The following is a 96,221-nucleotide window of genomic DNA, read 5'->3' as shown; positions in this document are numbered from 1 at the left end:
GACCCTGGAGCCGTACCCGTACCTGGTGGTCATCGTCGACGAGCTGGCCGACCCTGATGATGGTCGCCCCCCGCGACGTCGAAGACTCCGTCGTGCGGATCACCCAGCTCGCCCGCGCCGCCGGCATCCACCTGGTCCTGGCCACCCAACGCCCCTCCGTGGACGTGGTCACCGGACTGATCAAGGCCAACGTGCCGTCCCGCCTCGCGTTCGCCACCAGCTCCCTGATCGACTCCCGGGTCATCATCGACCAGCCCGGCGCCGAGAAACTGCTCGGCAAGGGCGACGGCCTGTACCTGCCGATGGGCGCGTCCACCCCGATCCGGATCCAGGGCGCCTGGGTGTCCGACGCCGGTCGCCGCCGTCGTCGACCACTGGCGTACCCAGGCCAGCGCTCAGCCGGCCGCCGCGACCTCCGCCGTGCCGCCGGCCGCCACCACCCCTGCCGGGCCGACGGTGGACACCACGGCGCTCGACGACCTCGACGCCGACGAGCGGGCCCTGCTGCGCGAGGCCATCGAACTGATCGTCACCAGCCAGTTCGGGTCGACCTCGATGCTGCAACGCAAGCTGCGCATCGGCTTCGCCAAAGCCGGCCGCCTCATGGACACCCTCGCCGACCTGCGCATCGTCGGCCCCGCCAAGGCTCCAAGGCCCGCGACGTCCTCATCCGCCCCGACGAGCTGCCCGACCTGCTCACCGCACTCGGCGGCCAGCCGGCCACCGAGCCCGACGACAGCACCGACGCCACGGTGCTGCCCTTCCGCAGCGGCACCCGCCGCTAACCAGGACAGGAGACCTCCGCCATGACGACCACCAGACCCGCACCACCACCACCCCGGTCACCATCCCCGTCCGCCTTCAGGTCAGCGACACCGACGCCGCCGACCAGCCCCGCGTCAGCCAGATGATCGTCACCGGCTGGCCGTCGCGCCGGGCCTGGCCGTGCACGTCACCGTCGACGACGGGCAGCGCCTCGACGGCCGCTACAGCCTCGTGCACCTGCCCAGCGGCCTCGCCCTGGCACACCGACTGTGCGCCCGCCACATCGACGAGGCCGCCGCCGCGGCGATCGCCACCGGCATCGACTGGAGCGACGAGCCGCGCAGATCCTCGCCGACACCCGCGTCACCCCGCTGCGCCCGAGTGACGCCCCGTGGAGCTGGTGCGGCTACGACGACTCCTGCCGCCGCGAGGTGTACCGCGCCCCGACTCCGTTCTGTACGACCCACCAGCCGATAACGCCGCGCGGGCGGCCCCCTGCCTCCTACAGCCCGGGGCCGCCCGCCACCCATCCAGCCCACAACGAACCAGAGGAGCACCCTCATCGTGCCTGATCCCGGAGAGTCGACCTACCTCGGCGTCGCGTACGCCAGCACCTACGAGCCGCGCAGCCCGTACGGCCCGCGCCGCACTTCCAGATCCCGACCGCAGGCGCCTTCGCGGTGCTGGTGGAGATCTCTACCAGCCTCGCCAACAGCACCTCCGCTGCACCGGCTGCGGCACCACCGACAGCGACTTCAGTGAGCTGGAGATCCTCGCTCGCGCCGGAGCCCACGCTCCGCTGCGGCCGAGGCACCGCCACCGCAGCCCTAGACGCCGAGATCGCCACCGTGCGGCCGAGCTGTACCGCGTCGACCCCAAGCGTCGGGCTACCTGCAGATGGCCGGCGTACTGCTCGGCGCCGGCCTGGCAGTGCTCGGCGGCGCCGGAGCCAGCGGCCACCTCCCCACCGCAGCCCTCGTCACCGGCGCGACGACGACCGCCGTGGTGCTGACCGCCGTGGTGCTGCTGCTGATGGCCTCCGCCGCGCCTCGGCGGCGACTTCGGCTTCGTGGCCTACGCCGACGCCGACGACGCCCAGGACGTGCTCACCCGCCTCGCCGCGGTGACGCCGAGCAAGTTCCGCAGATGATTCCGCTGACCCGCGCCGCGAGCTCTGGTGGCTCTCGCGCACCGTCCGCACCAAGTACCGGGCCATCGCCCGGGCGGTAACCGCTGTACTGGCGGTACGCGGCGCGCCGTCACCGCCGCCCTGGCGATCTGGGTCAGGTGATCGCCATGACCGTGACCACCACGGCGATTGGCTACGTCGGCCCCCACACCCCGAGGCGGTGGCCCGATGACCCGCCGCCTCTTCGCCATCTACGTCACCGGCGCCACCAACGAGTACCGCCTCGACGTCGTCACCGGACCCGGAGCCCGACAACCCCCAGGCCGTCACCTACTTCACCGCCGACACCCTCGACGCCGCTGCCGCCAGGCGCAGCGGCTGCTCGACGCTGTTGAGGGCCGGCCGACCGCTACGGCGAGCTGTACGCCCACGACGGAGACGGCACCGCGGTCTACTGCGACACCATTCACCGGCCCAAGTGACCATTCAAGGCGCGCGAATGGGCGGCCCGATTGACCGGGCGCCATTCGGCTGCATGTATTCAGATTTTCTTTGCCGCAAATGCCGCCCGGCTCGTGATGGTATTCCATATTTGCGGTGGAGTCTACACAGGATCCCCGGGGATCCCTGGTTTCGGCGCGTGTTGGCTCCCTGAGCGATCGAATGTCGCCGTAAGATCCACGGGTTATAACCCCGATCTGATCTTGAGGGAGCGCCAGCGCTCAACCCCTAACTCCACAAAAAAAACAGAGCCCCAAACCCCTCTCGTTTGGCCGCGGTGAGGGTTTGAGGCTCTTCACAAGCTCGGAGGACACCATAGCACCCACCTCCGGGCTGGGTGCACTGTTGTCTCTCGACACCTTCTCTGCGTGTCGCGGCGACACCTGTGCGCGCCCAGTCCCCTCGCCTGATCCTGCCGTGATTGCGGTGCCGCGATGATGACGGCACCGAACGTGACCCTGCTGTCCGCCGACCGGGTGGCCGCGACCGGGCACTGCCCGGTCTGCGCCGCTGTCGGTCGGCGGTGCTGGCCGCTCCCGGCCGCGACCGCTGCACGGTGCACCTGGCCCGGCCCGCCCTGTTGGTGGAGACGACCCGAACCGGGCAGGCCCGGCTGGTCGCTCCGGCGGGTGCTCGTCGGCGGCCGGTGTATCCGACCGGTGTGCAGACGCCGTGCGCGTCCTGCGCCAGTGCGGGCCGGGACACGCAGGGCCTGCCCCGTGACGGCGCCGGGTCGGAACCGCTGTGCATTCCATGCTGGCGCAGCCGCACGGAGCGGGAAGAGCGCCGCCAGGCGACCGAGCTACGCGCCGGGGTGCTCGACGACGTCGACGACGTTGTGGAGGGCTGTGCGGCGTGTGGTGAGTGGGAGCCGTCGCCGGCGTGCTGGCTGTGTGGCTACTCGTGGCTGGCGGCTATCCGCGAGGAGTTCGCCCTAGAGCAGGAGGCCGAGCAGGCCACCGCGGCGGCCGTCGTCCAGGCGGAGCGGGTCGCGGTGGAGGCCCGCTTCGGCCAGATGGTCGAGATCACCGAGGCTGAGCAGCGGGTGGCGGAGCTGACCGCGTGGGTGCAGCGACTGCGGGAGGTCATCGAGGCGTTCGCTGACGGCCGTCGCCGTGGGCGTGCGGTGGTGCACCTGGCCGATCTGCTGGCCCGCCAGGCGTCGGCGAAGGCGTCGAAGCGTGGTCGTCCGTCGGTGCTGGCCCGCGTCGCCGGCGTGCTGGCCGTGGACGCCAACGCCCGGATCACCCGTCCGGGGCGGCTGCGTACCGCCGAGCTGGCCGGCTGCCAGCCGCGCACCGTCACCGGCTGCTGGGCCCGCGCGGAGGCCCTGGAGTGGATGGAGCGCACCGCTCAGGGCCGCCGCCTGTCGATGGAGGAGCGGACCCGGCTGGGCCGCACGTACGACCGGGCGGAGTTCGACCTGGCGCCCCTGGGCGGCCGGGAGCGTGCTGTCGCGCGGGAGCCGTACCTGCCGGTGGCGCTCCTAGTGATCGAGGGGCTGCTCGCGCACGCCGTGGCGCTGCTGGAGGCCGCCCAGGACGACGTCGACGCGCTGCACGCCCGCGCCGGCACGGTGATGGACATGGCCGCCATGGCGCGGCGTGCTCAGCTTCGCCAGGCCGTGGCCGCCGCCCGGGACACCGCCATCGAGGGCGCCGAGGACCTCGCTCGGCACGCGCTGAATATCTGCCACCCCGCGCAGCGTCTACAGGTATGAGTGTTTACTCCTGGCTCGTGGTTCGGGGTAAGACTCCTCCGTCGATCACTCACCCTCAGTCCGTGGGGCCGAGTCGGCGGGAGAATGGCGCTTCGCGCTCACCAGCAAGAGGGGTGCCACGATCCGTACGGCGTCCTAGGCCGATCGAGAGGGCGTGTGCGCCGTCACGAGGGTCGCGCCGTCCAGATTGGATGGGATGGGGCGCGTACGACCTGGCACGGGCCGCACGGCGGGCCTGGAAGTGGCTGGCAAACGTGCCTCTGCCCCGGGTCGCGGCCACGCTCGGGTCCCGGCTCGGTTCGGGCTGGACGATGCCGGTGCTGCTCGACTGGATCGAGCGCAGCCGTGGCGGCCGGGAGCTGCTCGACGCGCCGAAGTTGCCGCTGGGCTACCTGCGGTCCCTGCTCGACGAGTCGCTGACCGGCGACGTCGAGCCGCCGCACCCGGCCCGCCGCTACGACCAGCACCGCGCCCAGGTCGTCGCCGAGCACCGCCGCGACATTGTCGAGCAGGCCGCCGCAGTGGCCACCGCCCGCGATGCCGCTCGCGCCGAGTGGGACAGCCGCGAGCAGGCCCGCCAGGCCGAGCGCGCCGGGCCCGGCGCCGGCCGCCACGCCGCCCTGGCCGCCGCCCGCGCCGCCGCGCGTGGCGACCACGCCGCCGCCCGCGCCATCGCCGCCGACGCGCAGGACTGGCCAGCGGTCGCCCAGCCGGGCACCGGCCTCCCCCGACTCTGGCCCACTAACACCACGTATCCCAGGTACCGCTGGTACGAGAACTGACTACCCCTGCCCCAAGGAGGACAGACATATGGGTTGGATCAACAGAGCGATCGGCACCGGCCGGGACCTCGACCGCGTCGAGACCGAGCTGGCCGGCATGGGCCCCAGGGACCCCCGCCGGACCAAGCTCAGCAAGGAAGCCGCCCGCCTCCAACAGCAGCAGACCGCCGAGATCTCCAAGGCCCTGCGCAACGGCGCGGACGAGCAGACCGTCCGCTTCGCTCTCGGACTGCACGGGCAGGGAGCGGACCGCGCCGACAGCCGTGGCCGACCCACCCCCGCGCAGGAGTTGCAGCAGATGATTGACCGCCACGGCATCGACGTCGTTACTGAGGCCCTGTACCGCAGAGACTGACCAACCGACCCGCCGCCGACGTCGACGAGCCAGTGCGGCCGGCACGGCACGGATCGTCGCCTGCCGTGTGGTGCCCGTCGAAAGGGCGCCGGGTCATGAACCAGTCCGCTGGCTCACGTGCCCCATTCGTCGCGAAGCGTCCGCCACGCGGCGCTGAGCTCCTCGGTGAGTTCGCGAGCTGCCCGGTTTTGTTCGATGGCCAGCAACTGAGCGGCGCGCACCTGCAAATGGGCTGGCACGGGGTGGCCAGCGGCGGCCGCGTATGCGGCCGCGACGTCGGCGGTCTCTGGCACTGCGGCGTGGGCCAGGCGGTTAGCCAGCGTCGCGATCCGCAGCAACGGCTTCTGCAGGGCGTCGGGGCACCGGCCGGCTAGCTGGTCAGCCTTCATCTTGAACCCAGCGAGTCCGATTCCCGCCTGCTCAGCGGTGGTGTGCGGCCCGTTGTGCGTGGAGTGGTAGGCGATGTCCTCTCCGAGCTTGAACAACTCGCGGATCTCCTCGTACTCGGCGCGCCAGACATCACGATGGTCGAGACGACGCTGACGATCACGCTCGTCGTCTTGCCGCCGCCGCTGCTCCGCGCGATCTGCGGCTCGGTCCCGCAGGTGAATCAAACGCTGCCACCAGGCAATGGCGATGGCGACGGCGATGGCCAGCATCCCGATCGCGATGCCGCTGCCGAACCCGAGCCAATCACCGTTGGTCACGCCGTGCGCGGCAAGGTCAACACCCGCGGTATTGGGGAGCGCACCCGCCAGTTGAGCAGGCATCATGGGAGGAGGTCCTTTCTAGCAAGGGGATCGGTTGTGGAGCGCCCCCACGCGGACTTGTCAGGTAGGCGTGGGAACGCTCCGGGACCTGGATGACCCGGACGTTCGGGTGCATCCGAGAGGAACGACGGCAGACCGGGTGCCAGCCTGGCCCGCCGAAACGACTGCGGCCCCGGAGCAATCGCTCCGGGGCCGCAGTCATCGTGAACCGGTCAAAGGGAAAGGTAAAGCCGAAGCCGAGCGCGCCGAGGCGGCCCGCGAGCTGCGCGAGGTTCGACATGTGCGCCCATCCCTTCTTGACCACAAAAAAAGCGCCCCGGCCGTTTGGCCTGGGCGCTGCGCGTGCGGGGGTTGGCTACGAGGGCACCTTCGCGGTGTCGCTCATAGCCCCCGCCTGGATCGCGACACCAGGCGGGCAGTAAAAGAGCCTCCACATGGAGCACAGTGTACCCGCTCTATGCCGCTGTCACCCGCGAAGCCATAAATATCGATCATCGATCACCTGTCGTGCCTTCCTGGCGAGAACCCGGGGTTGCCTCGCCCGGAGGGTTGGCCACGCCGGCCGCCGACAGGTGGCCTGCCCGGCCGGGTGCCGGCCGCCGCCTCCCCCAGGCCCTCACCATCACCCACACCAGCCGACCGGTCCCCCGCCGCAGCGGCGACAGTGTCTCCCTTTACCTGCACGCCGAACTGCCCGCCGGTACGCCACCAGACAAAAGGACGAGATCGTGACCGACATCGACAACGCCGCGACGACGTACGACCAGGACCACCGGCGGCTTCCCGGCGGCGGGTTCACCTGCGAGCGGCCGGACTGCACCCACGTCAGCGGCCGAGCCGAGATCATCGACCGCGACTTGGCCCAGGAACTGGCCGACGTCGGCCAGCAGCCCCCGATCCCGCTCTCGGACCGTACCCCCGGCCCGGCGCCCTTCTGAGTTCATGACGTTGCTGTACGTGATGGTATGACAGGAGTAGCCTGATCGGTATGACAAAGCGCCGAGTGACGGTCTCCGTGCCCGAGGACGTGGCCGAGACCCTGGAGCAGCAGCCCAACGCCTCCGCGTACGTCGCCCAGGCCGTCCGCGACCGCAGGCGCATGGACGAGTTCCGCGCCCTGATGGCCGATGCCGGGGTGCAGCTCACCGACCAAGGCATGGCCGAGGCTCGCGCCCGCCGGCTACAGGTGCAGGCCCAATGGCCCCAAGAGCGCTACGACGCCGTACGCGACCGGATGCGCCAGCACATGCAGGATGAGCCAGACGACGCCAGCCGGCCGGCCGCGTGAGCGCCGAGGACGAGCAGCGCCCGGTCGCGCTGGTGCTGGACCGCTCAGCGCTGCTGGCCTACCCGTACTCGATCCACGTCGGCGAACCCATCGGTGAGGTCATCACCGATGGCCAGCGCTTCGGCATCACCGCGGTCACTGCCGCTGAGGCCCTGGAACTGGCCGCCGACGCCAAGCACCGAAAGCACCTGCACCGGCTGCTCAGCCACGACTCCTGTGCACGGCTGCCCACCCGGGGCGAGTCGTGGCAGGAACTGTCCTACTGGCGTGGTCTCACCGGGCGCGTCGACCTGGCAGCGACGGTGATGGCCGCCCTGGAGCACCGGGCATCGATCCTGACCAGCGAGGGCAACCGGTACGGGCCCGAGGGGCACCTGCCGGTCATCCACATGCCCACGTAACCGCAGGCCGCAGCGATCCAGCTTCAAAGGAAGCACCCGTGCCCCCGGTTACCGGGACACGGGTGCTTCTCTCGTTGGCTCGACCTCGACCAGGAGGCAAGCGCCAGGAGACGCTGGGCCCGCTCGATCGCTAGATCAGGCTTCTGGCCCGCCCGTAGCTTCCAGCGAAACAACGCAAGGCTCAGTTGTCCTGCGGCTGTAGGGCTACTGATTCCTTTCCCCCGGTAGCTGCAGGTGAGCGCAGAAGGAGATCTGCCAGGACTCGAAGATCCTCGTCCGTCATCTCTGTCCGTAGCGCCTCGGCGATCTTGTCGGGCGTGCCGCCGAGGCGCTTGATGGCGGACGCTACTGCCGATGCCCGAGTTCTCGCTGCCGCGGGGGAGGCTCCATCGGGACTGCGCTCACGGTTAACCGCGGTTAATTCAGGCGACTCGGCCGGCTGCTGCCGCTGCTGCAGTTCTCCGAGCTGTTGATCGAGCGGGAGCTGGTGAAGATCACGGACTTCTCGGAGAGGAAGCTCTCCAGACCTCAGCATGGCCTGCACTTCCGGTGCCAGCTTGAGAAGGTTGAGCCGCTGGGTCACCCAGGCGGGTGTGCGGGACAGCCGTATCGCTGCTGCCTTCCCTGTCCCGCACTCCTGCGCCAGCAGCTGAACCGCCTTGGCCTCCTCTATGGGGTCGAGGTTCTCGCGGTCGAGATTCTCGGCGGCCGTGGCGCTGACCCACGCCTCTCTGCTGTCCGCCAGGTTGTTCTTGACGACGATGTCCAGCGTTGGCTGGCTCACCAGGAGCGCCGCCGCGCGTCGTCTACCGCCGGTGACCTGTACCCATGCGGCTTTCCCGATCGCAGCCTCATGCTCCGGAAAGATGCGCAGGAAGGCTTCCCGGGCTACCACGGCACAGGGCTGGAGTTGCCCGTGCGTACGCATCGACTCGGCGATGCTCTCGATCTTTGCGTGGTCGGCGTCGAGTTCCCGGGTGTTCAGTGGGTTGGCCGCGACATGGTGAACCCGGGCCGTTCGTGGTGCTGCCTCGGCGAAGGCCGGTACGCGGGCCTCTGGCAGCACCGGATCACTAGCGAGGTCCGACAGGTTTACCCGCTTCCCCGCCACGTCAGACCTCCTGGAGGTTCGGCGCGCTGGCCTGCGAGGGGACTGTAGTTCCCCCGCCATAGCCCATTTCCAGCGCTAGCCGGAAGAAGTCCTCGCGTGCCTCCATGGCCGTCCGATTCTTCGGGTATTGCGTGACGACCAAGCCCTCCGCAGAGGCTCGCGAGTGCAGCTTGTACCGCCGGATGACGGTGTTACACATCGGCCAGCCCTTGCGGCGGATGAACTGCGCGGTCTGCTGAAGATCCGGGAGCCCGTCTCGCGGGTCCCAGCTGTTGACGACCACACGGTACGGGATCCCGCGCGATGCGATGACGGACTCGATCGTTCGAGTCGTCGGGTCGTAGCAGAGTGGCTCCGGCACCATCGGCACGAGGACGTCATCGCACTCGTCGAGCGCGGCCTGGAGGATGCGCTCGTCCTCCAGCGAGCCTGGCGTGTCGACGAAGATGTGCTCGTAGTGCAGGTTCCGCAGCTTTCGGAGATCGCGGGGGTCGTCGACTTGAGCGAAGTCGAACGGCAGCCCTCCTCCTTGCTGCTCCACGCGCCTCGACCACCACACGGACGACGCTTGGGGGTCTGTGGACGCAACCATTACCGGGCTCTCTGGATCGCCGACAGCTTCAGCGGTTGACCGGAGAATCGGCTCGGGGTTGACCAAGACGTCGTAGGTCACCGCCCCCAGGTTCACGGCGAGAGTGGTCTTACCGACGCCGCCCTTCTGGTTGGCGACGACATGCACCTGAGTCATGCGGGCTCCGTTCCGTGTGCTTCCCGGGCCGATCGTGGCCGCGGTACTTCGGATGCCCGCCATGCTAGGGCTGCCTAGGGCCTGACCAGAAGCCCTGATCCAGGCGGCGTGTCCTGGTTAACCGCGGTTAATCGAGTTGCGTCCGCTGGCCTCTCGTCTGGACCTGCCGGATTCACGTAGCCGGAAGACCCCCGCGCGTGCGGGGACGAGGCCCGCAGCCGGTTCAGGTCCCGCCCGGCGTCCGGAAGACCCCCGCGCGTGGGGGACGAGCGGGGGTCGTCCTGGAACGCGTACCCGCCGTACGGAAGACCCCCGCGCGTGCGGGGACGAGAGATGGCCGGACGGCTTCCGGGATTCGAACAGGGGAAGACCCCCGCGCGTGCGGGGACGAGCGTCGGCCGTGATCCGGCGATGGGCACCACGCAGGAAGACTCCCGCGCGTGTGGGGACGAGGTCGGCGGGCGCAACGTCACCGTCACCGGTGAGGGAAGACCCCCGCGCGTGCGGGGACGAGGATGTGGCGGATCACCGGGTGTGGCGCACCCGCGGAAGACCCCGCGCGTGCGGGGACGAGTGGTCCTCGACGACGAAGACACCCGCGACGACCGGAAGACCCCCGCGCGTGCGGGGACGAGCGACAATGGTGATGCCGACCGGAAGACCCCGCGCGTGCGGGGACGAGGGCTGCCCAGACGGAGGCAGAGACGGCGAAGCGGGAAGACCCCCGCGCGTGCGGGGACGAGCTGGGGTTCGCCAGGACCTTGTCGAGCTCCCGCGGAAGACCCCCGCGCGTGCGGGGACGAGAATGAGCGGGACGCGGTCGGCGGTGAACGCGACGGAAGACCCCCGCGCGTGCGGGGACGAGACGTCAACCCGGAGGACGCCGCGCGGGCGCTGGGGAAGACCCCCGCGCGTGCGGGGACGAGCAGGCAGGGGGGTGAGAGCGGGTGGCCGACAGCGGAAGACCCCCGCGCGTGCGGCGACGAGGATCGAGGTGAACCCGAAGTCGCCGACCTGCAGGGAAGACCCCCGCGCGTGCGGGGACGAGCGCGCCGAGGGCGAGATCACCAACGCCGCAGCCGGAAGACCCCCGCGCGTGCGGGGACGAGAGCTCGCGCATGCGGCGCGTGGATCCGGACCAGGGGAAGACCCCCGCGCGTGCGGGGACGAGCGATGCTCGCACGCCACGCCGCCGCCGGAGTCAGGAAGACCCCCGCGCGTGCGGGGACGAGGTGGGGCTGCGCGGCGAGGTACATGATCAGGTCGGAAGACCCCCGCGCGTGCGGGGACGAGCCGGCGATGCCAGTCGAAAAGGCACTCGACGAGGAAGACCCCCGCGCGTGCGGGGACGAGAACTCGCCGAACGACCGCATCGCGGCGGCGACCGGAAGACCCCCGCGCGTGCGGGGACGAGCCAGGGTGATCGGATCCATGGTCGTTCCCCCACGGAAGACCCCCGCGCGTGCGGGGACGAGCGGAGGTGATGGCGTGACCAGCCGTTGGGACCGGGAAGACCCCCGCGCGTGCGGGGACGAGACCAACGCCGCGTGGCTATCGGACGGCGTCGACGGAAGACCCCCGCGCGTGCGGGGACGAGTGGCGCGAGCAGCTCACCGCCCTCGGCTACCGCGGAAGACCCCCGCGCGTGCGGGGACGAGAGCGCCCAGGAAGTGTTCAACCGGATGAGCGACGGAAGACCCCCGCGCGTGCGGGGACGAGGGGGGTGCGCCGTGTCGGATACCTCTCTGGTCGGAAGACCCCCGCGCGTGCGGGGACGAGGCGGGCGAAATGGACGACGACGACGCGTACGGAGGAAGACCCCCGCGCGTGCGGGGACGAGGCCTCCCACAGGATCCCGTTGATCCAGCCGCTGGGAAGACCCCCGCGCGTGCGGGGACGAGGTGGTCAGCCGCGTCAACGCGAGGTACAGCTCGGGAAGACCCCCGCGCGTGCGGGGACGAGCGGCGAGCCCGGAGAGGGGTCCTGACGTGGGGAGGAAGACCCCCGCGCGTGCGGGGACGAGGTCCACTGGTGCCGGTGGCCCTCGGCGATGTCCGGAAGACCCCCGCGCGTGCGGGGACGAGCGGTTGAGCAGGGACCGCATACGGCCGTGCCGCGGAAGACCCCCGCGCGTGCGGGGACGAGCATGACGTAGCCGGTGACGGTGGTCGCCAGCTCGGAAGACCCCCGCGCGTGCGGGGGCGAGCGGCCAGGACCGACCAACGTGCAGCGGCCCCCCGGAAGACCCCCGCGCGTGCGGGGACGAGGCTACGGCGGTGCCCTTGGCGCCGCTGGCCGACGGAAGACCCCCGCGCGTGCGGGGACGAGACCATCCGCAACACGCGCGGAAAGACCGTCACCGGAAGACCCCCGCGCGTGCGGGGACGAGGCCTGCTGCTTGCGTAGGTCGCCGAAGAGCTGCGGAAGACCCCCGCGCGTGCGGGGACGAGCGGTACATGCACAGCGAATCCGCGTGGTCGGTCGGAAGACCCCCGCGCGTGCGGGGACGAGAACGAGCGGGACGCGGTCGGCGGGGAACGCGACGGAAGACCCCCGCGCGTGCGGGGACGAGGTCATCCCGAGAGCGGTCAGCGCCGCCAGCAGCGGAAGACCCCCGCGCGTGCGGGGACGAGATGCCCAGATCCTCCGGGTCGAGACCGGTCGCGGGAAGACCCCCGCGCGTGCGGGGACGAGAAGCGGGGCGTGAAGCTGTCCGGCGCGCGGAAGGGAAGACCCCCGCGCGTGCGGGGACGAGCTGCCCAGCGCGGCCAGCAGCCGAACGGCGGTCGGAAGACCCCCGCGCGTGCGGGGACGAGCGGGCGGCGAAGAGCGCCCCGGCCGGCCCGGAGGGAAGACCCCCGCGCGTGCGGGGACGAGAGCAGGGCGTCAGGGTTGATGCGCCGGCCCAGGGGAAGACCCCCGCGCGTGCGGGGACGAGGTCGACACCGACGTCCACGCCTACTACTGGCAGGGAAGACCCCCGCGCGTGCGGGGACGAGGGGCTGACCGTCCCCGTGCGCGGGGAGGGCACGGGAAGACCCCCGCGCGTGCGGGGACGAGGCCTCCGTGGTCCACCGGGTCTTCGGCTGCACCGGAAGACCCCCGCGCGTGCGGGGACGAGCGGCAGGTCCGCGAGCAAAAGGGCTGCGCCGTGGGAAGACCCCCGCGCGTGCGGGGACGAGGACTCTGGCAGCGACCCGGGGGTGTCGTCCGCGGGAAGACCCCCGCGCGTGCGGGGACGAGACGTCGCTGGTCTCCCCGATGGTCGCGGGCCGGGGAAGACCCCCGCGCGTGCGGGGACGAGCGGGCGCGTGCCTTGGCCTTGGTCTTGGCCTGCGGAAGACCCCCGCGCGTGCGGGGACGAGCTCCCCGTACGCGTCAACGTCGACGAAGTGCAGGGAAGACCCCCGCGCGTGCGGGGACGAGGACCGTACGGACTCCTAGGCGGGGGCGTAGCTCGGAAGACCCCCGCGCGTGCGTGGACTGGTGGGTGAGGCACGCCAACAGCGTCAGGAAGACCCCCGCGCGTGCGGGGACGAGGACAGCATCGCCACCCGGTCGTGGTCCCCGTGCGGAAGACCCCCGCGCGTGCGGGGACGAGTCCTCCGAGGGGCCCGGGTGCACGCCGCCGTGCGGAAGACCCCCGCGCGTGCGGGGACGAGTCCGTCACGAACGCGTTGTAGATGGCGAACGCCGGAAGACCCCCGCGCGTGCGGGGACGAGGCGATAGCGATAGCGACCGCGCGGCCGAGATCGGGAAGACCCCCGCGCGTGCGGGGACGAGATCCGCCCGTCCGCCGACGAGGAGCTGCCTCGCGGAAGACCCCCGCGCGTGCGGGGACGAGAACCTTCGCGAGAGGACGCCCGGCGGGCGTCCCGGAAGACCCCCGCGCGTGCGGGGACGAGGGCATCCGGGGAGGGTGCCGGCCCTCGTCCACGGGAAGACCCCCGCGCGTGCGGGGACGAGTTCATGACCGCGCGGGCGCGGATCAGGCCCGCCGGAAGACCCCCGCGCGTGCGGGGACGAGTTGTCCGGCACCTCGGCGCCCTCGGCGGTCCAGGGAAGACCCCCGCGCGTGCGGGGACGAGACCTGCTCGCCCCCGCTCTGCGCGTTCCACCCCGGAAGACCCCCGCGCGTGCGGGGACGAGATCGTCTGCACGCTGGGCCAGGCGTCGCCGGCCGGAAGACCCCCGCGCGTGCGGGGACGAGGTGCCGCGGCCCGATGACGGCTACGGGCCCGGGGGAAGACCCCCGCGCGTGCGGGGACGAGGGAGAGGTGCACGCCTGACTTTTCGGCGACCTCGGAAGACCCCCGCGCGTGCGGGGACGAGGTTGCCGCCCGCTCGGACACCCGCCGGGCGGCGGGAAGACCCCCGCGCGTGCGGGGACGAGGAAACGGCGGTCGGGATCGTCCGGGACGTGAAGGGAAGACCCCCGCGCGTGCGGGGACGAGCACGCCTGGTCGCTCGTGACGACCCGGCCGTCTGGAAGACCCCCGCGCGTGCGGGGACGAGGGATTTCCGGCCAGCCGGCGCGGGACAGGAGGAGGAAGACCCCCGCGCGTGCGGGGACGAGGACCGGAAGCCGTCGGATGAGCAGATCGCCTGGGGAAGACCCCCGCGCGTGCGGGGACGAGGACAGCGCCCCCACCCATCCCGGGCGGGGGCGCGGAAGACCCCCGCGCGTGCGGGGACGAGGGGTACCTCGCCGCTGTGGTGCTCGGGCAGCCAGGAAGACCCCCGCGCGTGCGGGGACGAGCTTCCTGCGGCCGGCGCCCACCCGACCGAACAGGGAAGACCCCCGCGCGTGCGGGGACGAGAACTGGTTAGCGGACATCAAGCGGACAGCCCGGGGAAGACCCCCGCGCGTGCGGGGACGAGGGGCATCAGGCCGATGATGGGCGCATGGTCCTAGGAAGACCCCCGCGCGTGCGGGGACGAGGAACGCGGACGCCGTGTGGGATGACGATCGGCTGGAAGACCCCCGCGCGTGCGGGGACGAGCCCTCTTCACCCACCACGTAGGGGGTGCCGGCCGGAAGACCCCCGCGCGTGCGGGGACGAGAGCGAGCTGAGCAGCGGCCACGCGTCGCCTGCCGGAAGACCCCCGCGCGTGCGGGGACGAGAGAATTCGGCATGTCGGTGCCGGGAACTCCGAAGGAAGACCCCCGCGCGTGCGGGGACGAGCTTGAGGTGGCCATCCCCCGGCAGCTCCGCGAGGGAAGACCCCCGCGCGTGCGGGGACGAGACTCCGCGCAGGGCCAAGAGCGCATCGGCGAGGGGAAGACCCCCGCGCGTGCGGGGACGAGGTCACGGGTTGAAGGGTGTCATGACGACTCGGGGGAAGACCCCCGCGCGTGCGGGGACGAGGCTTGCCGACCTGGCGTTTTATCGGCGGGGTCGGGCTGCCAGGATTAGTCCGTCGAGGTCGACGGGTAGCCAGCGGTCGCGGCCTGCGGTGCGGATTGCCCATCCTTGTTCGTTGCGGGCCGGCTCGACCATGATTGCTTGTCCGTCTCCTACCCGGGTGGAGAGTACGGTCCATAGGCGGTTGCGTACTCGTGTGCTGGGGTTGCCGACGAAGACGCCGGCGGCGACCTCGATCATCCACCGGGTGAGGTGTCCGCGTAGTCCTTCTGCTGCGGCGATGAGGACGATGACGGTCAAAAGTCCCACCTGGGTTCGTTGAGGTCTGGGCCGGTGACTCCGATGAAGGAGCCGGTGTCCAGACTGTCGGCGTACTCATGTGCCCAGTTGATGCCGCCGGGTACGGAGCCGAGCGTGTCGTCCCAGAGTTCGTGGGCGTCTGCGTCGTGGTCGTCGTCTTTGCCGTCGAGTAGTAGTGCCTTGATGTCCTGGACGATGCGGGTCATCAGTTTGCCGTCGGTGACGCGATCGCGGAAGGCGGTGCGTATGTCGCGTTCGCTGGTGAGTCCTTGCGCGGTGAGGTCGAAGGCGAGCGGGATGGTGTAGTCGGCCTTGTAGAGGTCGGCGATGTCGAGGACGAACGAGGTGGCTCCGCCGGTGTGGACGAAGCCGAGGCCGGGGCTGGCACCGAGGCCGACGATGGCGGCGTGGCAGATGCCGTAGAGGCAACTGTGTCCGGCGGAGAGGAGTCGGTTGACGTCGTCGCCGGCTTCGAAGGGTTGGCCGGGTTTGTAGAGTCGGCCGTCCCAGGGCACGCCGGTGCGGGTGGAGTGCAGGCGATAGATCTTCTTGACGCGTGCGCCTTCCCGACCACGGAGTTGCTGCATGTTGAGGGTGCTGACGTCCTCGTCGGGGAATCTCATGCCATACATACGGCGGGCTACGCCGAGGCGTTCCTTGGTGCGGGTGACGAGGTATGCCTGGCGGAGCAGGAGTTGGGATCCTCGGCTGGGGCCGATGCCGCTGGCGTAGAGGCGGACGCCGCGCTCACCGACCCAGCACAGGGCGGTGCCGGAGTCGGCGAGCAGGCGTACGGCGGCGGTGGTGATGCGGGTGCCGGGGCCGAGAAGCAGGGTGGCGACCATCGCGGCGGGGACGCGGATGGTCCGTTCCTTGTTGACCAGGACGACGGCGTTGTCGGCGCGGTCGACGTGGCAGCGTTCGGCATACAGGCTGGATATCCGGTCGCTGACTCGGTGCAGGTCCTGTGGGTCGGCGAGCCACCACATGTCAGCTCGCTGTGCGGGGGTGGGGTGGGGCGAGGGTGAGCAGGCCGAAGCCGTACGCCTTGGCGGAGCCGATTCCCTCGAGGAGCGTCTGTCGGGCGGTCTCCGGTTCGTCGATGCGGAGCATGCCGTCGAAGGTCGCGCTTTCCAGGGTCACCGGGGGTGTGTCCGACCGGGAGCCGCCGGTCTTGTGGAAGCGGAGCCGGTGCCGGTCGGTCACCTGCACCGCCGGCATCTCGGTGCCGGCGATCGTGTCGGTCAGGACAGAGCAGCCGGACTGGCGTAGCCGCGCGATGAGCCAGTCAAGCTGGTCGGGCAGCTTGCGGTGCGCGACGCGAACGCCACGGGGACGGGGACCGGCGAGGTGCCGGGCCTGAGCCTCGGATGGTGCGGCGGGTTTCTTGGTGGCGCTGGTGGGATTGGCCTTCAGGCGGAAGGCAAAGATCCGGCCGCGCTGCACCTGGTCGAGGAGTGGTTCGTAGGGCTTGACCAGGGTTTGGGGTTCGTCGGCGCCGGGCCAGCCGGCCTGCTCGATGAGGTGTTCCCAGGACGGGCGGGATCCGGTGAGGACGAGCAGTGTGAGGCGGTGCTGGTGGGGTGGGTCCAGGCGCCACAGCACCCGCTCGGTGACGGGTTGGCGGCTGAGGCCACCGAGGACGGCGGCGTGGAGCACTTGGGGGTTGCGCAGCATGCGTTGTGTCTGGGTGCGCAGCGGGTTGAGGTGCAGACGGGACAGGTATGGCATGGGGCTACCACCCGAGCAGTGCGAAAGGGTCATGGTCTGGTGGGGCGGTGTCGGGTGCGCCGGTGGGGATACGTACCCATCCTTGGCGTACCCGGCGGGTGTTGAAGCCGCGCTTGTGGGGGTCGAACGAGCGGGGCACGTCGGCGCGCAGGTCAGCGCCGTTGTCGTCGTCGACGGTGACGGGCAGGTCGACGGCTGCGGGCCGGGCGGGTCGTCGGCGGGCAGCGGTGTGGGTGTCACTGGCTTGCCAGCGCACGGCGGCGAGGACATCGAGTGGAGAGCCGCTCCACAAGGCGTCCTCGGCGGTGCGGATCGCGTTGGCCGCTGGCTCGGACTCCACGCTCGACCCGGCTGGGGTCAGCAGCAGGGGAAGTGCCGGTGGGCAGGACCGGCGTCCGAGCGCGAGCGGGAAGGCGGGTGCGCGCAGCGCGTCGACTAGGGCGAGGAGCAGGCTGGTGGGTCCGCTGACGGTGGCGACGAAGACTGCGTCCTGCAGGTAGTAGCGCTGGGTGACGTGGGTGAGTTTGGCTGGGGAGGTCGGCTTCTGCGCGCCTTTGGCGTTGACGGCCGCCGACAGCAGCGGCCGACCTCGGTGGTCGCTGACGGTGTGGTAGTCACGCAGCAGCGAGCCGGGCTGGTCGGTGCGCACGCCGAGGCTGAGCCTGAGTAGGTCGTCGATCGGGTCCTGCCGACGGTAGCCGGAGGCGGCGGCGAGCAGGCCGAGGATGCCGCTCTTGGTGGGTTCGTTCTGGGTGCCGCGCCAGTTGAACTGTCCTCGGGCGCCCCACGACTGCAACGGGCCCGCTAGCCGCAGCACCAGACTGTGGGGATTCTGCGTCACGCCGGCTCCTGGAGGCGGTCCCGGACGGCCTGCAGGACGGAGGCGATGGCTTCATCCAGGCTGTGGGGGGCACCGAACGCGGCGGTGAGGGTGTCGGTGTCCTGGTCGCTGTCGGGTTCGTAGACCGAGGCGACCGTGAGGGGGGTGATGCCCCACGAGGAGGCGGCGCGGCTCAGCTCCTTGGCCAGTCGCCGGGCTGATTCTGCGGCGATGCCGTTGTTGCGGCTGCGTACCGGCTTTTCGAACGCGGACACCAGGTTGACGGGCTGGTCGTCGCGGACGACGAAGCTGACCAGGCTGGGCAGGGTGCGGTGGGCGAAGGTGTTCTGGTGTCCGGTGGGCATCGAGCGGACGAACGCGGTGAGGAACGCTCGGGTGGCATCCAGGGCGGCGTTGGTGTCGCCGCCGAGGTTGGCGGTGAGCTGGTGCACGCCGAGGGTCGCGAAGCGGTAGAGCGTGGCTGAGGTGAACTCGACGGTGCCGATCATCGCAGCGCCGGCGTCTTCCTGCGCCGTCTTCTGGTCGTCCACGGCGGTGTAGTAGTCGAACTCGATCTCTACGGGGTGGGTGGAGATGGCGTGGGCGACCTGGGTGGCGGCGTCGACGTTGAGCGAGGTGATGTCGGCGACCATCCGCCCGAACAGGGCGACGTCGATCGGGTGCCCGTTGGTCAGCTGTTCACGCACGGGCAGGTCAGCGACCGCTTTGGTGAGGGCGTCGTCAGCCAGCGTGGCCAGTTCCTCGGCCCGGTCGGCGATCAGGTCGATGATCGCGTCGAGTTGGTTGATGCCGAAGAACAGCAGGTACGCCGTCTCGGTTTCCTTCTTGCCGGCCTTGATGTTCAGGTCCTGTGCCAGCAGGGCGGTGCCCAGTCGGGCGGCCGCGACGTCGTCCAGGCCGGTGCGGGCGGCGATGCGGCGGGCCAGCAGGCTGCTGATGCGCTTCGTGCGGGTGCCGAGCTGCTCGGCGGGCAGGTGCAGCTCGTCGGTGAACGCGACGCGGGTCGCGCGTTTCCACGCCTGCGATGAGACCCGGGCTCGCCGGACCCCGCCGTAGACGGCCTGCTTGGGGCTGCCCGCGTCGTCACGGTTGAGGTTCGACGGCGGCACGCTGTGCAGGACGTGGATGTCGATGTAGGTGCGGTCAGTCACGGCGTCTCCTGATAGGTGAACGGGCCTGCGATGAGGGTGGGGGAGGGGAGGGTCACGCTGCGGGGGCCGGGTCAGCCGTGGCCGCCTGGTCGGCGTCGCCTGCCCGGTCGTCGCGGCGGGTGAAGTACTGGCTGCCCCAGATCCGCCGGGTCACCGCAGCTTTGTCGGGGTCCTGCCAGTCGACGAGGTCCTGGACGAGCCGGGTGTAGTCCAGCGGCTGCGGCTTGGCTAGGGCGCGTAGCTGGGTCACCAGGCCCCGCAGGTGCAGGGTGAGCTCGGTGAAGCTGGTCGCGGTGGCGGCAGCACCGAACCGGCGGTCCACTGCCTCCTCGCTGAACTTGCCGTCGGCCCGCAGCACTCCCATGGCGATGCCCAGGCCGATGCCAGGGCGGTGCATGAGGGTGCGTTGGGATTGTTGGTGGGAGGCGAACAGACACAGGGCGGCGTGTTCGGCCCGCAGCCGGGCCGTGACCTCTCCGCTCGGGCGCAGCGCCGTGTAGTACGGCCACATGGCCGCAACCTCACCGGCGCCGCGTCCGATCCCGGCGCGCAGCGCGGCAAGATCCCTACCTTCCGGGACGGTTGTGGTGAACTGCTCCCAGAAGTAGGGGCGCCGGTTCTGGCGTGGGCTCTCAGGCCTGGACATGGGGAAACTCCGATGGTCGAGGTGTGTGGTGGTCAGCGACCGAGGACGTTGCGAACAGCCCGCCGGTAGACCGCTTCGGCGGTCGCAGCCCGGTGGGTCCACTTGCCGTCCTTGCTCTTGCGGCCGAGGAACGCCGACGGCGGTACCGCGCAGAGAACAGGCTCCGCGGTGCGCAGGGCGATGCGTTCCGCCAGCGTCTGCCATGCCTGCTCGGCCTGCTCCCAGCGCTCAGGCTGCCGCTGCAGACCCGCGAGCAGCCGCTGCACGACCGGAGTCAGCTCGTGCATCAACGCGTCACCGACTCGCAGGCCCTTGTCCCATGGCAGGCTCTCACCGCCGCTGGCCAGCCGGATCTCGTCGACCAACCGGTTCCCGGCCTGGCGCAACCCCTCAGCCTGCACCAGCACGTTCTCCAGGAACACGTGAACGTCCTCGGAGGGCTCCAGGGCCGCCAAGGGCAGCGGTACCAGGTCGGCCAGGACATCCTCCACGACCGCGGACTGGTTGCCGTAGACCACACCGACTGTCATCACCTGAACGGGAGTGTCGCTTGGCAGCCCGTCAGGTTGAGGGCTGCCCGCCGGCGGGCGCAGGCTGTGTAACTGGTTGATCAGCCTGCTGCTGGTGAACTTCGGATCCGCCTTGGCGACCGTGGCGAGCATGGGCTCCAGACCACGCCACGCCTGCCGGCCGGCCACATGCCGCACCGGCGTCTGCGGCTGCTGCTTCGCCTTCGGCTTGTCCACCCGCCGCCAGGCGGTGTGCGGCTCAATGTCCAACGGAACCGGCTGCAACCGATCACCGGCGGCCAACACCACCCGCCGCACCACAAGCTGATCACCGTCGAACTCAGGCACCAGACGCACCCGCCTCGACTGCCAGGTGAGCAGATCCAGCAGACCCTTCGCTGGCCGTGGCGCCCAACCGGCCGTCGCCGGCGCCCGCCGCCACTGTGGCACGTCATCCGACGCCGGCTGCCCCCCGAACGGGGTGTTCAACAGCAGCGTCTCGGCAAGGTTGCGCCCGATCGGCACCGTCACACCCAACGACCCGAGCGGACCGGTGGGGTTACCGGTCGTCTTCCCCCCGGCGACCTGAGGGTCGCCCACCGCCCCGGATTTGATCGCTGCCGTGTCCCAGCACTGCGTGGCCAGCAACGACCGAGCAGCCTGCGCCGCAGACAACGCCACCGGCTCGGCCTCGGTCCTGGTCGAGAACAGCGGAACGTTATTGCCCGTCGCAGCTGCCGCGGCCAACAACGCCACCGGCCTGGTCTCATCCTTCGCCGTCCGCAAGTCCGCGACCTGCGCGAACGGCTGGGCCCCGAACAGATCAAACCGGTGACGCTGCTCGTCAAGGTACCGCTTGATCTCCGGGACCGGCAGCTCCCCGGCGTTCCAGCGCGTCAACCACTGCCGCCGGTCAGCCGGCCGCCCACACGCATCGAGATACACCGGCAGCAACACCTGCCGCAGCACCGCCACCATCTCCAGCGGATTGGCCGTGGCCAAACCAGCGATCTCATGCGCCCTGGTCAACGCGTCGCGCAACGACACCACGGTAGGGCGACCGCCGTCGGTCACCTCAATCCAAGGCTCATCAACCAGGCTGAACGAAGGTGGGCTCATGTCACATCCAGAGAGTCAGAGGTCGATCCGTCAGCGGTGAGTCTGTTCGGTGATCATGTTGGCGAGGACCTTCGCGGTCAGCGTCAGAGCGAACCCCCCGACCGCTGTCCCAACAGTTCGTAGGAGCCCTTGAGCGCGACGATCAGGCTTCTCCGGCGTCGTCGGTAAGCCGGCAGCCACGAGCCGTGCCAGTGCCGTAACGCTGTGGACTGCAACTACATCTCCTCCGGCCCCCAGATTGACCTTGAAGAACAGGTCACGGCTGGCCGACAGCGTCCGCAGCGCACGCTGGACCGATTCGTAACCCAGCCCCGTCCGATCGATCAGATCGTCAGCGTTTACCAGCTCTTTGCCGCTCTCGGCGGCCTCGACAATGGCACGCAGCACCTTGTGGTCGTCTCGTGTCCGTCCCATGCGGTCACCATACGCTATGGTCCTAAGGGGAACCGGCCAAGCTGATGGCCTTCCGGCTAGCGACGAATGATGCTGACCGGTAGGTACGTATGCTGAGCCTTGCCTGGCCAACGCCAGGGTCATCCAGGGAAGCGGCCTAGCTGCACACCGGAGCAACTTTGTCCCCGCCTACGCGGGGTTAGATGTCACGTCATCGCAGCCTCGTCTGGAGGAGTCCGAGGTCCGCGTCGTAGGTGAGACGGTGCCCTCCGAGCGAGGTGGAGAAGCTCTCATCGAGCACCAGGGCGCGCGAGCGGCGCAGCCAGGCACTCCCGTCCCAGCCGGGAAGCGGTTTGAGGTCTGCCTTCGCGGCGTCGGTGAGGGCCGGCGGCAGGCGTAGCGTCGCCCCAACCACGGACCGGGCGATCTCAGGGTCGCTGACCCCGTCGCCGTTCGGGCCGAGACTGCTGCCCTGCAGCGTCAGATATCCGCTGCGATCCGCGCGGACGAGAACGACTTCCACGGTTTCCGGGCCATCGCGGACGACAGCGGCGACCGCGTCGTCGTCGGGGAGGTCGCCCGTCGCCCGGCCGTGCAGACCAACCAGGTTCGTTGTGCCGAGGTTGTCCTCACCGCACAGCAGGAAGGAGACCGCAGCCCCCTGCCGTTGCCCCTCGCTCGCAACCCACTGCTTACGGGCCTCAGCCGCCAACTCCCTCCACTGGGGTGGGGCAATGTCCTCCTCGCCGTACGCCCGGCGCACCAGATCCGGAACGTCGGCCGGGATGCTCCACCTCTCTCCGGCCGCCGCCTCCTGCACCAGCACCGCGGTCCGTAGGAGCATGTGACGGCCGTAGACGAACTCACTTCCGGAGGGAAAGACCGGCACACCGGTCCCCGCCGTGGTCATTCCCGTGACGACGACCTGAGGTCGCCGAAGCCCGGCGGGCCGGTCTGTGGCCGGCCGGTCATGCCGGTGGATCCGTCCGATCCGTTGCAGCAGAAGGTCGACCGGCGCCAGATCGGTGACCAGCAGATCGGCGTCGACATCGAAGGACTGCTCGGCGATCTGCGTCGCGACCACCACAAACCGAGCCGGGCGAGCCGCAGCGTCGGAAGCCCCCGGGGCGGCCAGAAGACTCAGAACCTTCGCGGTGCGCTCCGCGCGTTCACCGACGGTCAGCCGGCCATGCAGCAGGACGACCTCGTCGTCCCTCATGACCTTCTTCAGCGCCTGGTACGTCTGCTGCGCACGCCCCACCGTGTTGCGGATGACGAGGGCACATCCACCCTCGGACAGTTCATCGGTCAGCAGGTCGACGACAGCGCCCGGACCGTCCTTCGGTGCTTCCTGCACCACCCGCACCGTCACCGGCGCAGACGACCGCCACGCCTGCGGCGTCTTGTACAACGGCGCCGGATCATCGACGCTCACCCCGTGGATCACCGGATAGCCGGCAATCGCAGACACCGCCGAGGTGTCCACCTCGCGGGTGCCATGGGCGCCCTGCAGATAGGCCCGAGCCAGTGCAGCCCGCTGCCCGGGCGCAAGCGTCGCTGACAGCAGGATCACCGGCACACCCGCATCCGCCAACCACCGCAGCGCCTCCTCGAGGAACTGCGACATGTAGACGTCGTACGCGTGCACCTCATCGATGACGACAACACGGTTGGCCAAGCCGGCGTGGCGGAGCATGACGTGCTTCGTACGCGTGGCCGCGTGCAACAAGTGATCGACAGTGCCGACGGCGACCGGCATCAGCATGCCCCGCTTGGGACCCAGGAACCACTCCGGCGGAGCCTGCTCCGGCTTCACCCACTGACCCGCCCCGCTGCCGTACTCATCGTCACAGCCGTACTCGTCGATGCCCACAAACCGGACCTGGCTCTGCAACTGTGCCCAGCGCGAGTTGAACATCCGCTTGCCGTGCAACAACCCCACAGGCAGACCTGGCTCGACCGCCTCCGCCCACGCCAGCACCCGGTCGAACATCGGATCACTCGTCGCCTGGGTCGGCAGCCCCACGAACACACCGTTATGCCCGAACCGCCGACCGAGCACCTCCGCGGCCGCCAACGCCGCCTCGGTCTTGCCCTCACCCATCGGCGCCTCAATCACCACTAGACCCGGCGCGCTCATCTGCTCCGCCAGCGCCACCGCAGCGGCCTGCACCGGCCGTGCCGGACCTCGACCAAATCTGGCCGCCACCAAGTCCGGCACCGAAACATAGGAATCACCCGCCCAGCCGCCCCGCAGGTCAAGCAGCGACCAGGCATCGCTGGCGCGCTTGCGAGCAGTGGACACCGACACCTTTGCAATCTCGTCGACCCCGACGAAGTGCTCACCGCTTGCGATCCAGTCGGCCATGATTACCGCGCCCGACAGCGCCAGTTGGATCCCTCGACGCGGCACCCGGATCGAACTCAGCCGCTGAAGATCGACGTCGAGAGCCGAAGCGACAGCCGTCACCACCTGGTCCTGCGCCGCCTCCCACTGCCCACCGCGGCCCTGCGCGTTACGCAGCCTCCTCGCCACCGCGAAAATCTCGTCAGACGGAATAAGCCCGTGATGCCCAGCGATTACGGGCCACACCCAACTGACCACCTCCGGACTCCACCCGTTGGCAGACAGGACCCGAGAAGCAATCACCGCCCCCGCGCACGAGTGATGCCAACGCCGCGCCTCCGCATTGAGCGCAGGCCACACCAAGCCGATTCTCCGGACCGCCTGCGAGAGGCCCTCGTCCTTGCACTGGAAGGCCGGCACCGCCTTCCCACAGTCGTGCAGCCCACACAACAAGGCAAACACGACCCGCCCCTGCTCGTCGCAGGAGTCGTTGAGATGCCTCTTCACCGCCGGCGCCAGATAGAAGTCCCAGATCAACTCACCGACCGCAGCCGAGTCCAACAAATGCTGCACCAGCAGGTTCTGCCTGCCGCCAGCATTGGACTTCCCCCACAACACAGCGAGGGCGCCAGTCGGATCCGAAACCATGGCGTGCACCCTAGAACGCCCTACCGACAGCAACCCTCGACGACGCGAGCCCAGTCAAAACCCCGACTAACACTTGACCAACGCCCACACGCATACTGCCGCCCGTACGATGGTTCGCCTGCGAGGAAATGACTCCAGGCGCAGACACCGATCGTTGGGGAGATATGGCGGCGAGGACTAATCGAACCAGGCCCCTATCTCGCCAATAAGAGCAGGTCAGCAAGCGTCGTCCCCGCACGCGCGGGGGTCTTCCGTTCGTCAGCGCGCGGTTCAGGTACCAGGCCATGTCGTCCCCGCACGCGCGGGGGTCTTCCATGACGCGAGACACGTACCCCGGCTCATACCAGGTCGTCCCCGCACGCGCGGGGGTCTTCCTCCTGCGATCAGGTCGGGCGTGCCCGTGATCATGTCGTCCCCGCACGCGCGGGGGTCTTCCGTCGCTCTTGGTGCGCTTGACGGCCGCAAGGTCGTCGTCCCCGCACGCGCGGGGGTCTTCCGCGGGCGCCGGTGGCGAGACGCTCGCCCGCGATGTCGTCCCCGCACGCGCGGGGGTCTTCCGACGGCGGATACCACTGGCATGGTGAGCTGAGAGTCGTCCCCGCACGCGCGGGGGTCTTCCCATGCCGCGCAGCCGCGTGAACAGGGACGGAACGTCGTCCCCGCACGCGCGGGGGTCTTCCGCCACCCTCACCGTGCGGACCGGCTCCGGCGGCGTCGTCCCCGCACGCGCGGGGGTCTTCCGTCGGCCGGCGTCATCTGCTCTGCCGTGTTGTAGTCGTCCCGCACGCGCGGGGGTCTTCCGTTCGGCGGGTACGCGTTCCAGGACGACCCGAGGTCGTCCCCGCACGCGCGGGGGTCTTCCGGTTCGCCGTCACCGCATCGGGGGCGCACGGGTCGTCGTCCCCGCACGCGCGGGGGTCTTCCCCAGACCTCTTGGATCGGGCCGCCGAAGTTCTGGTCGTCCCCGCACGCGCGGGGGTCTTCCTCGTGTACGACAACGTTGAGCGGGCCGCGTGGGGTCGTCCCCGCACGCGCGGGGGTCTTCCCTGGAACGGCGCGAACTCGGTCCACACGGTGACGTCGTCCCCGCACGCGCGGGGGTCTTCCCTTCGGCGGGTACAAGTTCAGCGATGACCCGAAGTCGCCTCCGCACGCGCGGGGGTCTTCCCGGCGAGTGGTACGAGGTGGACCCGTGGTCGCGGTCGTCCCCGCACGCGCTGGGGTCTTCCGGCAACCGACGAGCCGGCTCAGTTGCGCCGCCCGTCGTCCCCGTACGCGCGGGGGTCTTCCGCCTGGGATCTCACTCATTGGACTCCGGCGCATGTCGTCCCCGCACGCGCGGGGGTCCTTCCGGCACGGCCCGGCTGACGCCGCGTCAGCAGCGGTCGTCCCCGCACGCGCGGGGGTCTTCCCCAGCACCCGAACCAGCCACCGGGGGACTCGCCGTTATCCCCGCACGCGCGGGGACCTTCCGCCACCAACCCCGACCACATGGCCGCCGACCCGGTTGTTACCGCACGCGCGGGGGGTCATCCGGCCCGCGCCGCGCTGCGCGCCGCCGCCCGCCAGTCGTTCCCGCATGCGCGGGGTCTTCCGACGACCAGGAACGCGCAGGCCGTCGGCAGCGGGGCGTCCCCGACATGCCACAGCAGCAGCCCGGCATCGAGGCGACGTTGGACGCGTGGTGGCCGCGGATCTGCGAGTCCGGCGCCGAGTTCTAACCCCGCCGTGCGAGCACCCACTCACCTGTATTGAACCTGCTGCTGAAGGGGTCGAAGCCAACCCACCTGCCCGTAAGCACACCCCCGCCGTCCATCACCAACTGGAGCGCACCGTGGAATCGCTGTCCTCGATATTCCCCGTTCGGGTCGGTGATCTCCGACCAGGTCCCGGTCACGACCCACCCTGTGACGTCGAGCGAGAGCTTAAGGGTTGAGGCGGACCACGGTCGGCTCCGGACTTCCAGATGATCACCGTCCTGGGTAATGATCACGTCGTGGGTGACGGTGACGTCTTTGTCCTGGCTGGTTGAGAAGCCGTTGTATCGGCTAAACCAGGTGCCCGAGTAGTCGTATTCGCTCACGTAGTGCTCCCCTGGGCGAGTACCCATGTTCAGGGCTGGGTGATCCCCGCTCCGTTGCAGAGACTACTGATCCGCCCGACCGCATCCATGAGCTGGCCTCGAGCATCGGGTATCCCGCGTCTCCGGGCGAGGCCGAGCTGTACCGGCTCTTTCCGACCGGTCAACCGGTGACGGCTGCCGGGCGCAGGTAGCGTCTTAACGCACTCTTGGCGACGCGTTGACGCACTCGCGGCTATCAGCCTGGGAGCGGCTACCGTGCCGGCATGACCACCGATGTGCCGCCCCTGCCCGCCCCGCTGGCCGCTCTCGCCGGACCGCGCGAGCAGGTCGTCGACGAGCACATGTTCCGGCTGCCGCCCGAGGCGCGCTGGCGTACGACGTTCCGGTTGCAGCTGTTCACCGCGGCCGGTCTGCGTCCCGTTGCGATCGCCACGCAGATGCCGTCCGCCGGCGAGGGCCGCTCGCTGGCCAACGCGGCCGAGGAGTGCGCGGCGGTGGTGTGGCGGCAGTACTGCCCCGACGAACCGGAACCGCCGGTCTGGATGGAAGTTATGGTCACCGACGATGAGAGCAGCTTGCCGAGCCGCGGTCCGCAGCTGGTGACCTTCACCGCGGACCGGGCCGAGCACACCCTGCACGGTCCTGAGTGGCTATCGGTGTCGCCGGCCGACATCGACGCGCTCGTCGGCCGGCCCGTCGACCTGACCCGGGGCAGCGGCTTCATCGCGCCCGAAATCGAGCCGGACCCTGAATCGACGTACGCGGCCCGGCTCGTGGTCTGGCTGCCACGTCCCACTCCGTTTCGTGAGGACGGCTGTATGGCGACCGGGGTGCCGTGGTGGCGTCGCTTCGGCCGCCAGCTCGTGCCGCGTCGCCGCGGCCGGGACTGCTGCTGGTACCACGGCGGCGACTGGCAGAAGGTGACGCGGCTGGCCATCCGGCTGGCCGAGCAAGCCAAGGCCGACGGCCTCTCCTTCGACGACACCATGTCGTACGTGCTCGACCACCCGGACGCGCGGCGCCTCACCGAATGGGAGCGCGAGGCCTTGGACTCGCTGCTGGTCGACACGATCCGCCCGTACGCGCCGTGGCCACGCCGCGAGGGCTACAACAACGGCCAGCACCGCGCGCAAGCGATGCTCGACGCCGGCGTGCGCCGTGTCCTCGTCGAGCGCTACAACGACCAGTGAACGCCGACGCGCCCACCGAACTGACCTGCGTTTCTGTCGGACCCCAGGCGTATTCTCGCGCGCGGAGGTTGATATGCCACGAAAGGTCACGCCGGCCCAGTACAACCGCATGGTCAACGAGCACAACCGCAAGGTGAAGCGGGCCGTCGACACTTACAACCGCGAGGTCACGGACTACAACCGCAAGCTCAAGCGCGCCGTCGACGAGCACAACCGCGAGGTTCGCGCGTACAACGCCCGCGTGCGCGCCAACCGGCAGCGGCTCAACGCCGAGATAGCACGGGTCAACCGGCAACGCTCGGCGACCCGCTACGTCACGGTGCAGACTTCCACCATCGCGCTGCATACCGCGTACTCCCACGTCGATGAACAGTCCGAGGGCTGGAACGCGCGCGGGCAGGAACTGGCCGACCTGGCGGAAGCCGAGACGGCCAACAGCGCCCAGCTCGCTAACACTCTTCTGGACGGCACGGCCGCCGACGCCGAGCAGATCGAGGAAACCTCGCTCACCGACGAGCTGTCGTCTCTGTCGCTCGACCTGCACAACCGTTGGGAGGGCGCCCGGTTCGCGATCAACCCGCGCAATCCCGACGCGGCGCGGCACTTCTGCACCAGCGCCCGCGAGGTCGTGGTGAAGCTGATCGACATGAACGCTCCCGCCGTCGCGGTGCTGCAGGCCAAGCCAGACTGCGCGCGGGGACCAGACGGCAAGGCTGTGGCGCGGCGCGAGAAGATCGGTTACCTGCTCGATCTCAACGGCGCCGGCTACGAAACCCTGGGCGACTTCGTCGAGCAAGACGTCAACGACGTGTTGAACCTGTTCTCCCAGTTCAACAAGGGCACGCACGGGACCGCCGGCAACTTCGATATCCCCGCCCTGCGCGCGATCAAGCACCGCGTGGAGAACTCCATCCGGTTCCTGTCCACGCTGGTCCGAGGCGCTAACCAGTAACACTCAAAGCTGCCGGCCATGACGCCGAGCCGTCAACACGGAGATCTACGCGATGACGCCATCAGGCCGGGGGTGCTGCAGATGGACCAGCCGCACCCGGCGGCCGGCTCGTCGTCACGCTCGTCGGTGGCGACCAGCCCACACCGGGTCGGTGATCGCGGCCGCCGGCGCCCGCACCAACCCGCACGCGGCGATCACCAGGCTTTCGGCGGTGGCGACCTCCCGGCGGGCCCGGACGTAACACCTACGCAACCGCCTCGGACACTGGGGCGAGGCGCAGTGCACCGACGCCGCGGTGACCGCCATCGACACCACCGGAGGCCGGTGGATCTTCATGATCGAGCGCCGCGACGGCGGGCCCACGTCACCTGGTCAGGCCGCCCGGTGACGCGTGGCGCTGAGGCGAAACGGGTGGGTGTACTCGGTACCGCAGCAGGTGCACCAGGCCCGGAACAGTAGACTGGTCGCGGTGTCGACGGGGCTTGGTTCCACCTCGTGGCGGATGCCGTCGATCATGGCGTAGAGGTGCCGCCAGCGGATTGGGCAGAGGCAGGCCGGCGTGCTCATGCCGTTGCCTGCCCGTCCTCGGGGTCGGGGGCTCGCCACTCTCGGGGCTTGGCGCCGGTGGCGTCGGCGACTTGGGCGACGTCGCGGTGGCTGTAGGCGGTGCGGGTGCCGGAGATGGACATGCCGGCGGCTGCGGCGAGGTCGCCCAGCGTGTAGGGGCGGGGTTGGACGAACTCGCGCCCGTAGGCGATCAACTCACGGATCCGCTGCTCGGCTTCCTCCTTCGCGCGACGGGCACCGGCTAGCGCGCCGATCAGGGGGTCCTGATCCGCTCCGTCCCACGCGGCCCGCAGGTTCTCGGTGGCACGTTCTTGGTCTTCAGCGGCTTCGTCCCGCGCGGCGAGGAAGCCGTCGTCGTGTTCCTCGCCGGGGTCGGGCTGCGGGATCGGGTACAGGATCGCGGCCACGTCGGTGAAGATGTCTCGTCGAGTCATGTCCTACATTCTGCGCAACCGGTTGCGATGATCGCAATAGCTTGCGCCGGCCGCAATCAAGGTTGAGCTCCCCGACGACGACTACTGGAAACCGCACACCGCCCAGCACCCCCCCCGCCCAGGCCCGGGAGCTGGCAGCCGCCGTAGATCTCGGCGAAGTGGGCTGAGATCTCGCCCGTGGTCAGCCCTTTGGCATACAGCGACAACACGACCTCGTCGACCCCGGACAGGCGGCGCTGCCGCTTGCGGACAACCTGGGGCTCGAACGTGCCAGCCCGGTCCCGCGGCACGTCGATCTGCACCGGCCCTGACGCGTCGGTCAGCACGGTCTTCGACCGGCTGCCGTTACGGATATTGCCCGAGCCGGCGCCGTCGGGTTCGTGTTTGGCATAGCCGAGGTGCTCGGTCATCTCCTCGTTCAGTGCGGTCTCCAGGACCGTCTTGGTCAACTGCTTGAGTAGCCCGTCCGGGCCCGTCAACGACGGGCCCTGTTCCTTGGCTGCCCGGACGAGCTCGGCTGCGGCCTTCGCCTCCGCCGACGGCTCGGGCCGCTTCTTGCGTCCGGTCTGGTCGTTCAGTGTCGCGGTCATCACGGCACCCTCCTCACCAGGGCACAACGCCCGGCAGGTCAGGCCGGAAACACCTTTAGATCCACAGACCCTTGGAATCTAGAGTTTGCTCTTTACGCCTCCGCCGCTTCTTTGAGACGTATGCCAATGAGGTTCGCTAGGTCAAGAGGTGCAGGCATGGAGGGATTATCGACCATGCGTTTACTGGAGACTTCGAACCCTTCACGCCACTGTGGCTCGATGATCTCAAGGCCGTCCGCGCGACTTTGCTGGATGTTGCGTTGTACAGCAGGCTTAGACCACATGAGCCGGTTCATGGCAGGGACTAGGAGCACGGGGGTGGGCGCGGCCAGGATAACTGCGGTCAACAGGCTGGGGGCGTGCCCGTGGACGACTTCAGCCAGCAGGTTGGCAGTGGCGGGAAGTACGAGGACCAGGTCATGGCTGGTAGCCAACTTGACGTGGTTGGTGCGGAAGGGGGCTTCCGGGTCGGTGGAGTCCACAACCTCGTCGGCGAAGAGGCTCACCGTATGGGGAGGCAGGAATCGCGTTGCTGCAGCGGTCAGGACCACGGTGGTTTGACAGCCGAGTTGGGCCCGTAGGGCAGCCAGGTAGCTTGGCAGCATGACGACGGACGCCGCGCCGCAGGCGCCAATAAGGAGCCGTTTGCGGGGAGAGTTTTCTGAGGTGTCGGAGGTCTCGGTCATCATGGCGTCATCGCCTGCTAGGCGCGGCTGCGAGTGTGGGGGTGCCGGTTAGCCCGTTCATCTCGGCGATGAGGTCGAGGCGTTGTTGCGCGTTGAACTTGAAGCTGGGGCAGGGGCCGTGGCCTTCTCTCCACAGCTTGGGGCACGCGCCGCCGCAGGACGGATAGAACTCGCAGGATGAGCAGGATCGTTGGCCCCGTCCTACCTCTTGGGGCCAGTCGTCGTATGCCCCCTCAGGACGCAGATCGGCTCCCTGAGCCCATGGCTGGGTGATGTCGCCGACAGCGGTGTCGGCGAGGTGGTCGACGAGTGGCTGTTCGCTGCAGGAGAAGATGCTTCCGTCGGGGGCGATGAGTTCGTCGGAGCGAGTCACGGCCGGGCAGACAACGGTCGCCGGGCTGGGAGGCAAGACCTCGAAGTTGAGCCCGAGCTGGCGCATGAGTGTCAGCCATCGTGCCTCGCGCTCAGCGAAGTGCCGCTTACCTAGTTCGATGGCGCTGACATCGTTACCCCATGAATGCACGGGCTTAATGGCGAAGCGGACCCGTTGGTGAGCGAAGCCGCGTTCGGCTAGCAGCGTGAGGAGTTCATCGACGGCATCCTCGTTGTGGACGTCGACGTTGGTGCGGATGCCGAAGGTCAGCCCGCTGGTCGCCTCGTCCTCGAGCGCTTGGCTGACCGCCTCCACGATGCGCCAGAACGATGTCCCACCGCTCTTCAGCGGGCGATGCCTGTCGTGCGTTTCGGGCGGGCCGTCGATGGTGATCTCGGCGTGCGTGACTCGACACTCCTGTGCTAGGACTCGGATCTTACGGATGTCGAGCAGCGCCCCGTTGGTCACGATGACGGAGGCCCAGTCGAGTCCTCTATCCTCGATCAGCGGAACGAAGGAGCGGGAGAGATCGCGGATCACCGCGAATCCCATCAGCGGTTCACCACCGAACCAGTCCAGGCGCATCGCAGTGGTCTCAGGGTGCTGCATGATCGCGGACACCCGGCGTCGAACCGCGTCTCGGTGGTTCGCCCGAAGTGTCGTCCGACGGTGGGTCTGGCCGCAATAGGTGCAACCCATGTTGCAGTAGGCGGTGGGAAACAGCGCTATGTGGCGCCTTGTGCGATCGCTCGTGTCCGCGACGAACCGGTCGGTGATGGTGGCGAGTTCGTCCTCGACATCGGGGATGATCAGCTGGTAGCGGCGCAGGGTGTCCAACTGCTCCTCGTTGAGAGCCGGCACCTCACCGAGTTCCAGTTGGTTGGCGACGGCCTCCTTGACCGGTAGGACCTTGCTGACACGGGTGGCGTAGACCAGACGAACCGCGTCTCCACCAGGAGCGAGGTACGAGTTGCGGCTGATGACCTTGTACCGGCTTACCTTCTCCACGTTGCTTGTCCTCCCCGTTCGACGCCGAATGCGGTGCTTGGATACAGAGGCCGGGTGCCGCTTGTACAGCGGCACCCGGCCTTTGTAGATCTACGGACCTCTCCGAAGGAGTAGGTCAGCAGATGACGTTCACGTTGCGGTCTGCCGGTCCACCAGCAGTGGTGGTGATGAGGGCGTCGTCGAACATGTGGAGCACCTCCCCCCGTAGAGAGCCAGATGTGTCGATGGGTGCGGGCCGCGAGATGAAGCTAGCTCGCATCGATTTAGTGAGTCAAGGGATCCTGTAAAAGGAAGCTTGAAACATTCGATCGGCGGTTAATTCAAAAACTCTTGAATAACGGTGGGTCCGTCACGTATCGTGCGCACTGTGGACGAACAGCAACCCAGGCGAGTGACCCAGGTGGAGGTCTTGAAGTCCTTCTCCCACCCGCTGCGCCTGCGTCTGTACTACGCACTCGCCAAGCGCGGCTCGGCGACTGCTACGAGCCTGGCTAAGGATGTGGAAACCACTGCTCAGCTGGCCTTCTACCATCTCTCGCGGATGGCCGAGTTAGGCGTGCTCGAGGAGGACGACGCGGCCCCCGCCCGAGGCCGGGAGCGCTACTGGAAGCGATCAACCCAGGGCCTCTCCTTCACTGCCGACAGTCTCGGATCCGACACGGTGAGTGACTTGGAGGTGCTGCACCGTGGCCAGGCTGGCATCCACTTCGAGCATCTGCAGGAGTTCTTCGCGAGCGGTCCGGACGCCGAGGACGAGTTCCGCACCGCCGCGTTCGGCTCCGACATGGTCCTCAACCTGAGCCGCGCCGAGGTGGATCTCCTGCGCGAGCAACTCACCGAGGTGCTCCTGCGCTTCCGGGACAACAACCGTCCGACCGACAGCGCTGCCTCTGCCGCTGAAGAAGCGACGCGCAGCATGTTCGTGTTCGTCCATGCCTTCCCAATGAGGTGACCCTCATGACCGAGGCCACAAAGACTTCATCCGCCGTCGTCACGCCGAACCAACCGCGCTGGCGGCTGCTCTGCTGGCTGACCGCCGAGCCGGTCTCCCTCATCGGAGACCAGATTTTTTTCCTGGCGATCGCGTGGACCGCCGTACAGGAAGCAGGTCCAGCCGGCGCCGGTCTGGTCCTCGCCGCCGGCGCCGTGCCCCGCGCGCTCTTCATGCTCCTGGGCGGGACGCTCGTCGACCGTCTCGGCCCTCGACGCGTCGCCCTCAGCAGCGACATCCTGCGTGCCCTGCTCATGCTCGCGGCCGCCGTGATCGCCGCCGCCGGTGCGACGATCCCCCTGCTCCTGGCTCTCGCACTGATTTTCGGCGTCATCGACGCACTTTTCTATCCCGCAACCAACGCCCTCGCCCCACTCGTCGTAGCCCATGACCAACTCGTCCGAGTCCAGAATCTGCGTGCACTCGGCACCCGCGCCGCCGTCCTGATCGGCGCTCCTCTCGGCGGCCTCCTCCTGGCGATCGGAGGCCCGTCCACCTCCTTCGCCGTCAACGCCGCCACCTTCGCCGTGTCGGCCGTAGCCCTGACAGCCCTACGCATCCGCTCCGTTGTGGCTCAGCATCAAGACGGCGCCGGTGGCGTCGTCCGTCAGGCGATGCAAGGGCTCCGCTACGCCCTTGGCAAGCCCGTGATACGCAACCTGCTTCTCATGGTCGCGCTGCTCGAATTCGCGGTAAACGGGGTCATCAACACCGCGTTTCCAGCTCTCGCTGCCGAACGACAGTGGGGAGCTCAAGGCCTCGGGTGGCTGATGGCGGCCCTTGGCGCGGGCGCCGCAGCAGCTGCACTCGTCCTCGTGATCATCCGACGCCTACCTGCACCAGGGCTCGTCGTCGCCGGCGCAGCCTGCACCGGGGCCATCGTCATGAGCCTCTTCCCCGCCGCAGTCGACCTACCGGCCACCCTTACGCTCTCGGTTGCCCTCGGCGCGGTCGGCGGTGCCGTCGCCGGGATCGTCCTACCGATCATCCAAGCCGACACACCCCCCGACATTCTCGGCCGCACCATGAGTCTGTTCGCCCTCGCCACCGTCGGCGTGTCCCCACTGTCCATCGCAGCCGCCGCACTCATCACCGACCAGGCAGGGCTACGAACCGCATTCCTCGCCGCCGCCGCCCTCGCACTCGTCGGCGCCGCCGCCTGTATTACCAGCGGACCCGTGCGCAACATAGCCCTGAAGGCGACGGCCCGTGCGACCTGACCAACAAGGTCATGTCGCACGGCCAACCAGGTCTCGCCGCCGTCCACCCGGCCCGTCTGTAGCTGTCAGCTCGAGCAACGCTCAGAAGTTGATCTAAGGCAGGGCCGCTCAAGACTGTCTGAGAATCGATCGTTTCCCGGACAAGATCAAATACTGTCGTTCGTGCCGCTCCGAGCCGTCCAAGAAACCCATCCAGAAAGTCGGTGTGGCCAACAGGCGATCACGGGTTTCTTGGACACCGACTGCTCCGGCACCGTCACGCTGAGGCTCCGGAATCGTCTGCTCCGGCTGGCCAAGACAGCCGCAGTAGCCGCGGCAGATGCGGCGAGCCACGGTGCCGCGGTGCGCATCTACTTTCTTCTCCGAGCACGGCGCACCGATCGGCACCGTGAACTCCCGCCACGGACCGCCGTCCACGGACACCTTGCCCCGCACACAACCGGCCGACCGCACCCAATAGCCGCCGGCGAACGCCAGCCACTCATCTGGCTGATCGCAGGCGTCCACCCGTACGTGCGAGCTAGGCGTCGCCGGTGTGCCCCAGCCGAGCCACGCCTTCCCGGCCTGCGAATCATCGATCAGCAACTCGACGGCGTGGCCACGGCGGACCAGTACACCAGCCTTGGCGAAGAGCACTCCAGGGCCGATCTCATCCTCTGTGCTTAGCTGGGCCTGGAGCACCCGCGTTCCAGGAAGCGCCACCGCATCGGCAATGACGACGAGCTCTGCATCAGGTTCCTCCGCGCTACCGACCGACTCGGCGCACGGGATCACGCGTGCCCGGCTCGACGAAGACGGCGGCACTGCCCTCGGCCCGGCACTATCGGATGGCGTTGTCCCGCTGGGCATCTCGCCTCCGGCCGGCGTGCTGCCGGTGTCTGACGTGCAGGCGCTCAGAAGTAGCGTCAACATGACGATCGAGCTTCTGATCCGCATTCCGCCAGTCTCCAATTCTTTGGTACTCCAACGTCACTTGGCTCCGGCGTGGGCATGAGGACGGCCACCGCGTGCTCATCGATGGTTTGTGAGGACAACCGAAGGCCGTGCGATGGCCGCGTGCCACAGCGCAGACCCCAGGGTCATGTAGCCGTCAGGGATCGCGGGATCGGTCACCCCGGCATCGTTGCAGCGGCACCACCCGTCGCGCCCAGCGGTATGCCAGCCCGGTGCGTACCTGGGCGCGGCGGCTACGGTTCGTCGTACAGGGCGGTTACGTTTCCCGCCGTGGACGACGTGAGCAGCCTGCGGTCCTCGGCGACCGCCTTCGCCGAGCAGCACGCCATGACGGTGGTGCCCGCTGTGCCGCTGCACGACCTCGGACCCGAGGTGCAGCTCGACGCGGAGGTCATCGACCTGCCGGGCTTCCTGGCCCTGGCACAGCGGATGGGTGCGCCAGCCCTGTATCTGGAGGTCGACCCGTTCGACCCAGACCCGGACCTGGTGGCCGATCCGCCACGGCACCTGCTCGCCCGCCGCGGGCAGCTGCACGGCATCGAGATGGCATTCGTCGCCGGCGGCGTCGTGCACTTCTGGGAGCACACCGCGTCCTGGTACGCCGAGTGGGAAGACCTGATCGACGCTAGCCGAGCCGCTGTCTGTGATGAGGACGTCGACGACGACCGGCCGCGCTGGCTGACCGAGAGCGAGAGGGCGGAACTGGCCGAGCCCGCCGTGCAGGCCCTGCTCGCGATGCCCGAGTTCCGCGTTGAGAAGCCTGGCGGCGGCCGATACCGGTTCGCGCAGCAGCACCTGCCCGCCGACATCGACGAGCGCGTCACGCACACGGCCGTGCGGCTGGCGTGCGACCGCGCCGACGAGCTGACCCGGCAGCGGTACGTCGACATCGACGACCACTACGAGCAGCTTGCCGCAGACCTGCTCGCCGACTCCACTTACCAGCGGGCCGGGTCGGCCGCTGCTCGCAAGCAGGCCGCCGAGCGGTTCCTCACCATCTGGGCCGACGGCTGGGCTCCCCCCACCGTTGCCCGCGAAGAGCTCTACGCCCGCGCCCAGCGACTGGCTAAGACGGCAGCTCGCCCGCCGGCCCTGTACTGACCAGCAATCCCGGTGGGGAAGGTGGAGGCCCTGCTTCATGCCTGGCTGGTGGCAGGTTACCGAACGCCGCCGTCGTCCCCGATGATTTGGTTGAACAGCGCGATCGCGCCGCCGGTCGCCGCGCCGCCGGTAAGCAGTGCACTCGCCCAGCCTCCGCCGGACGCGATGGTCAGCCCGGCGGTCGCGCTGCCGACCAGTGCGCTTAACGCCAGGATGATGCTCGCTCGGACGCTGAGCAGGTAGGGACGGCTGTCGGCTTGCGGCTGCTTCGCCACGTCGACTCCAATTCAGATTGGGCCTTGACTCCGCAGCAGAGTACACTATGGTTCGTAGTCGTACCTGACTCCATTCCGGAGTTGAGTGAGAGATGGGAACCCGGGAGTGCCGACGCTGGATTCCGATAGCTCGGTCGCGGAGTACTTCGCGATCAACCTGCGCAAGACCCGTGAGGCGCGGGGTCTGTCACAGGCCGATCTGGCCCAGCGGGTCAAGGAACTTGGTCACCCCTGCACTCAGGCGACGATCTGGAAGCTTGAGCAGGGGCACCGCGAGCCGAAGCTCACCGAGGCCGTCGCCATCGGCGGAGCGCTCGGCCTGTGGAGGTGGACGGAACTGACCGTCAAGCCCGCCGAGTTCGACCTCGCGATAACCGTCGATCATTGGCGCCGTCGGGCTTATGAGCTGGCCGCGCAGACCCGCGCTGCTGCCGCCGCCCAGATCGAAGCACTGGAGAATCTCGCGGTCGCTGTCCGTAGCGCCATGGACGCCGGCCTGTCGGTGACATGGGCGGAAGGCCGATCCGGCGGTTGGCTTGAGTTCACGCCCGAGGTGACGGTCCTGCGTGAAGTGCTAGCCGCCCGAGTTGCGTTGGAGGTGGAGGACGACGAACACCACCGCCGGAGTGCCGAGCAGGAACGTCTGGCGACGCAGATTCTGAGCGCCCTCGAAAGCTCCGGGGTGCCGCTGGCGGTCACGCCTGAGGACGTCAGGTTCGTGCCAGGTGATGATCGAGAGCGCGACGACGATGGCGACGCGGCTGGCTGACCCAGGCCGTCCAGATGCTGCCGACGATGCAGCCGGGTGTCGGCCGCCCTCCAGTAATATTCAGCGAATAATGTTCCTTATCCGCTGAGTGCTCCTGCCATCTCAGTGGATAACGTCTTCCAGGCGTGGCTGCAAGTCTGGGCCAAACTCAGTGGATAAGAAGGACGGTGGACCCGGATGGCCCGCACCGCGACCGCGAAGGTCGTCCCGCTGCGCCCCGCTCACCCGGAGGCGGCGGTGAACCGGGCCCTCGTGGCGCTGTACCGCCACCTCGACCGGTGCGCCCTGTCCGCCAACACCACCAAGGCGTACCGCGCCCGCGCCCGCGCGTACGCCGCCTGGCTCGCCGCCCATGCCGGCGACCATCCGGACGCCTTCGTCGACCAGGTCGGCGCCGAGGCCGCCGTCACCGCCTGGCGCCGACACCTCATCGCCACCAAGGCCAGCTCGTCCACCGTCAACCAGGCCCTCGCCGCCGTCGACCTGCTCTACGAGACCGGCGCCGGCCTACGGCTGAAGGTCAAGCGGGCCCGCGTGCCCCGCCCCGGCGAACCGGACGCGCTCACCCCGAAGGAGCAGGGCGCGCTTGAGCGGGCCGCCGACCGCCGCGGCGTCCGCGACGCCGCCATCATCGCCCTGCTGCTCTACACCGGCGCCCGGGCCCAGGAGTGCGCCCGCCTCGATGTCGACGACCTCGCTCTCACCGCCCGCACCGGCACGATCCGCCTGCACGGCAAGGGCGACGAGGTCCGCCACGTGCCCGTCCCGGCGCGTGCGCGCGAGCGGCTCACTGCCTGGATCCGCCGCCGCGGCGCCGAGCCGGGACCGTTGTGGACCGGCCAACGCGGCCCGCTCAGCGACTCCGGCATCGCCCAAGTCGTCCTGGCCACAGGCGCCGACGCCGGCCTGCCCGGCCAGCGACCGCACCGGCTCCGTCACACCTACGCCACCCGGCTCCGCCAAGGCGGCGCCGATCCGGCCCAGGTCCAGGCCCTGCTCGGTCACGCCTCTCTCGACACCACCGCCCGCTACTTCCGCGCCGGCGCCGCCGAGCAGGCCGCCGTCGTTGAGCGCATCTTCGACTAGTCCCGCCCCAATAGAAGCGCGCCGAACCGTCCATGACGGGTTCGGCGCGCTTCGGGCGTTGTCTAGTGCTCGCGCCGCTCCGGGTCTCCGAGCACGCTTGCCAGACGCAGCAGCTTGCGGATGTTAGGGGCGATCACGTACCCGGTGGTCAGCACGATGCCGACCGCCTGGCCGAAGTTGAGCCACCACTGCTGGTCTCCCCACCCCGAGGTCGCCATGCCGTACCCAGCCTTGGCGCCCAAGGTCACGAACGCGGTACCAAGCGCCCACGTCCGGCGGCGAAAGTGATCCACGATGTGTGCGGTGTGGGTGGCGGAGCTCTCCCGCTCCCGTTCGAGCTCGGCGATCTTGCGGTGCGCCTGCTCGAGCTCCTCGTGGAAGCCCGCCACGCGGGTCCGCGAGTGGTTGTTCTCGTCCGCCGAGGCGGCCGGGACCTCGTGCGACAGGTCAGTGACCCGGACCGGGTCGTTGGGCTGCTTCTTGGGCATCGGACTCCTAACGGGGGCGGATAGGACTCCGGCCCCCGAAGGGGCCGGAGACATACGAGGGTTGCCATCCACTCGCACACGTTACGTGCTCGACACATCAGATGCACGTGCATCGTCAAGCAACTAGCCATCAAGTGACACGCATCACGCGGCGATCGGCTGCATGTTGTGCGGCGTTTGACTTGCGCATTGACGTGCCTGCTGTGACACTGTCAGGGCAATGTTCCGGAGGGAAGGGACTCTCCGGAGGGGGCAGTGAGTCGGCCTTGGCGTGTGGGTCCACATACCCACTGCGGTCTCGGCTTGCTGGGCTGTGCACGGGGGAGTTGGCACAGGAGGGTGAGGATCATGGCTAGGAGCTCGACAGCAGTCGCAAATTCCGCCCCAGCGACGACGCGGGGTGGCGGATCGCACGAGCGGGTGACCGTCAATCTCACCGAAAAGACATCCAAGGCGCTCGCCGAAGCTGTCGGGATCACAAGCGACAGCAAGACGGACGCAATCAACAAAGCGCTACAGATGTACGCACTACTCCAACGTGTGCAGGAAGCGGGCGGAGCGGTGTATCTCCGAGAAAGAGATGGCGCTGAGATCGAGCGCCTTCGCATGCTCTGACTCTTCCGCTCTTGGTAGCCGCCCCTATGGACGACGGAGCCGACTGGGACGGATGTTGGGGCTGAGTTCGGGTCGAGCCAATCATCGTCAAGGCTTGACGATGCGATGATCTGCGGAAACAAGCCGGCGATCAATCTGGGGCTGGGTTGCCATCCACTTCCTGGGCTGGGTTGCTATGTCGGCAGTCTCCGCGCGCTGCCGCGCCCACGTCTGCTCATACCAGACGTGGACGCGGCAGCACTCCAATAAGTGAACCTCCCCTGATCAAGGTCGGGAAGTTTGCATCGAGTCAGGTAGCCGACTCGCGGTATGCCTCATCGGACGCATTCGCCAATGACGGCCCAGCCTCGGAGCTGCTGCGCTGGGCGGTGCTGCTTCTACCAGATGCAGCCGAGCGGGGCATCGGAGCAGATGTGCCGGGTGACACCACGGCCGAAGGTTGGCCGATTGACGCCGAATGACGTCTTGTACTCCTTGACCTGGCCGCTGAGCACGCCCTTGCATCCGACCTTGATGGTCAGCGTGGTGCCGTCCTTGGAGACCTTGTAGAGGCTAAGGCTGTAGCTCTTGATCTGGACGAGCTTCAGCCCGCCCGGCACGGCGCGGTTGACGCTGGTCCACAGGTCACTCTTGGCCCAGCCGCGTTCGCCGTTGGTCGCCTCGTACCACACCCAGGTGGCCTCCTGGGCGCCGCCGCAGTCGAGGTGGCCGCTCACGTTGACCTGTGGGTCGTTCCAGGTGGCGTGGGCCGGTCCGGCGGAGACGAGAGCGCCGCTGGCGGCGGCGACGAGGGCAGCGGTCCAGATCTTGAGCTGGGTGAGCCGCGGGATGTTACGCATGGCAGGTTCCTTCCTTTTTCAGGTCCGCGATCCGTCTGGCGAGTTGCGGAACGCGGCTTCCAGGACCTTGAAGTAGTGGGTGAGGGTGTCGAACGCGACGTCACGGCTGAGCAGGCCCCAGCCTTCGTTGACGTCGACGGCGCGCGGGTGTACGCCGACGCCGGCGCGGACGCTCCACCCTGCGGTGAGGTCGATCCGCAGCGGTGCGTTGCTCGGCTCGGAGCGTCGTGTCGTGACCACGACGCCGTCGCAGAGCTTGAGGTTCTTGTGCCAGGGACTCCAGACGAGCCTGGCCCGGTGCTCGGTGGCCCTGCCGGACTGCAGAAACTGCACCCAGACCGGCCCGATCCAGTACGGCGGGAACGTGATTTCAACGCCGCGCTCGACATCCTGGACCGTCGTCACCTCGGCGGTGCAGGTGCGGCCGTCGGCGCCGAGCGCCATGTCGAGACGTTCGACCAGCTGCGGCACACGGGGTGTGGATCCGTGCTCAAGCCGATGGAGATGGTCTTTGGTGACGGCGGACAGATCTGGGTCTTGCTCGGAGGCCAGCTGGGCAAGGTCTGCCAGGCTGAAACCGCGTGCAACGCGCAGCCGGCGGTATCGGTCACCGCCCCAGTGCCGCGGCACGGCCTCACGCGACGCGTCCGCCTTGCTCACGTCGACACCAGTGGACACCACCGTCCTCGCCGACGTGGTCACGAAGTGCCGGGCCACCTCGACTCGGCGCCCAAAGCGTCGCCTTATGGTGTCGAACCAGCGATCCGGGCCGCCGAACTCCGTGATACTGGGCATCCACGTCCTGCTGGCCTCCACCAACGCGTGGTCGGGGCGATCACGCGATCCGATAACCGCATACTTGACCGCGTCGATTACGCCCGCGCCGATGGCGGCCGGCAGTACGCCGTATCCGAAATCGACCCAGCCGGCCCTGTCGAACTCGACGGTGACGGCCGGGTTCGACGCGAACGCATACGCCTGCGCGAACACTCCCTCGCCGGCCGGAACTTCGCAGTCGAGCCGGAACGGGCCCGCGTCGATCCGTGCGGCCCCCGGCTGTGTGCCCGCCACCCGCAGCCACGCCCAGCACGGTCGCGACTCACCCTGGAAATTCCGCCACCACTTCGGCGTTGCATTCAGCGCATCGGGTGTACGGAGGGCGACATACAGGTCGTGCAGCACCTCACCGGCGCCGAGGCGATCATCGAGAACCGCCAGTTGCTGCAAGCTCGGGCCGTCGGTCTGGCCAGTCTCCCAGTTGTGCATCGTTGCGCGACTTACCCCGGCGGACTGGGCAAGGTCCTCGAGGCTGAGTTCCGACTGCTCGGTACGCCACCAACGCAGTAGCGCGGGTCGGCGGTGCAACTGATCGGTCATGCCCACCTCCTGCTTCTGCTCGTCCGCTTGCGATCGGCGGTGTCCAAGCAGCGTGCCCGAGGGTCAGGAATTCCATCAACGCAGTTCACCAGAAGTGCAACAGAACCTGAAAAGCGTGATCCACACAACCTACGAGAACCTTGCTGAGCTGCGTAGAGATCCGGACGTGAGTCGGCGGCGCGGCGGCTGCGTACCGAACTGGCCGGCCAAGCCGAACACGGACGGCTCTGCTTCGCCAGAACATCACCGCGCCCTGGACTTACGACTTCGGACGCCTATATGACCTGCTCTGTCCCCCTGGTGCCCCGGTCGGCAGATCTATCCTGTTCGGCTCGCGCCCACCGGAGAACGACAGCATCTGGCAACGAGTGCGCGACGCCGACTTCGAGGTGCGTACGTACGACCGCAGCACCTTCACCAACAAGGAGAAGCAGGTCGACACCGCTCTCATGTCGGCGGCCAGTGAAAGATCCCCATAGGCGGCCATTTACCGCCCCGCTGATGGCCAGGGTTCTCCCCGTGGACGGCCAGATACCTCCCCGCTGATCATGACGAGACGCTGGTCGGCGAGGGTCGGCGGCGTGAAACGCGGCAGGGAGATCGTGGAAATTTTGGAGGCATACGACCTCACGGGTAGTTACCGTGCGGCGGCCGAGCTGGCCGGGTGTGATCACCACACCGTGGCCCGGTATGTGAAGTTGCGGGCCGAGGGACGCAGCCCCGAGGAGCGGACCCAGCGGGCTCGGCCGATCGACGAGTTCATGGACAAGATCGAGGAGTTGGTGGCCCGCTCGGGTGGCCGGGTCCGCGCCGATGTGGTGCACCGGCGGATCACCACGATGGGCTTCGCCGGCGGAGAGCGCACCACCCGCCGGGCGGTCGCGGCGGTGAAGAAGTCCTGGCAGGCCGGGCAGCGACGGGTGTTCCGCCCGTGGATCCCCGAGCCCGGTTTGTGGCTTCAGTTCGACTGGGGCGAAGGCCCACGCATCGGCGGCCGGCGGACCACGTTGTGGTGCGCGTGGCTGCCCTGGTCCCGGTTCCGGGTCGTGATCCCGGTGCTGGACAAGACCCTGCCGACGGTCGTGGCCTGCCTGGATGCCACCCTGCGGCGCCTGGGTGGGGTGCCGGCCTATGTGTTGACCGACAACGAGAAGACGATCACGGTGGAGCACGTCGCGGACATCGCCGTGCGTAATCCGGAGATCGTGCAGGTGGCCCGGCATTACGGGATGACGATCCGCACTTGCGTGCCGGCGGACCCGCAGTCCAAGGGCGGCGCCGAGAACACCGTGAAGATCGCCAAGGCGGACCTGGTCCCGACCAGCGCGAACCTGCTCGGCCAGTACCGCACGTTCGCGGAACTGGAGGCGGCCTGCCGCGACTTCACCGACGAGGTCAACGCCCGCATCCACCGCGACACCCGACGCCGCCCGGCCGAAGCCCTCCTGGACGAACGCGACCGGCTGCATCCGCTGCCGGCGCAGCCGTTCACCGTCGCGTTCGGCACCACCCGCCGAGTGAACTGGGACTGCACCATCTCCGTCGACGGAGTCCGCTACTCGGTCCCGCACCACCTGGTCGACACCCGGGTCTGGGCCCGGTTCCACGGCGACGAACTCATCGTCACCGCCGTCAGCGAGGACGGGCCGGCCGAGGTCGCCCGCCACCAGCGGGCCCAGCCGGGCCGCCCGTCGATCCTCGACGAGCACTACCCGCCCCGATCACGCCAGTCCGACACCGCCGATCGGGTGCCGCGGGCCCGCACCGCCGACGAGGCCGCGTTCCTGGCTCTCGGCCCCGGCGCCGCCGCGTGGCTGGTCGAGGCCGCAGCCGCCGGGGTCCGCGGGGTGCGCCGCAAGATGGCCGAAGCCGTCGCTCTCGCGAAGCTGCACGGCGTCGACCACGTCGACCGGGCCCTCGGCACCGCCGCTTTGGCGGGCAGGTTCGCCGACAACGACCTGATCCGCATCCTGGCCCACCAACGCGACGACGACACCCCACCCACTCGGGCCAGCGAAACCCACAGCCTGCAACCAGGCACCTCTGCCTGGTCAACCTTCGGCACGACGACTGGAGAACAGTGACCATCACCCCGTTGCGGGTCACCGGCGCAGCCGGTGACCCGCTGACCGAAGCGATCGAGCTCACCCGCCGGCTGAAACTGCCGCACCTGCGCCGGGCCATGGCCGACCTCATCCCCACCGCGAAAGCGCAACGCTGGGACCCGGCCGAAGTCGTGCGGGTCCTCCTCGCGGAGGAGGCAGCCGGCCGGGACCAGGCCAACCTGCGCACCCGGCGCAAACGCGCCGCGTTCCCCGCCGGCAAAACCTTCGGCGACTGGGACGAGCAGGCCTCCTCGATCCCGCGGCCGACCCAGGACGCCCTGCGCAGCCTGGAATGGGTGCAGCGCAAGGAGAACCTGTCCATCTGCGGCCCGTCCGGCACCGGCAAGAGCCACTTCTGCGAAGCCCTCGGCCAAGCCGCCGTCGAGGCCGGCATGACCGTCGCCTGGTTCACCATCGAAGACCTCGGCGTCATGGTCCGCCGCCACCGCCCCGACGACTCCGTCGCCCGAGCCATGGCCAGACTGATCCGCACCGACCTGATCATCATCGACGACATCGGCCTGCTACCGGTCTCCCCGGACGCCGCCGAAGGGTTCTACCGCCTCGTCGACGCCGCCTACGAACGCCGCAGCCTCGCGGTCAGCTCGAACCTGCACCCGTCCGGTTTCGACGAGATCATGCCCAAGACCCTGGCCACCGCCACCGTCGACCGACTCCTGCACCACGCCCACGTCGTCGTGACCCAGGGTGACAGCTACCGGTTCAACCAAGCCACCGCCGGACAGGGCGTCAAAGCCTTGCACTGACCCCAGCACCACCCCACAGGCGGGGAACTATCTGGCCGCCACTGGGGAGAAACCATGGCCGCCAGCGGGGAAAACTACTGGCCGCCTACGGGGAGATCTGATTGGCCGTTGACACTCTCAGCACCACCATGCTGGAGGACTCCTTCAAGTACATGAAGGCTGGCGACACGGCCGTACTTGCCGCGGGAGACGGTGACTTCCTGCCTGCCATCCAGTCGCTTCAGGCCCGTGGCCTCGCCGTCCGTGTGGTCTCCTGGTCCCACGCCGTAAGCCGCCACCTCCGCGACACCGCCGATGAGTACCTTGCACTGGACTCTCACTTCGACAGCCTCAGCCACATCATGAAAATCGATCAGGTACTTCGGCCCGCTTCATGAGTCGGTTTCCGACGCGGTGCCCCTGACTAGTGCGGCACAGGGCAGCCGCCCCAACCCGGGTGGCCGCCCTGTGCCGTACTAGGTCGAGCTGCTCTCACCATCTCCCGTACTCGCTGTCGGTATGGGGCGGTGCCAGGGCCCTCAGGCAAGGTTGTCGTATGCCCGTTCAGGCCATTCCGAGCAGTTGTAGTGGTTGGTAAGGGTTTCGGCTGTTGCGGCGTAGGGCTTTGGCGATGGCGGTGGTGCCGGTCAGGCGTAGCAGGCTGATCGCGGTGTTGCGCAGGGTGGCCATGACACGGGGTGCGTTGCCGGTGCGCAGGCGGCTGGCGTCTTCTCCAGCGTCAGCAGCATGGTCTCACCGAACGTGGGCTACTCGTCGCTCTCTCCGTTCTCATCTAGATTCTCCAGGTCAAGGGTGCTGGGGCTAACCGTGATGGGGAACTCACCGCTGATCCGGCCACGTATTCCGTTAGCGGTTGCGGACCAGGTGGCCGTCAGCGTCGTTCCTGGCTCCTCGTGTACGAGTAGTGGCACTGGTTCCAAGGTCATCGCGTCCTCGGCGCGCAACTCGAAGTCGTCGTAAACGATGGTGACGGACCCGGTGTCTCGCACGGTGTACGAGGGGCCTGGGCCGGGGAACACGGGCGCGGGGATGTACGACCCGAAGTTGTGGACGCCGAGCTGGATGGGGCTGCGAAAGGTGGGCGTGCCGAGGGGCTTGGGCGCACGCGGAGCGTCCGGGCGATCGCCTTCCAGGGCCTCGACCAGCTCCTCGGGGTAGCTTTGCACCTGCCCTGGGACATGCAACTCAAGCCGAACGCCGACGAAACCGACATCGGTGGGATTGGCCACCGTCACGTTGAGCGAGGCCGGCTCGTGCCGGAAAAGATCCCAGGCTCCGCGATGCACGAGAGCCTCTTCCGCGTCGTGGAGAAACTGCTCGACCTCCTCGGCGTACTGTTCCTCGGTCCGGCTGTCGGGCACTCGCTGCCCTAGCAGTCCGCCGCGTACCCCCACGAGGTCAATGTCGGGTTCACGCCGTCCGGACTGGTGACGTGCGGCGAGAAGACCAGGCCGGCGCTCATCCACGCATCGGCTCACCGCGCCCCGGATGTCAGCTGCCTCCTCAATCGTTGAGGGCATAGCCGCCACGGACAGCTGCAGACTTGGGGTCCGTTGAAGCAACCTGGCCTGAAGCTTGTCAAAGTCGTCGGGGTTCGCCGGGTCGGTACGGCCGGTGTGGCGGACGAAGATTGTGGCCGGTTTAAACTTTTCGGTCTGCTTGCGGAGGATATGGATCGGGTCGCCGGGCTGCGGCGGATCCACGATCACGACAAGGACCTGTTTCCCCTCGATTGCGATGTACTCCGGCGTCCAGCTGATAGCGGTGCCGGCGTAGGAGCGCACCTTACCGACCAACTTCTCCGGGTCCATAGTCGCCACACCATTAATCCACCCGGGCTCGACCCCGACGAGAAGGTAGCCGTACCCTCCAGCCCGTCGCCCGGCGGCAGCCGGCTCACGGTTGGCCAGCCCGATGATGGCCTTGACGACCTGCTCCAGCCCTGCCGAAGTACTTAGGTCGAGGGTCGACTTCCATTCAATCCACAGACTCTCGTCGTCCGGGTCAGCGAGACTCACAGCCCGAACAAGATCGGTGAGCTGGCTCGGGCGCAGCAGCGGCGCGGAGGTGTCGATCTGCAGAACCACGCGGTCAACGATAGGACCAGCCTCCGACAAAAGCGCAGTCGTTACTGACAGGGGCCGGAGAGCTTGACATCACCAGCGGCAGTCGGCGCCGCCTGCGCCTCGGCAAGCAGCCGCTGCGCGGTGCGCTGCGAGACGCCGAGTATCCGCGCCAACTCCACACCGAGCCCCCCGCCGGTCCCGCCCAGCGGCGTCCGCCTCAACAAGTAGCTCGATCGCGGCGGGAAGGCGCGGATCGCTGGCGTACGGGTGGGGCTGGCGGGCACCGGTCGTGCCGGGGGTACGGCCAGTGGAGTGCCGCCCGGTGCGGGCATCAGCCACCGCCCACACGGTGCGACGCCGCCACAGGCGACGCACCCGCCCGTCGGGCAGCTCTTCGATGCGATCGGGATGGTCAAGGAGGGTGTCGGGGCAGGTTGCGGTAGGAGCCGTAGCCGAGGACGCATGCCGCCGTGCCCGAGCCGATTAGCTAGACGCCGGATGACCCCCTCGCGTGCGGGACGACGTTCCGCGGCCGGATGACGGCCACCTTGCTTCCCGCTCTTGCGGGATCCCTGAGTCAACGGCTGGGTTCCTCGCCTCTGGAGGCTTCGCGGCTCGCTCTTGGCGGTGTGGACTCGGCGTCGCGCACCGCCGGCTGCCGGGGTAGGGACTGACGGGTGCTGGTCGGGAACGCTCGCGCGGCCGCCGTGATTCCGGGAGAGACGTCGGTGATCTGAGGCAGCGGGGTCTGCGGGTCGGCGAGAGGTGCCGTGAGCCGGACGATGTCTCGGAGCTCTCCGTGCCACTCGGGGCCCATCTCGTCGGTGAGCTGCTTCGCAATTGCCGCGAACGCCTTGGTCTCCTCGGGGGTCCACGGCCGCTGGCGCTCAGCGTCGATGGCTGCCGCGGTGCCGGCCGGCCAGCGCCATGCGCCGGCGGCGTCGAGGTAGTTGATGTGTAGCTGGTGGTTGCCGCGCCGGTAGACGGTGGCGACGTCGACCACCCGCTGTCGGTCGATCGCCACGGCGGCCTGGCGGACACCCTGGTAGGAGGCGTCGTGGTTGTCCCTCGCGGTTAACCGGCCGTGGCCGAGCTTCTGGACCTGGTCGTGATAGCGGTGGACGATGCCGAGTCGGCTGAGCGGCTCGGGCACCGCCATGATCGCGGCCTCCACCCGGTAGCCGGCCGCGCGGAACATTGCCGCGGGTTCCAGGAAGTCTCCGGGGTCCCGCATCGTCGTCTCGATGATCGTGTCGACCCGCCGGTCGATGAGGTACTGCTCGGCGGCGGCCATCCACCGGCGTCCGTCCATGCTGGTGTACGGCGCAGCGTTGCGGTCGTCCTCCCGCAGCAGCCTGCTGTACTCAGGGTGGTAGGGCTTGTAGAAGTCGGAGTTGACCACAATCGCGCCGCCACGCTGATCGAGTTCACGCTTGACCGACTCGGTGGTCATAGTCTTGCCCGCGCCGGGCTGCCCGGCGACGAAGACCACCACCGGCTGGTCTTGGGACACCCCGTGGGCGAGTTCCTCCGGGGCGATCTCCTCGCGGAAGATCCGCTGCGACTGCTCCTCGGGAAGCAGGTAGCGCCTCGGGTCGATCGGCATCAGGCAGCGCGCCGACCGAGTTGCTCGGCCAGGGCTCGGTAGCGCTGCGTGGTGGCGGCGACTGCCTGGTGGTCGGTCGGCCGCAGCTCGTTACGCGCGGCGATGCACTGCTTCCGCAGGTCGATCAGCTCCGCCACCGCAGCGTCGTTGTCCTGCTGCCGAGCGGTGGCGATGAGCGGGGTGATGGCGGCGACCGCCTGGCTGACCGCCTCGATGGCGACCTCGTAGGAAACGGACTCGGTCGAGTCCCACTCGAACTGGCCCAGGTTGGCCAGCACGGACTGTTCGGTCACGGCTCGTACCTCCTAGTCACTCAGGGTCAAAATCCGGAAGATGATCAAGGTGCAGCGGGTCTGGAAGGCTCGTTCGTAGCTGGTGGCCAGCAGCGAGGACGCCGGCGGAGATCAACATCAGCAGCGGTCGGGGGATCTGTCGACTTCTGCTGCCGGGCAGCAGCTCACCGAAGGGCTTCTAGGTGGGATGCGCGACGACGGTAGCGCGGCGCTGAATACGGATCAGGGGCGGGATCTTCCGGCGTCTCGAATGGGTCCAGGAGGTCCTGGGAGGTCAGGGCGTCTCGGGTCTTGCCATGCACGTTGCCGAGGCCGGTGGTAACCACCCGGTACACGTTGCGGGCCCGGTACCGCTCGTCGAACGAGGCTTGGGGCACGGGGCGTTTGCCCAGGTTGAGCAGGCCGAGGTTGACCAACTCTCCCAAACCTTTTCCCCGGGTCTCGTCGCTCAGGTCGTAGCGTTCCCGCCCGATGCGTGGGGAGATCCATACGGCTTCGCCCGTCTTACCGCGTTCCTCATGTAGCGCGGCGAGGTACATGGCGACCGCTGCCCCGGACAGGTGACTGATCCAGCCCTCGGTCCAGAACTCTCGCTTGAGCTGCACGTAGAAGTGCTTCTCCCGCTGCTCCGGCGAGCGCTTGCGGTGTTTGGTCACCAGTGGTCCCGGCGCCTCGTACGCCCCGCCGGAGCCGGCGTCGTCCAGCATGTGGATCCGGGCGGCCTCACCGGGCCGGTGCTCCAGTGCAATGAAGCCCTCTTCCTCCAGCCACTTGAGCGCTTCACGGATGCGTCGGGCGCCTGCACCGGACGGGTTGGACAGCCCGAGCAGTGACGCCAGTTGCCGCGCCGGGTAGCCGAACACCGGATCGGGGCGACCGCGGGCCAACCAGAGCAACGACAGGAACAGCTTCAACCGAGTGACTCCGCCGCGGCCGCCGCCACCACGGAGGATCCGCGCCATTGGGGGAGGCGGCTCCGTCGGATCGTTCCGAGCGATGAACCGCCACCGGATGGCAGCGCTGGAGGCACCAGCGTGTCGAGCCGCCTCGTGTGCAGTCCCCAGCTGGTGAGGATCCTGATGAAACTTCGTCTCGCCCGCGTTTTTCACCAGTCTGGCCATTCTACTTGTTCAGCGATACAGTCCTGTGCGGTGTAAGCGTAGGGGTTGATCCGGTGTTCTTTAGTTATGGTAGCACCGGTGTAAACGTACAGGCGGAGCGAAAGCGGCAGGGGTGTGGCGAGCGCCTGGTGGCGGAGTGGTTTGCGTAAGCGGCAGACCCCATGCTACCTTGTGTCCAGATCGAGGTCGAGGACGGTCAGTGCCGCATTCACACAGTCGGTGGGCGCGGTGCCAGGAGGTTCCGGCGGAGGTCAACGGGAGTACCTGCGGGCCCACTACAAAACGAGTCGCTTCGTTGGGTTTCCGCGTCGCGGCGCAAGGTCGGCGTCTCGCTCCCGTCGGGAGGGCCCCGTGGACGTCCGCGGGGCCCTTTCGCGTTGCCGCACCCTCACCCCTCTCCGTGCGGCCGGTCACTCGGGCTCGCCGACGGTGAACGGGTGCGGGTGAGAGACAGGGTAGTGATCATCGGCCGGCCAGACGCGGCTATGGCTTGCGTCCGTACCGCTGACGGGCATGACCCGAGCGGATTTCACTGTCTGCTTCGCCTGACACGCGGACGGTGAATCAGAACGGACGAGGCCGGAGCGGGGGTCCGCTCCGGCCTCGTCTGGTCAATCCGCTGCTCTAACCAATTGAACTACGTCCCCTTGTTGGTGGAGACGACGGGGCTCGAACCCGTAACCTGCGGAGTACTTATGGGGCACCTCGGTGCCGTGTCCATCATAGCATAGATCTGTCCGTCTTCGTCCCCTTCGGGGTGGGATGCCTCCTGGATGCCCAGGTGTTCGTCGGATGGATCGAGGCCAGCCGAGTCGCCTGCAATGCCGGGGAATTAGACGCCGTCGGCGTCGGGAAGCTGCGTGAGCACCTCCGGTGGGGCCGGCTCGACGGGCAGGGGTCGGGGTTCAGTGTGCTTGTCCGGGCTGCAGCGGCTGAACGGGCCGTACTCGGCGGCCAGCGCGGCGAGGTGGGGGTCGAGGTGGTCGCGCCACCAGATGCTCATGCCGGTCTGCGGGTCGCTGACCCGTAGCGTTTCCCAGGCCCGCCACAGCGCGTACAGGCGGGAGATCGCCTCCGGGTGCGCCCACCAGCGGGGACACCAGTTCACCCCGGAGGTCGGCCCGGTGGCGAGGCGCCGTTCGACGACGTGGGCGAGGTAGTCGGCGACGAACGCCTCGACGTTGCGGTAGGCCGGCTCCGGTGCGGCGTCGTCGCCGGCTGGCGGTGTGGCGGCCGGCGGCGTCACGTCCGGGTCGCCAGCGAGTTGGCCGAGCAGGGCGCTGAGGTCAGCGACCGGGTCACCGGCCGGTCCGGGCTGGGGCAGGGTCATGGGGTCGGCTCCGGCGGGGCGTCGGGGGTGAGGGTCCAGTCGGTGCGCTCGTGGGGATCCCAGCGGGCGATCGACGCGCGGATCGCCGCCGCGTAGGGGCCGGTCTGCCAGGGGGCGGTGCGGGCGAGCGCGGGCGGGGCGCCGGAGGCGTAGACGACCATCCGGCCCCGGGGCAGGGCGTGCAGGTCGGCGACGTCGAGGATCCGCTGCCGCCGGGTGGCGTGGGAGACGGACCGCTGGCCCCACCCGGACCCGCTGCTGCTGGTCGACCTGGTCGTGACGTCGTGCTCGCCGATGAGCTTGGACAGCTCTTCCAGCCAGTCGGGGTCGGCGACGCCGCCGCCGTAGGTGCGGACGTTCGCCGCGGACCACAGCTTGCGCATGCCCTCGCGTCCCCACACGTCGACCCCCTGGGGATAGGACTGGAGGATCGTGATGATGGGCAGGCCGTGGGAGCCGTAGAAGGAGTAGAGGGCCGGGAGCTGGCGCAGCCGGCAGATGTTCGCGGCCTCGTCGAGGACGCTCAGCAGCGGCGGATCGAGGCGCCGGCCGGGGCAGGTGCGGGCCCGCAGCTCGCCAGCACGCAGGACGGCGTCGGTGAGAGCGGCGACCAGCGGGGCAGGGGATCCGGGGCCGCCCTGGGACAGCAGGTACAGCACGTCGGTGCTGGCGGCGAAGGCGGCCGGGTCGAACTCGAGGACCCCGCCGCGGGTGGGTGGGGTGACCCAAGTGGTGACGGCGGGTTCGGTGAGGCACATGAGCATCTTCTGCGCGCCGGCGTAGATGCCGCCGCGGGTCTTGTCGGGCATGTTGACCACCCCGGCGACCGCGTCGGCGGGCAGGTCGAAGCCGTGCTCGCGTAGCAGCATCGCGGGTTCGTCGTCGCGGGGGCTGACGGCCCACCGGTAGGCGGCGAGAATGTCGCGGCCGGCTACGGCGGCCGCGAGGAGCAGGTTCGCCACCAACTCCTCGGAGCTCGGGTCGAAGAAGGCGTCGCGGCTGACGCCGGGCTCGCGTTCGGCGGAGGCGAAGTGCTCGGCGAGGCGGCGGGCGTCGGTGATGGTGGCCACGGCGCGCAGGGGGTTCCACCACATGCCCTGCTTGGGGCCGAGGATGTGCTGCGGGTCGAACGCCCACACGGTGCCGCGTGCGGCGCGGATGTCGCGGGTGGCGTCGACGATGTCGCCCTTGACGCTGGTGACCAGGGTCGGGCCGGGGGCGGCGACGATGGCGGGGATGGCCCGGCAGGTGGTCTTGCCGGTGCGCGGGCCCCAGATGTCGACGGCCATGTCCTCCCAGGACTGGCGCAGCGGCATTCCGCCGGCGACGGTGTAGGCGATCAGCACGCCGAGCTGGTCGGCCTCGGGCCGGTCGACGTCGGCGAGGCTGGGCCGCAGCCGCCGGCCGCTGTCGGCGATGCCCTTCGGCCCGAGGTGCGCGAGGTCTTTGCGGCTGGCCATGCGGCGGGCGGCCGGGTCGACGCGGGTGCGGCGCCGACGTGCCCACCGCCAGGCGGCAGCCCCGCCGACGGCCAGGAGCAGCAGGACGGTCACCTCGGCGACGGCGATGAGGGTGCAGGTGGTGGTCCAGGTGATGTCGCCGCGTAGCACCGCGGCGGCGACCTGGATCGGTCCGCCGCCGGTGTATCCGGGCGGGCGGGCCAGCACGACGGGCAGCCACGCGCCGCTGGCGAGAATGAGGACCAGGGCGGCGATGCCACCGGCGATCAGGCCGGCGTCGTCGTGGCCACCGCGCGGCCCGGCGGGCCGGCTGCTCATGTCATAGTCCAGCGGAAGTCGGTGTTGCCCAGGCGCATCTCCGTCTCGGTGGGTTCCAGGTGCACCGGGATACCCGGCCGCGATCCGACCTTGATCAGGAAGTTGCCACGGCCGACGGTGCCGCTGCCCTCAGCCGAGGTCCAGGACGGCGGCGCCGACCAGGACAGCACCTCGCGCCGCTCGGCCTGCGACAGCGGCCGGACCCGCGCGACGGCGTCGAGTTCCTGCTCGGAGCAGGGGCCGATCATCAGCACCGCGGACCGTTCGGCGAAGCCTCTGGCCTTGGCCCGGTCGTGGGCGGTGGGCAGCGCCTCCAGGTCGGCCAGGCTGTGGGTGATGAACGCGGTGCCGGTGCCCTTCTGTCTGTTCAACCGGGTGAGGCCGTCGGCGCGGTCGACCAGGCCGTGCCCGACGCGCAGCGCCCGCCACAGCTCGTCGAGGACGGTGAAGAACGTTCTCGGTGGCGCCAGGCCGAGGTCGGCCATCAGGTGCGCGGCTTCCACTTGGGCGAAGCCGTAGGACCAGGTCGACAGCAGGGTCGCGGCGGTGCGCAGCTCGTCGGTGTCGTCGATGCTGGAGATGTCGACGCACACCGCCGGGGTGTCGAGGCGGATCGGCGTGGTGGTCTGCCCCTCGAAGGTGTCGCCGAGCGGGCCGTGCAGCAGCGCCAGCAGAGTGCGGTGCAGGTTAGCGACGTCCTCACGGAACCGGGGGACGTCCCCGTCTTCCTGCCACAGCGTGACCGCGCGCACCTCGGCTGGGGCGTCGCGGATGACGTTCAGGACGTCGGAGAGCACCGGCGGGGTGTCGGTCTCCCGCTCGGCGAGGTAGCGCAGCGCGGCGGCGAGGACGGTGGTTTCGTCGGAGGTGACGGGCCCGCGCCGCACGAGGGTGGCCAGGGCGACGAGCATGTTGAGCCGCCGGTCGGTCACCGCGGCGCGCACGACGGCGCCGGTGCGCTCGTCGACGCGGTCGAGGACCTGCCGCCACGGGCCGGCGTCCAGGGGGTTGATGCGATCGAGGCCGGGCCCGACGCGCAGCACCTGCCCGCCGAGGGCGCGGACCAGCTCGGCGTAGTCGGGCTTGAGGTCGCCGAGGATCAGCGGGGTGACGCCCTGGGCGGTGAGGCCGAGGACCATTCGCCGCACCGCCGTGCTCTTGCCCATGCCGGGCTCGCCCTCGATCCACACCGACGGGTTGTTGATCAGCCGGGCGCGGGTGTACCAGGAGATCGGGTCGAAGCAGACGGCGCTGCCGGTGTAGAGGTGCCGGCCGACCGGGACGCCGATCATCGGCGTCGACGCGCCGGTGCCGAACGGGTACAAACCGCACACCTGCACGGTGGTGCCCCGGTACTCCGTCGAGGGCTCGATCCACGACCACCGGCCACCCCCGGGTGCGGCGTAGCCGAGGCGGCCGGGCCGACGCCCGGCCGGTCGGCGCCGTGGTGGTGGGGTGTTGGTGCGAGGGTTGGTCATCGCCGCCGTCCTAAAAGGGGATCGTGGCGTGGACGGGCAGGACCACGCCGGCGGGCAGGCCGGCGGCGAACCCGGCTGCCTGGCAGCCGTACATCGGCCGGATCGTCAGGCGGGCCTCGCCGGCGCGGGCCCGGATGATGCCGGTGGCCTCGTCGAGCTGCTTGCCGTCGTCAGCCGCGGAGACGGTGGCGGTGACGAGCACGGTGAAGCGGACGACGCCCGCGCCGGTGGCCTCCTCCTGGGCGGCCTGCTCAGCGGCGGCCAGGTCGGTCAGGTCCCGGGCGCTGGGCCGGTGACTCTTGCCAGCCAGGAACCGGGCGTCGCGCTTGTCGGCCTCCACCAGCCGCGCCGCGTCGGCGGGGGAGTACGGCCGGTAGATCATGCTCACCCGCTTGCGCAGCAGTTGCGGGTCCGGGTCGGTGAGGCGGGCGAACAGCCGCGAGTACACCACCCCGCGCGGGGCCTCGACCATGCACCAGGTGCGCGAGACGCCGGAGTCGTGGCGGTAGGAATCCCAGCTCTCCCGGGTGGCCACCGGTCCGGCCTGCGTCCAGTCGGGGGTGAGCTGCGGGTCGCGGGCGAGGTCCAGGGCGGCGTCCGGGTCGTAGGCGGCGCGCACCACGGCAGCGAGGCCGCGGGCGGACATCGGCACGATGCCGGCGCCGGTGGCGCCGGTCAGCCCGGCGTGCAGGTGCGGCAGCCGGGCGGCGACCTCCCGGCACACGTCCTCGTGCGACATCGACCGGCCTGGCGGGGCGGTGTAGGTCAGCGACACGCGGGTGTCGACGGCCGCCGACCCGGCCGGGTAGGACCGTACGACGTCGTCGAGGACCTGCAGGGCCAGCGACGGTGCGTCGGGCCGGGACGTGGCGGTGACCTCGGCGGCCAGCCGGGTGCCCGGGTCCGGGGTGGTCTCGACGGTGACCTGTGCCTGCACGAGCTGCGGCTCACGCGACAGCGCCGCCAGCCACGACGCCAGGTGACTGACGCGGGCGTCGATGACGGCCTGGTCGACCAGGTCCATGCCCTCGGGCGCACACCGCAGGGTGACGGTGTAGTGCCGGCTCTGCGGCACCACGACGACGGCGACGAGCCCGGACCGGCCGGTCTCCACCTCGTACACCTCGGAGCGGGCCAGCACCCCGGGGAGCTGGTGCGCGGCGGTGACCCGGGACGCCACCCCCGAGACGTAGACGTGGTGGCGGCGGGCCCGCGCCAGCCACCACGCCACCCGCGCGTTGATGACCTGGAATCCAGTGCGCCCGCCAACCCGGATCGCCAGGGGCGCGAGCACGAGTAGCCCGATTACGGCGGTGATCAGTGCGGCCAGGGCGGAGACCGGCAGCATCGCTGCGGACAGCACCATGACCAGGAACGCGGCGATTGTGCCGGCCGGGCCGAGCCCGAACAACCCGGCCCCGCGTCCGAGGCGCCAGTTGCCGTAGGTGCGCTGCTGCTGCTCGCCAGCTCGTTCCCGTACCTCGGTGCTCATGCGCCCTCACCGCCAACCGCTCCGGACGCCGTCCCGCCGACCTTGCGCACGGTGCCGGGCCCCGCCTGTGCTGTTGTGACCGCGAGCCCGGCCGGTCCGGCCGCCGACGTGGCGGCTCCTGCCGCACCCGTCGTCTGCGCCGTGCTGGCTGCCGTCTGGGCTGTCGTGGCCGTCGAACTCCCGGACCCTGCCGGCACCGGGGCCGCCGTGCCGGTCCTCGCGCCTTCACCGGAGGGGCGGGGCGCTGGCATCGGGGCAGACGGGGTGGCACCGCCGGGCCTGCCGGGGTCACTGCCACCGGAGCGCGCCCCGGGCCCGCCGCCGCTTGCACCGCTACTGGCGTTGAGCCGGATCGCACCCGAGGCGATCTGTCCGGCTGCGGAGGTCGCTGCCATCGCCGCACTCCCGGAGCCGCCGGAGGACAGCACCGACACCGCCGGGGCGATCAGCCGCATGAGGGCAGGCAACGCCACGATGGCCATGCAGAACATCACCAGGCCGGTGAGCAGCGTCGTGAGGTCCTGGGCCTTGCCGAGCATCCAGAAGACCGCCGCGTAGATCGTGGCCGCCGCAGGCTTGTAGAGCACCAGGGCGAGCAGCCACGTCAGGTACCGGTCCCGGATCGCACGGCCGGACCCGGCGATGCCCGACGCGGCAGCCAGCGGGAGCAGCCCGGCCAGCAGCACCAAGCCGGCGCCCCGGGCCAGCAGCAGCAGCAACTGCACCATGGTGGCCAGGAACATCATGATCGAGATGCCGATCACCATCAGCGCGGATAGCCCATTGGTGGCGGCGGCTGGCGCGAAGGCACGCAGCCGGGCACCGAGGTCACCGTCGGCGGAGGCCTGGAGGATCCAGTCGGAGTAGGCGTCGCCGATGCCGATCAGCAGTTGCACGGCGGGCACGCCAGCGCCGGCGAGCACGACCATGGTCACCAGGCCCTTGGTCAGGGTGCCAGCGTCGCGGCCGTTGCGTTCCCAGGCGAGCCGGATCGCCCCGACGAGCACCGCGCCCACCGCGAGCGCGGCTACCGCCCAGTTGGTGTAGGCGCTCAGGTAGTCGACGGTGCCGTCGCAGACGAGCTTCCCGGATGCGTCGGTGTGGCAGGAGCCCTGGGAAACCTTGGGCGTAGGGATGGACAACCAGCCGGCGACCAAGGCCTTGAGCATCTCCGCAGCGGCCTCGGATGCCTGCTCGGACAGTTCGTCGAGGAACCGGCCGGCGGTGGTGTCGAGGACGTGACCTGGGACGCAGACGGGGTTGACGATGGGGCAGTCGTCCGGCACTACCGCGGCCCCCACTCGACGACCCCGGCGAGGTCACTGGTGACGCGGTTGATGGAGACCCACGCCCCGCCGGGCGGGGCTTGCATGCGCCAGTCGCCGTCACGCCAGAGCAGCGTCAGCGACAGCACGTGGTAGCGGGGGGTGCCGGCCGACGGTGCGCGCAGCACCAGCCCAATGACGGCGGTGTCCGGCGTGTAGGACTGGTAGGTGAAGCCGGCGATCTGGCTCAGCGAGCCAGGGTCGGCGGGGCCACTGTCACTGGCGCGGTACTCGGCGACGAGGCGGTCTCGGTCGGCGCTCGGTACGAATTGGCTTTCGATGGTGGGCTGCCAGTAGGCGGGCCCGAGGGTGTGGCTGGCTCTGGTCATGAGCTGGGCGGCAGCGACTAGAGCACCTTCCGGGGTGTGGGCGTACCCAGACGCGGTGGTCTCGGTGATCCGCTTCGGACCTGCGGTGGCGCTGACCGGCACGGCGGACGCGCCGACGAGTTCCCAGCGCACGTCGGCCGGTGGAGACGTCGGTACGGCCGTGGGCAGCTCCTGTTCGGTACTGCTGTCGGCCGGAGCGGGCGCTGTCGTCGGCGTGCCGGTGGTCGTACCGCCGCCGCCCCTGTCGTCGTCACCCTTGGGTAGCAGTGCGACCAGCAGACCCGCCGCGAGGATAAGCACCACCAGCACGGCGGCGGCGATGAATCCGGGCCGCGTCCATGGCGGTCGCTGGGTGAAGTCAGGCTGTGACATGAGGGGCCTCCCCGAGCTAGACGATCAGGGCGCCGACGATGGTGGATGCGCTGCCGATCAGGATGCAGGCGGCGAACACCCAGCCGAGTTGGGCGACGTTGGTGTCGTCACCGCGGCGGTGCGCGATGGCCATCTTCGCGGCGCTGTAGATGATCCCTCCGACGCACGCGGCGGTGGCGAGCCACGCGATCCACTGGAGGATCTCTAGCACGTTGCTCTGCACCACTCCGGGGGGTGCCACGCCGCCGCCTGGGTTCGGGACCCCACCGGGGGGAGGGGTGGGGGCTGCCAGGTACAGCCCGATGCGAGCGGGTAGGTCTGCGAGCGTCATCGGTTCACTTTCGTGTTGATCTTTTGTGCGAGGGCGTGGCGGAGTGTTTCGACGTCGGGGGGTGTGCCGACGTCGCGGGGGTCGTCGGCGGCCAGGAGGGCGTCGATCCAGCCGACGCGCCACACCTGCGGCGCCCAGCCGCCGAGCAGGTGTAGTCGTTCGGTGGCGATGCGTGGGGGGCGCCGTGGGGAGGCCGCGACGGCGACCACGCCGAGCACGGTGGTTGTGCCGGATATGCCGGCGCGGCGACGCCATTGCTCGATTGCTCCGGTGGCCGCCCAGGTGCCGTGGGCGGACAGGCGGCACACCAGCACCACCTGGGCGGGCGGCATCGCCGGCGTCGTCAGCGGCCACGTCCGACCGAAGTCGACTCCGAAGCCGGCCAGCCGCGCCAGGGTGCTCGTGCCCGCTCCACCGTGGCATCCGACCCACCAGATCGGCGGCCATCCACTCAGGAGGACATTCTCCGGAATCGCCGAGGACGGAAGGTGGGGTGCGCTCCCAAGGCGCGTGCGGTGCGCGGTAACAGTCGTTGCCTTCACCGGCGTTCCCGCCGCGCGCAGATGCTCCCCGCCATCTGATGCCTCCCCCGTGTAACAAGGTCACCGACGAGTAGCCGACAGTAGCACCGCGTTTCTCAATGGATCTATGGTGATTGCTCTGCCGCGACAAGGACGCGAATGAAAGTACGGGGGAGGCGTCATATGGCACGCAGAGCAGCCACATCCGCGCGCATCACAGACGGTGGATGGCAGGTTCGGGCGGCGTTGGCTGCTGTGGGTGCGGCGGTGGCGTTGACGGGGTGCGGCACGGCGGCAGGGCCGGGCACACCGGCACCGGATGTCAGCGGCCCGGTGTATCCGACCGTCAGCGCGGTCGAGGTGTCGCCGACGTCGTCCCGTGAGGCACCGGGCAGCGACGACCACGGCGACGAGCAGGCGCCGGCCGCGCTGCCGCCGGCCGCTCAGGCGCCGAGGGTGGTGGAGGCGTTCGCGGTGGCATGGGCACGTTCGGATCTGCCGGCGGATGTGTGGTGGAAGCGGGTCGCGCCGCACTGCGAGGACGGCTTTGCCCATGCGCTGCGTACCGTTGACCCGGCGCAGGTTCCGGCGACCCAGGTGACGGGCCGCCCGGCGGCGAAGCAGCCGCCGAAGAACGGGGCGGCGGTGTACGAGGTGCCCACCGATGCCGGCACGTTGACCGTCACCCTCGCCGCCGTGGCCGGGCGTTGGGTGGTCATCGGTAACGACTTCGTTCGGGCGGTTCGGTGACGCGGCGACCGGTCGCGTTGATCGTGGCGGTGGCCGCCGTGGTCATGCTGGTGTGCGGCGGGACGGTGGGCCTGCCGTTGATGTTGTTCGGCCTGGCGCAGGCTGAGGCGGCGGCGTGCGAGGTGCCGTCGCTACCTGGTGCCTCACCGGTGCCGGGCGGTGGCAGGTGGGACAGTGCCCAGAGCACGCACGCGGCGACGATCGTGGCGGTTGGACGCCAGCGTCAGGTGCCGCCCCGTGGGTACGTCATTGCGCTGGCCACCGCGATGCAGGAGTCCACCCTGCGCAACTTGGCCAACGCGACGGTGCCTGAGTCGCTGTCGCTGCCGCACGAGGGTGTGGGCCGTGATCACGACTCGGTCGGGCTGTTCCAGCAGCGTCCGGGGTGGGGCAGTGTGCGGGAGCGGATGACGCCCAGCTACGCGGCCGGGAAGTTCTACGAGGCGCTGGTGCGTGTCGACGGGTGGCAGCGGATGCGGCTGACCGATGCCGCGCAGGCGGTGCAGCGTTCGGGCCTGCCGGAGGCGTACCAGAAGTGGGAGCCTGACGCGGAGCAGCTTGCCGCGCGGGTGCTCGGTCTGCCGAGCATCGACGACATCGGCGGTGGTGCGCCGACGGCCCCGTGCGGCGTTGACGACCTGGGCCCGGTCCCGGTCGGCCCGGGCGGTTGGGTGCAGCCGCTACGGGCGATGGTCACCAGCCCGTTCGGGCAACGCAACGGCCGCCTGCACGCCGGCGTCGACATGTCGACCTCAGACGTGCGGGGTGACCCGATCCGCGCCGCGTCGGCCGGGGTCGTGGAGCAGGTCAAGTGCGACTGGCACACCACCTGCAACCGCGACGGGCACACCGGCGCGCGCGGTTGCGGCTGGTACGTCGACATCCGCCACGCCGGCAACGTCGTGACCCGCTACTGCCACATGATCGAGCCGCCCGAGGTGTCCATCGGTCAGCGCGTCGCGGCCGGAGCGGTCATCGGACACGTCGGTAACAGCGGCGGTAGCTCCGGGCCGCACCTGCACTTCGAGGTGCACGTCGACGTGCGTCCTGGTCCGTATAACGCCAACAGCAGCAACGCGGTCGACCCGGAAGCCTGGATGCGGGCCCGCGGCGTGCCGCTCGGGACCAGGTCGTGACCGGCGCCCACAAGATGACGGCCTCCCCCGCCGAAGCTGGAGAGGCCGTCATCGTGACGTGGGCGTGGCCGTTACGTCTGCGCCGGGACCTCGGCCGGCGCCACCAGCTCGTCCGGCTGACCCTGCGCGGGCTGCGCCTGCCGGGGTGCGCGGCGTCGCCTGGACGTGGTCGACGACTCCGGCGCGTCCAGGCCGAGCTTGGCCAGTTCCTCGGCGCTCCAGCCGCCGGCGACGGCGTCGGCGTATCGGGCAGCGTATCGGGCGTTGGCCTCGCGCAGCGCGTCGACGAGCTGGTCGCGGTCGTGCCGGGCGGTAGCGGCCTCGCCGACCAGGGCCGCGCGCTCGCGCAGCAGTTGCAGCGCGGCCTTCTCGGTCTCGGTACGGATGGCCTTGGCGGACTGGTCGGCCATGGGATCCTCCCCCTGGATGCTCCGGTCTGGTGGCTGTGGACGCCGAGCCTAGCGGTCAAGATCGATCCACGTGGGCCCGACCTTGTGGCACCGCTGGTGACCGCCGGAGACGCCGGCAGCGCTCGACGAGGACGTCGACCAGGAGCACGGACGTGCCACCGGCACGTCGCACAGCGCCGCGCCGCGTCGACGACGGCGGACGCTGGCGACCGGCCGCGTCGGGTCACCACAAGGCCGTCTCGTGGTGCGCGCCGCCAGGTGTGCTCGCGTGCGCGACCACACGGCCAGATCGCGCACGCGCGATCCACCAGCGCTGCCGGAGCAAGTTGGAATAAAAGTCTGACTTTTGGTCAGACGGGCCGCGTAGCGGCCGGGCAGATCAGGGCGGCGTCGGCCCGCCGGGAGGGTGGTCGACGTGGCTGAGTCGCCGCAGGTCGGTGTGGTCCGGTTCGGTGCCAGCGAGCGCCGGAGACGTGCCCACAACGACGATGATCCGCGCGTGCACCGGGTGACCGTGCGGCTGTCCGAGGCGGAGCGGGCGGCGGTCGAGGCGAATGCGGCGGCGGCCCGGATGGCCACCTCGGCGTACCTGGCGGAGGCCGGTTCGGCGCCGCTCGTGCCCGCCCCAACGGGCCTGGGCGGGGGCGGGGAGACGGGCCCGTTGCTGGTCGAGCTGATGGGGGTGCACCGGCAGGTGCGGGGCGCGGCGACCAACCTCAACCAGGCGGTAGCGCGGCTGCACTCCACCGGGGAACCAGCCGGGGACCTGGCCGCCACGGCGGCGTACCTGGCACGGATCGCGGCCCGCGTCGACGACCTCGTCACCGCGATCGCCGCCGCCCAAACCGGCCGACGCTGATGATCCCGAAGGTCACCTACGGCGCCCGGGTCCGGGGCCTGCTGGAGTACCTGTTTGGCCCAGGGAAGGCCGAGGAACACGTCAACCCGCACCTGGTCGCCGGGTACGACGACATGGCGCTGCTGACTCCCAGCCGGCACGACCGCGACGGCGAGCGATGGTCGCTGGACGAGCTGGCGGCGCGGCTGGACGCGCCGCAGATCGCCGCCGGCGAGCGCGGAGTGAAGCAGTACGTGTGGCAGTGCTCGCTGAGCATGCCGGCCCACGAGGGCCAGCTCGACGACGCGACGTGGGGCCGCATCGCGGGCCGGTTCGTGGCCGAGATGGGCTTCACCGGCGACGCGGAGCGGGCCGGGTGCCGGTGGATCGCGGTGCGGCACGGACTGTCGGCGCGCGGCAACGACCACGTGCACCTGGTCGTCACCCTCGCCACCGAGGACGGGGCGCCGGTGTGGCTGCGGCAGGACAAGCGGCGTAGCCAGCAGGTCGCCGACCTCATCGAGGACGAGTTCGGGTTGGGCAAGTGGACACCCGGTCGGGCCGGGGCGACCCGGCGTCCGGAGCTGACCCGGCCCGAGGTCGAGCGGGCCCGGCGCGTCGACCAGGCGCCGGACCGGGAGTTGCTGCGCCGCCAGGTCCGGGCCGCGCTCGCCGGCGCCACCAGCGAAGCCGAGTGGGTCGCGCGAATGAAGGGTGCCGGCCTCTTGGTCGCTGCGCGCACCGCGGCGACGGACCGGGACCAGGTGGTCGGATACGCCGTGGCGCTACGGTCGACCGGTGCCGGTAAGCCACGCTGGTATGCCGGGCGCAGCCTGGACGGCGACCTGAGCCTGCCCCAGATCCGCAAGCGGTGGCCCGACGCGCCGCCAGCGCCGGCAGTGCAGTGGAAGACGGCGGATTCTGCGGAATCGACGACGCTGCGCGGTGAGGACCGGATGGCGGTGTGGCGGTCGTCGGCCGCCGCCCTGGAGGCGATCAGCGGGCGGCTGGCTGGCGTCGCGCCGGGCTCGCCGCAGTGGCCGGTGGTGGCCCGCGCCAGCGCCGACCTGCTGGCGCGGGTCGCGGCGGCCACCGAGCCATCGGGGCGGGGTCCGGTGACGCGGGCGGCTGACGCACTGGCCCGCGCGGCGGCACCACCGCGTCGCGCACCGGCGCCGGCGGCGTCGACGATCGCCGCCGAGCTGGGCCGGGTCGCCGACGCGCTGATGGTCACCGGACCCGCCCGCGACGGCGGTGAGGCGGCGGTGCTGCTCGCCGTGGTCGTGCAGGCGGCCCGGCTGGTGGTGGCATTGGCCGAGCTGCGCGCGGCCGAGCAGCAGGCACACGCGGCCGGCGCGGCGGCCAGGGCAGCGGCGCACCTGATGCCGCTGCTCGCGCAGGGCGCGGTGCACGTCGAGCGAGACGTTCCAGGCCCGCGCGTCGGGCGCGAGGAGCCGGACGCGGCACGGGCACGGGCCCGTGTCGACCCGGCGGTGGATCAGCAGACGCAGCGATGAGGGACGGGGAGAGGTAGTGGCCGACAACGAGATGGCCGAGATCCACCAGCGGGCCACCGCGGCGATGACCGCCGCGATTCAGGCTGCCGGCCAGCTGGCTCAGGTGCTGATCGACGCCCGGATCGCGCAGCTGCAACGCGCCGCGCGGGCCAGCGAGGAGCAGGCCCGGCAGATCCGTGCGCAGGCTCGCGCGGCACAGCAGGCCGACGCGGCGGTGTGGCGGCCGGCGATGCGCCCGGGGTGGTGGCGTACCGCGGGGACGGAGGACATCGCTCGGGTGTGGCGGGCTGCGTCGACGTGGCAGCACGTAGATCCCCGGGCGCAGCAGGCCCGGCAGACGGTCGTCGGCCAGCTCGCCAAGAGGGCGGGCCGGGCGGCCGAGAAGCCTGAGCCGGTGCGCGAGCCGGACGACATTGAGGTGCTGTCCGACGCCGTTGACCGGGCGGTGCGCGAGGCCACGGACCGGTCGCGGCGGCCGGCGATGTCCGCCGAGGCGGTGCGGGACAGGCAGGAGCGGATGGCCGCTGAGGTACGCCGGGCGTGGCCGTCTGGGCAGCGGGCCGAGCGGGTGCTCGGGTGCGAGGCGTGGGGTGCGCTGGCGTACACGCTGGACCAGGCGCAGCAAGCTGGCCACGACCTGCAGCAGCTTCTTCGCGGTGTGCCCAGCTTTGTGGACCGGGCCCGGACCCCAGGGGCCTTTGCGTGTCGGGTGGTGCAGGACCAGCTCGATGGGCGAATCGACCTCGGCACGGTACGTAGGGACCTGGGTAAGGGCGACGTCGAGATCGTGCAGGACGGTCCGTTCAGCCCGGAGACTCCCTCCACCGCGGCGAACACTGAGCCTGCGGCCAGGGTCGCGCTGGGCTTCCCCGTGTCTACTCAAGCGGCTGTAGCCGACGCCGTTGCCGACACCGACGTGGGCAAGGCCAGCCAGGGCCACAACGGGCCCATCCTGTCCCGACGGGCCGCGCCGGGACAGGATGGGCCCGCGCGGTGATGATGCCGTGGAACCGGTGGGGCGATGCTGGCGGCGGTGATCAAAGTAGTCCGGTTCCGCCTGTAATCCTTGTTCGCCCACCGCCACGAGTAGTTAGTGAGACTGAGGGGGTCGGGTGGGCGCTGGTCAGGATGAGCACGCTGTTTTTGCGCGGGTGTACTCGTCGAGCTATCACCTGGTGCTGCGCTACTGCTATCGGCGGACCGGTGACATGGAGTCTGCACGGGAGCTGACGCAGGAGACGTTCGTCGTGGCGTGGCGTCGGCACCGAGACGCACCCGAGTCGACTATGCCGTGGCTGTATGGGATCGCCCGTCGAGTACTGGCTGATCATTGGCGTGCTCGGCGGGTTCGGCCGGTGACCGTACCGATGACCGAGACCTTCGATGTGATGGTGGACGACGGGGGATTCGCGGCTGTCGGCCTGGCGCAGGATGTGCGACGAGCGTTTGCCGGGCTGTCGGAATCCGACCGCGAAGTGTTGCGTCTGGTGACGTGGGAGGACCTCGACTTGTCAGCGGCGGCTCGAGTTCTCGGGTGTAGTCGACCCGCAGCTGCGGTTCGGTTGTTCCGGGCTCGGCAGCGACTGGCTCGCCTGATGGACGACCCGCCGGTGGTGCGGACCCGAAAAGCCCCGGCAACAGTGCGTGGAGGCGTGAGATGAAGATCGACAAGAACATGCTCAAGCAGGTTGACCCGGCTCGGGATGTCGACGACTGGCCAGTAGCACCACATGTCGACTGGTCAGCCATGGCGCGCAACTCGCCGCCGGCTTCCATTCGGAGGCAGTGGACGCGTCGGGCTGTGTTGGGTGCGGTGGCCGCGAGCGCCACGGCGATCGCGGGAGCCTTGGTCGTGCAGGTCGTCGGCCCGGCTAAACCGGTGTTGGCCGTAACCCCCCCGCCGCTTCATCTGCAGTACGACAAAGACGCGCCAGCAGCCAGCGACGCCCTGTTGAAACTAGCCTCCGCGGTTCAGGCAGGGCCGGCTGTCAACGAACAGCGTAGCGGCCGGTTCAGCTTCGTGCGCGTCGGGCAGTGGTCTCTGGACATGTCCTCCTCCGCTAAGGACGGAACGGCGGTGGCGGTGGTGCCGCAGGTGATCTCGACCTGGCGTGCCTTGGACGGATCCGGCAAGGTCGTTACCGCCTCCCTTCATCGGTCCGACGTCGGCGATAAGCCGGATGCACAGGCGTTGATGACGGCGGCAACACGAGGTGGGACCCAGGTCAGCACCTACGCGGCAGGGCAGCTAGCGGCGGTCATCGCCGATCCGATACCGCACGACGTCGACGCCCTGGCTAAAGCACTGTATGCCCATCAGCCTCAGGACAAGGGTGCCCAGTCAGCAGTGCGAGCGATCGCAGATTTGTACCGCGCAGCGGCGGTTGATCGTGACGTGCGGGTTGCGGCACTGAGGTTCCTCGCCCGTACCGACGGAGTGCTCCTGCGCGGTGAGATCACCGATAGGCTCGGTCGCCGTGGCCTTGCTGTGAGCGTTGACTCTAAGACCGGAGAGACCCGTGACCTGCTGGTTTTCGATCAGCGCACCGGTTTGCTCCTTGCCCATGAGTCGATGTTCCTGAAGCGACCCGAGAAACTTCCAGTCAAGGTGCCGGCGGTGTTCTCCTACGTGCTCTATCTAGAACAGGATAGACGGACCGATATGACCTGATGGTTGGCACATCACCCCGACAGACCCGACACGCGCGCGCGTTTGGCCGGTGTCCGAACCAGCCCCTCAGAAAACCCCCGGAAACTCGCGGCATCGCACGCTCGATGGTGCTCCATCGTCTCGCGCGCCGCCGGGCAGTCCGGGCGGCGCTCCGGGTCGTGCGCGAAGAACCGCAGGCCGCCCGAAGACACCTTGGCGTGCACGGGGTGGTCGCACTGTTGGCAGCACAGACGCACACGCGGCCGCCGTCGGTGGATCTCCGACCACACCCATCCGCACCCGAGGTCATCGAGCGTGGCGTCCACCCGGCCGCGGTCGGCGTGCAGCGCGACGAACGTCACCGGCCCACCTCCACCGTCGCCCCCATAAGCCAAGACCATGGTCCATGTTGGCGGGCGGGACCAGTCATCCAAGCGCCCGACCAAATGAAACCGCATCAAGATCAAGTATTTGTGGTCCTGGGTCAGCTACCCAAGCGTGGGGCCTGTTCGGAGGGGAGCGGCCAGAGGACCAGACAGAAATCCTGGCCCGAGCGAAGAACCCCGCCGCCGGCACTGAACCGGCGGTGACGGCCGCCCAGGCGTTTCCGGTCTCGACCCGCGATGCGGTGGCGGCGGCGCAGTCCGGCAGCGACACAGCCAGCCAGGCGCCTGCGGTGACACCGGCACCGCCGCGGTCGCCTTCGGCGGGCGTGACCGCCGAAGCTCCGGGCCGGTAGAGGTCACGCCTGCGCGGTCAGCGTCCGACGTCGCCCTACGCGGCGGCGGGACGCTCCCGCCGGGCAACCTGAGCCAGCGCGCGGTCGCCTTCGGCGGGCCGCACGGTGATCGGCTCGTCGCCAGCGGCGTCGAGCGTGGCGTAGTGCGCCTCCACGATCTCCCGCACGGAAATCTTGTGCGCCCGTTCGCCTCTACCCGCTGACCGCACCAGAACCTCTACGAAGCCGAGTAGTTCTGGTGCGGTCAGCGGGCATACGGCATTCAAGATCGGCAACGAGACAGCCAGCCGCGGAGCCGTCACTGTTGCACCTGGCGCTGCTGTCTGGCAGGCCGGAGAGGGGCCTCCCGCCCGCCATCGACCGTAGGAAGTTGGACGGCGGGCGGGAGCCCGTACCGATCGGAGAATGACACATGCTCGGCCTCGATGACCAGCACGGATGGCTGGCAGCCGTCCTGCTGATCGCTCTTCCCACCGCGGTGGTGTCCCTCGGCGTTGTCCTGGTGGCGGTGCTGGCACTGGCCGCCCGCCAACCGCGGACCCGCCGCCACTGCATCGACGTCCTCGCCCAGCTCACCCGGTATGTCGGTGCGCTGCGGAGCAAGCGGTGAGCGTCGTCTCGCCGGTGCCGCCGGGCCGCCCCAGGGCGGCCCGGCCGCCCAGGGCGGTCATCAACGACCGGCTGCTCAGCGCCTGCGATGGGCCCGAGGGAAGCACCCTCCTCCACGAGGAGGTCCGGCAGAACCTGGAGCACCTCTGGCAGTACGGCGGCAACCGCGATGGCAGGACTCCCGGGCGCCGCCCCGATTGGATCTTCATCCGGCAGGACTTCCTGCTGCAGCAGCCCGGCACCGACCACGCGCCGGGCCTGGCTCGCCTGGTACCCGCCAGAGGGCTGCCGCTTCGCCTGGAGCTGCTCATGCTCTTCGACGCGCAGTGTCGGTACGGCCTCGGGGAGCGGGTCCGCGTCGACCGCACGTTCGAGGACATGGAGGCGAGCGCGCCGATCAAGAGCTGGCAGAAGGTGGTGCTCTCCGACACCAGCTCCGACTACCGGGAAGCCGGTGCACTGCGGGGGCGGCAGATCAAGGAAGCACTGCGGGTGCTCGACAAGCAGCACCTGGTGGATATCGGCCCGGACAAGAGCCGGCCTGGCCGGCGGGATCTCAACCGGATCACGCTGTTGTCGGAGGCCAGCACTCCGGTCAGTCGGCCCAAGTACACGGTGCCGGAGGGTGGCGTGTACGTCTCGCGTCACTTCTTCACCAGCCTCTGGGTATTCGCGCTCACGAACACCGAGATCGCCGTGTTCCTCGCCCTCTCAGCCCGACGGGCGGCCTTCCCCCTTGCTCACACCGGAGGCGGTGTGTTCGTGGTGCAGGAACACCGCCGTCAGTTCGGGTTGAAGGACAACACCTGGCGCAGCGCACGTGAGCTGCACACCTACGGCCTGGTGGACCGCGTCCACGACACGGAGCGCGATACCCAGACCGGCAGGATCACCGACTACGGCAACCGCTGGAAGAAGCACGAGGTCATGCCGACGCGCTTCACCATCATCGACTCCGCGCTGGAGCAGCCGGCCGTACCTACCATCGACCGAGTCCTGAACAACCCCACCCCCGAGGACCAGTGGAGGCAGTGGTTCGGCTGAGCACCCTCGGCGGCCTCGGGTTGGCCGGTGACTAACGACCTTGCGAAACTGGCGCTAAGGGCGGCTCGTCGGGGGCTATCAGTACACTCCGGGCCCGATGATGTCCTCGCCGATACAGCGCGCGACCCCGACGGGCCGGATCACCCACGTCACCCGCCGCCGCCTGGTCGAGGGGTTCGCGGCTATGCCCACGGCACACTGGAGCGGCGACCTCGACGAGCCGGACTTTCTGGCTCGGCTCTACCCGCTGGAGAAGATGCCGAGCAACGACCCGCGCTACGACACCGCCGGTCGCGACATCTTCCAGCACCGTGTGCTCAACCCATGCGACTGGCCCGACGACTGGATCTTCAGGGATGAGCGGTTCGGGCTGGCGGACAACGACGAGGCACTGCTGGCCTTCCTCGTCGAGATGCTGCACCCCGAGGTCCGCACCAACCTTGCCGAGGTCGAACAGCTTCGGGACTTCCTCAACAAGGTGCTGGTTTACGACGGCTACGAGATCGTCCAGGTCGACGCCATCAGCGGCGCTCCGATCTTCGACTACCGCCTGATCGGCTCCGGCGTGCGCGGCTCCATGAAGAACCTCATCTTCGCCGCGCTCGGGCCCAAGCCGGAGATCGTGCTCGACGACGCCGTCAACAACGACCTGCACTTCGTCCGCAACGCCGACAACTGCCTGGTGTACGACCGGCCGTTGGGCGCACACGGCCTGACCTGGGCCGAGCTGACCGACTGGTGGGCCGATCGACAAGGGATGACCGGCGAGCCGGAGCGGGACATCTCACGCAGCCTCTATCGCAGGCTGGACCAGTCGCTCGGCGACAACGACGCCGAACGGCGCATTCTGCGCACCTACGCCGGGCGCTACGTCCGGCTCGGCCCCGACATCCCAGCTCTGATCCCGCAGGTCTACCTGCACTACGACCCATACACCGCGACCGAGCGACGGGCACCCGGCCCGCTCCCACGTCAGCGCATGGACTTCCTGCTGCTCCTGCCTCACCGGGCCCGCGTTGTCATCGAATGCGACGGCAAGCAGCACTACGCCGACGACGACGGCCGCGCCAACCCGCGCCAGTACGCCGACATGATGCGCGCAGATCGCGAACTTCGCCTGAAGGGGTACGAGGTGTACCGTTTCGGCGGTTCCGAGCTCGTCGACGACGATGCCGCACAGCACCTGCTCAGCATGTTCTTCGACCGCCTGCACCAGCGGTACCACTCATGACCGGGACGCAGGCACCAGTCCCGTGTCGGTGTCTTCGCCTACAGTGACACCCGTGCCCGAGGGACGCCACGGTGGATAGCCAGACGAGCAAGGAACTCGCCACCGTGTCGCAGATGCTGGTTCAAGCCGGGAACCAGCACGCGGCGCGGCTGCTATCACTGGCCGAGCAGGCAGAGATCGGGCAATCGCTGCCGTGGGAGCCCGCGCCCGTTCCCGTGGTGCTGCGCGTACATCCCGCGTTCGTCGGCCTGTTTCGGCCGGCGGATCTGCAGGTGATCGCAGCGCAGTTTAATCGTGTTCGGAAGTGGGGGAACGGCGACAATCACCAGGTGAGCATCGCACCCGTGCTCGCCGACCCCTTCGCCCACAACGACTTGGGCAGCGGCACGGACGCCATGCAGCTACGCGACGAGATCGCCGAAGCGTTGTGGCCGGTCAGTGCCACCAAGCTCCCAGACGTCTGCCGGGCGCTCGGGCTCGAAGATGGTGACGTCAACGAGGCGATGGCCAGCAAGCGCGCGTACGTGCGAAGTCGGACCAGCGACTACACCCTGGACCAGCTGTGCCAACTCGGCTCACGTGTCGTCGAGCAGCATTACCGCCCCCGGCTGTGGGGGCTGCTCCAGGTGCATGCCGGCCGGCGTACTGGAGTCGACTCGCCGTTCAAGAATCTCATCTTCGCCGCGGACGGTCCCAAACCGGAATTGGTGCTGACCGACGCGGTGAGCAACACCATCGAGATCAGCAAGAACGGCGAGTTCTGCCTCGTCTACGACCGCGGCCTGGACCCCAGCGGGTTGAGCTGGCGGCAACTGGTCACCTGGTGGACCGAAACCCACGCTGAGCGCGGGACCAGCGAACAGGAGGCGGGTCGGCAGTTGTACCTGCGTCTGCGGCGCTCGCTGGACCGCGACCGCAAGCCCTCGGACCCACCCGGCCCGGAGCGGCAGGTGTTCCGCGCATACGGCGAGCTGCTCAGCGAACACGGCTTTGACCTGCCGGCGCTGATTCCACAGGTCTACCTGCACTACGACCCCTACACCCGGGCCCAGCGGCGTGAGCCGGGACCGCTACCGCGCCAGCGGATGGACTTCCTACTGCTGATGCGCGGCCGTTGGCGGCTCGTCCTCGAGTGCGACGGCAAGCAGCACTACGCCGAGGACGACGGGCGGGCAAGCCCTCGTCGCTACGCCGAGATGGTCGCCGCAGATCGGGAACTCCACCTGGCCGGCTACGAGGTCGTGCGCTTCGGCGGCGCGGAGTTCCAGTCGCAGGAACAGTCCCTGCCGATGCTGCGCCGCTACTTCACACGGTTGTTCATTGCGCACGGCTACCTGCCTGAATCGGGTGCCGCGCCCACCGACTGACGACCCGGGTAGAGGCTTGCGCCGGTGCGTGCAGGCCGGGACGTCACCGTGACTGGACGCGGGCGGCGACCACGGCACCCAGGAGCGTGAGGACGTGTCGCGTCGGTGTGGGTCAACGCTCGGGTACGTGGGCGTGGTCGTGGTGGGCAACCCGGTGGGTAGTGACAGGGGCGGGGGAGACGGGCGCCGGCGTCACCGTGCTGGTCGGCGGCACGAACGCCGTGGCGGCGACCGCAGCCGTGTCGGCGGACCGTGTGCCGGGCCCACGCTGGTGATCCGTTCGCCGGGGGGTGAGCTTGTCCCAGACGAGGTGGGTCAGGCCGTCGCGGAACGCCTGATCGCCGTGCAGTTCGGCGAGGCGTGCCACGTCAGCGGGGTTATCGAGCTGGCTGATGGCGGTGGTCATCGCGGCGGCGAACGCTGCAGTGAAGGCGGTCTTGTCGCTGGCGTGCGCGGCGGCCTGGACGTCTCCGGCGCGTAGGGCTTGCCGCGTGCAGGCGTCGAGCAGCGCCCGATCCGCTGGCGTGGTGGCCGCGACGATGGCGGCCGGTGTCAGTGGGCTGGCCGGGCTGGGGCCGGGCCGGTCTGCGCTGGCGTCGACCGGGACCGTGCCGGCTGCTGGTGTCTGCGTGGCCCGGATGGTGTCGTGGACGGCCTGGCGGGCGGCGTTGAACAGGCTCGCTCGCCAATCGGGGTTGTCGCACTTGAGGAAGATCGCCACGGACAGGTTGGGCTCGTTCGGGTCGCCGAGCATGGCGGTGAGCGCCTTGTCGAAGGTGGCGGCGAACGCGGCGACGTCGTCGTGGGCGCGGGCGGCGGCTTGTAGCGTGCCGGCGTTGGCGACGCGGTCGATTCGGGTGGCCAGCCAGGCGCGTTCGTCGGTGGTGAGGCTGTCGCGTACCTGGTCGGGCATCCAGGTGTCGTCGAGGGTGACCGGTACGGCGGGTGCGCTGGCGGTGTTGACCGGCACGGAGTCGAGGTCGGCGATCGCGTCGACGGCGGCGGAGACGGCCCGCATTCGGCGCCGGGTGTCGACGAGTTCGTCGTGGCGGGCGAAGGGCTGGCCGAGTTGGGTGCGGGCCCGTTCGATCTCTTCCCGTTGGCTGGCGATGTTGGCGACGAGCTGGCCGCGTCGGGACTCCAGGGCGGCGAGGTGGTGTTCGAGGCGGCGGATGAGGCCGGTGGCGTCGCCGGTGGTGGCGTCGGTCAGCGACATTTTGGTGCTCATGCCGGAGTCGCCGTTGACGGTGAGGGAGACCAGAACCCCGTCGCGGCCGTTCCAGATGGTGGCGGTGACGTCGAAGCCGCCCAGCTTGGCCAGCGGCACCTGGTCGCGTTGCTCGGTGGAGCCGAGGCCGGCGGATGCGGCGGTGATGGCGTGTTGCAGTGCGCGGCCGGCGTCGGGACGCTTGTCGAGGTGGTGGCCGGCGACGGTCATGCGGAACTTCTCACCGCGGATGTCCTGTCGCTGGGCGATCGTCTGGTCCAGGGCCTCGATGCGCCGCTCGTCGACGGCGATCCACTGGTGCAGCTCCCGGATCTGCTTCTCCAGGGCGGCGTGGGTGTTGTGGTGGGATCGGTTGGCCCGTTCCAGCCGGGCCAGCTCCATCCCCAGCTCTTCCTTCTCGATGAGCAGCGGGTTGCCGGTGGCGATCGCCTTGATCTGGTGGGCCTGAAGGGTCTCGTCGGAGACGTCCTCAATCTCCCTGGCCACGGTGCCGCGCATCATCTGGTCGATGAAGCCGCCCTTGCGGGCGACGGTCTGCCAGGAGAAGGCGTCGAAGGAGCCGGTGACGACGTACCGGTAGATGCTGACCTCGGCGTTCTGGTTGCCCTGGCGCATGATCCGGCCGTCTCGCTGGGTGATGTCGGCCGGCCGCCACGGGCAGTCGAGGTGGTGCAGGGCGACGGCCCGGTTCTGGATGTTGGTGCCGGTGCCCATCCGGCCGGTCGATCCGATGATCACTGACACCTCGCCGTTGCGGCAGGCGGCGAACAGGTTGGCCTTCTCTTTGTCGCTGTTGGCCTCGTGGATGAACCTGACGGCCTCGCGGGGCATCCCCAGCTCGACGAGCCGGCCACGCAGTGCCTCGTACGCCGTCCACCGTTGCGGGTCCTTCGGTTTCGGGGTGCCCAGGTCGCAGAACACGATCTGCAGCGCGCCCGGCGTCGGATGCTCGACCGGGTTCTCGGCGTCCGGGTCGACCAGGTAGCGGGTCTCGCGGTGCGCCTGCCAGATCTCGGCGATGTTGCGGGCCGCCACGTCGATCTTCCCCGGCGTGTTCTGGGCCGCGCCGAGCAGCCGCAGGTCCAGCGACGCGGCCCGCGCCTCGCCGGAGATCTTCAGGATGTTGTCGATGTCCCGGTCGCGGGGGTTGTTGCGGCACCACTCGACCCGGTCGTCGAGGGAGGCGATGAAGTCGACCAGCTCGGGCGCCGGGTCGATGCTGATGACGTGCGGGGCCCGGTGCCCGTCGGCGTTGACGGTCAGCAGCGGGGTGGGCAGTTGCAGGTCTTCGGGGGTGCGGATGTCGCCGAAGGTGCGCAGCATCAGCGACAGCTCGGCGGCGTTGGTGTACTTCGCCAGCCGAGACTTGGTCTGGAAGCCGCTGCCGGTGGGTGAGATCTCCACCGACGTGACGACCTTGCCGAACACCGACGCCCAGGTGTCGAAGTCCATGGTGCCGGTGGCTTCGAGCAGGTCCGGGCGCAGATGCCGGGTGACGACGTACAGCTCACGCACCGAGTTGGCGATCGGGGTGGCGGTGGCCCCGCACACGACCCGCTGGCCGTAGCGGCGACGCAGGAAGTCGAGCTTGGCCCGGAAGTCGATCGCCCGGTCGGAGCCGTCGTTGCTGGCGTCGACGATGCTGGAGGTGATCGTGTCGTTCTTCAGGTCGTGCCACTCGTCGCGGAAGACGAAGTCGACGCCGGTCTGGTCGAACGTCACGCCGGGGTCGGTCGGCTTGTCGAACTTCTCCTTGATCTTCTCCTCTTTGCGGATCAGGGAGCCTTGCAGTCGCTTGACGGCGGCGTTGCGGTCGGGGTCTTCGCCGTTGGCGACGGCCTGCGCGTGCGCTCGTTCGATCTTGTTGCGGAGGTCCTTCAGCTCACCGTCGAGGAAGCGGCGCTGCTCGGCGTCGGACAGCCGCAGCGTCTCGAAGAAGCTGGCGGCCATGATGACGGTGTCCCAGTTGCCGGTGGCGCAGCGGGCCACGAAGCGTTGCCGGCGGGCGGCGCTGGTGTCGTCCTGCCCGGCGGCTAGGACCCGGGCCTGCGGGTAGATCTGGAGGAACTCCCGGGAGAACTGTTCGAGCAGGTGCGTCGGCACGACGATGGCGGGCTTGTTGACCAGCCCGAGGCGTTTGAGTTCCATCGCGCCGATCGCCATCACGGCGGTCTTGCCGGCGCCGACGCAGTGGAACAGGCCGACCCCGGGTTCGTTGACGATCCGGGTGACCGCCTCGATCTGGTGCGGGCGGGGCTTGAACTCCACCGAGATGCCGGGCAGGCTGCGCCGCGCCCCGACGTAGGAGCGGGGCACGTGGGCGTTGAACATCCGGTTGTAGGTGGCCGCGATGCGGGCGGCCCGCTCCGGTTCCTCCCACACCCAGGCTTCGAACCGTTCCTCCAGCTCGACAGCCTTGGCCTGCGCGGCGGCGCTCGCCTCCACATCGAGCGCCCGCTTGCCCTTCTCGACCTCGTAGAAGACCCGGATCGGGGTCTTGGTCAACAAGCGCTGCGCCAACTCGGGCGCGGACATGCCGGGGGTGCCCCAGGTCGAGCAGGCGAGCACACCGGTCCGGCTGCCCTTGACCTGCCAGTCTGATCCGCCGGGGTGCGTCACCCTCAGCCGCGGATCGCGCAGGATCTCCTGGAGGAACGCCTGCACCTCGGTGTAGTCGATGAACGGGGCGCCGAAGGACACCATGATCTCGCCGGGGCCGACGTCGCGGGGCAGGACCCGTTGCAGGGCACGGACGTTGACCTCGAACCTCGGGTCGTCCTCGACGGCGACGAGCGCCTGGTCGAGCTTGGCGCGCACGTTGTCGGACAGGTACGCGGCGGCTTCGACCAGGCCGCCGGTGCCGGGATCGTCGTAGACCAGCTCACCGAGGGCTTCGCGGGCCTCGGGCTCGTCGACGCCGAGAAGCCGGGCGATCTCCGGCAGGATCACCGCGCCGTGGTCGTCGAGGCAGATGGCCAGCGCGTCTTCGGGGCTGTCGGCGCCCAGGCGGGGCGCCCGGGGCAGGATGACCCGCTTGCTGAAGATGTCCGCCTTGGTGGCGGTGCGGGTGTCGTCGTTGAAGTTCTCCAACGCCAACACCGTGGCGGCGTACGGGTCGATGCCGCGGAATCCGCCGAGCTGGGGGTAGTTGCGGTACAGCTTCGGCTGGCCGGTCTCCTCATCGAGGATCGTCTCCAGCTCACCGGTGGCCTTGTTGCGCTGCCGGCGGGTGTAGGTGTCGTAGCGGTTCAGGAAGCCGTACTGCTCGACGTAGGCGTCGTAGAGGGTGTTGAGGCGGATCCGCAGGAACGCCGCTGAGCCGGCCGGTGGGCCGTCGGGGTGTTCGTCGCCGTCGTCGAGTGACGACGATTCCGCTTGCAGCAGCTCGGTCACGGTGTCGCGCAGCAGCAGCAGTGCGCGCAGCTCGTCGGCCTGGGTGGCGGGCACCTTGTGCTCGACGACCTGGCCGTTCTGCACGGTGGTGAAGGTGCCGTCGTCGAGGGCCTCGATGTGGCCCTCTTCGCGGCCGACGGCGGCCAGAACCGCGGCCGGCTCTGCCGGGCCGGCTTCGACGCGCGGGGTGAGGGTCAACCCGGCGAGGCGGGCCTCGTCGACCACGTCGGCCAGGACCCGGGCCAGGTCTGCGGCGGTGTCGCCGCTGCCGGTGACGACCAGGTCGTGCGCGGTGTAGGCGCCCCGGCCGACGGAGAGCTCACCGAGGATCCGGTCGGGCCGGGCGGCGAAGAACTCGTTGACGTGGATGGTGTCGCCGCCGGGAACATCAATCTCTCGGGTCTGCTCCCAGGCCGTGCCCGCCTGCTCCTGGCCGGGCGCACGGCGCCGAAGGATGAGCAGGTCGGTGACGACCTTGGTGCCGGCGGCGTGCTCGTGGGCGTCGGTCGGCAGCCGCACGGCGGCCACCAGGTCCGCCAGGGCCGCCATTTCTCGCCGGGCGGCCGGGTTCGCGGCGTCCATGGTGTAGCGGGAGGTCAGCGCCACCACCAGGCCGCCGGGCCGGGTCAGGTGCAAGCTCTTGATCAGGAAGTGGTTGTGGATCGAGTGCTTGCCCGGGTTGTGTCGCCGGTCGGCCAACGCGAAGTTGCCGAACGGCACGTTGCCGATCGTCAGGTCGAATGTGCCGGCCGGCGCGCGGGTGGCCGCGAACGACTCGGTGCGGATGGTGGCGTGCGGGTAGAGCGCGGCGGCGATCCCGGCCGTGACCGGCTCCACCTCCACCCCCGTCAGTCGGGCGCCGTCGGGTGCCAGGCCGAGGAAGGTGCCCGATCCGCAGCCGGGTTCCAGCACGTCCCCGCCCTCGAACCCGAGGCTGGTGACCGCGTCCCAGATGGCGCGGACATACGCCGCGTCGGTGTAGTGCGCGTTGAGGGTGTTGCGTTCGGCTGCGGCGTACTCCCGTTCGTCGAGCAACTGCCGCAGTTGCTCGCGGGCCGCCGCGAACCGCGCGTGGTCGCGGTGGTCGGTGCGGGCCTCGAACACCCCGGGCACTGCACCCCACCCCGACCATCGGGCCAACACCGCCTGTTCCTCGGCGGTGGCTGTCCGGCCCTCGGCCTGGAGCAGGCGCAGGGTGCGCAGCGCCGCAAGGTTCGCGTTGAGCCGGGCCACCTCGCCGCGAGGGGCCAGGTCCTCCTGGCCCCTCGGGATGAACGACGCCGGGCGGTCCCGGTCGGGCGCCGTGGCTGGCGGTTGCGCCTGCGGCGGCGGGCCCGGCTCGGCCAGCTCAACCGGCGCGGCCGGTTCGGCGGCCGGTGGTTCGGCGGCCGGTGGTTCGGGGTCTAGCTGCGCGCGGGGGGTTCGCTGTCGTCGTTCATCGCGGCTTCCTGCTCCGCGATCTCCTGCCAGCGCGGATCGGTCGGGTCCTCCACTATCGGGATCCAGTCGTCCTGATTCGTCCGCGGCGGCGGGCTCTGCGTCTCCGGCGGGCTGGTCTCGTTGCTCTCCGGGTCGATCAGGATCAGCTCCGGCAGCACCTGTTCCTCGGCCGCCATCCGGGCCTCGTTGAGCCGGCCCAGTTTGTCCAGGTAGCCCTCGCCCGTCGGGTCCGGGCCGGCCAGTTGCCTTGTCAGGTCCTCGATCTGGGCGAGCGCCTGGTCCCCCAAAGTCGAGAAGAAGCTGTTCAGGTCCGTCCCGTCGGCTATCAGCGCCGCGTACCGGTTCGGAAGGTACGTCTGCCAGTGCCTCTGGGCTTGCGCCCCGTACCGGTTCATCCTCTGTTGTCTCCGTCTCTGGCGCTGCTGCGGTCGGCTGGTCGGGGTCAGGGCCGACCGGCGGGCCCGTGGTGGTCGCCGCACCATCGAGGACGGCCGGCACCGGCGCTGGCACCGCCGTCTGCGGAGTCACGGTTGGCCTGGGTGCGGCCGGCGTCGGGTCGACCGGGACACCGAGGCGGCCGGCGGCGTAGGCGGCCAACGGCTCGGCGATCTCGTCCGGTTGCCCGTGCAGCATCGCGCGGATCGACTGGGCGGCAACCTCCCGGCCCGCTGCCGTGGTGAAGGTCCGCACGGCCCAGTCGACCCGGGCGGTGACCACCACCTCCACCAGCGGCCACGTGTCCTTGCCATCTACAGCGGCGGCCAGCACCGGTCCAGGACGTTGCGGGTGCCGGGTCACCGCCGGGTCGAGCACGTGGAAAGCCCGCGCCGCGGACCTGCGCCCGTCGACGCTGCCGTCCTCGTCGACAACCACGACGACGCCGGCCGCCGGATCCGCCTGCGCGGTGAGCGCCGCGACCTGCGGCCCGGTCAAGGCCGGCCCGCACGCGGCCACCGTCAGCGGCGCCCCGTCGCCGCGCTCGGCCAGGACGATGGCCTCCAACGCGGTGCGCGCCACCACCGAGCGGCCGACCCGTTCAGGCTGCTCAGCGAGCCCGAACACCACCTCAGCCGGACGGAACACCGCCGTGGCTGGGCTGTGCAGCACCGGCGCCACGTCCGGCACGCCGGGCGGGGCGTAGCCGGCGAAGCCGACCACCGGCCGCTGCGGATCGCGGTGCTCGCGGATGCCGATCATCACCCGGTTGCGGAACCGGTCGACCAGTTGCCCGCTGCGGCCGGTCGCGGCCAGGCCGGACGCCCGGATCTCCACATCGGTGAAGCCCTGCCGCCGCAGTTCGTTGACCAGCGCAGCGGGCCGGTCCGGCGCGTATCCGACGGCCCACCGCCCGTCGACCGGAACACCCTGGGCGGCCAGCCACCGCGCTGGCGACGCACCGTCGGGCTGGTCGAGCTGGGCGCGGTAGAACTCGGCCGCCACGTGCTGCACGGCCAGCAGACGTTGCCGCCGCGCGTCCGGGACCGCCGACAGGCGAGGCGGGCCGGCGACCTGAGCGGCCAGCGACCCGGCACGTCCGCGCAGCGCGGCGGTCCGGTCGACCGAGGCCGCAACACGCTCGGCGACCTCACGCGCCGGCCCGGCCGCCGGCTGGTCCGGCGCCGCCATCACGGCCGCCCGTCGTCGGGCTCGGTGGGCAGCAGCCCATGCGCCCGCAACGACTCGAACAGGCGTTGATGGTGCTCCAGGGTGGCCGTCAGGTCATCGATCTGCGATTGCAGCCCGGCGGCGACCGTGTCGGGTAGGCCCTCTGCGTCCGGTGCGGCCATCGGTACAGCGGCGTCGTCAGCCATCGCTCCCCCATGTGATCGCTTGATCATCACCGTAACCAACCTGTCGAGCGGGATCGAGGCGCGACAGGTCGCAGCCCGCCCGAACGTCGTCGTCATGCCGGCCCAGGCCGCGTCACCGCCGGCACCGCAGCGGGCGTCCATGCCACGGAATCACGGGCAGAAGGCCGGTCAGGCAGCCCAGGCCCGCAGGCCCGCGCCAGCGCCGACGTGGTGACGCTCTCCAAGAAGGACGCCTCCGGCGGGGCCTCTCTCGGAGATGCCCGGGGGCGACCGTCGGCGCCAGGTGGGTGAGTGGTCACCCAGGGGGTGGGATCCCCTCGCGCCGGCCGCCCAGAGGGCTACCAGACCGGCTCCGGGACGACCAGGCCAAGCCGCTTCGCGGTCGGCTACGCCGAGCCTGGCCGTCCCGGAGCCGGCCCGGTCGATCGGAGATCGGCCGACACGAGGAGATCCCACCCCACCCCCGGCACCGCGCGGGGCAAGCCCGCAACCCCGCCCACCACGGGCCTACGCCGACTCTTGCGCCGCGTCATACCGGGTCAGCACGTAGCTGACGCTGCTCTTGGCCCACTTGCCCTTGCCCGACGGGGTCGGCACCTGCTCGGCGTTCAGCCTCTCGGCGATGGCCGCCAGCGACAGCCCTTCACCGCGTAGTTCCGCCACCCGGGTGGCCGAGGGCGGCACCGGTGCCGGCGGCCGGCCCAGCCGCACACCCCGGTCCCGGGCCGCCGCCATCCCCGCCGACACCTCGGGCCGACGCATCTCAGATTCGCTGCTCATGCCCCACAGCGTACGGCAAAAAGGTACAGAAAAAGACCCCTGATGGGATCTTTACCTGTACCTTTTCCTGTACGATAGAGAGGCAAGGAACGGTCCGGCCAGGTGAGCCACCACCCGGCCGGACCAGGAAGAACAACCCCTCTGCGAAAGGCAGTTCCATGACCCAGCGTACGACGATCCCGGCCCGGGAGATCGACCACAACGACCAGTGCGTCGGCTGCGGTGCCAACGCCTACGGCGTCAGCGCCGGAGACCCGTGCCACCCGCTGTGCCCGTTCGAGACCGGCACGTTCAGCCCGGCGGTCATCCTGCGGGTCGCCAACCTGCGGGTGCGCAACCACCCGGCCGGGGTCGGCTACGACATCGCCGGCGCGATCTTCGCCGCCGCCGTCGACCTGGCCGGCAACGACCAGGCGCAGGCCCTCGCCGACGAGGCCCGGCAGGCGCTGGCCGACTACCTGGTCGGCCAGTGGCCGCCGAAGGCCGAGGCGATCCGCAACCAGGTGGTCTACCGCCACGGCCTCTTCGCCCAGCTCACCGAGATCGCGGTCTCGCTGTACGGCGCGGCCGACCAGCACGACGGCAACGACCCCGACGACTGCTGACACCCAGCCGGGCCGGCCCTCGGTGGGCCGGCCCGGCTCCCCCCAACCCCACGTCAGCGCATCGAAGGGATCGAGAGCATGACCAGCACCAACACCCGGCCCGCCCAGCTCGCGCCGGTCCGCATCGGCCGAGGCCGCGTCGTCCACCTCGGCAACCTGAGCAGCATCAAGGGCCCGGCCGGCGAGCCCCGCTACGTCGCCGGCTCGTGCGGGGCCAGCACCCGAGGCGACACCATCACGGTCGGTGCCGCTGTCACCGCGCCAATCGACTGCCGCACCTGCACGCGCTCCAACCCGGTCCGCGTGGCCTGGATCAACGCCACGGTGATCGCGGCGACCAGCGAGCCGGTGACCCTGCCGCACACCGGACTGACCGTGCCGCACACCCAGCTCCGCGTCGACGGCCCCACCCAGCCCGGCCCCGGCCGTGCGGAGCAGCACCGGCTGTACCTCGGTGCCCGCTTCGTCGGCTGGATCACCACCCACCCGCGCCACCCGCACCGCAGCGCCACCTACCAGACGAACTCCCTCGGCGGGAGGGAGCTCGACGAGTACGCCCAGCAGTGCCGGCTGTTCACCGGCGAGCCCGCCACCGTCGCCGACGTGCTGGCCGAGCTGGTCCGCGAGCACATCACCGCGGCAGCCGTCGCCGAGCGGCTGGCCGCCACCCGCACCCCGGTCCGGCTCATGCAGCACATCCGCGACGGCGACGGCCAGCCCACCGGGGCCCCGTACCCGACCATCTACGCCAGCGCCAACGCACCGCTGACCACCGACCCCACCTGGCACCGCGCGGTAGCCCGCGCCCTGCACCGCGACTCCCCCGCCGGCCCCGGCCAGCACTGGCAGATCTGGACCCCCACCGGCTGGACCCGCCTGCTCGACGTCGTCGACGTCGACCAGGACCTCGGCTGACCGAACCCATGCCCGGGCCGCCACCGGCCCGGGCACGGGGACGCCGCCCGACCAGCAACGACGGGGAGACCACCATGACCAACAGCCACCGGACCGACGCCCGCACCATCCTCGCCACCGCCACCCCGACCACCCACCGCCCACTGCTGGCCTGGGCCGTCGGAGCCATCACCCGCAGTCACGCCATCCACCCGCTGACCTACTGGCGCACCCGAGACGCCCGACGACTCGCCCCGGAGTACGAGGGGCAGACACTGCCCGCCGGCCGGATGCTCCGGCTCGACCGGACACGCATCGAGATCAGCGACGGCAACCTCCACCAGCCACTGCGACTGACCTGGACCGACCTCGGCAACGTGCTCGACAACGGCCGAGTCACCGATGACCTAATCCGCCGCTGCCAGCAGGCCGTCATCGCCTGGCGCGACTACCCAGGCGGATTCCGGGGCGCTGGCTGGAACGACGTCCTCGACGCCTGCGGCCGCGCCGGAGACGCCGTATGGGCAGCGTGCCGACCTAACGACCCCGGCGAGCAGCTCGACCTGTTCGCCCTCGCCGGCATCGAGAGCTGAGGCTTTGTCTATTCCCGGGCGCGGCCTGACCTGGACCTGGTCGGCCCGCGCCCGGCTGCAACCATCGGCATTCAGCCGGCTGAATCCACCCAGGCCTTGCACGGTTTACGCTGTAGGCATGGACCCGATCCGCTCCGCGCGCAGCTCACGGGCGTTGTACGCCCGCCCTGGGCGCCTGCCGGTCGTGGCCTCCGACCTCGGCGAGCTGCGCGGACCGACCAGCGGAACCATCGAACTGCCCCATCGGCTGTTTTGGCAGGCCGACCGCCGTGTCGACCTTGACGCTCCCGGCCTCCTCACCTGGATGTACGAGACGGTCCTCACCGAAGCCGTTCAGGTCGACGAGCTTCGCGCCTGGCTACATGGTCCGACCCTGACCCGGCTGTGGCCCCAGCTCTACCTGCCCCGTGGCGTCCGGCACGCCTGGGAACAGCGGCATCCCGTACTACGCGCCCGAGGTATCGCTGCCTGATGCCGCCGACGCCGGACCCGTTCCAGCAGGACGTAGCGCGCATCGCGCTCACCGCAGCCAGCCGGCACGGCTTCGCCCTCGCTGGAGGTCAAGCCCTCATCGCCCACGGCATCGGAGCCCGCCCCACCGAAGACGTCGACCTGTTCACCGACGTCGACGGTGGCGTCACCGCCGCCAGCGAGCTCGTCCGTGACGCCCTGACCGATGCCGGCCTCCAGGTCGACGCCATCCCCGAGACGACCGAGCTGGACGACGTCTTTTACGGCTTCGAACACGACATGATCGAGTTCGAAGTGCACCGCGACGAGCGGGCCGTCCGGTTGCAGCTCGTCCGCTTTGCCCGCAGCAACAACCCGGTCACCCTCGACATCGGGCCGGTGCTACACCTCGACGACGTGATCGGCACCAAGGTCGCCGCCATGGTCACCCGGGCCCAACCCCGCGATTACATCGACGTCGCTGCCGCGCTGACCCGCTACACCCGCAACGACCTCATCGCGCTTGCTCGTCGCGCGGATCCTGCTCTCGACGACGACGAGATTCACGACGCCATGCGGCGCCTGGACCGCCTGCCCGATGCTGTCTTCGCCCTCTACCGCCTCACCCAGGCTCAGGTCGAAGCCGTGCGCAGCGCCTTCGCCGACTGGCCCCGCTCACCCTTTCCGTGAGGTAGCCGTCGGGCCCGCTGGACGCTGCAACAGAGCCCAGAATCGGTGCGCTCCTTGAGGGCATCATCAGGCGTCAGTTACCTGTATGACGACCACGGTCGCATCGTCATGACGCTTGCCTCGCCAACGCTGTGGATCCGGATCGTTGTGCTCGGACTCTCGCACCGCACGGATGAGCGACTCGGGACCAGCGGACTGATGTAGCGCCATGACGTCCTGCCAACCCCATCCGTAGCGCTCCGTTAGCCGGGAGATGCCGTCAGAACACAGTAGGACTTGGGTTGCCGCAGGTCGGGGCAGCGTGCCGACCAGTGCGTGCTCAGCGGCAGCAGGCACTGCACCCAGAACCCAGAAGCCGCCTGGCCGGTTGCGCACGGTGGCGACATAGGCCGGTGAGTAGGTACGCACTCGGCCCTCGACGATCGGCGCATCAGGTAGGTGATCAACGCGATCGTCGATGACGGTCGTGTATCCGTCCTGCCCTCGGTCGATGACTACTGCGCAGTCTCCGACCACCAGCCAGTCGATTCGATCCTTGCGAACCCGGACGATGGCCCCTGTTGCTCCTGGTGAAAGGGGGTCGCTGAGGTCGCAGGTCGCATCATGATCGGCCATGGTGGCCTCTACGGCAGACCGGGCGATCGTGGTGAGTGGCTGCTCAGGCTGCTGGCTTAAGCAACTGCTGAGGTGGATGCCGAGTCGGGCAACGACCCATGTGATCGGGTGGATGCAGCCGCCTGTCTCACCGGGGTATCGGCCGGCACCGTCCAAGACCAAGGCCCACCCGTCGCCGACGGCAAGGTGGTCTTCGTTGGCGCTGTTCGGTGCCGCTGTAGTGGCGGCCGTGTAGGTGATGTGCACGAGTCGCCTTAGTCAGGGATCTTGAACCGGTACTGCATCTCGACCATATCGCCGGCGATGACGGCGAGCATGACTTCGACGGGGCGGCCGGTGACGTCGTACGTGGTGCGGGTCAGGTCCACGACCGGAGTTCCCGCTGGCAGACGCAGCGCAACACTTTCTGGGCCGGTGGGCATGCGGATCGCCCACTCCTCTGCGATCTCGTCCAGCTCGTAGCCCGCGTCCTCCAGCCGCGCGAAGCTGCCGCCGGGGCCGGTGTCTTCGTCCTGGATCTGCGTGCCCTTAACCACGCCGAGCTCGAAGTACGAGTCGGCGAGCTGATTGGGCCTGTCGTCAACGAGGGTGGTGCGCCGTCTCACCCAGACCGGGGTGCCCGTCGGGATCTTGAAACGTTCGGCGACCACAGCGGGTGCTGGCGTCTCGGCTAGCTCACGCAGCATCTGACCAGCGGTATGTCCTTGAGCCGTTGCCTCGGCAGTCAGGATCGCCTGACCTGACCTCCAGCGACTCTTGGCGTACCTGTCAATGCCGTGCCGACGGGCAGACGGGCGTTCCCGGACGAAGGTGCCCTTGCCCTGAACGGTGATGACCAGCCCTTGTTGCTTCAGCAGGTCGATCGCTTTGCGTGCCACAGCAAGGCTGACGAGGTTGTCTTCCGCCAGCTCATCAAGCGTGGGCAACCGGTCTCCCGGGCTGTGGACGCCCGTTTCGATCTTCAGCCGAATGTCGTCAGCGACGCGGACTTGTAGCGGTCGAGCGTCTGTGGGGCCCGTACTCATGGACACAGACTAGACCGTCTGAAGGTCTGCATACAGAAAAGCTTGACCTGTGACCGTTGGGCGACTTAACGTTGTCCGCACGTTGATAGGTCTGCATACAGACCTCGAACCTTTTTTGGGTCACTGCGGTGACCAAAGAAAAGGCCCCGGCGGGATTGGGCCCCGCCGAGGCTGCGGCATCACACCCAAGGAGGCTCAGATGCCAGCAATGAGGGTACGTGCTGCCCGGAGCAATTCGGAGCAGACCCCAACTCGACCGATCGCCGGTGACGTGTCCGTGCTGGTGGCGCGGGCGCAGGCCGGTGACGCGGAGGCGTTTGGTCTGGTCTACGACCGGTACGTCGACCAGGTGTTTCGGTCGATCTACCGGCGGGTCTCGGACCGACAGGTCGCCGAGGACCTGACCTCGGAGACGTTCCTGCGGGCGCTGCGCAACCTGGCCAGCTTCCGGCGGCCGGGCGGTGACTTCGGCGCCTGGGTGGCCACGATCGCCCGGAACCTGGTGACCAACTACCAGTCGTCGCACCAGCGACGCGAGCGGCCGGTGGCGGAGCTGCGCGACGCGGCTCCGGTCGAGCAGGCCCCGACCCCGGAGGCCGCCGCGATGGCGACCCTGACCCGGGACGCGGTCATGGCGGGGATCGAGCAACTCAACCCGGACCAGCGGCGGTGCATCACGCTGCGGTACCTGCGAGAGATGTCGATCGAGGAGACCGCCCAGGTGCTGGGCAAGACCCCGGCGGCGGTCAAGTCGATGCAGCACAAGGCGCTGCTGGCGCTGCGCGGTCTGCTGTCGACGACGGCGGTGATGCCGGCATGACCACGATGACGCCGCCGCTGAACAGCGCCGACCGGGCCGCCGCTGTGCGTGCTGCTCAGGGACAGACGGCTCCTGTTCAGCGGATGCCGATGGGCATCCGGGTCACCAAGACCCCTGCCGCGCCGGCTCCGGCCGCTGCGGAGACCACCTCGGCCACGCCGGCGACCCCTCGGGGCGTGGAGGACGTGCTGCGTATCGCCGCTGGCAGCAGCGCCGCGCGGACCCGCCAGCTCGCCGAGCGGATCGGCCGCCTGGTGCAGGAGTTGACCGGGCGGGTCGAGGCGGAGGAGGCGACGCGCCAGGAGCGCGAGGCCGCCGAGCAGCGGCGCCGCGAGCTGGCCGAGGCCGCCGAGAAGCTGGCGAGTCAGCTCGCTGAGGTGCGGCAGGAGCTGCGGGCGACCGGCCGCAGCGATTCCGTGGACTCGCCGCCGCGTAACCGCCGCGAGGGCGCCGCACAGCGGGCGGCGATGCGGCAGTGGGCCGTGGCCAACGGCTACGAGGTCAAGGACCGGGGCCGGATCTCACGCGAGATCTGCGAGGCGTACGCGGCGGCCACCCAGGAGGTGACCCGGTGAAGGCGCACAAGATGCTGCTCCCGGCTGCTGCGGTGCTGTCGGTGGCTGGGCACGTGTGGGCGGTGCGGACGGTGCGGGCGGACCGGGCCCGGCTGGCTGAGGCCCACCGGGACGCGACGACCGACCCGCTGACCGGGCTGGCGAACCGGGCCGGGCTGGCGTCGGCGCTGGCCAATCTGGCCGGTGAGCCCTACGACGTGGCGATCGTGGACCTGGACGGGTTCAAGCAGGTCAACGACACGTTCGGGCACGACGCGGGTGACGCGGTGCTGGTCGAGGTCGCGGCCAGGCTGTCGGCCGCGATCGACGAGGTTGACGGTGCGGTGGTCGCGCGGCTCGGCGGTGACGAGATCGTGCTGGTCTGCCCGTCGCCGGCGCCGATCGCGCACCTGCTCGGCACCGAGGTGATGCGGGCCCTGGCCGCGCCGGTGGTGCTGCCGGGCGGGCGGGAGCTGGTGGTGCGGGCCAGTGTCGGCGCGGTGTCGGCGATGGTCGGTGACGAGCCGTCGCGGGTGCTGCGCGCGGCGGACCTCGCGCTGTACGAGGCCAAGGCCAACGGTGGCGACCAGGTCGCAGAGTACGGCCGGGTGCTGGACCTGCCGGTAGTGGAGACGCGGCCGGTGGTGCGGCTGCGGGAGATGACCGAGACCGCCCGCGTGCTGGGGGGTGCGGCATGACGGCCCCGACCACCAAGGCGTTGGATCTGGCCGCTGCGCTGGCCAGCTACCGGACCAGCCTGCGTAAGGCGTCGGACGTCGAGCTGGAGCACCGGGCGGCGTCGGTCGCGGCGCTGCCGGGCTGGTTCGCCGGCGAGCTGCGCCAGGCGATCAGCGACGAGCGTGAGTCTCGCCGGTTCGCGGACCGGCCGACGTCGGCGCGGACGCCGAAGGTCGCTGCCGGTGCGGCGGTCGCGGGGGCCCCGATCGCGATGCTCGCGGGCCGGCTGCTGGCCGAGCACGCCGAGCAGGTGCCGCAGGTCCTGCTCTACTCCCCGGCTGTCGCGGTCGGCCTGGTCGGCGCGGTGGTTGGTGGCGGCCGGCTGGGGCGGTGGCTCGACGAGCGCCGTCACGGCCTGGCCGTGGACGTCGACGAGGCCGACCTCAACCCCCTCGGTCGGGAGCTGCTCGCGCAGGCCCGGGCCCGCCGCGCGGCCGGTGGTGAGAGCTGATGCCAACCCTTCGGATTCCGACGCTGGCGGGTGTCAGCATCCGCGCGACTGGCCGGTCGAACATCAGCAGCGACCGGCGCGGCACGGTGGTGTCGTACACCGGCCGCCTGATCCTCAACGGCCGTGAGGTGCTCTCGCCGGAGCAGGTACGCGCCGATTGGGCCGCGCGGGGCGAGACGGCCCTGCGGGAGGCGGACCGCACCGAGCACAGCGACCCTGCCGGGCATGCCTGGGCCAAGGGCGTGTGTGCGGCCTACGCGACGGCGGTGCAGATCCTCGACGCCTGGCACGGCCAGTTCGCGGCGGAAGGGCTGCCGCTGACCGACATCGTCGCGGGCATCAAGGTGGCCCGCGCGGCGATGTTCGACCAGACGCCGCCCGACGTTGACGACCTCGGCCGGCTGACCATCTCGGCGGCCACGTCGACGCTGCTCATGCTGGCCGGGAACCTGGCCGTGACGGCCTCCTACGAGTGGGAGGTGTCGCGGTGAGCCGGATCCGTGCCGCGTTCTACGACCCGGAGGGCACCCGTTACGGCATACCCACCTATTGGTGGCGGGGTGCGCCGGCCGGCTACGCCACGCGCCGGCAGTTGCGGGCGCGGGGGCTTCGGCCGGGTGGCCAGGAGGTGGCCGCGCAGGTGCTGTGGCGCGGCGTCGGTGGTGTGCGGGCGGCCTACCTGTACCGGGTGGACCTGGCCCGGCCGAAGCGCACGGCGACGCCGGCGCAGCGGGCCGCGATCGGCTGCGCGCTGCGGGCCCGGCGCACCTGCCCGACCTGCCAGGTCGTGCAGCCCTACTACATCCCGCGCTCTCATGGGGAGTGCCTGGACTGCGCGCCAACGGGAGGTGCTCGGTGAGCACTGAGACGACTCCGAGCGGCGTGGACGTGCCGGTGGACAGCCGGGCGGACAAGGTCGAGGACACCGTCAAGCTGGTCGTGCTTATCGCGATCATGCTGGCCGCGCTCGCGGCGTCCTTCACGCACATGAAGGACTGGACGCTGCACTGGATGCCGGAGCACACCCCGGAGTGGTTTGGGTGGGCCAACGCGGTCATCTCCGAGCTGGTGCCGCTGGTGGCGACGCTGTCGTTGCGCAAGCGGCTGCGGCAGGGCAAGAGCTTGTGGTCCTACGCCCTGGTGATTCTGCTGTTCGGCGCGGTGCTGTCCCTGGCGGCGCAGTTGTCGGCGGTCGGCGCGGACGCGTCGTGGTCGGCGAAGTTCCTCGCCTGCCTGCCGTCGCTGGCGTTCCTGTTCCTGTCGAAGCTGGTGCTCGGAGATCTTGACGGCGGTCGGAAGCACGCGGAAATCGAGGCCGAGCGGCAGCGCCTGGCTGATGCCGAGGCCGCCCGCCGGGCGGAAGAGGTGCGGGCGGCGCGAGCGGAAACGGCCGCCGCGCGCCGGGCGCAGGCGGAAGCCGAGGAGACGGCGCGGGCGGAAACGGCGCGGGCCGAGGCGGAAACCGCTGCTCGGGTCGAGGCGGAAACCCGCGCGGCCGAGGCGGAAACGCGGGCGCGCTCGGAGGCGGAAACGCGGGCGGAAGTCGAGGCCGTCACGGAGGCGGAAATCGCCGAGCACGCCCAGGCCGCCGCTGAGGCTCGTGAGGCCGCCCGGGTCGCCGAGCAGCGGGCTGCCGCCGCGGTCGAGGCGGCGCGGGTGGCCGAGGGTCGGCTGGCCGAGGCCCGCGACGCCGCGGACCGCGCCGCTACCGCTCGGGCCCTGACCGAGCAGGCCACCGCCGAGCAGGTGCGGGTGCTCACCGAGGCTGCTGAGCAGGCCGAACGTGACTACCAGCAGACCCTGGCGGAGGCCCGCTACACCAACCAGGCCGCCCAGGACCGGGTCGCCGAGCTGGACGAGACGGTGCGGGCGCTGCGGGCGCAGCTGGACCAGGCGCAGCGCTTCGCCGAGGCGCAGGCCACCGCGCGGGCCCTCGCCGAGCAGGAGAGCCAGGCGATCAAGGACGCCCGCGACGTGGTGGCCAACGAGCTGGAGCGCACCCGTCGCGCCCTCGCCAGGGCGCAGGAGAAGGCGGAAACCAGCGGGGGGCGGCAGCCGGAAATTGCGCGGCCCGTCGCCCGGAAATCTCTGGCGTCGGTTCCGGCTCAGTTGCCGGCCAACCTGCCCGAGGTGGACAAGGTCCGACCGGAAACGGTGGCGCTGATCCTGGCCGCCCGGGCGGAAAACCGGAACGCCACCCAGACCGCGCTGAAGGAAATCACCGGCATTTCCGAGCGCACGATCAGCCGGGTCCTCAACGCCGTGCCGGCGGAAATCGTCGACCAGGTCCTCGAACTCACCAGCGGTCGCGTCGCGTGAGCCGACCGGCCAGCGCCGCGCGCACAGCCCGGCGGCCGTGAGCCGGTGAGCCCACGGTGCTCGATCCGCCGACGACGTCGGGTCGAGTGCCGTGGCCCCACCCCTCGGCAGGCAGGAACAACCCCATGCGACCCCGTTTCGACCTGCACCAACCGCACCTGATGGAGGTGATCCCGTGAGCGCCCAACCCGCCGAGGAGAACTACCAACCGTCACCGATGCCGCGAATTCCGTTCCGGCGTGAGGCGGACGTCGTTTCCCTCGCTCCGCACCGGTCAGAGGCCCTTCCGACCCCTCCCCTACCGGAATCCAACCAGGACGAACCCGCACACAACGGACCGACCTCTTCCGGCCCCAACTCCGGCATCGGAATTGCTCTGCGTGACGTTCCGGGGGATTGGGAGAGCGTCACGGCGGTGTGGACCGGCTCCCCGGAGCCGCTGTCCGACCTCGTCGCGCTGACCGGTCAGGCCCGCGACGGCCAGGACGCCCAAGCCATCGCGATGGCCTGCTGGGCGGTGCTCGTGCTCATCCCCCGCGGCCTGCTGCACCTGGCCTCGTGGGTTCTGGCCCATCCCCTGCGATCGCTGGCCGCCGCCGCGGTAGCTGCGGTCTTCCTCGCAACCCGAACCCTCTGAGAGGAGCACCCGTCATGACCAGCGCACTGATCGTGCTCGGCGGACTCGTCTACATCGGCCTGTCGATCGCCTTCCACTTCACTCCCCGCCTGCGGGTCGTCGTCGGTCTGGTGGTCGGCGCGCTGCTCGCCGGTGTCGTCGTCACGCAGGTCAACAAGTGGCTCGCCAAGGGCATCACCACTGTCGCCGAGCCGATCGGCGACTGGATCGGTCAGGACACCAAGCAGGTCGCCCTGGCCCTTCCCACCGCGCTGGGACTCGCGCTCGGGATCGTCGTGGTCGTGTTCCTGCGCGGCAAGGGCGGCGGCAAGAGCGTCGGCGGCGGCAAGGGCGCGGCCGGCAAGGGCGGCGGCGGTGGCAAGGCCAAGCTGGCCCACGCCGCACTCGCCTGCGCCCTGCTGCTGCCGATGATCATTGGCGGTCTCGGTTCGACCATCCGGGACGTGGTCCAGTGATCTTCTTCGACATCCTGGTCTATCTGGCGGTGGCGAAGATCGCCGTGCTGCTGCTGGAGGACGCCGCGTACGCGGTGCGCGGCAAGCAGTCCCCGCGCCGGCAGGCCCGCGCCCGCCAGGCCGCCGGACAGAAGGCCACCGGTGACGGCAAGAGCACCGACGGCGCGGGCGGGGGTGCCGGTGGCCGGTCGGGCGGCGCGGTCGCGGCGGCCGACGGCTACCTCGCGGGGCTGATCGAGGACGCCACCGAGCGGGCCCGGGCCCGCCGCCGCCGTGCGGTGGCCCGCAAGCGCGGCGCCCAGGCCGTCGACGGTGTCGTGGTCGACGTCGACGACGACGGCCGCTGGTACGCCGACTGCGACCTGTGCGGCTGGTCCAGCCGCCCGTACCGCATCGAGGCCAACGCCCAGGGCGCCGGCCGCGAGCACACCCGCACCGAGCACCCCGAGCAGTACACCGGGGAGAAGGAGGCTGCCCAGGACAGCGACACCGATTCCACCGAATCGGCCGCCGACGTCGACGCCGGCGAGCAGGAACCGCGACGCCCCGCGCTGCGGGTGATCCCGGGCGGCGCCCAGGAGCCGGCGACGCCGGAGGCCGCCGGGCAGCCCGAGCAGCCGGCCCAGGCGGCGCAGCCGGTGCCCGCCGACCCCGCCCCGCCGATGCCGAAGCCGACGCAGGAGTGGCCGCAGCGGTTTCACCACACCAAGTGCGACCGGTGCGGGAAGACCAGCGTCACCGCCGAGATGCCGCACAGCTGTCCCCGATGCGGTGCGGACGACAGCCGGCTCCGTGCGGTCCCCAATCCGCCGTCCGATGGCCCGGTTTACCAGTGGGTGTGCCCGCGATGCCGCGCCCGCCGGGCGGGCTTCGACTCACTGGCCGCCGCCGAGGCCGCCGCCGCCCAGCACACCTGCCCCCCGGCCGCCGACACCCCGGCGCCGACCACCCCGGTCACCCAGGGCGACCAGGAACGGCTGCGCTCCGAGCTGTACGGCAAGTGCGCCCACCGCGAGGTCCGCGAGGGCTTTCTCGACCAGTGGTGCGACAACCCCGCTGGCGGCCCGCAGGGCCCGTACTGCGACGACCACAAGACCACCGGCACCGACGCCGGGGACGACCAGCACCACCCGACCGCCGACCCGGCGGCCGGTTCAAGCACCACCGAGCAACTGAGGGAGATGACCGTGAACCTGGAAGCCACTGGTCCGGAGGAGATCCGCGCCGCGTTCACCGCTGCGGCCGAGGCCGCCGGGGAGAACGCCGAGACGATCGGCGGGATCGCCGGCGTGCTGACCGAGGCCGCCGACCGCTACGAGTCCCTGGAGATGGCGGCCTCGACCGTCGCGCACCTGCGCGACGCCGCCGAGCAGGTTGCCGCCGCCCACGCGGCACTGAACAGCGCCCAGGAGGAGCTGCAGGCCGCGTTGGGCGACTTCAACGCCAAGGACGGCCAGGTCGCCGAGGCCGTCGCCGACGCCGGCGGCAACGTCGCCAGCAAGGAAGTCCTGGTCGGCTGACCCGACCCACCCCGGGCCCCGGGGCGGTCACCGCCCCGGGGCCCAGCCCCTCCCCCTCTCTCGCACCGCCTGCCAGCCCCGACGCATGAGGAGCCCGCGATGACGACCCGGACCGCTCAGGAGATTCGCTCGGAGCGCCTGGCCAAGCTCGGCCACGCCCTGACCGCCCTGCTCGCCGTCACCGCCTACGCGGTGGCGTGGCTGGTCAAGCGCAGCTGGCGCCGGCTGCTGCCGGCCTACTGGGTCGCCGCCGAGCTGGTCGTCGCCTGGGTGGCCGGCCCCCTTGGGGTGTCGTGGCAGACGGTGGCGATCCTCGCCCTGGCCATCGCCGCCACCGCCGTCGGGTGGCGGGCCCGCTCCCGCACCGTGCGGGCGTGGCGGGCCGCGATCGCCGTGGTCCTCGGCGTGTGCGCCGTCGCCACGGTCGCCGCCGGCGGCCCAGCCGCCATGGCCGCCCACCCGACGCTGACCATGTTCGTGCCGACGCTCGCCGGCGCGGTGCTCGGCTGGCCGTGGTGGTACCACCTGCGCCAGCGCCCGCCACAGCCCGAGCCGACCCCGGCCCCGGCCGTGGCCGACGTGCCGGCCGAGGTGGATCCGCTGACCGCGCACTGGCAGCACCGCTGGGAGCACGAGGTGCTGCCCGCGAAGGTGTGCGAGGGCACCACGCTGGTGCAGGCGGTCGCGCCCCGCCCCGGAGTTGTCGAGGCCCTCGTGCGGTTGGCTCCCGGCACGAAGCCGGGCCCGCTGGTCAAGACCGGCCCGGACGTGGAGGTCGCCCTGGACCTCGACGAGGGCGCCGTCGGGTGGCGCAACACCGGCAAGCGGGCGTGGCTGCGGGTGATCTTCGTCGAGCGGTCCTACATCGCCGGCGGGGTGCCGTGGACCGGCCCCACCTACGCCAACGGCCGCTTCGAAATCGCTCGTTTCAGCGACGGCTCTCCCGGCCACTGGGTGCTGACCCGGCCGCGTTTCGGGGTGCTCGGCGGTCTGATCGTCGGATCGATGGGCACCGGCAAGTCCCGCGCCCTGGGCGCGCTGATCGCCAATCTGCTCGACGCGGGGGTGCAGGTCGCCGTCGGCGACCCGCAGAACGGGCAGAGCCTGCCCGCCTGGAAAGACACGGTGGAGTACCACCCCGGCGTCGAGGCGACCGCCCTGCTGGCCCGCCGGTTCCACGCCGAGGTGATGCGCCGCAGCGAACTGCTGGCTGGCGCCGGCGTCGAGGCATTCGACGAGGACGACCCCCGCGTGAAGGCCCTCGGCCTGCGCATGTTCGTCGTCGTCATCGACGAGTGCCAGCTCGTGCTGATCCCGAACACGCCGATCGTCGGCGTGGTCGAGCAGGCCGCCGAGACGATGCGTAAGACCGGCTGCGGCCTCGTGCTGGCCACCCAGCTCCCGCAGATGAAGTCCCTTGGCGGGTCGGTGCGTCTGCGTGACGCCGTGGTCGCCGGCAACGCCTTCGTGCTGCGGATCTCCAACCGTGGCAGCGGCTCGACGATCCTGCCCGACGACTTCGTCGGTGACCCGTTCGCGTTGCCCGCCGAGATCGACGGCCAGACCACCGCCGGCATGGGCTACCTGCGCAACAGCAACCGCGTCGGCATGATCTGCCGCGTCCCGAACCTCGACGAGGCCGCCGTGGCCGCCACCAGCCCCCGCGTGCCCGTGCAGTGGCAGGTCCCGGCAGTCGACCCGGCCAGCCCGATCGTGCTCGCTGGCCACCGCGCCCCGGCCACCACCGCCAAGACAACCACGGGCGGCGGCAGCGCCGTGGACCGGCTGCGCGCCGCGTTCGGCGGTGGTGGCCGCAAGAGCACCACCGCGGTGGTGGAGCAGGTCACCCCGCCCACCCCCGCCGAGTGGGTGCTGGCGTGCCTGCGCCGTGGACCCGCCTCCGCCCAGGCGCTGCTGGACCGCCCCGACTGCCCCGTCGAGCAGTCCCAGCTCTACGCCCTGCTCGGCCGACTCAAGGACGCCGGCCGCATCACCCCGCCCGCCCAGCGCGGCGGCCCCTTCACCATCTCGGCCTGACCGCCGCCGTGACGGCCGGCCCCTCGGGTCCGGCCATCGCGGTGGCCGCCAAGCCCACCCCCCTGCCCCTGCCGCGCACCCACTCCCGCCCGGACAAGGAGACCCCCATGGCCAGCACCACCCGCCGCCGCAGCGCGAACAAGAAGGCCGAGGTCGACCACGGCGCCGCAATCGCCCGTTGGTGCGGTGTGGCCACCCGCGCCACCTGGCACCGCGCCGCCCGTGGCGCCGGCCGTCTCGCCCGCCGCCTGCCCAGCCCGCACCGCACCCCCGAGGTGGACCTGCCCGGCCACGACCACGCCGGCCTGGCCCTGCTGCTGACCGGCCTGACCGTCGCCGCCGCGCAGTGGACCAACCCCGCCGGACCGCTTGGGCGGATCCTCGACGTGCCGGCCGCCATCACCGACGCCCTGCTCGGCGGACTCGCCCCGCTCGCGCCGCTCCCGCTGATCTGGCTCGCCGTGCAGGTGATGCGCCACCCCGCCGGCACCCACACCGTCCGCACCCTCGCCCAGGCCGCCGGCACCCTCGGGATCGCCGCCGGCCTCGGCGGACTACTCGACCTTGCCGCGCCCGGCGCGGGCGGGCTGATCGGCCGCCTGACCGGTGCTCTCGACCTCGTGCTCAGCGCATGGGGTGCCGCGCCGATCCTGATCGGACTCGTCGCCGCCGGCCTGACCGCCCTCACCGGCATCACCCCGGTCGCCGTGGCGACCAGCATCGCCGCTCTGCGCCGCCGCACCCCCGCGTCGCCGGCGACGGACCTTATCGACCTCATCGACGCCGACGACGAGGACGACGTCGACCAGGACGACACCACCGCCATGCCGACGGCCACCACCGCTACGCCGACGGCTGCCACGCCCGCCGCTCCGGGTGATTCCGAGGAATCCGCGTCTCGCCCGCCGCGACCGCGCCGGGCGGCCGACCCGGCCACCACGACCGTCGCGGCGGTATCGCCGGCGACGACGGCCGGCGGCTACCAGTTGCCGCCGGTGAGCCTGCTCGCCGCCGGCGAGTCCACCCGCCGCCGCGTCGGACCCGGCGACGCCGGCTGGATGGCGCTGCAGGGCGTTCTCGACGAGTTCAAGGTCGCCGCAAAGGTGTCCGGTGCGCGCCGCGGACCGACCGTCACCCGCTACGAGATCACCCTCGGCCCCGGCGTGAAGGTCCAAAAGGTTACCGGCCTGGCCAAGAACTTCGGCCTGAGCGTCGGCACCGAGAACGTGCGGATGCTCGACACGATCCCGGGCAAGAGCGCCGTCGGGGTGGAGCTGCCCAACCCGGACCGGGAGATCGTGACCCTCGGCGACGTCATCCGCTCCGCCGCCCGCGACCAGCACCGGCTCCTTGTCGGTCTGGGCCAGGACATCGACGGCAGCGCGGTCACCGCCAACCTCGCGGCCATGCCCCACATCCTCATCGGCGGCGCCACCGGCGCCGGCAAGTCCGGCTGCCTCAACACCCTGCTCGTCTCCCTGCTCACGCGGGCCACCCCCGAGGAGGTGCGGCTGCTGCTGATCGACCCCAAGCGCGTCGAGCTGACCGCCTACGAGGGACTTCCGCACCTGGTCACCCCGATCATCACCAACGCCCGTAAGGCCGCCGACGCCCTGGAGTGGGTCGTGCGGGAGATGGACATGCGCTACGACGACATGGCCGCCCACGGCTGCCGGCACGTCGACGAGTACAACCGCAAGGTCCGCGCCGGGCAGATCACCGCCCCCGCCGGCAGCGACCG

Annotated in this window: 89 protein-coding genes, 5 pseudogenes and 2 CRISPR repeat arrays; of the genes and pseudogenes, 47 read left to right on the top strand and 47 right to left on the bottom strand. The window is 70.1% G+C overall.

Features of this window, described 5'->3' with window-relative positions; genetic code table 11:
* Nucleotides 1–785 (top strand): annotated as a pseudogene (locus GA0070608_RS00470) (DNA translocase FtsK); the annotation flags it as partial.
* 76 nt (nt 786–861) lie between these two features.
* Here the strand turns inward: GA0070608_RS00470 and GA0070608_RS32450 are convergent.
* Entirely contained in the window at nt 862–1,002 is a 141-nt protein-coding gene (locus GA0070608_RS32450; protein WP_176733590.1) for a hypothetical protein, read from the bottom strand.
* Nucleotides 1,003–2,122: 1,120 nt separating this feature from the next.
* Between GA0070608_RS32450 and GA0070608_RS34240 the strand changes: the two are divergent.
* The 4 genes and pseudogenes from GA0070608_RS34240 to GA0070608_RS00440 all read left to right on the top strand — a co-directional run bounded on the left by GA0070608_RS34240 (nt 2,123) and on the right by GA0070608_RS00440 (nt 5,252).
* Nucleotides 2,123–2,376: pseudogene (locus tag GA0070608_RS34240) on the top strand (hypothetical protein).
* 542 nt (nt 2,377–2,918) lie between these two features.
* Nucleotides 2,919–4,115, top strand: coding sequence for a hypothetical protein (locus GA0070608_RS00450; RefSeq protein WP_091619659.1), 1,197 nt, complete (start codon nt 2,919–2,921; stop codon nt 4,113–4,115).
* A 254-nt stretch (nt 4,116–4,369) separates the two neighbouring features.
* Nucleotides 4,370–4,897, top strand: coding sequence for a hypothetical protein (locus tag GA0070608_RS33170; protein ID WP_281185681.1), 528 nt, complete (start codon nt 4,370–4,372; stop codon nt 4,895–4,897).
* A 28-nt stretch (nt 4,898–4,925) separates the two neighbouring features.
* Complete coding sequence (locus GA0070608_RS00440; RefSeq protein ID WP_091619655.1) at nt 4,926–5,252, top strand: hypothetical protein; 327 nt, start codon at nt 4,926–4,928, stop codon at nt 5,250–5,252.
* Between the two features lie 113 nt (nt 5,253–5,365).
* On the opposite strand, the gene GA0070608_RS00435 is transcribed toward GA0070608_RS00440, so the two are convergent.
* The gene (locus tag GA0070608_RS00435; protein WP_141719381.1) at nt 5,366–6,022 is read right to left on the bottom strand and encodes a hypothetical protein; all 657 of its coding nucleotides are present in this window, start codon (nt 6,020–6,022) and stop codon (nt 5,366–5,368) included.
* A 728-nt stretch (nt 6,023–6,750) separates the two neighbouring features.
* Between GA0070608_RS00435 and GA0070608_RS00430 the strand changes: the two genes are divergently transcribed.
* From GA0070608_RS00430 to GA0070608_RS00420, 3 genes are read left to right on the top strand one after another with little or no spacing between them, the layout of a single operon-like run.
* Nucleotides 6,751–6,960 (top strand): hypothetical protein, encoded by a 210-nt coding sequence (locus GA0070608_RS00430; RefSeq protein WP_091619649.1) that lies wholly within the window; start codon nt 6,751–6,753, stop codon nt 6,958–6,960.
* A 50-nt stretch (nt 6,961–7,010) separates the two neighbouring features.
* A complete protein-coding gene (locus GA0070608_RS00425) occupies nt 7,011–7,310 on the top strand; it encodes a hypothetical protein (protein ID WP_091619646.1) in 300 nt (99 codons plus the stop codon).
* On the top strand, nt 7,307–7,711 hold the full coding sequence (locus tag GA0070608_RS00420; RefSeq protein ID WP_091619643.1) for a hypothetical protein: 405 nt from the start codon (nt 7,307–7,309) through the stop codon (nt 7,709–7,711). The genes GA0070608_RS00425 and GA0070608_RS00420 overlap by 4 nt, the downstream gene beginning before the upstream one ends.
* Before the next feature lie 181 nt (nt 7,712–7,892).
* Here the strand turns inward: GA0070608_RS00420 and GA0070608_RS00415 are convergent, their stop codons facing one another.
* The 12 genes from GA0070608_RS00415 to GA0070608_RS00360 form a co-directional block, all read right to left on the bottom strand.
* Nucleotides 7,893–8,822 carry a ParB/RepB/Spo0J family partition protein gene (locus GA0070608_RS00415; RefSeq protein ID WP_091619640.1) on the bottom strand — a complete coding sequence of 310 codons (930 nt, stop codon included), beginning with the start codon at nt 8,820–8,822 and terminating at the stop codon, nt 7,893–7,895.
* A gap of 1 nt (nt 8,823) precedes the next feature.
* Complete coding sequence (locus tag GA0070608_RS00410; RefSeq protein ID WP_091619637.1) at nt 8,824–9,570, bottom strand: ParA family protein; 747 nt, start codon at nt 9,568–9,570, stop codon at nt 8,824–8,826.
* Between the two features lie 303 nt (nt 9,571–9,873).
* A CRISPR array of direct repeats spans nt 9,874–14,940; the repeat unit is 28 nt; unit sequence GGAAGACCCCCGCGCGTGCGGGGACGAG.
* Nucleotides 14,941–14,958: 18 nt separating this feature from the next.
* Nucleotides 14,959–15,246 carry a type I-E CRISPR-associated endoribonuclease Cas2e gene (cas2e, locus tag GA0070608_RS00405; protein ID WP_281185680.1) on the bottom strand — a complete coding sequence of 96 codons (288 nt, stop codon included), beginning with the start codon at nt 15,244–15,246 and terminating at the stop codon, nt 14,959–14,961.
* Entirely contained in the window at nt 15,234–16,226 is a 993-nt protein-coding gene (cas1e, locus tag GA0070608_RS00400) for a type I-E CRISPR-associated endonuclease Cas1e (RefSeq protein ID WP_091619631.1), read from the bottom strand. The genes cas2e and cas1e overlap by 13 nt, the downstream gene beginning before the upstream one ends.
* A gap of 1 nt (nt 16,227) precedes the next feature.
* Nucleotides 16,228–16,968 carry a type I-E CRISPR-associated protein Cas6/Cse3/CasE gene (gene cas6e, locus GA0070608_RS00395; RefSeq protein ID WP_091619628.1) on the bottom strand — a complete coding sequence of 247 codons (741 nt, stop codon included), beginning with the start codon at nt 16,966–16,968 and terminating at the stop codon, nt 16,228–16,230.
* 4 nt (nt 16,969–16,972) lie between these two features.
* Nucleotides 16,973–17,809: a type I-E CRISPR-associated protein Cas5/CasD gene (gene cas5e / locus GA0070608_RS00390; protein ID WP_091619625.1), complete on the bottom strand. Its 837-nt coding sequence runs from the start codon at nt 17,807–17,809 to the stop codon at nt 16,973–16,975.
* Entirely contained in the window at nt 17,806–18,960 is a 1,155-nt protein-coding gene (gene cas7e / locus GA0070608_RS00385) for a type I-E CRISPR-associated protein Cas7/Cse4/CasC (RefSeq protein ID WP_091619622.1), read from the bottom strand. The genes cas5e and cas7e overlap by 4 nt, the downstream gene beginning before the upstream one ends.
* A 52-nt stretch (nt 18,961–19,012) precedes the next feature.
* Nucleotides 19,013–19,606, bottom strand: coding sequence for a type I-E CRISPR-associated protein Cse2/CasB (casB, locus tag GA0070608_RS00380; protein ID WP_091619619.1), 594 nt, complete (start codon nt 19,604–19,606; stop codon nt 19,013–19,015).
* Between the two features lie 32 nt (nt 19,607–19,638).
* The gene (gene casA, locus GA0070608_RS00375) at nt 19,639–21,234 is read right to left on the bottom strand and encodes a type I-E CRISPR-associated protein Cse1/CasA (RefSeq protein WP_091619615.1); all 1,596 of its coding nucleotides are present in this window, start codon (nt 21,232–21,234) and stop codon (nt 19,639–19,641) included.
* 30 nt (nt 21,235–21,264) lie between these two features.
* On the bottom strand, nt 21,265–21,648 hold the full coding sequence (locus GA0070608_RS00370; RefSeq protein WP_141719380.1) for a hypothetical protein: 384 nt from the start codon (nt 21,646–21,648) through the stop codon (nt 21,265–21,267).
* Between the two features lie 190 nt (nt 21,649–21,838).
* Nucleotides 21,839–24,622, bottom strand: coding sequence for a CRISPR-associated helicase/endonuclease Cas3 (locus GA0070608_RS00365; RefSeq protein ID WP_091619688.1), 2,784 nt, complete (start codon nt 24,620–24,622; stop codon nt 21,839–21,841).
* Nucleotides 24,623–24,847: 225 nt separating this feature from the next.
* Nucleotides 24,848–25,363: direct repeats of the CRISPR family, unit length 28 nt; unit sequence GTCGTCCCCGCACGCGCGGGGGTCTTCC.
* A 976-nt stretch (nt 25,364–26,339) separates the two neighbouring features.
* Nucleotides 26,340–26,705, bottom strand: a complete 366-nt coding sequence (locus GA0070608_RS00360; RefSeq protein ID WP_091619609.1) for a hypothetical protein — start codon at nt 26,703–26,705, stop codon at nt 26,340–26,342.
* Nucleotides 26,706–26,968: 263 nt separating this feature from the next.
* On the opposite strand from GA0070608_RS00360, the gene GA0070608_RS00355 reads away from it, so the two are divergent.
* Together GA0070608_RS00355 and GA0070608_RS00350 are read left to right on the top strand one after the other, a co-directional pair.
* Nucleotides 26,969–27,895, top strand: a complete 927-nt coding sequence (locus GA0070608_RS00355) for a hypothetical protein (protein ID WP_091619606.1) — start codon at nt 26,969–26,971, stop codon at nt 27,893–27,895.
* Between the two features lie 73 nt (nt 27,896–27,968).
* A complete protein-coding gene (locus tag GA0070608_RS00350) occupies nt 27,969–28,847 on the top strand; it encodes a pPIWI-associating nuclease domain-containing protein (protein ID WP_091619601.1) in 879 nt (292 codons plus the stop codon).
* 563 nt (nt 28,848–29,410) lie between these two features.
* On the opposite strand, the gene GA0070608_RS00340 is transcribed toward GA0070608_RS00350, so the two are convergent.
* The 4 genes and pseudogenes from GA0070608_RS00340 to GA0070608_RS00325 all read right to left on the bottom strand — a co-directional run bounded on the left by GA0070608_RS00340 (nt 29,411) and on the right by GA0070608_RS00325 (nt 32,505).
* Complete coding sequence (locus GA0070608_RS00340) at nt 29,411–29,848, bottom strand: hypothetical protein (RefSeq protein WP_091619596.1); 438 nt, start codon at nt 29,846–29,848, stop codon at nt 29,411–29,413.
* Nucleotides 29,849–29,988: 140 nt separating this feature from the next.
* A pseudogene (locus GA0070608_RS00335) lies at nt 29,989–30,438 on the bottom strand (transposase); the annotation flags it as partial.
* A gap of 92 nt (nt 30,439–30,530) precedes the next feature.
* A complete protein-coding gene (locus GA0070608_RS00330; RefSeq protein ID WP_176733589.1) occupies nt 30,531–31,124 on the bottom strand; it encodes a flavoprotein in 594 nt (197 codons plus the stop codon).
* A gap of 7 nt (nt 31,125–31,131) precedes the next feature.
* Nucleotides 31,132–32,505, bottom strand: a complete 1,374-nt coding sequence (locus tag GA0070608_RS00325) for a radical SAM/SPASM domain-containing protein (RefSeq protein WP_091619588.1) — start codon at nt 32,503–32,505, stop codon at nt 31,132–31,134.
* A 367-nt stretch (nt 32,506–32,872) separates the two neighbouring features.
* Between GA0070608_RS00325 and GA0070608_RS00320 the strand changes: the two genes are divergently transcribed.
* Complete coding sequence (locus GA0070608_RS00320; RefSeq protein ID WP_141719379.1) at nt 32,873–33,457, top strand: ArsR/SmtB family transcription factor; 585 nt, start codon at nt 32,873–32,875, stop codon at nt 33,455–33,457.
* Between the two features lie 5 nt (nt 33,458–33,462).
* Nucleotides 33,463–34,716, top strand: a complete 1,254-nt coding sequence (locus tag GA0070608_RS00315) for an MFS transporter (protein WP_141719378.1) — start codon at nt 33,463–33,465, stop codon at nt 34,714–34,716.
* A 108-nt stretch (nt 34,717–34,824) separates the two neighbouring features.
* Here the strand turns inward: GA0070608_RS00315 and GA0070608_RS00310 are convergent, their stop codons facing one another.
* Nucleotides 34,825–35,490: a hypothetical protein gene (locus tag GA0070608_RS00310; RefSeq protein WP_091619576.1), complete on the bottom strand. Its 666-nt coding sequence runs from the start codon at nt 35,488–35,490 to the stop codon at nt 34,825–34,827.
* Nucleotides 35,491–35,940: 450 nt separating this feature from the next.
* Here GA0070608_RS00310 and GA0070608_RS00305 point away from each other — a divergent pair, with 450 nt between their 5' ends.
* Nucleotides 35,941–36,771 (top strand): hypothetical protein, encoded by an 831-nt coding sequence (locus GA0070608_RS00305; RefSeq protein WP_091619573.1) that lies wholly within the window; start codon nt 35,941–35,943, stop codon nt 36,769–36,771.
* 56 nt (nt 36,772–36,827) lie between these two features.
* Here the strand turns inward: GA0070608_RS00305 and GA0070608_RS00300 are convergent, their stop codons facing one another.
* Nucleotides 36,828–37,046, bottom strand: coding sequence for a hypothetical protein (locus GA0070608_RS00300; RefSeq protein ID WP_091619571.1), 219 nt, complete (start codon nt 37,044–37,046; stop codon nt 36,828–36,830).
* A 106-nt stretch (nt 37,047–37,152) separates the two neighbouring features.
* Here GA0070608_RS00300 and GA0070608_RS00295 point away from each other — a divergent pair, with 106 nt between their 5' ends.
* Nucleotides 37,153–37,815, top strand: a complete 663-nt coding sequence (locus GA0070608_RS00295; RefSeq protein WP_176733586.1) for a helix-turn-helix domain-containing protein — start codon at nt 37,153–37,155, stop codon at nt 37,813–37,815.
* Between the two features lie 177 nt (nt 37,816–37,992).
* Nucleotides 37,993–38,901, top strand: coding sequence for a tyrosine-type recombinase/integrase (locus tag GA0070608_RS00290; protein ID WP_091619565.1), 909 nt, complete (start codon nt 37,993–37,995; stop codon nt 38,899–38,901).
* Between the two features lie 62 nt (nt 38,902–38,963).
* On the opposite strand, the gene GA0070608_RS00285 is transcribed toward GA0070608_RS00290, so the two are convergent.
* Complete coding sequence (locus GA0070608_RS00285; protein ID WP_091619561.1) at nt 38,964–39,389, bottom strand: hypothetical protein; 426 nt, start codon at nt 39,387–39,389, stop codon at nt 38,964–38,966.
* A 420-nt stretch (nt 39,390–39,809) separates the two neighbouring features.
* Between GA0070608_RS00285 and GA0070608_RS00280 the strand changes: the two genes are divergently transcribed.
* Complete coding sequence (locus tag GA0070608_RS00280; RefSeq protein WP_091619558.1) at nt 39,810–40,004, top strand: hypothetical protein; 195 nt, start codon at nt 39,810–39,812, stop codon at nt 40,002–40,004.
* A gap of 377 nt (nt 40,005–40,381) precedes the next feature.
* Here the strand turns inward: GA0070608_RS00280 and GA0070608_RS00275 are convergent, their stop codons facing one another.
* Both GA0070608_RS00275 and GA0070608_RS00270 read right to left on the bottom strand, forming a co-directional pair.
* Entirely contained in the window at nt 40,382–40,843 is a 462-nt protein-coding gene (locus GA0070608_RS00275; protein WP_091619555.1) for a hypothetical protein, read from the bottom strand.
* An 18-nt stretch (nt 40,844–40,861) separates the two neighbouring features.
* Entirely contained in the window at nt 40,862–42,220 is a 1,359-nt protein-coding gene (locus GA0070608_RS00270; protein ID WP_091619552.1) for a helix-turn-helix domain-containing protein, read from the bottom strand.
* 581 nt (nt 42,221–42,801) lie between these two features.
* On the opposite strand from GA0070608_RS00270, the gene istA reads away from it, so the two are divergent.
* The 3 genes from istA to GA0070608_RS00255 all read left to right on the top strand — a co-directional run bounded on the left by istA (nt 42,802) and on the right by GA0070608_RS00255 (nt 45,469).
* Entirely contained in the window at nt 42,802–44,304 is a 1,503-nt protein-coding gene (gene istA, locus GA0070608_RS00265) for an IS21 family transposase (protein ID WP_088999612.1), read from the top strand.
* Nucleotides 44,301–45,092 carry an IS21-like element helper ATPase IstB gene (gene istB / locus GA0070608_RS00260; protein ID WP_088999046.1) on the top strand — a complete coding sequence of 264 codons (792 nt, stop codon included), beginning with the start codon at nt 44,301–44,303 and terminating at the stop codon, nt 45,090–45,092. The genes istA and istB overlap by 4 nt, the downstream gene beginning before the upstream one ends.
* 128 nt (nt 45,093–45,220) lie before the next feature.
* Nucleotides 45,221–45,469 carry an NYN domain-containing protein gene (locus tag GA0070608_RS00255; RefSeq protein WP_141719377.1) on the top strand — a complete coding sequence of 83 codons (249 nt, stop codon included), beginning with the start codon at nt 45,221–45,223 and terminating at the stop codon, nt 45,467–45,469.
* A 166-nt stretch (nt 45,470–45,635) separates the two neighbouring features.
* On the opposite strand, the gene GA0070608_RS33895 is transcribed toward GA0070608_RS00255, so the two are convergent.
* From GA0070608_RS33895 to GA0070608_RS00190, 14 genes and pseudogenes are all read right to left on the bottom strand, one after another.
* Nucleotides 45,636–45,761: a hypothetical protein gene (locus tag GA0070608_RS33895; RefSeq protein WP_281185679.1), complete on the bottom strand. Its 126-nt coding sequence runs from the start codon at nt 45,759–45,761 to the stop codon at nt 45,636–45,638.
* A 77-nt stretch (nt 45,762–45,838) separates the two neighbouring features.
* Nucleotides 45,839–47,179: an AlbA family DNA-binding domain-containing protein gene (locus tag GA0070608_RS00250; RefSeq protein WP_091619544.1), complete on the bottom strand. Its 1,341-nt coding sequence runs from the start codon at nt 47,177–47,179 to the stop codon at nt 45,839–45,841.
* Nucleotides 47,180–47,220: 41 nt separating this feature from the next.
* Nucleotides 47,221–47,645, bottom strand: a pseudogene (locus GA0070608_RS33160) (hypothetical protein); the annotation flags it as partial.
* A gap of 90 nt (nt 47,646–47,735) precedes the next feature.
* Nucleotides 47,736–48,764, bottom strand: a complete 1,029-nt coding sequence (locus GA0070608_RS00240) for a zeta toxin family protein (protein ID WP_091619541.1) — start codon at nt 48,762–48,764, stop codon at nt 47,736–47,738.
* Nucleotides 48,764–49,057, bottom strand: coding sequence for a hypothetical protein (locus GA0070608_RS00235; protein ID WP_091619538.1), 294 nt, complete (start codon nt 49,055–49,057; stop codon nt 48,764–48,766). The genes GA0070608_RS00240 and GA0070608_RS00235 overlap by 1 nt, the downstream gene beginning before the upstream one ends.
* 164 nt (nt 49,058–49,221) lie before the next feature.
* Nucleotides 49,222–49,971 (bottom strand): hypothetical protein, encoded by a 750-nt coding sequence (locus tag GA0070608_RS00230; protein ID WP_176733585.1) that lies wholly within the window; start codon nt 49,969–49,971, stop codon nt 49,222–49,224.
* A 1,039-nt stretch (nt 49,972–51,010) separates the two neighbouring features.
* On the bottom strand, nt 51,011–51,508 hold the full coding sequence (locus GA0070608_RS00225; RefSeq protein ID WP_091619534.1) for a DUF4913 domain-containing protein: 498 nt from the start codon (nt 51,506–51,508) through the stop codon (nt 51,011–51,013).
* Nucleotides 51,505–53,286, bottom strand: a complete 1,782-nt coding sequence (locus GA0070608_RS00220; RefSeq protein WP_091619531.1) for a type IV secretory system conjugative DNA transfer family protein — start codon at nt 53,284–53,286, stop codon at nt 51,505–51,507. Before GA0070608_RS00220 ends, GA0070608_RS00225 begins: the two co-directional genes overlap by 4 nt.
* Nucleotides 53,283–54,764, bottom strand: coding sequence for an ATP/GTP-binding protein (locus GA0070608_RS00215; protein ID WP_091619528.1), 1,482 nt, complete (start codon nt 54,762–54,764; stop codon nt 53,283–53,285). The genes GA0070608_RS00220 and GA0070608_RS00215 overlap by 4 nt, the downstream gene beginning before the upstream one ends.
* Nucleotides 54,765–54,774: 10 nt before the next feature.
* The gene (locus GA0070608_RS00210; RefSeq protein ID WP_091619524.1) at nt 54,775–56,256 is read right to left on the bottom strand and encodes an SCO6880 family protein; all 1,482 of its coding nucleotides are present in this window, start codon (nt 56,254–56,256) and stop codon (nt 54,775–54,777) included.
* Nucleotides 56,253–57,557, bottom strand: coding sequence for a hypothetical protein (locus GA0070608_RS00205; protein WP_245715640.1), 1,305 nt, complete (start codon nt 57,555–57,557; stop codon nt 56,253–56,255). Before GA0070608_RS00205 ends, GA0070608_RS00210 begins: the two co-directional genes overlap by 4 nt.
* Nucleotides 57,542–58,282: a DUF8175 domain-containg protein gene (locus GA0070608_RS00200; protein WP_091619521.1), complete on the bottom strand. Its 741-nt coding sequence runs from the start codon at nt 58,280–58,282 to the stop codon at nt 57,542–57,544. Before GA0070608_RS00200 ends, GA0070608_RS00205 begins: the two co-directional genes overlap by 16 nt.
* Nucleotides 58,283–58,298: 16 nt before the next feature.
* The gene (locus tag GA0070608_RS00195) at nt 58,299–58,523 is read right to left on the bottom strand and encodes a hypothetical protein (RefSeq protein WP_245715639.1); all 225 of its coding nucleotides are present in this window, start codon (nt 58,521–58,523) and stop codon (nt 58,299–58,301) included.
* A gap of 86 nt (nt 58,524–58,609) precedes the next feature.
* The gene (locus tag GA0070608_RS00190) at nt 58,610–58,945 is read right to left on the bottom strand and encodes a hypothetical protein (protein WP_245715638.1); all 336 of its coding nucleotides are present in this window, start codon (nt 58,943–58,945) and stop codon (nt 58,610–58,612) included.
* Between the two features lie 456 nt (nt 58,946–59,401).
* Between GA0070608_RS00190 and GA0070608_RS00185 the strand changes: the two genes are divergently transcribed.
* Nucleotides 59,402–59,884, top strand: a complete 483-nt coding sequence (locus GA0070608_RS00185; protein ID WP_245715637.1) for a hypothetical protein — start codon at nt 59,402–59,404, stop codon at nt 59,882–59,884.
* The gene (locus tag GA0070608_RS00180; protein ID WP_245715636.1) at nt 59,881–61,020 is read left to right on the top strand and encodes a M23 family metallopeptidase; all 1,140 of its coding nucleotides are present in this window, start codon (nt 59,881–59,883) and stop codon (nt 61,018–61,020) included. The genes GA0070608_RS00185 and GA0070608_RS00180 overlap by 4 nt, the downstream gene beginning before the upstream one ends.
* 71 nt (nt 61,021–61,091) lie before the next feature.
* Here GA0070608_RS00180 and GA0070608_RS00175 read toward each other — a convergent pair whose 3' ends face one another.
* Nucleotides 61,092–61,430: a hypothetical protein gene (locus GA0070608_RS00175; RefSeq protein WP_091619514.1), complete on the bottom strand. Its 339-nt coding sequence runs from the start codon at nt 61,428–61,430 to the stop codon at nt 61,092–61,094.
* 415 nt (nt 61,431–61,845) lie between these two features.
* On the opposite strand from GA0070608_RS00175, the gene GA0070608_RS32440 reads away from it, so the two are divergent.
* The 5 genes from GA0070608_RS32440 to GA0070608_RS00150 all read left to right on the top strand — a co-directional run bounded on the left by GA0070608_RS32440 (nt 61,846) and on the right by GA0070608_RS00150 (nt 66,456).
* Nucleotides 61,846–62,289: a plasmid mobilization protein gene (locus GA0070608_RS32440; RefSeq protein WP_245715635.1), complete on the top strand. Its 444-nt coding sequence runs from the start codon at nt 61,846–61,848 to the stop codon at nt 62,287–62,289.
* Nucleotides 62,289–63,785: a relaxase/mobilization nuclease domain-containing protein gene (locus tag GA0070608_RS00165; RefSeq protein ID WP_091619506.1), complete on the top strand. Its 1,497-nt coding sequence runs from the start codon at nt 62,289–62,291 to the stop codon at nt 63,783–63,785. Before GA0070608_RS32440 ends, GA0070608_RS00165 begins: the two co-directional genes overlap by 1 nt.
* Nucleotides 63,786–63,801: 16 nt before the next feature.
* Nucleotides 63,802–64,782: a hypothetical protein gene (locus GA0070608_RS00160; RefSeq protein ID WP_245715634.1), complete on the top strand. Its 981-nt coding sequence runs from the start codon at nt 63,802–63,804 to the stop codon at nt 64,780–64,782.
* A gap of 115 nt (nt 64,783–64,897) precedes the next feature.
* The gene (locus GA0070608_RS00155) at nt 64,898–65,446 is read left to right on the top strand and encodes an RNA polymerase sigma factor (RefSeq protein WP_091619502.1); all 549 of its coding nucleotides are present in this window, start codon (nt 64,898–64,900) and stop codon (nt 65,444–65,446) included.
* Nucleotides 65,443–66,456: a CU044_5270 family protein gene (locus GA0070608_RS00150; protein ID WP_245715633.1), complete on the top strand. Its 1,014-nt coding sequence runs from the start codon at nt 65,443–65,445 to the stop codon at nt 66,454–66,456. The genes GA0070608_RS00155 and GA0070608_RS00150 overlap by 4 nt, the downstream gene beginning before the upstream one ends.
* Before the next feature lie 11 nt (nt 66,457–66,467).
* Here the strand turns inward: GA0070608_RS00150 and GA0070608_RS00145 are convergent, their stop codons facing one another.
* Both GA0070608_RS00145 and GA0070608_RS33890 read right to left on the bottom strand, forming a co-directional pair.
* Entirely contained in the window at nt 66,468–66,797 is a 330-nt protein-coding gene (locus GA0070608_RS00145) for a hypothetical protein (protein WP_091619496.1), read from the bottom strand.
* Nucleotides 66,798–67,209: 412 nt separating this feature from the next.
* On the bottom strand, nt 67,210–67,341 hold the full coding sequence (locus GA0070608_RS33890) for a hypothetical protein (RefSeq protein WP_281185678.1): 132 nt from the start codon (nt 67,339–67,341) through the stop codon (nt 67,210–67,212).
* A gap of 245 nt (nt 67,342–67,586) precedes the next feature.
* On the opposite strand from GA0070608_RS33890, the gene GA0070608_RS00140 reads away from it, so the two are divergent.
* The 4 genes from GA0070608_RS00140 to GA0070608_RS00125 all read left to right on the top strand — a co-directional run bounded on the left by GA0070608_RS00140 (nt 67,587) and on the right by GA0070608_RS00125 (nt 71,425).
* Nucleotides 67,587–67,784 carry a hypothetical protein gene (locus tag GA0070608_RS00140; protein ID WP_091619494.1) on the top strand — a complete coding sequence of 66 codons (198 nt, stop codon included), beginning with the start codon at nt 67,587–67,589 and terminating at the stop codon, nt 67,782–67,784.
* Nucleotides 67,781–68,827, top strand: coding sequence for a hypothetical protein (locus tag GA0070608_RS00135; protein WP_091619491.1), 1,047 nt, complete (start codon nt 67,781–67,783; stop codon nt 68,825–68,827). The genes GA0070608_RS00140 and GA0070608_RS00135 overlap by 4 nt, the downstream gene beginning before the upstream one ends.
* A 97-nt stretch (nt 68,828–68,924) precedes the next feature.
* The gene (locus GA0070608_RS00130) at nt 68,925–70,058 is read left to right on the top strand and encodes an AbiJ-related protein (RefSeq protein WP_141719375.1); all 1,134 of its coding nucleotides are present in this window, start codon (nt 68,925–68,927) and stop codon (nt 70,056–70,058) included.
* A 71-nt stretch (nt 70,059–70,129) separates the two neighbouring features.
* Nucleotides 70,130–71,425 (top strand): hypothetical protein, encoded by a 1,296-nt coding sequence (locus GA0070608_RS00125; RefSeq protein WP_141719374.1) that lies wholly within the window; start codon nt 70,130–70,132, stop codon nt 71,423–71,425.
* Nucleotides 71,426–71,537: 112 nt separating this feature from the next.
* On the opposite strand, the gene GA0070608_RS00120 is transcribed toward GA0070608_RS00125, so the two are convergent.
* The 5 genes and pseudogenes from GA0070608_RS00120 to GA0070608_RS00100 form a co-directional block, all read right to left on the bottom strand.
* Nucleotides 71,538–77,279, bottom strand: a complete 5,742-nt coding sequence (locus tag GA0070608_RS00120) for a helicase-related protein (protein WP_091619673.1) — start codon at nt 77,277–77,279, stop codon at nt 71,538–71,540.
* Between the two features lie 170 nt (nt 77,280–77,449).
* A complete protein-coding gene (locus tag GA0070608_RS00115; RefSeq protein WP_483819077.1) occupies nt 77,450–77,968 on the bottom strand; it encodes a TnpV protein in 519 nt (172 codons plus the stop codon).
* A 622-nt stretch (nt 77,969–78,590) separates the two neighbouring features.
* Nucleotides 78,591–79,112 (bottom strand): annotated as a pseudogene (locus GA0070608_RS34235) (hypothetical protein); the annotation flags it as partial.
* Complete coding sequence (locus GA0070608_RS00105; protein WP_091619479.1) at nt 79,112–79,438, bottom strand: hypothetical protein; 327 nt, start codon at nt 79,436–79,438, stop codon at nt 79,112–79,114. The gene GA0070608_RS00105 and the pseudogene GA0070608_RS34235, both read right to left, overlap by 1 nt.
* A gap of 366 nt (nt 79,439–79,804) precedes the next feature.
* The gene (locus tag GA0070608_RS00100) at nt 79,805–80,077 is read right to left on the bottom strand and encodes a recombinase family protein (RefSeq protein ID WP_091619474.1); all 273 of its coding nucleotides are present in this window, start codon (nt 80,075–80,077) and stop codon (nt 79,805–79,807) included.
* A 158-nt stretch (nt 80,078–80,235) separates the two neighbouring features.
* Here GA0070608_RS00100 and GA0070608_RS00095 point away from each other — a divergent pair, with 158 nt between their 5' ends.
* The 5 genes from GA0070608_RS00095 (at nt 80,236) to GA0070608_RS00075 (ending at nt 83,309) form a co-directional block, all read left to right on the top strand.
* Entirely contained in the window at nt 80,236–80,682 is a 447-nt protein-coding gene (locus tag GA0070608_RS00095) for a hypothetical protein (RefSeq protein WP_091619470.1), read from the top strand.
* 78 nt (nt 80,683–80,760) lie between these two features.
* Nucleotides 80,761–81,597: a hypothetical protein gene (locus GA0070608_RS33150; protein ID WP_245715631.1), complete on the top strand. Its 837-nt coding sequence runs from the start codon at nt 80,761–80,763 to the stop codon at nt 81,595–81,597.
* Between the two features lie 74 nt (nt 81,598–81,671).
* Nucleotides 81,672–82,169: a hypothetical protein gene (locus tag GA0070608_RS00085; RefSeq protein ID WP_141719373.1), complete on the top strand. Its 498-nt coding sequence runs from the start codon at nt 81,672–81,674 to the stop codon at nt 82,167–82,169.
* Nucleotides 82,170–82,287: 118 nt separating this feature from the next.
* Nucleotides 82,288–82,641, top strand: a complete 354-nt coding sequence (locus GA0070608_RS00080; protein ID WP_091619464.1) for a hypothetical protein — start codon at nt 82,288–82,290, stop codon at nt 82,639–82,641.
* Nucleotides 82,641–83,309, top strand: a complete 669-nt coding sequence (locus GA0070608_RS00075; RefSeq protein ID WP_091619460.1) for a nucleotidyl transferase AbiEii/AbiGii toxin family protein — start codon at nt 82,641–82,643, stop codon at nt 83,307–83,309. The genes GA0070608_RS00080 and GA0070608_RS00075 overlap by 1 nt, the downstream gene beginning before the upstream one ends.
* 66 nt (nt 83,310–83,375) lie before the next feature.
* On the opposite strand, the gene GA0070608_RS00070 is transcribed toward GA0070608_RS00075, so the two are convergent.
* Nucleotides 83,376–84,170, bottom strand: a complete 795-nt coding sequence (locus tag GA0070608_RS00070) for a protein phosphatase 2C domain-containing protein (RefSeq protein WP_091619456.1) — start codon at nt 84,168–84,170, stop codon at nt 83,376–83,378.
* A gap of 8 nt (nt 84,171–84,178) precedes the next feature.
* The gene (locus GA0070608_RS00065; protein WP_091619667.1) at nt 84,179–84,949 is read right to left on the bottom strand and encodes a GntR family transcriptional regulator; all 771 of its coding nucleotides are present in this window, start codon (nt 84,947–84,949) and stop codon (nt 84,179–84,181) included.
* 199 nt (nt 84,950–85,148) lie between these two features.
* On the opposite strand from GA0070608_RS00065, the gene GA0070608_RS00060 reads away from it, so the two are divergent.
* From GA0070608_RS00060 to GA0070608_RS00005, 12 genes are all read left to right on the top strand, one after another.
* Complete coding sequence (locus GA0070608_RS00060; RefSeq protein WP_245715630.1) at nt 85,149–85,769, top strand: sigma-70 family RNA polymerase sigma factor; 621 nt, start codon at nt 85,149–85,151, stop codon at nt 85,767–85,769.
* Nucleotides 85,766–86,344 carry an Lsr2 family DNA-binding protein gene (locus GA0070608_RS00055; RefSeq protein WP_245715629.1) on the top strand — a complete coding sequence of 193 codons (579 nt, stop codon included), beginning with the start codon at nt 85,766–85,768 and terminating at the stop codon, nt 86,342–86,344. The genes GA0070608_RS00060 and GA0070608_RS00055 overlap by 4 nt, the downstream gene beginning before the upstream one ends.
* A complete protein-coding gene (locus GA0070608_RS00050) occupies nt 86,341–87,021 on the top strand; it encodes a GGDEF domain-containing protein (protein ID WP_091619449.1) in 681 nt (226 codons plus the stop codon). Before GA0070608_RS00055 ends, GA0070608_RS00050 begins: the two co-directional genes overlap by 4 nt.
* Nucleotides 87,018–87,512, top strand: a complete 495-nt coding sequence (locus GA0070608_RS00045; protein WP_091619446.1) for a hypothetical protein — start codon at nt 87,018–87,020, stop codon at nt 87,510–87,512. The genes GA0070608_RS00050 and GA0070608_RS00045 overlap by 4 nt, the downstream gene beginning before the upstream one ends.
* A complete protein-coding gene (locus tag GA0070608_RS00040; RefSeq protein WP_091619442.1) occupies nt 87,512–88,003 on the top strand; it encodes a hypothetical protein in 492 nt (163 codons plus the stop codon). Before GA0070608_RS00045 ends, GA0070608_RS00040 begins: the two co-directional genes overlap by 1 nt.
* Nucleotides 88,000–88,371, top strand: a complete 372-nt coding sequence (locus tag GA0070608_RS00035) for an RRQRL motif-containing zinc-binding protein (protein WP_091619438.1) — start codon at nt 88,000–88,002, stop codon at nt 88,369–88,371. Before GA0070608_RS00040 ends, GA0070608_RS00035 begins: the two co-directional genes overlap by 4 nt.
* 23 nt (nt 88,372–88,394) lie before the next feature.
* A complete protein-coding gene (locus tag GA0070608_RS00030) occupies nt 88,395–89,831 on the top strand; it encodes a hypothetical protein (protein ID WP_245715628.1) in 1,437 nt (478 codons plus the stop codon).
* 415 nt (nt 89,832–90,246) lie between these two features.
* Nucleotides 90,247–90,468, top strand: coding sequence for a hypothetical protein (locus GA0070608_RS00025; RefSeq protein WP_091619434.1), 222 nt, complete (start codon nt 90,247–90,249; stop codon nt 90,466–90,468).
* A 14-nt stretch (nt 90,469–90,482) separates the two neighbouring features.
* Nucleotides 90,483–90,923 (top strand): hypothetical protein, encoded by a 441-nt coding sequence (locus tag GA0070608_RS00020; protein ID WP_091619431.1) that lies wholly within the window; start codon nt 90,483–90,485, stop codon nt 90,921–90,923.
* The gene (locus GA0070608_RS00015) at nt 90,920–92,443 is read left to right on the top strand and encodes a hypothetical protein (RefSeq protein ID WP_091619427.1); all 1,524 of its coding nucleotides are present in this window, start codon (nt 90,920–90,922) and stop codon (nt 92,441–92,443) included. The genes GA0070608_RS00020 and GA0070608_RS00015 overlap by 4 nt, the downstream gene beginning before the upstream one ends.
* Nucleotides 92,444–92,542: 99 nt before the next feature.
* Entirely contained in the window at nt 92,543–94,480 is a 1,938-nt protein-coding gene (locus GA0070608_RS00010) for an ATP-binding protein (RefSeq protein WP_091619423.1), read from the top strand.
* Nucleotides 94,481–94,587: 107 nt separating this feature from the next.
* A partial coding sequence (locus tag GA0070608_RS00005) for a DNA translocase FtsK (RefSeq protein WP_141719372.1) occupies nt 94,588–96,221 on the top strand: 1,634 nt, incomplete at its 3' end.

It is taken from the genome of Micromonospora peucetia (assembly GCF_900091625.1).
Lineage (GTDB): Bacteria > Actinomycetota > Actinomycetes > Mycobacteriales > Micromonosporaceae > Micromonospora > Micromonospora peucetia.
This window is presented reverse-complemented; position numbering and strand designations above follow the sequence as displayed.

Excerpts from the sequence above, each read along its gene's own strand:
- cas1e (WP_091619631.1), bottom strand. The coding sequence starts at position 16,226 with ATGTGGTGGCTCGCCGACCCACAGGACCTGCACCGAGTCAGCGACCGG.
- GA0070608_RS00330 (WP_176733589.1), bottom strand. The coding sequence starts at position 31,124 with ATGACCGAGACCTCCGACACCTCAGAAAACTCTCCCCGCAAACGGCTC.
- GA0070608_RS00040 (WP_091619442.1), top strand. The coding sequence starts at position 87,512 with ATGCCAACCCTTCGGATTCCGACGCTGGCGGGTGTCAGCATCCGCGCG.
- casA (WP_091619615.1), bottom strand. The coding sequence starts at position 21,234 with ATGAGCCCACCTTCGTTCAGCCTGGTTGATGAGCCTTGGATTGAGGTG.
- GA0070608_RS00435 (WP_141719381.1), bottom strand. The coding sequence starts at position 6,022 with ATGCCTGCTCAACTGGCGGGTGCGCTCCCCAATACCGCGGGTGTTGAC.
- GA0070608_RS00425 (WP_091619646.1), top strand. The coding sequence starts at position 7,011 with ATGACAAAGCGCCGAGTGACGGTCTCCGTGCCCGAGGACGTGGCCGAG.
- GA0070608_RS00100 (WP_091619474.1), bottom strand. The coding sequence starts at position 80,077 with ATGAGCAGCGAATCTGAGATGCGTCGGCCCGAGGTGTCGGCGGGGATG.
- GA0070608_RS00010 (WP_091619423.1), top strand. The coding sequence starts at position 92,543 with ATGACGACCCGGACCGCTCAGGAGATTCGCTCGGAGCGCCTGGCCAAG.
- GA0070608_RS00175 (WP_091619514.1), bottom strand. The coding sequence starts at position 61,430 with ATGGCCGACCAGTCCGCCAAGGCCATCCGTACCGAGACCGAGAAGGCC.
- GA0070608_RS00020 (WP_091619431.1), top strand. The coding sequence starts at position 90,483 with ATGACCAGCGCACTGATCGTGCTCGGCGGACTCGTCTACATCGGCCTG.
- GA0070608_RS00315 (WP_141719378.1), top strand. The coding sequence starts at position 33,463 with ATGACCGAGGCCACAAAGACTTCATCCGCCGTCGTCACGCCGAACCAA.
- GA0070608_RS00370 (WP_141719380.1), bottom strand. The coding sequence starts at position 21,648 with ATGGGACGGACACGAGACGACCACAAGGTGCTGCGTGCCATTGTCGAG.
- GA0070608_RS00410 (WP_091619637.1), bottom strand. The coding sequence starts at position 9,570 with ATGACTCAGGTGCATGTCGTCGCCAACCAGAAGGGCGGCGTCGGTAAG.
- GA0070608_RS00365 (WP_091619688.1), bottom strand. The coding sequence starts at position 24,622 with ATGGTTTCGGATCCGACTGGCGCCCTCGCTGTGTTGTGGGGGAAGTCC.
- GA0070608_RS00065 (WP_091619667.1), bottom strand. The coding sequence starts at position 84,949 with ATGAGTACGGGCCCCACAGACGCTCGACCGCTACAAGTCCGCGTCGCT.
- GA0070608_RS00255 (WP_141719377.1), top strand. The coding sequence starts at position 45,221 with ATGCTGGAGGACTCCTTCAAGTACATGAAGGCTGGCGACACGGCCGTA.
- GA0070608_RS00060 (WP_245715630.1), top strand. The coding sequence starts at position 85,149 with ATGCCAGCAATGAGGGTACGTGCTGCCCGGAGCAATTCGGAGCAGACC.
- GA0070608_RS00210 (WP_091619524.1), bottom strand. The coding sequence starts at position 56,256 with ATGAGCACCGAGGTACGGGAACGAGCTGGCGAGCAGCAGCAGCGCACC.
- cas6e (WP_091619628.1), bottom strand. The coding sequence starts at position 16,968 with ATGCCATACCTGTCCCGTCTGCACCTCAACCCGCTGCGCACCCAGACA.
- GA0070608_RS00130 (WP_141719375.1), top strand. The coding sequence starts at position 68,925 with ATGATGTCCTCGCCGATACAGCGCGCGACCCCGACGGGCCGGATCACC.
- GA0070608_RS33150 (WP_245715631.1), top strand. The coding sequence starts at position 80,761 with ATGACCAGCACCAACACCCGGCCCGCCCAGCTCGCGCCGGTCCGCATC.
- GA0070608_RS33895 (WP_281185679.1), bottom strand. The coding sequence starts at position 45,761 with ATGGCCACCCTGCGCAACACCGCGATCAGCCTGCTACGCCTGACCGGC.
- GA0070608_RS00340 (WP_091619596.1), bottom strand. The coding sequence starts at position 29,848 with ATGACTCGACGAGACATCTTCACCGACGTGGCCGCGATCCTGTACCCG.
- GA0070608_RS00080 (WP_091619464.1), top strand. The coding sequence starts at position 82,288 with ATGGACCCGATCCGCTCCGCGCGCAGCTCACGGGCGTTGTACGCCCGC.
- GA0070608_RS00045 (WP_091619446.1), top strand. The coding sequence starts at position 87,018 with ATGACGGCCCCGACCACCAAGGCGTTGGATCTGGCCGCTGCGCTGGCC.
- GA0070608_RS00075 (WP_091619460.1), top strand. The coding sequence starts at position 82,641 with ATGCCGCCGACGCCGGACCCGTTCCAGCAGGACGTAGCGCGCATCGCG.
- casB (WP_091619619.1), bottom strand. The coding sequence starts at position 19,606 with ATGTCCAGGCCTGAGAGCCCACGCCAGAACCGGCGCCCCTACTTCTGG.
- GA0070608_RS00190 (WP_245715638.1), bottom strand. The coding sequence starts at position 58,945 with ATGCCGCCCGCCCAGGTGGTGCTGGTGTGCCGCCTGTCCGCCCACGGC.
- GA0070608_RS00290 (WP_091619565.1), top strand. The coding sequence starts at position 37,993 with ATGGCCCGCACCGCGACCGCGAAGGTCGTCCCGCTGCGCCCCGCTCAC.
- GA0070608_RS00240 (WP_091619541.1), bottom strand. The coding sequence starts at position 48,764 with ATGCCGATCGACCCGAGGCGCTACCTGCTTCCCGAGGAGCAGTCGCAG.
- GA0070608_RS00165 (WP_091619506.1), top strand. The coding sequence starts at position 62,289 with ATGATCCCGAAGGTCACCTACGGCGCCCGGGTCCGGGGCCTGCTGGAG.
- GA0070608_RS00225 (WP_091619534.1), bottom strand. The coding sequence starts at position 51,508 with ATGACCCTGCCCCAGCCCGGACCGGCCGGTGACCCGGTCGCTGACCTC.
- GA0070608_RS00105 (WP_091619479.1), bottom strand. The coding sequence starts at position 79,438 with ATGGACGCCCGCTGCGGTGCCGGCGGTGACGCGGCCTGGGCCGGCATG.
- GA0070608_RS00095 (WP_091619470.1), top strand. The coding sequence starts at position 80,236 with ATGACCCAGCGTACGACGATCCCGGCCCGGGAGATCGACCACAACGAC.
- GA0070608_RS00285 (WP_091619561.1), bottom strand. The coding sequence starts at position 39,389 with ATGCCCAAGAAGCAGCCCAACGACCCGGTCCGGGTCACTGACCTGTCG.
- GA0070608_RS00085 (WP_141719373.1), top strand. The coding sequence starts at position 81,672 with ATGACCAACAGCCACCGGACCGACGCCCGCACCATCCTCGCCACCGCC.
- GA0070608_RS00275 (WP_091619555.1), bottom strand. The coding sequence starts at position 40,843 with ATGCGTAACATCCCGCGGCTCACCCAGCTCAAGATCTGGACCGCTGCC.
- GA0070608_RS00440 (WP_091619655.1), top strand. The coding sequence starts at position 4,926 with ATGGGTTGGATCAACAGAGCGATCGGCACCGGCCGGGACCTCGACCGC.
- GA0070608_RS00355 (WP_091619606.1), top strand. The coding sequence starts at position 26,969 with ATGACCACCGATGTGCCGCCCCTGCCCGCCCCGCTGGCCGCTCTCGCC.
- GA0070608_RS00220 (WP_091619531.1), bottom strand. The coding sequence starts at position 53,286 with ATGAGCAGCCGGCCCGCCGGGCCGCGCGGTGGCCACGACGACGCCGGC.
- GA0070608_RS00140 (WP_091619494.1), top strand. The coding sequence starts at position 67,587 with ATGCTCGGCCTCGATGACCAGCACGGATGGCTGGCAGCCGTCCTGCTG.
- GA0070608_RS00215 (WP_091619528.1), bottom strand. The coding sequence starts at position 54,764 with ATGACCAACCCTCGCACCAACACCCCACCACCACGGCGCCGACCGGCC.
- GA0070608_RS00350 (WP_091619601.1), top strand. The coding sequence starts at position 27,969 with ATGCCACGAAAGGTCACGCCGGCCCAGTACAACCGCATGGTCAACGAG.
- GA0070608_RS00055 (WP_245715629.1), top strand. The coding sequence starts at position 85,766 with ATGACCACGATGACGCCGCCGCTGAACAGCGCCGACCGGGCCGCCGCT.
- GA0070608_RS00115 (WP_483819077.1), bottom strand. The coding sequence starts at position 77,968 with ATGGTGCGGCGACCACCACGGGCCCGCCGGTCGGCCCTGACCCCGACC.
- GA0070608_RS00270 (WP_091619552.1), bottom strand. The coding sequence starts at position 42,220 with ATGACCGATCAGTTGCACCGCCGACCCGCGCTACTGCGTTGGTGGCGT.
- GA0070608_RS00150 (WP_245715633.1), top strand. The coding sequence starts at position 65,443 with ATGAAGATCGACAAGAACATGCTCAAGCAGGTTGACCCGGCTCGGGAT.
- GA0070608_RS00200 (WP_091619521.1), bottom strand. The coding sequence starts at position 58,282 with ATGTCACAGCCTGACTTCACCCAGCGACCGCCATGGACGCGGCCCGGA.